The sequence below is a fragment of the Hyunsoonleella rubra genome (assembly GCF_042684665.1).
GTDB classification, from domain to species: domain Bacteria; phylum Bacteroidota; class Bacteroidia; order Flavobacteriales; family Flavobacteriaceae; genus Jejuia; species Jejuia rubra.
Genome location: NZ_JBHULY010000005.1, coordinates 576,717 through 692,059 on the forward strand (window position 1 = coordinate 576,717; position 115,343 = coordinate 692,059).

Sequence of the window (115,343 nt, forward strand, 5' to 3'; positions counted from 1 at the left end):
AAGCCGTCGTTTATAATAGTGAGCAAGAGGCAAATACAGGGATAAGCAATGGCGATGTGGAGAAAGGGGATGTGGTCGTTATCCGTTATGTCGGTCCTAAGGGCGGACCGGGAATGCCAGAGATGTTGAAGCCTACTTCCATGATTATGGGTGCAGGTTTGGGTAAATCGGTAGCATTAATTACCGACGGTAGATTTTCAGGGGGTACCCATGGATTTGTGGTGGGGCACATCACCCCCGAAGCACAGTCAGGAGGAACTATTGCTTTGATTGAAACAGGTGACCGTATCAGGATTAGTGCGGAAGACAATTCAATTAACGTCCTATTATCAGATGAGGAATTGGCTAAAAGAAAAGCGGCGTGGGTAGAACCACCATTAAAACATAAAAAAGGAATACTTTATAAGTTTGCAAAATCGGTTGCTTCAGCTTCCAAAGGTTGTGTAACGGATGCATTTTAAATTTCTGCGCGGTCACTGAGCGGAGTCGAAGTGAAAGCAGAAATCTCATAAATTTAAGTGGGGATTATGAAGACAGAAACCATAAAAAAAGAAGAAAACAAAACGGCTAAGACCGAACGTATAACTGGCTGTGAGGCTATTATTAAATGTTTGATCGCCGAAGGCGTTGATATCCTTTACGGCTACCCCGGAGGTGCAATAATGCCAGTTTATGATGAATTGTTCAAATATCAAGGGCAAATCCATCATGTGTTGACCCGTCATGAACAGGGTGCGGCGCATGCCGCCCAAGGCTATGCCAGGATATCTGGTAAAGTAGGTGTTGCTATGGCGACTTCCGGCCCTGGTGCGACCAACTTGGTGACAGGAATTGCGGATGCGCAAATTGATTCTACGCCAATCGTATGCATCACCGGTCAGGTGCCTTCACATTTATTGGGGACTGATGCGTTTCAGGAAACTGATATCGTTGGTATTTCAACTCCTGTAACAAAATGGAATGCTCAGGTTACAAAAGCTTCAGAAATCCCAGAAGTAATTGCAAAAGCCTTTTACATTGCCAAAAGTGGAAGGCCAGGTCCTGTATTGATCGATATTACCAAAGATGCCCAATTTGAGGAATTCGATTTTAAATATGAAAAGTGTACGGCGGTTAGAAGCTACAACCCTACTCCGAAAACGGATATAAATGCTGTAAAGGAGGCAGGCGAAATCATCAATAACGCAAAGAAACCTATGATTGTTTGGGGGCAAGGCGTTATTTTGGGTAAAGCTGAAGAAGAGCTAAAAGCGGTAGTTGAAAAATCAGGCGTTCCTGCTGCATGGACTATTCTTGGGGCTTCTGCTATTCCAACCTCCCATCAGCTAAATGTTGGTATGGTGGGAATGCACGGTAACTATGGTCCAAATAAATTAACCAATGAGTGTGATGTGTTGATTGCTATCGGGATGCGCTTTGACGACCGTGTTACAGGTGATTTAAATACTTACGCAAAACAAGCCAAAATTATTCATTTTGACATTGATCCAGCTGAAATCAACAAGAATGTAAAAGTTGATTTAGCAGTTTTGGGAGATTCAAAAGAAAGTTTAGCCTTGTTGCTTAATGAACTAAAAGAGAATTCCCATGATAAATGGCTTCAAGAATTTAAAGATTTATATGCTATTGAATACGAAGCCGTCATCAAAAATGATTTATTGCCCGAAAAGGAAGGCCTTACCATGGGTGAGGTTTTAAAGGAAATCAATAATTATACTAATGGTGATGCAGCCATTGTGTCGGACGTAGGGCAACATCAAATGATTGCGTGCCGTTATGCGGAGTTCAATAAGTCTAAAAGTAATATCACATCAGGTGGTTTGGGTACAATGGGCTTTGCTTTGCCGGCGGCGATTGGTGCAAAAATGGCAGAACCAAGTCGAGAGGTTGTTGCCATTATTGGCGATGGTGGTTACCAAATGAACATTCAAGAACTTGGGACAATTTTCCAACAGAAGGTGCCTGTTAAAATAGTGGTGTTAAACAACGAATTTTTAGGAATGGTACGTCAGTGGCAACAGTTGTTTTTTGACAAACGCTATGCCTCTACTGAAATGACCAACCCCGATTTTGTGACTATTGCCAAAGGTTATCATATTGATGCCAAGCGTGTTACAAAGCGAGAAGAGCTAGCCGATGCTGTTAAGGAAATGATTGAGTCTGATGCATCATACTTCTTGGAAGTTTGTGTGGAGAAAGAAGACAATGTATTCCCAATGATTCCTTCGGGAGCCTCTGTTTCAGACATTAGGCTAAGTTAAGTCAGTATTTAAAAAGATTATAATGAGTCAAGACATTAAAACATTCACAATATCGGTTTACACTGAAAATAATATCGGACTGCTTAATCGTATTTCGGCTATTTTTCAACGTAGGCATATCAATATCGAAAGTTTAACCACATCGCAATCTGAAATTAAAGATGTCAATCGTTTTGTAATTGTGGTAAAAATTACTGAAGACCAAGCCATCAAAGTGGTGCGTCAGATTGAAAAGCAAGTAGAAACTATTCGGGCGTATTATCATACGAATGAAGAAACCATTTTTACCGAAAACTGCATGTTCAAGATAAGGAGTGAATTGCTTTTTGAAGAACCACAAATTCAAAATATTATAAAAGACAGTGAATCAAGAATCGTTACTGTTAATCGTGAATTTTTTGTTTTGGAAAGTACTGGAAGACGTCATGAAATTGAAAAGTTAAGAGAGAAATTGGATGCCTTTGGTATCATGCAATTTGTGCGTTCGGGCCGTATTGCGGTTACCAAGGATGAAATGAAAGTTTCTGAAATACTAGAAGAATTTAGAAATCAATAACAAATCAAAATTAAATAAAAGCATCGTAAAAATTTAAGATGCGAACAGACTATTAAATTAATAAATAACAATGGAAAATTATTTTAACACACTTACATTAGCTGGGAAATTAAACCAATTGTCTAAATGTAGATTTATGGATGCCTCGGAATTTGCTGACGGTGTAAATGCATTAAAAGGCAAAAAAATTGTGATTGTAGGTTGCGGAGCCCAAGGGTTGAACCAAGGATTGAATATGAGGGATTCCGGATTGGATATTTCATACACATTGCGCGAGGTCGCCATAAAAGAAAAGCGTGCATCTTACGTAAACGCTACCGAAAACGGATTTAAAGTGGGGACTTACGAAGAGTTGATTCCAACGGCTGATTTAGTGTTAAATCTTACTCCAGACAAGCAACACACCAATGTGGTGAATGCCGTTATGCCTTTGATGAAAAAAGGAGCTACCTTATCTTATTCCCACGGTTTCAATATTGTTGAAGAAGGAATGAAAGTACGCGAAGATATCACTGTAATCATGTGTGCTCCAAAGTGTCCGGGTTCAGAAGTACGTGAAGAATACAAAAGAGGTTTTGGAGTTCCAACTTTGATTGCTGTGCATCCAGACAACGACCCTGAAGGAAAGGGATGGGCGCAGGCCAAAGCTTATGCAGCGGCAACAGGAGGTGACAGAGCAGGCGTTTTGGAATCGTCCTTTGTGGCTGAGGTAAAATCGGATTTAATGGGTGAGCAAACCATCCTTTGCGGATTATTACAGACAGGTTCTATTCTTTGTTTTGATAAAATGGTTGAAAAAGGCATCGACCCAGGATATGCGTCGAAGCTGATTCAATATGGTTGGGAAACCGTTACTGAAGGTCTAAAGTATGGTGGTATCACTAATATGATGGACCGATTGTCCAATCCTGCAAAAATTAAGGCTTTTGAGTTATCTGAAGAATTGAAGGACATCATGAGGCCATTATTCCAGAAGCACATGGACGATATTATGGAGGGCAACTTCTCTAGTGGTATGATGGCCGATTGGGCTAATGGCGATGCAAAATTATTAGGTTGGAGAGCTGAAACTGCTGAAACCGCTTTTGAAAAAACGCCAGCGGGTGATATGGAAATTAGTGAGCAAGAATACTATGACAATGGCGTTTTAATGGTGGCTTTGGTAAGAGCTGGTGTGGAATTGGCTTTTGAAGCTATGACTGAATCGGGAATCATTGATGAATCTGCTTATTACGAATCTTTACATGAAACACCATTAATTGCAAACACTATCGCTAGGAAGAAATTATACGAAATGAACCGTGTGATTTCTGATACTGCGGAGTACGGTTGTTATTTGTTCGACCACGCGTGTAAGCCTTTATTGAAAGACTTCATGAAGGGTATTGATGTAGATGTTATTGGAAAGCCTTACGCCAAGGACAACGGTGACGGTGTGGACAATGCTAAGTTAATTGAAATCAATGCGGCTTTAAGAAATCACCCGGTTGAAAAAATCGGTACATTCTTAAGAGAGTCCATGACCGCCATGAAACCAATCGTTTAAGCTAAACTAAACTATACTGCACATTGAAAAATGTTGCGAAATCCCTACGTGAATTCACGCGGGGATTTTTTTATGCATAAATTCTAAAGATGTGTTTTTAGTGTATCTCAAAATATTAATTTGCGTAACTTGCAGATAAAATTGTCCATCAGTTTTTAAGGTTGACAAGTTTCGATTTATATCATGCACAGTACCACCTATTTTCCTAATATTAGCGATATCAAAACAGCGGCTGTTACCATTCAAAATATTTCGGAGGTGACGCCTTTGGGTAAAAGCTTAAGATTCTCGAAACAGTACGGTGCAAACGTGTTTTTGAAACGAGAGGATTTGCAACAGGTTCGCTCTTATAAGATCCGTGGAGCATATAATAAAATAAGCTCTTTGTCTGCTGAAGATGCAAAAAAAGGAGTGGTATGCGCCAGTGCAGGGAATCATGCCCAAGGTGTAGCTCTGTCGTGCAAGTTGCTTCAAATTGAAGGCACTATTTTTATGCCAACACCTACCCCTAAACAAAAGGTAGAACAGGTTGAAATGTTTGGTGAGGATTTTATTAAAATAAAGCTGGTTGGAGATACATTTGATGATGCCTTTTACGCTGCTAAAGAAGAATGTGAGCGACTCAATAAAACATTTATACACCCGTTTGACGATCATAAAGTCATTGAAGGACAGGCTACAATTGGACTGGAGATTTTGGAGCAATCCAAGGATCAAATAGATTACTTATTTATGCCTATTGGCGGCGGTGGACTGGCGGCTGGGGTTTCAACGGTATTTAAGAAATTATCTCCACAAACAAAGATTGTTGGGGTAGAACCGGAAGGAGCACCTTCAATGGTCACATCGCTTAAGAACAATAAAAACACAACACTGGAAAAGATAGACAAGTTTGTAGACGGTGCTGCTGTTAAACGAGTTGGAGATTTGACGTTTCCGATTTGCCAACAGAATCTTGACGGTGTTATCACTATGCCAGAAGGAAAGATATGCCAAACCATTTTGGAGATGTACAACCGGGATGCCATTGTGGTTGAGCCTGCCGGGGCTTTAAGTTTGGCTGCTTTGGATTTTTATGCCGACAAGATCAAAGGTAAAAATGTAGTGTGTATCGTCAGTGGTAGTAATAATGATATCACCCGAACCCCTGAAATTAAAGAAAGAGCATTACTCTATAAAAACCTGAAGCACTACTTTATTGTAAAATTTCCCCAAAGGGCCGGAGCATTAAAGGAATTCGTGGTGGATATCTTAGGTCCGAATGATGATATTACCCATTTTGAATATACCAAAAAAACCAATCGTGAGAATGGTGCAGCGGTGGTTGGTATTGAACTGAAATCTTCTGCAGATTTGGAGCCACTGATTACCAAAATGAAAGAGCGAAACTTTTATGGAGACTACTTAAATAATTCCCCAGACTTGTTCCGGTTTTTGGTTTAACGAATTCTTGAAATTAACATTGAGATTTATTTCCGTTTGAGTGTCCCCTCTAGGAAGAGGGGAGTCAGGGGTGTGTTAAATTGAATTTAACGGAATGGGGCATTTGACACCTCCCTTAATCCCTCCTTTTTAGGAGGGAAACGGTTCCGTTAAGAACAGTAGCGCGTCGTAAGTAGGTTAAAGGGCGCGTTTAAAACCCGTTCGAAGAACTTCAATTAAATAGACAAAATCCACGCAATCGATATAGTCGATTTTCCATGTAAAATTGTTGTTAAATCCTAAGTTTTATTCTGTTTTGACGACTTCAATTAAAAGAAGTTATCCCAAATAATGGGTATCTTAGCACCGCTAAAAACTAAAACAATGAGTAAAATATCAACACGTATTCCAGAAGAATTTCAAATCCAATCGTTATTGCACCAAACGACTTATTTGGTGGACGGTGAATTAAAACAATGGAAGGGTGATACTGCCGAGATCTACTCCACCATATCTTCAACGGAAAAATACAAACCAACGTTGTTGGGAACTATTCCACAGTTGGGCGGGGATGAGGCCATGGAAGCTTTGGATTCGGCCGTAAAGGCGTATGGCAATGGGCAAGGATTGTGGCCAACAATGAAGGTGGAAGATAGAATTGCCTGTATGGAAAAATTTGTGGAGCAAATGAAGACCAAACGGGATGAGGTGGTGAAACTCTTGATGTGGGAAATTGGCAAAAACCTACCAGACTCCCAAAAGGAATTCGACAGAACTATAGAATATATTTACGATACCATCGAAGCTTACAAGGATATAGACAGGGATTCAGCGCGTTTTCAAAAACATTCGGGAGTACATGCCCATATTCGTAGAGGCCCTTTGGGAGTGGTACTGTGTTTAGGACCGTATAATTATCCGTTAAACGAAACCTTTTGTTTACTGATTCCAGCATTGATGATGGGGAATACAACAATTTTTAAACCTGCAAAATTAGGAGTACTTTTAATTTCGCCATTGTTGGAGGCCTTTCAAAACAGTTTCCCAAAAGGGGTTGTAAATATTGTTTATGGCCGTGGGCGTGTATTGGCAACACCGATTATGGAATCGGGCAAGGTGGATGTTTTGGCATTGATCGGTAACAGTAAATCTGCTAACGCTCTACAAAGTCAGCACCCAAAGGGCAATAGGCTACGAATGGTGTTGGGCTTGGAGGCCAAAAACCCCGCAATTGTTTTGCCTGATGCGGATTTGGATTTGGCCGTTGAGGAATGTATCACGGGTACCTTGTCCTTTAACGGGCAACGCTGTACGGCATTGAAAGTGTTGTATGTGCACGAGTCGATTGTGGAAGAATTCAACAGACGTTTTGCTTATAAAGTAGATCAATTAACATTTGGAAACCCATGGGAGGACGGTGCAAAATTAACACCACTGCCTGAAGTGGATAAGCCAGGGTATATCCAAGAGTTGATTGACGATGCTGCCGAAAAAGGTGCCAAAATATTAAATACAAAAGGAGGGCAAACCACAGATAATTTTATTTTTCCGGCAGTACTGTTTCCGGTAAACAAGGATATGCGCCTATTTAAAGAAGAACAGTTTGGACCTGTAATTCCAGTAGTTCCATTTTCCGATATTGAAGAACCTATAAATGATATGGCAGAATCAGATTACGGACAGCAAGTCAGCCTGTTCGGGAAGAATGTGAATACCCTTTCACCATTAATTGATACTTTGGTAAATCTTGTATGCCGTGTGAATCTAAACAGCTCTTGTCAGCGTGGGCCAGATGTTTATCCGTTTACGGGACGAAAGGATTCGGCAGTGGCCACCTTAAGTGTGCACGATGCCCTACGTTCCTTTTCAATCAGAACTTTTGTAGCCTCAAAGGACAACGACTACAATAACGCAATATTAAATGAGCTATTGGATAAGAAAACCTCCAATTTTATTAGTACAGATTATATTTTGTAAATTTTCTGTTTATAATCATCAAAAAAAGTAATGTTTGTAACGGCGATTCGCCTATTTAGAAAGATTCTAATATAGCGTTAATCTTTCTCAACTGGGTAAATCATAAAACTAATTTGAGCAGTAATATTTATCTTTGCAAAAAAAAAACAAGGTTATGAAAACGATTAAAATTTTATTTACTGGGGTGATATTAGCGTCATTAGTTTTTAGCTGTGGTGGTGAAAAAAAGAAAGAATTGCCAGCGCAGAAAATGAAACTTGGCACGAAAAAAGAGGAGAAAAAAGTAGATGACAGTGTTGCTAATTTAGTTGTTGCAGGAAATGATGCCATGCAATTTGATAAAAAGGAGCTTAAAGTAAAAGCGGGTCAAAAAGTAAAACTAACATTAAGGCATACTGGAAAAATGGATATCAATGTTATGGGACACAATATTGTTATTTTAAAACAAGGAGTTGATATTACCGCATTTGGAAATAAGGCAGCCACGGCAAGGGATAATGGCTATATCCCAGCAGATGCAGAAGGTGATATCATTGCAATGACTAAATTAATTGGTGGTGGCCAAACCACATCCATCGAATTTGATGCGCCTGCTCCTGGTACTTACGATTTTATCTGTAGTTTCCCCGGTCATTATGCCTTAATGAAAGGGAAGTTTATTGTTGAGTAATAGCAAACCAATTGTTGTTATTCCCCAATGGCGTATAAAATGCCACCTAAAATATGTTTAAGGAATAAAGGCTCCGAATAGCTTTCATTCGTATGGCCCAAGGCAGTATAAAAGGCACGGCCTCCAAGTGTTTCGTGGTGCCAAGCAATAGGGTGAAAGTTGCCATGTTTCCCGCCCTTATAGCTATCTTCATCAACAGTTAGGATCACTTTCACGTTGGGGTTCATGTTTTTAAAGTTATACCATTCGTCGAACTTTACCCAGTTTTCACCACCTAAAAAGGCTACGGATTGATGCGTTTTATCTAAAACATTTAAGGTAGCATTTTGTTTTTCCTTAGGGTGGCCATTAAATTGGGCGCCCACCAAAGAATTGTACCATTGCCAGTTTGTCTCGGCCACAGTGGCGGCATGTATGCCTACAAAGCCTCCTCCTTTTTTGATAAATTTTTCAAACTTTTTTTGCTGTTTATCATTTAAAATATCCCCTGAGGGACTCAAAAAAACCACGGCGTCAATTTTCTTTAAGTTGGAAATCAATTCATCAGCGTCTTCGGTGGCTTTTACCCTAAAGTTGTTTGCACTGCCCAATTTTCTAATGCTTTCAATGCCAGGCTCAATAGAAGCATGCCTAAATCCTGTTGTTTTAGAAAACACATATACCAATGGTTGCGAATTGTCCTGGCCATTTGCACCATTAAAATACACCAAAAAGAGGCTTAATAAGATAACTATGGCTAAACGGTTCATAAAGTGCACTTAAATTTAAAGCTCGAGCAATTTGATGTTCTTAAATTCTATGGGATGGCTTTCGCTTTGCAGGGAGATATAACCGCCTTTTAAGGGTTGATTTTCTTTGGCTTTCCATTTATCGCCAGTGTTTACGGCTCCACCCCCAATATGGGGTTTGTGATACGATAATACTTCTTCTCCATTTATAAAATGTTTGATGATAGAATCGTTTCGCACTTCAATTTCAACATTTACCCATTGGTCGCCATGATAGGTTTTGGATGAGGACTTAATGATGTGTTCTGTTACCAAAGAATCTTTATAATAAACGTGTGTCCCCGGCGTACATAAATTTCCTGTGGAACGTTCATCGATGCCATTGCCTCCCAACAGTTGGACTTCAATGGATACTGGAAAGTTTTGATTTAGACCCATGCCTTTTGGGTCTTCGCAATGAATCATAATCCCACTATTCCTAACTGCCCAAGCCTTTCCGCCTGCAACTTGCTCACCAGTAAAGCGATAATCCATCTTAAATCTGTAGTTGCTGTAAGGAATTTTATAGAACAGATGTCCAAAGGCATTATTAAAGGAATCATAAGCTTTATACGAAACTTTTAATAGGCCATCTTCAACAATAAATGTGTTTTTGTAATTATTGCCGTATTCAAAACCCATTATTTTTGGTGTCCATCCGTCTAAATCCTTGCCATTAAAAAGGGTGGTCCATTCTGGTTTTGAGATAGAATTCTCTGGTTTTTGCTTACATGATAAAGTGAATGATAGCACTATCGAAATAACTGTAAGTTGGATTAAAAAATCTTTCATTTTAAAGCATTTATAAAGACCAAGCCTTTCCCCCGGTGGCTTCTTCAACAGAAATACATCCTTTTTGAACGGCCGGAATAGGGTCATAGGCTAATACATCTTTTCCGATAGTTTTGCTGGTTTTGTAAGCCCAAACAGATTGGTTTCTTAAATTTATCAGAGCTTCATAAGTTATATTTTTATCTGAGATATATTGCTGTTTTTCCTCCTTGCTGGCCTTAAGGTATTTTTTTAACAGGTTATCGTAGTCTTCGTATTTAAGATCTATTGCCCCAGTTTCAGGGATAGGTAATGCTTTAAGAATACTATCGATGCTTAGTCGATATTCCTCCAGTTTTTCTTCAACATAAACGTTGTAGGCATACAAATCGATAAATTGGGGGACATTAACATCCAGTGCCCCCGGAGTTTTATCCGTTTTTGGAAGGATGAGGTCAACCAAATTTTTGATAACGATGGCCTCATCAACTGAAAAGAAAAGCGGTGTCCATTTTTCTTTTTCGGATGTGCAACTTTGCAATAAATTAAAAGCAGTTGGGATAACGGCAGAGTAGCCGATGGCGGCACCTATATTTTTTAATGCGTCTCTTCGTTTCATGAGTTTTTGGCTTTAAATTCTTTAACGGCATGGTTTGCGGCCCTAGCCGTTAATGCCATATAGGTTAAGGAGGGGTTTTGGCAACCTGCAGAAGTCATGCATGCCCCATCGGTAACATATACATTTGGCACGCTGTGGATTTGATTGTATTTGTTGAGCACCGAAGTTTTGGGGTCTCTTCCCATTCTTGCAGTACCCATTTCGTGGATGCCAATGCCAGGCCCGGACGGTCTATCAAAGGTTTGAATGTCCTTAAATCCTGCTTTTTCAAGCATGTCCACGGCTTGTTCGATAATATCTTTTCTCATATTAAGCTCGTTCTCTTTCCATTCGGCATCAAAGGTTATGGTGGGTAATCCCCATTGGTCCAATTTATCATAATCCAAGGTCATTTTATTGTCATGATAAGGAAGGCATTCGCCAAAACCGCCAAGGTGCATGCGCCATGGCCCTGGTTTTAACAGTTCTTCCTTAAATTCGGCACCATAGCCCAGTTCGGCAACATGCTCGGAAATACCACGTCTGCCAGCGCCACCTTGGTAGCCGTAACCTCTTAGAAATGATTTTTGTCTGCTTTCCTTGTCGCCAAGGTTTCTAAAACGGGGAATGTATATGCCGTTGGGCCTTCTACCTTTGTAATATTTGTCTTCAAACCCATCAATTGTGCCCGAGGCGCCCGACCCTAGGTGATGGTCCATTATGTTATGCCCTAGTTCTCCGGAGTCATTTCCCAATCCATTTGGAAACCTATCGGACTTGGATTGCATTAAAATAGAAGCTGAAGCAATGGCCGAGGCACAGCAAAAAATGATATCTGCTTCAAACTCCAGTTTTTCCTTTGTTTTTTCGTCAATTACCTTTACCCCCTTTGCTTTTTTTGTGGATTCATCATAAATGATCTGATAGGTTATGGAATGTGGCCTTAACGTTAAATTACCAGTTCTTTCTGCGGCCGGAATAGTAGAAGAAACACTACTGAAATAGGCGCCGTAAGGACATCCTCGTCTGCACCTTTGCCGGTATTGACATTTGCCACGCCCTTCGTGGGGTTCATCTCCCGTAATATGTGCTACCCTCCCAATGGTTAAAACCCGACCTTGGTTTTTCGCCATTTGTGCTTTAAGGTGCTGTTCCACGCAATTCAGCTCCATCGGCGGCTCAAAAACACTATCGGGCAATTGAGGCAAGCCCAAAGCTTCGCCACTAATACCTATATAACGCTCAACATAACTGTACCATGGTTCTATGTCTTTATAGCGAATGGGCCAATCTACGCCATAACCGTCTTTTTTATTGGCTTCAAAATCCAAATCGCTCAATCTGTAGGTTTGTTTTCCCCAGGTTATGGAACGCCCGCCAACATGGTAGCCGCGAATCCAATCGAATCGTTTTTTTTCATTGTAAGGATTGTCAATATCATCAACAAACCAATGTCGGGAATCCTGTTTTACAACATAGCTTGTTCTGGCCTGTTTATATTGTCTCGCTTTTTGTTCGGCAGTTGGGTCGCCTCGAAGTTCCATATCCCATGGGTCTAAATTCATTGTAGGATAGTCCTTAATATGTTCCACCATTCGTCCTCGTTCCAGTACCAAAGTCTTAAGGCCACCTTCACATAGTTCCTTAGCGGCCCAGCCTCCGGTCATTCCAGAGCCTATAACTATCGCGTCAAATTTTGTACTGGCCATTTTTAATGTATCGGTCATGTTTTGAGGGTTGTGTTTAATGTATTAATATGGTAATAACTTAACAGATTTATTATGATAAGTTTATAAAAATATCAATATAATTGGAAAAATGGCTATTTTGTGCCAACTAATAGTTCAAAAGGTTCTATTTAAATAGTTCATTTGGAGGTCTAATCCAGTTTATATTTACGTTTTATGAAAAGAAGGGATTTTATAATAAAAACCTCAAAATCTGGAATTGTGCTATCTGCACTTGGCTGGTACGCTTGTAAAGATTCAAAAGAAAAAAAAGTGGTTGCCGATGAGGTAAGTGATACTGGGGTTGCAACTGAACCATTCTTTAAAATCTCTTTAGCGCAGTGGTCTTTACATAGGGCCCTGCAAAAAGGTGAGATGAAAAATCTTGACTTTGCATCAAAAGCAAGTGCTATGGGGTTTGAAGGTGTTGAATACGTGAATAGTTTTTTTAAGGATAAAGCCAAGGATATGGCCTACCTTAAGGAAATGAATGCTCGGGCAAATGCTGAAGGACAGCAAAATGTGTTGATTATGATAGATGGGGAAGGTAGCTTGGCTGATGCCGATGCATCGAAGCGATTGAAGGCCATTGAAAACCATTTTAAATGGGTGGAGGCCGGACATTTTTTGGGATGCCACGCCATTCGCGTGAATCTTGCCGGAGGAATTAACTATGAAGATGCTATTAAAAGTGGAGTGGATTCCCTAACAAAACTATCTGAATTCGCCAAAGGGTCCAACATCAATGTTTTAGTGGAAAACCATGGCGGATTTTCTTCAAATGGTGAATGGATGCATAAGGTGTTTTCGCAAATAGAAAATGAAAACTGTGGCACGTTACCCGATTTTGGCAATTTCTGTATTGAAAAAGATAAGGACAGAAATTGTTTGGAAGCCTACGACAGGTATAAGGGCATGAAGGAATTATTACCCTTTGCAAAAGCGGTAAGTGCAAAATCCTACGCTTTTGATGCCGACGGGAATGAAACCACAATTGATTATGAACGTGTCATGCAAATGGTAAAGGATTCTGGTTATAAAGGCTTTGTAGGTGTGGAGTTTGAAGGGAGGACAATTTCAGAAGAAGAAGGCATAAAGGCCACACGTGACTTGCTGATTAAAGTGGGCAAAGAACTAACTTAAAAAATATTGACTAAACTGGATATATGGAAAATATCAATAAGAATAGACTGTTTTTGGCCTCATGTATTTCCTTGATTGTAACGGCAATGACATTTGCAATAAGAGCGGGAATCCTTGGCCAGCTAGGTGCGGATTTTGCGTTGTCTGATAAGGAATTGGGTTATGTAAACGGCATGGCATTTTTAGGCTTTCCTATTGCAACCATTTTTGGAGGTCTTGTCTACAATTCACTTGGTGCTAGAAAATTGATGGCCATTGCTTTCGTGTCTCACCTATTAGGTTTACTATTAACCATTTTTGCGGGTGGTTTTTGGACATTATTGATTTCTACCTTTTTTATTGGTTTTGCCAACGGCTCGGTGGAGGCCGCGTGCAACCCAATGATAGCTGATATGTATACTGACAATCGCACAACTATGCTGAACAAATTTCACGTTTGGTTTCCCGGAGGTATTGTGATTGGCGCATTGGCTTCTAAATTTATGACAGATTTTAATATGGGATGGCAAATGCAAATCGGCATTATGCTGATACCAACTTTGTTGTATGGGTTTTTATTCTTTGGACAGACGTTCCCAAAAAGCGAAAATATTGTTTCCGATACTAAGGTAAATGCCAAAAGTTTGTTGACACCTTTGTTCATTTTCATGGCAATCTGTATGACATTGACAGCTACTACTGAATTAGGGACGCAACAATGGGTAGAAAAAATATTGGGGAATTCCGGAGCAAGCCCCATGCTGATATTGGCAATGGTAACCGGTTTGATGGCGCTAGGACGCTATTTTGCTGGGCCAATTATTCATAAGTTAAACCCGCCAGGCGTATTGTTTGCCTCGGCAATTATTTCAGCTATTGCTATTTATATGATGAGTACCGCTACAGGTGGGATGGTATACGTGGCGGCTATTTTATTTGCTATCGGGGTGTGCTATTTCTGGCCGACTATGATTGGATTTGTGAGTGAGTACTTGCCCAATACAGGAGCCTTAGGGATGTCCTTAATTGGAGGTATCGGTATGTTTGCCACAAGTATTTGGCAACCGGTGATTGGATCTTGGTTGGATAGCGCCAAAGCAAATGCTCTTGATTCGGGCGCAACTGTTGAAATGGCAGAACTCATGGCTGGCCAAGAAACATTAAGCAATATTGCGATTTTTCCAATGGTACTGGTAGTACTGTTTGGAATCCTTTATACACAACGAAAAAAATTAGAAGCAAGAAGAGTATAAACAATGAGTAGAAAACTAAGAATGGGAATGGTTGGCGGAGGTGCCGGTTCGTTTATTGGTGATGTCCATAGAAAAGCGGCATCCATTGACGGCATGATAGAGTTAGTTTGTGGTGCATTTAGTAGTACGGCTGAAAAGTCTATTTCTTCTGGGAAGGCCCTTGGTTTAGATGAGAGCAGATGCTATGGTACGTTTGAGGAAATGATTCAAAAGGAAGTCGAATTGCCAGATGGGGTGCGTATGGATTTTGTGGCTATCGTAACGCCAAACCATATGCATTTTCCACCGGCAAAAATGGCTTTGGAACATGGTTTTCACGTAGTCTCGGATAAACCAGTTACATTGACTTTGGAAGAGGCAGAGGCACTTGAAAAAATTGTAGCTAAAAGCGGAAAGTTGTTTGCGCTAACCCATAACTATACAGGCAACTCTATGGTAAAACAGGCCAGGGCGATGGTAGCCAAAGGCGAGTTGGGAACCATAAGAAAAATTCAAGCGCAGTATTTGCAGGGTTGGTTATCGACTTCCTTGGAAAAGACAGATCAAAAACAAGCGGCTTGGCGGGTGGACCCAAAGCGTTCAGGTATTGGTGGGGCGTTGGGCGATATTGGAACGCATGCTGAGAATTTAATTGAATACATCACCGGGTTAAAAATCAAAGAGATTGCGGCCGATTTGGGCCGATTTGGAGAAGGTCGAACTCTTGATGATGATGGTAATATGTTGATTAGGATGGAAAATGGTGCCAAGGGTACGATTTCGATTTCGCAAATAGCTTTAGGTGAAGAAAATAATCTGGGCATAAAGGTATATGGCACCAAGGGTAGTTTGGAATGGTATCAGGAAAACCCGAATGAATTGATTACACGTTGGTTGGAGGAGCCCAAAAAAATATTTACGCCAAATGGTAATGGTTTGCATCCTGAAGTTTTGGAGGTGTGTCGTATTCCAGCGGGACATCCAGAAGGTTATTTGGAAGCATTTGCTACCATTTATAAGAATTTCGCAACGCATTTGAATGCGGTAAATAATGGTGAATCTGTTGAAAATGTAGATTACCCAACTATGAAAGATGGTGTTCGCGGTATGAAGTTTATTTATGCCGCCGTTGAAAGTGATAGCAACAACGCGGCTTGGACAGAGATTAAATAACTACAACAATTAAAGTTGGCGGATAGGCCTGCGTTAGGGTCCCGATAGCTATCGGGAGCAGAGGAAAGCCCAAAGCGTTGCCCCTTAGGGCGAAGCGAGGACTTGTAACGTAAAGCCCGACCCGTAGGGTAACGCCCAAAAAATAAATATTAATTAATAAAATCCTTCCCTTCGGGGAGGTTAGGAGGGGAATGAAAACCATAAAAGGACCAGCTGTATTTTTGGCGCAGTTTGCGGGCAGTGAGGCACCGTTTAATTCATTGGATGGGATGTGCAAATGGGCATCCGATTTAGGGTACAAAGGCATTCAAATCCCTACTTGGGAAGCAAGTTTGATCGATATTGAGAAAGCTTCCGAAAGCCAAACCTATTGCGAAGAGTTAAAAGGAAAAGTTAATTCGTATGGCTTGGAAATCACGGAACTGTCCACCCACTTGCAGGGGCAATTGGTGGCGGTAAACCCAGCTTATGATAACATGTTTGACGGTTTTGCGCCGGAAGCCGTAAGAGGTAATCCAAAGGCGAGGACCGATTGGGCCATCGATTTTGTAAAAAAATGTGGTACGGCCAGTAGACGATTGGGCTTAAAATCGCATGCATCGTTTTCAGGCGCATTGATGTGGCATACGGTGTATCCCTGGCCACAACGACCGAATGGGTTGGTGGAAATGGGGTTTAAGGAATTGGCTAACCGTTGGTTGCCTATTTTGAACCATTTTGATGAAGAAGGGGTTGATGTGTGTTACGAAATTCACCCAGGTGAGGATTTGCATGATGGGATTTCTTATGAGCGATTTTTAGAGGCTACAGGGAATCATGCACGGGCTAATTTGCTGTACGATCCTAGCCATTTTGTATTGCAGCAATTGGATTATTTGGATTTTATCGACATCTATCACGAGCGAATACGAGCGTTTCATGTGAAGGATGCAGAATTTAATCCGACAGGCAGACAAGGGGTTTATGGGGGGTACGCCGATTGGAAAGATCGAGCGGGACGCTTTAGAAGTTTGGGCGATGGACAAGTAGATTTTGGCGCTATCTTTTCTAAGCTGACCAAATACGGATTGGATTTATGGGCTGTAATGGAATGGGAATGTTGTATAAAATCTGCCGAACAAGGCGCTAAGGAAGGTGCGCCATTTATTCAAAAGCATATTATTGAGGCTGCGACGCGAAGTTTTGATGATTTTGCAGGTGGGGATATTGATGATGATTATTTGAAAGGTATTTTGGGAATTTAGATATGGTTTCGAAACGACTCTTAGCTTTGTTGTTATTGGTTTCATTGAGTTCATGTAACTATCTGCTTGAAGATAAAAGTGAAAAACTAGCAAAAGAAAAAGCATTGAACAAACAAGAACCTACAACTCCAGAAGAGACGGAGGTATATAAACCTGCGCCGCCAACAGTAAACCCATCGGGGCAGAGTGGAGCGCCGAGTGATGCCATTGTACTTTTTGATGGTAGCGATTTTGAGGCTTGGGAACATGTAAAAGACAGCAGTGCGGTAAGATGGGTTTTAAATGGAGATGGCTCTATGACGGTTAAAGATAAGTCGGGAGATATTCAAACCAAGCAAAAATTTGGGAGTATACAATTGCATATAGAATGGAAATCGCCAAAGACTATTCAAGGGCAAGGGCAACACAGGGGAAACAGTGGTGTGTTTTTACAATGTCAATATGAAGTTCAGATCTTAGACAATAACAACAATGATACTTATGTTAACGGACAAGTTGGTTCAATTTATAAGCAGTCGGTACCATTGGTAAAAGCCTCTGTTATCAATGGAGATTGGAATACTTATGATATAATTTTTCATGCACCAAGGTTTAATGATTTGGGTCACGTGATAAAAGAGGCTACCATTACCGTATTGCATAATGGCATATTAATTCAAGATCATTTCGAAATTCAGGGCGCTTTGGAACATGTAGGTTTTCCAAAGTATAAGGCACACGGTAAAATGCCTTTAATGCTGCAGGACCATGGTGATAATAGCCGAGTGAGTTACCGTAATATTTGGGTTAGGGAGTTGGATTAGTTGTTAAAGTTGTGATCAAGAGGTTTGCCCAATTGTTGAAGTCTCAATTATGAAGACGTAATCCTTCGATTTCCTTCGATTTTATATTCGGGTTTGCTTAATTTTACGACATGTTACTTCATGCCAATCATATTCGAAATATTCGGCTTATCCTCTCGTTTGCGGTTATTTGGATGCTTTTTGGCTTTTGCTATTCGCTCTTGGAATATGGAATAATTGGTAGATTGGAATTCTATCCCGCTACCGGGAATAAATACAGTTTCAAGACCTCCTTGGTTGCAGTTTGTATAGGCTCATTTTTTATGGGGTTTATCCAAGGTTGTATCGAGGTGCTGTGGTTAAAGAGGCAATTTAGGAACAGATCGTTGTGGGCTAAAATACTTTTTAAGAGTATTTTTTATTTGGCACTCACCATTACTTTTTTATTGGTATTTGCAGTATGGTACAATGCAAGGGTCAATGAGGTATCGATTTTTGATCCGCTTGTTTCGGGCTCCATTAAACAATTTGTTCAAACATTCTCCTTTTGGAGTATTGTTATTTATGCAGGTTTGGGGTTGGATGTTGCCCTGTTTTATTCTGAAATGGAAGAATATTTTGGGACCGATCTACTACCTAAATACGTTGGCAGGTACCACAGGCCAAAACAAGAAATTCGGATTTTTATGTTTTTGGACATGAAATCATCTACCACCATTGCAGAGCGTTTAGGAGATGCGAAGTATTTTGAGTTGCTCAAGACATATTATGCAAACATGTCCAACGCCATTTTAGAAACTTCAGGGCAAGTATATCAATACGTTGGTGATGAAATTGTGGTAAGCTGGCGCGAAAAATCAGGTACTCAGAATAACAATTGTTTACATTGTTTTTTTAAGATTGAAGATGCTGTTAATAGGAAGAAATCCTATTATCAAAAGAAATTTGGTTTGGTGCCAGAGTTTAAGGCCGGGTATCACGTAGGCAAAGTAACAACGGGTGAAATAGGCATCATTAAAAAGGATATCGTTCATACAGGTGATATTTTAAACACTGCATCGCGCATACAGGACAAGTGCAATGCATTGAAATCTAAAGTTTTGATATCTAAAGAACTTAGAGAGAGATTGGGTGATGCAGATGTTTTTTCATTTGAAGAAGTCGATAAACTGCTATTAAGGGGAAAGACTTCCGAAGTTCAATTATACAGTGTAAAAAGGCTTTAGGGGATGTCATTGAATACTTGTTTTAGTTCTGCTATGCTTGTTTTTTTAGCTATTCCAAGAAATATTTAATTTTTTGAAACAAAATCTTCCTAAAATCGAAATTTCCTCAATTATTTCTAAAAACCGTATCATTTTTAGGCGTTTAGAAAATAATGTCTTAGTTTTACGGCATGAAAAATTTAAAAAATAACATACGTTTTGCTACTCCCGGTTTCCCCGTGCGCCGTCGCCGTCGTTTCTAATGCCCTAAAACGAAGTAAACCTAAAACGTCATTTTTAATTTTTCAGTACAGTGTCAAAAATCCAAATCATAGTAAATCAAATCAAAGTTAATTCAACAATTAACCAAGAGCTTATGATGCGTCGTCGTTTTCCCCGTCGCCCGTAAGGGTATATTATTTATTTTTGAACCCAGGTGCGTCCGGTTCAGTATTCCACAGAAAACACTTTAACAGAAACACAAAGACGACAAATATGAAGGTTGTTATAGCCGACACATCACATATAAAATACGCCGCCGAAATTTGCGAGACCATTGCAGAGTCTGCTTCCGTTAGGGGTACTGGTATCGCTAGAAGAACCCCAGAATATATTTCTAAAAAGATTGAAAACGGCAACGCAGTAATTGCATTGGACGGTGACAAATTTGCTGGATTTTGCTACATCGAGAAATGGGGTCATGGTAAATTTGTGGCCAATTCGGGGTTGATCGTGCATCCAAATTACAGAGGCCAAGGTTTAGCCAAAAAGATAAAACTAAAAGTTTTTGCGCATTCCAGAGACAAGTTCCCTGATGCCAAAGTATTTAGTATTACCACAGGCTTGGCCGTAATGAAAATGAATAGTGATTTGGGGTATAAACCCGTCACCTTTTCAGAATTGACGGATGACCAAACCTTTTGGGATGGGTGTCAAACCTGCAAAAATTACGATGTGCTGTCAAGAACCAATAGAAAAATGTGTTTGTGTACAGGGATGCTTTACGATCCTAAAAAAGTGGAAAAGGAAGAAAAAACCCAAGTAAAAGCGAAAACATTTAAAAGATTAAAACGAATAAAGGAAGCTTTATTCTTAAGAAAAGATAAAAACAAAGACAAATGAAACCGACATTTCGAAAATAATTTTTCAATAAGACTAAAATTATTTTCGAAATCAAAGGTTACATGTGACCATTAAATAATATAAAAACGAACACATGAAAAAGTTGGTTATAGCCTACAGTGGCGGATTGGATACCTCATATTGCGCAGTAAGTTTATCAAAGGAATATGACGTACATGCGGTAAGCGTTAACACGGGTGGGTTTACTGCCGAAGAAATTCAACATATTGAAAGCAACGCCTATAAAATGGGCGTGAGTACCTATAAAAATATCGATGCCGTACCCACATTTTACCAAAAGGTGGTGAAGTATTTGATTTTTGGGAATGTATTAAAGAACAATACATATCCATTATCTGTAAGTGCAGAACGAATTATTCAGGCGATTGAGATTATTGAATATGCCAAAAGTATCGACGCGGAATACATCGCCCACGGTAGTACGGGTGCAGGAAACGACCAAGTGCGTTTCGATATGATTTTTCAAACTTTGGCGCCAGGGATAAAAATTATCACCCCAATTCGGGATCAAAAATTGACAAGACAGGAAGAGATTGATTATTTAAAGGCCAATGGTATTGACATGTCTTGGGAAAAGGCAAAATACTCCATCAATAAAGGACTTTGGGGTACCAGTGTTGGTGGTGCTGAAACCTTAACTTCGGAAAAAGCTTTGCCGGGGGAAGCCTATCCATCCCAGTTGGAAAAAGCAGGTGAGGAAAAGGTGACTTTGACTTTTGATAAAGGTGAATTTGTCGCATTTAATGGTGAAACGAATGCCCCGGAAGTGAATATTGAAAAGTTAAATGATATTGCTTCGGCCTATGCCATCGGTCGGGATATTCATGTTGGCGATACCATTGTTGGTATCAAAGGAAGAGTTGGTTTTGAAGCCGCTGCTGCTTTGATTACCGTTAAGGCGCACCACCTTTTGGAAAAACACACCTTGACCAAGTGGCAATTGCAGCACAAGGAGTATCTGTCAAGTTTTTATGGGATGCATTTGCACGAAGGACAGTATTTGGATCCAGTGATGCGAAATATTGAGGCCTTTTTGGAAAGCAGTCAGGAAAAGGTGTCAGGTGATGTTATCGTTACTTTGAAGCCGTACCATTTTGCATTGGATGGTATTGTATCCATACACGATCTAATGAGCGCGAAGTTTGGAAGCTACGGCGAGGAAAATAGAGCTTGGACGGCTGATGATGCCAAAGGATTTATCAAAATCATTGGTAATCAAAATAAGATTTATCAACAAGTAAACTCTTAAGTCATGATTAAAGTAGGAATCATTGGAGGTGCGGGTTATACAGCTGGTGAATTAATCAGATTATTGATTCATCACCCCGAAACGGAGATTGATTTTGTGTATAGTACGTCTAATGCAGGAAATCAAATTTCTAAAGTACATCAGGATTTGGTGGGCAATCTGGATTTAAAATTTACAGACACCCTTAATCCGAATGTGGACGTATTGTTTTTGTGTTTGGGCCATGGGAATTCGGTGAAGTTCTTAAAGGCAAATTCATTTTCTGAAAACACCAAAATCATCGATTTAGGCAACGATTTTAGATTAGAAGCCGATAAGGTTTTCGATGCAAAAACCTTTGTTTACGGGTTGCCAGAATTGAACAAGTCCTCTATTGAAAGTGCAAATTATATTGCAAACCCAGGATGTTTTGCAACGGCTATTCAATTAGGTTTGTTGCCATTGGCAGATAAAGGATTGTTGAATACCGACGTGCATATCAATGCCGTAACTGGAGCTACGGGAGCAGGGACATCACTGTCAGCTACCACACATTTTACATGGAGAGATAATAACTTTTCGTATTATAAGCCATTTACACATCAGCATTTAGGGGAGATAAACCAATCTGTAACCCAATTACAGAATGATTTTTCTTCGGATATATTGTTTATGCCAAATAGAGGGAATTTTTCAAGAGGAATTTTTGCGACCATTTATACTGACTTTAGCGGTTCTGTAGAAGATGCCATAAGAATATACAGTGAGTATTACAAGGATGCAAAATTTACTTTTGTTTCTGAGAATCAATTGCATTTAAAGCAAGTGGTTAACACGAATAAATGCTTGATTCACCTGCATAAACACAATGGTAGATTACTAGTGACGAGTATTATTGATAATTTATTAAAAGGTGCTTCTGGTCAAGCCATTCAAAATATGAACTTGATGTTTGGTTTGGAAGAAACCATAGGGTTGGGGTTAAAGGCAACTTATTTCTAGCCCTACCTAACCTCCCCGAAGGGGAGGAATTACACTCTTGCGGAGTTTTACTTTTGAGTAACGACAAAAAAGATAATAGTAGATAAGCTAAAAATGAAATAATAATTTTAAAATATGAGTAAGTACTCCCCTCCTTAGGAGGGGTCGGGGGAGGCTTTTTTGGATTATGAAAATAGCAATTATAGGTACTGGAAATTTAGGGAGTTCCATTGCAAAGGGGCTGATAAAAAACAAGTCGTTTTCGGCGTTGTATTTAAGTGATAAAAACACCTCGGCGGTGAATCAATTTGTGGATGAGCCCTACGTGAAAATCACGAATAGCAATGCCACGGCAGTGGAGAATAGCGATGTAGTAATTTTTGCGTTGCAACCGCGCCATATTGAAGGTGTTTTAAAGGAAGTTGAGCCTTTGATAACTGATAATCACGTGGTGATGTCAGTAGCTGCAGGGTTTGAGATTTCTAGAATTGAGAGCATTGTAGGAAGCGATAAACAAATCATACGTGTGATGCCAAACACAGCGATTTCCATTGGCAAATCCATGACCTGCCTTTCAGCTAATGATAGCGGAGAACATAAATTGGGAATGGCCAAGGATATTTTCAATCAGTTGGGAACTACCATGGTGATTCCCGAGGAACAAATTCAGGCGGCTACTGTAATTTGTGCCAGTGGTATTGCCTTTTGGATGCGCTTGGTGCGGGCTACCACCCAAGGTGCTATTCAATTGGGTTTTGAAGCAGAAGAAGCTCATGAGCTAGCCTTGCAGACCTGTTACGGGGCGGCAAGCTTATTGAAAGAATCCGGCAGACACCCAGAGGCAGAAATCGATCGAGTGACCACACCAAGTGGATGCACTATTGAAGGGTTGAATGAAATGGAGCACCAAGGATTAAGTTCATCCTTAATCAAAGGGATCAATGCTTCATTTGAAAAAATTAATCAAATTAAAAAAAGTTAATGTTTAGTAGGCAGTTTGCAGTGTTCAGTTTGCAGTACATTACAGCATCGAGTTTTCAGTATGTAGTGTTGAGTAAACTGTATTCGTTCAAACTAACGACTAAAGTCTAAAAACTAAAAACTAAAATATGCCATTATTTGACGTATATCCATTATACAATGTTACCCCGGTTTCGGGAAAGGGCATTCATGTTTATGATGACCAGGGTACTGAGTATTTGGACCTTTATGGCGGACATGCCGTAATCTCAATTGGGCATGCACACCCAAATTATGTAAAGGCTGTTACAAGCCAGGTGCAGACCTTAGGATTTTATTCCAATGCCATTCAAAATCCATTACAAAGGGAACTGGCCAGCAAATTGGAAACACTTTCCGGTTGTGAAGGTTATCAATTATTTTTAGTGAATTCGGGAGCGGAGGCCAATGAAAATGCTTTAAAACTAGCTTCCTTTAAAACAGGTAAAAAACGAGTAGTTGCTTTTACCAAAGGGTTCCATGGAAGAACTTCGGCGGCCGTAGCGGCAACGGACAATAAGAATATTATCGCACCAATAAATGCACAGCAAGAGGTTACGATTTTAGAACTGAATGACGTTGAAGGTGTAAAACGAGAGCTTGAAAAAGGGGATGTGTGTGCGGTTATTGTTGAGTTTATTCAAGGTATCGGTGGGCTAGACCAAGGAACGGCAGCGTTCTTTGAGCAAGTGGATGCGTTGTGCAAGGCAAACAACACCATGTTTGTTGCTGATGAAATTCAATGTGGTTACGCTAGGTCTGGAAAGTTCTTTGCATTTCAGCATTACAATGTTACTCCAGATATTGTTTCTTTAGCCAAAGGCATGGGTAACGGTTTCCCAATTGGAGGTATCTTGATTCACCCAGATATTGAAGCCAAATATGGAATGTTGGGAACCACCTTTGGTGGCAATCATTTGGCATGTGCCGCAGGGTTATCCGTATTAAACACGATTGAATCTGAAAACTTGCTGGACAATGTGAATGACATGGGGGATTACTTTGTTGAAAAGGCGAAAGCTATTCCGCAGATAAAGAAAACCAAAGGAAAAGGTTTGATGTTGGGGTTGGAATTTGATTTTGAAGTGGGTGAATTAAGAAAGGAATTAATCTATAACCACAAGATTTTTACTGGAGGGGCTTCGAATAAAAAGTTATTGCGAATTTTACCACCGTTGAATATTAAAAAAGTACATATTGATCAGTTTTTTGTAGCACTGGAAGTGGCTTTAAAGGCAACGAAAGTGAACGTGTAAATAGGTTTTGAGATGTCTCAATCGTACCTCATTTCGACATGACAACGTATAATTAAATAGAGTTTGTCATTTCGACGATAGGAGAAATCTCATCATTTAAGAGAATTATAAAATGAATACATTATTAAATATAAAAACCAGAAACGCCGTTTTATTAAGAATGGCCGAACTTTTGGAGCAGGAAAGAGAAAACATAATTGACATCAACAAAACAGATTTGGATAGTTATGACGGCGATGATATTTCCATGTTTGACCGCCTAAAAGTGGACGATTCCAAAGTAGATGAAATGAAAAAAGCAGTGACCCATTTGGCATCTCAGGATGACCCTGTGGGTGTGGAGCGTTTCAGTTTCAAACACGAAAACGGGATGCAGGTATATAATAAAACCGCATCGTTTGGAACCGTATTGATTATTTACGAATCTAGACCAGATGTTACTGTTGAAGCCGCGGGAATTGCTTTTAAATCTGGCAATAAAATTTTACTTAAAGGAGGTAAGGAGTCGTTGCGCTCCAACTTGAAAATTGTGGAATTGTGGCACCAAGCCTTAAAAGAACAGGGTGCTTCTAAGGATTGGGTGGAATATCTGCAATTCAACAGAACAGAAACCCAAGCTTTTCTGGAAAAGCCAACACAACGTGTAGATTTAATTGTGCCACGCGGTGGTGAGCGTTTGATTGCTTTTGTTAAACAGCATGCGACCTGTCCAGTGATTATTAGTGGCCGGGGCAATAACTTCGTGTATGTGCATAAAGATGCCGATTTAGACATTGCGACGGATGTGATCGTTAATGGAAAAACAGCAAAAATTTCTGCCTGTAATGCTGTGGACAAAGTCTTGATTGATGCCAATCTTCCGAATAAAGATGAGTTTGTTGAAACATTGATTTCAAAATTAAAGTCATACAATGTTGAGATTTTAGGTGATGAAGCGACTTCACAAATAGATGGGATCTCAAAATATGAATCGAATGATATTTGGTATGAGGAGTTTTTGGATTACAAAATCGTGATTGGTGAAATTGGTTCTAACGAGGACGCCATCGAAAAAATCAACACCTATTCCGGAGGGCATTCATCGTCAATCATCACCACTAATGAAACCGAAGCCCAAACTTTTATGGCCAATGTGGATACAGCGGCAGTGTATCACAATGCATCGACAAGATTTACTGATGGTGGGCAGTTAGGCCTGGGCGGTGAATTGGCTATCAGTACGGATAAATTGCACCAAAGAGGGCCAATAGGATTACAACATTTGGTCACCAACAAATGGTACGTTCATGGTAACGGTCAAATACGATAGAATGCTGAAAAAGAAACGCATATTGCTAAAAGTAGGCTCTAACACGCTTACCAAGGAAACCGATAATATTTCAAGAGGAAAGATTGAGGATATTGCTAGTCAGATTGCTCAATTAAAGGATTCCTGTGAATTTATTATCGTGAGTTCGGGCGCAATTGCGGTGGCCAAGCAGTTTGTGAAATTGGAAAGCAAGCGAAAGGAAATTTTTGTAAAACAGGCATTAGCATCCATCGGGCAACCTCATTTAATTCGCATTTATCAGGAAATTTTTAGGGAATACGGTTTGTTGAGTTCGCAGTGTTTGCTTTCATATTCGGACTTTGAAAAAAAGGAAAGCCGAACCAATATTATGAACACTATTAATGTGTTGGTGAACAATAATTATATCCCCATCATCAACGAAAATGATACGGTGGCGACAGATGAAATCAAATTTGGCGATAACGATAAATTAGGTGCCTTAACAGCATCACTTTTAGATGTGGATTTATTTATCATAGCGACAAATACCAATGGCATTTATACGAAGTCTTCGATGGAGAACGGTTCGCCGAAAACCATTGAGGAAGTTGCACATTTTGATGAACTTCGTCAACAGGTGGTGAGTTCCAAATCTTCACACGGTAGTGGTGGTATGGCGTCAAAAATTGAAGCGGCTTCGGTAACCAAACAGGCGAATATTGAAACTTGGATTGTAAACGGACTGGAGGATAATTTCATTGTGAATGCAATGGAAAACATGGCACCGTTTACAAGAATTAAATAAAGGAAGAGGTATTGAAAAAAAAGAGAAATAGAATGAAACATTACACATCCATTCACGATATAGACGATATGCCCAATTGGATTGAGGAAGCCAAGGTTTTAAAGGCGAATCCACTAAAGCATGTCGAATTAGGGCGAAACAAAACTATAGGCTTGTTATTCTTTAATTCCAGTTTGCGTACCCGATTGAGCACGCAAAAAGCAGCATTGAATTTGGGGATGAACCCTATTGTAATGAATGTATCCGGTGATGCTTGGGGCATTGAGTTTGGGGATGGTACGGTGATGAACGGTACCACTGCGGAACATATTAAGGAAGCGGCAGCCGTGGTATCTCAATACTGCGATATTATTGCGGTAAGGGCGTTTCCAACCTTAACGGACAAAGCAAAGGATGAAAGTGAGCAGGTGTTAAAATCGTTTGTAAAATATGCCTCTGTTCCCATTGTCAATATGGAAAGTGCAACGGGCCACCCATTGCAGGGCCTTACGGATGCCTTGACTATTTCGGAACATGCTCAGGTTTCAAAACCAAAAGTAGTACTCAGTTGGGCACCCCACACTAAAGCATTGCCTCATGCAGTGGCAAATAGTTTCGTTCAAGCAATGCAAAAGATGGATGTTGAATTTGTGATTGCCAATCCGGAAGGCTACGACCTAAATCCCGAAATCACTGGGGATACACCCATTTTCCATCATCAAAAGGAGGCGTTTAAGGATGCTGATTTTGTGTATACTAAAAATTGGAGTTCGTATGAAAGCTACGGGAAGGTCATTAGCAAAGACTCCGATTGGATGATTACAAAAGATAAAATTGGCAAAGCTAAATTTTTGCACTGTTTGCCAGTAAGACGAAACGTCGTAGTTGAAGATGCCGTATTGGATTCTGAAAGTTCGTTAGTAATACAGCAGGCCAATAACCGGACTTATGCGGCGCAATTGGTGCTTAAAAAACTATTGGAAAACTTATAAAAAATCCTGTCATTCTGAACTTGATTCAGAATCTTAGACAATTTTATGGATGCTGAAATAAATTCAGCATAACAAACAAGAGGAAATGGAAAAACTATCCATAGTAAAAATAGGAGGCAACGTTATTGAAGATGCCAAGGCTTTAAATACATTTTTAGAGCTTTTTTCTAAGTTAGAAGGCAAAAAAATTCTGGTACACGGTGGTGGCAAAAGGGCTACCCATATTGCTTCAAAACTGGGAATTGAGTCCAAAATGGTCAAAGGCCGCAGAATTACTGATGCCGATACTTTGGAAGTCATTACTATGGTTTATGGTGGTTTGGTGAATAAAAATATTGTTGCTAAACTCCAAGGATTGAATGTTGATGCGATTGGATTAACGGGTGCAGATATTAACAGTATTTATTCTGAAAAACGACCCGTGAAAGACATTGATTTTGGTTATGTGGGAGACGTTAAAATTGTGGCGCATAAGTCAATTAATAAATTAATTGAAGCTGATTTTACGCCCGTATTTTGTGCCATTACCCATGACGGAAATGGGCAATTGCTGAACACGAATGCGGATACGATAGCCTCTGAATTGGCCATTGGGCTTTCAAAATTGTATCACGTTGAGTTGTATTATTGTTTCGAAAAAAATGGTGTACTAAAGTCTGTTGAAGATGAAAATTCGGTTATTGAATATATGGATTACGGCACCTATGAGATGTTAAAACATCAAGGCACATTTTATGACGGGATGCTTCCCAAATTAGATAATAGCTTTCACGCCATCGAATCAGGTGTGTCTAGGGTGTTTATAGGAAACCCAACGGTGATAAGTAATAAAGAGCAAAAGTTTACTACCTTGTATTTATGATTGAGCAGCTTACAAAAGGGGCTATTGAGCTTTTAAAACAGCTTATCGAAACTCAATCCTTTTCTTCGGAAGAGGAGGTGACGGCTTCGCATATCGAAGATTGGTTTAAGCGTTATAAAATCGCGTACAAACGCAACGGAAATAATGTTTGGGCGGTCAATAAGAATTTCGAAGAAGGGAAGCCAACATTGTTGTTGAACTCCCATCACGATACGGTGAAACCCAATTCGGCTTACACCAAAGACCCATTTAAAGCCATTGTGGAGGACGGCAAATTGTACGGCTTGGGAAGCAACGATGCCGGAGGATGTTTGGTGTCCTTAATAGCAACTTTCACTTATTATTACAATCAGGACAATTTAAAATACAATTTAGTGATTGTGGCTTCCGCGGAAGAGGAAAGCAGTGGGCCAAATGGGTTGAACAGTATGTTGCCGATTATTCCCAAAATTGATGTTGCTATTGTTGGGGAACCAACGCTTATGAATTTGGCCGTTGCCGAAAAGGGGTTGGTGGTTTTTGATGCGGTGTTAACCGGAACGCCAAGTCACGCGGCTCATCCTAATGACGACAATGTGATTTATAAATCTATTGAAACCTTGCAATGGTTCAAGGATTTTAAGTTTAAAAAAGGGTCTGATGCGCTTGGTGATGTAAAATTAACGGTAAGCCAAATCAGTGCAGGGAAACAACATAATGCCGTTCCGGCGGATTTAAGCTTGGTGATTGACGTTCGAGTAAACGATTCGTATTCTAATGAAGAAATAGCAGAAATTTTGCTAAAAGAAGCCCCCGTAACCAGTATTACGCCACGAAGTTTGCGATTAAATTCATCTTCAATCCCAATGGAGCATCCATTGGTGCAGGCTGGTATTGCCATGGGTAGAACAACTTATGGCTCGCCAACATTATCTGACCAAGCTGTATTGTCCTGTCCCTCACTAAAGTTGGGGCCAGGGGATAGTACGCGCTCGCATTCGGCGGATGAATTTATTCATTTACATGAAATTGAAGAAGGAATTAAAATATACGTTGATTTATTAAATCGAGTAATCGTTTAAACAAATAAACGCATCAACAAATAAACATTTTTTTAAAATGAAACTCTGGGACAAAGGTATATCCATAGATAAAAAAATAGAGCAATTCACCGTAGGGAACGACCGTGAAATTGATATCCATATCGCAAAATACGATGTAATTGCGTCAAGAGCACACGCCAAAATGTTGGAAAGTATCGGGATTTTGTCTTCCGGGGAATTGAAACAATTATTAGGCGGGCTGGATGTTTTGGCCCAGCAAATTGAAGCCGGCACTTTCGAAATTGATGCCCAATTTGAAGATGTCCATTCCAAAATAGAGTTTGAACTCACCAAATCGCTCGGTGATGTTGGAAAAAAAATTCACACGGCGCGTTCCAGAAACGATCAGGTTTTAGTGGCTTGTCAACTGTATTATAAAGAGAATTTGCAATTGATTTTATCCAAGACGAAAATACTTTTTGATACGCTATTGGATTTAGCCGAAACCCACAAGGACAAACTATTGCCCGGCTATACACATTTGCAGGTAGCCATGCCCTCTTCCTTTGGGTTATGGTTTTCGGCCTACGCAGAATTAATGATTGACGATGTGTATTTATTAAACGCCGCCTTAAAAACAGTGGATCAAAATCCTTTGGGCTCAGCCGCGGGTTACGGGAGTTCTTTTCCTATTGACAGAGTGTTGACCACTAAAGAAATGGAGTTTTCAACCTTAAAGTACAACGTAGTGGCCGCACAAATGGGCCGGGGTAAAAACGAACGCACTATTGCCACGGCCTTAGGAAGCTTGGGTAATACTTTGGCGCGATTCGCGATGGATACTTGCTTGTACATGAGCCAAAATTTTGATTTTATTTCCTTTCCGGACGAATTGACAACAGGTAGCAGTATTATGCCTCACAAAAAGAATCCGGATGTTTTTGAATTGATACGTGGCAAATGCAATAAGATACAGGCACTACCGACTGAAATGATTTTGATCACCAATAATTTGCCTAGTGGTTATCACAGGGATTTTCAATTGCTGAAAGAAAATATGATTGCGGCGTTTGAAGAGTTAAAGGATATTTTGGATATCTTCAATTATTCCATTCAACAAGCCATAGTAAAGGATGTAGATTTGAATGACGACAAGTATAAATATCTCTTCACGGTGGATAATATTAATACTTTGGTGGTGGAAGGCCAGAGTTTTAGGGAAGCCTATCAAAAAATTGGTGGACAAGTTCAGGACGGAACTTACAAACCTGATACTTCAAAAAGGCACACGCACATTGGCAGTATCCATAATTTGAGTTTGGATAAGATCAGAAATAAGTTTCCTGTTTAAACTCTAACTAAAGAAAAAGAGCCCTAGAATTGGGCTCTCGTTTTCTGGACGTCTCATTTTAGTTTAGCATATTTAATTGCATCGGTGACTAACTCAAATAATTAAATAATGGTGGATTGTCCTAAGTGAATGTTGGTAAAGTTTAGATTTGTTTCTTCTGGATTGTTTATAAAATCCTCGATAAATTCACCGACCTTACTGGTGGTAATATTATTATATCGCGTATTCAAATCCGGAGTTGTGATATGTAATTGCAACGATTTATCCACCGCTTCGCGAACAAGTGCTGCTTCATCAGACAAATCAAAATGATCCAGTAATAATGCTGCCGACAAAATAGAGGCAATCGGATTGGCGATACCTTTATTGGTGGCTTTTGGGTACGCCCCATGGATGGGCTCGAACATTGCGTGTTTATCGCCACGCGAGGCCGAAGCCAAAAGACCGATAGAACCAACAATAACACTAGCTTCTTCCGATAGGATATCCCCAAACATGTTTTCCGTAAGAATTACGTCAAACTGTCTCGGGTTTTTAATGAGTTCCACAGCGGCATTATCCACAAACATAAAATCCATGGTAACATTGGGATATTGCTTGGCCAGTTCCAAAACCACACGACGCCATAATCTGGAACTTTCCAAGACATTGGCTTTGTCCACCAAAGTTAGTTTTCGCTTTCTGGATTGTGCAGCCTTAAAGGCGGCATGGGCAATTCGCTCTATTTCGTAACGGTGATACTCGCATAAATCGGAAGCCGTATTGCCGTCTTCACTTAGTTTGCGCTCACCAAAATAAATACCACCGGTCAACTCACGATAAATCAAAATATTTGTGTCCTTTATCTGCTTGACTTTGAGTGATGATTTGTTCAATAAATCGTCATAAGCAATTACCGGGCGGATATTAGTATGCAACCCCAAAGCTTTTCTCAAGCCTAATAGACCCTGTTCAGGACGTACTTTGGCGTCGGGGTCAATGTCGTAGGCCGTATCTCCAATTGCCCCGAACAACACGGCATCTGCTTTTTTACAAAGCGAAATAGTTTCCTCAGGAAGCGGGTTATTGTGCTCTTTAATGGCCGCTGCACCCACCAACCCGTAATCAAAATTAAACGTATGCTCAAAGGCCATGCCAATAGCCTTGAGCACCTTAACCGCCTCGGCGGTTACTTCAGGGCCAATACCATCTCCTGGTAATACGGCAATGTTCAATTTCATTATTTAATAGTTATGATGAAATGATTTCGTTATAGACGCTTGTTGATTCTACTATTTGATGGATGTCACTGTCATCAATTTCTTTTTTCTGATCAGCAAATTCCAAAAACTTGGCATAAACTTCGTCCAATTGCAGTTTGGTCAATTCATAGCCTACGTTTTTCGCCCTGTATGCTAACGCGGCTCTACCGCTCCTAGCCGTTAGTACAATCGCGGATTCCGTTACGCCGACATCTTTAGGATCTATAATTTCATACGTTTCCCGATTCTTAATCACTCCGTCCTGATGGATACCCGAACTGTGAGCAAACGCATTAGCCCCAACGATGGCCTTGTTCGGTTGCGTATAAATCCCCATGCTATTGGAAACCAATTGGCTTACGCCATACAGCATCTCGGAGTTGATTTTAGTGTCTAAATTCAAGTAAGGATGTTGCCTCAAGATCATAACCACTTCCTCTAAAGCAGTATTTCCGGCACGCTCCCCAATACCGTTTATGGTACATTCTATTTGGCGTGCACCATTGATCACACCTTCGATGGAATTGGCCGTTGCCAATCCTAAATCGTTGTGGCAGTGACAGGAAATAACGGCCTTTTCAATACCTTTTACATTTTCCTTTAGGTACTTGATTTTTGCTCCGTACTCACTTGGTAAGCAATAACCCGTAGTATCGGGAATATTGAGCACTGTAGCACCAGCCTTTATTACGGCTTCGCACACGCGAGCGAGGTATTCGTTATCGGTTCTGCCCGCATCCTCGGCATAAAACTCTACGCTTTCCACAAAGGACTTCGCATATTTCACGGCTTTTACCGCACGATCAATCACATCTTCCTGAGTAGATTTGAATTTAAATTTTATGTGCGATTCTGATGTGCCGATACCTGTATGAATCCTTGGTGTTTTAGCATATTTTAGTGCTTCTGCAGCAACTTTTATATCATTTTCAACCGATCGTGTTAAGCCACAAACAGTTGCATTTTTTACTATTTTTGAAATTTCCTCAACGGATTTGAAATCACCTGGACTTGACACGGGGAAACCTGCTTCAATAATATCTACCCCAAGTTGGTCAAGCTGTTCGGCAATAACCAATTTCTGGTCAGTATTTAACTTACAGCCAGGAACTTGTTCACCATCGCGTAGCGTGGTGTCAAAAATTTGAACGTGATTATCAGACATTTATTAGAATATATTTTCTTATTGTGTTACGAATGTATATTTTGGTTTCGTAAAAACTACTACTGCAATAGCTTTTTTTACGATGTTTAACTTGTATATTATTATGTTAAATAACTGAAAATCAGATTTGTAAATCTGATTTTATGACTATGCTAAAAGAGCAAAAAGATAATTTATTTGTTTTGGTAAAATCGCTTTCCAAGTCTGAAAAGCGACAATTCAAGCTTTATGTAGGCAGACTGGGGGTTAACGAGGATTCCAAGTTTCTGATGTTGTTCAATATTTTGGATAAGTTGAAGTTTTATGATGAGGCGTCTATTTTAAAAAAAGGCATTGTAAAGAAACAGCAACTATCTAATCTAAAAGCGCATCTCTACAAACAAATATTGATCAGTTTACGTCTAAACCCCTCTCATCAAAATGTTAGAATCCAAATCAGAGAACAGCTTGATTTTGCAACGATTTTGTACCATAAAGGCCTTTACAAACAGAGTTTAAAAATATTGGATAAGGCGAAAAACTTGGCGATTGCTCACGAAGAGAAAAATGTGGCATACGAAATTGTAGAGTTAGAGAAAGTAATTGAATCACAGTACATTACAAGGAGTATCAGTAATAGGGCAGATGAGTTGACCATTCAGGCCAAAGAATTGAGCTTGCAAAATGTGGTGGCCAGTAAACTTTCTAATTTGTCATTACAACTGTATGGCTTGTTTTTAAAAACAGGTTACATCAAAAATGACGAAGAACATAAAATTATCACCAAGTATTTTAACGACAGGTTGCCCGTCTATGATATCAACAAGCTGGGTTTCAGGGAGAAGCTGTGGTTGTATAAGTCATATCTGTGGTATAGTTTCTTAACAGTGGATTTTCTGTCGTGCTATAAATACGCCTCAAAATGGGTGGATCTGTTTTATGAAAACAAGGATATGATTGTGCTCAATCCCGTATTTTTCCTAAGGGGAAATCACTATTTGCTGGAAGCACTTTTTTATCTAAGGCAGTATGAAAAATTTAAAGCTACCCTATCGGATTTTGAGGAGGTGGTCACAGAAAAATGGTTTCCATTGGATGATAATAATGAGTCGCTGGCCTTTTTATATATCTACACCAACAAATTCAATCTTCATTTTTTCGAAGGCAGTTTTCAGGAAGGTTTGCCATTGATTGATGAGGTTTTAGAGAAACTGAAAAATTATAAAAATCGGATTGATGAACATCATATTATGGTGTTTTATTATAAGATAGCCAGCATGTATTTTGGCGCTGGAGAAAATCGAAAATGTATTCATTATCTTGAAAAAATCATCAACAATAAATCCCTTCAAATGCGGGAGGATTTGCTATGTTTTTCCAGGATTTTGAATTTAGTGGCCCATTACGAAGCAGGGCTAGATTACAATCTTGACGTGCTGATACGAAGCACCTATAAATTCCTCATAAAGATGGAAGACCTTTACGAGGTTCAAAAGGAATTCATCAAATTTTTGAGGGTATTGGGCGATATATATCCGCACGAGGTTAAAGGGGAATTCATCAAACTGCGCGATAAATTGAAAGAGTTTGAGGACGACCCCTATCAAAGCAGGGCTTTTTTGTATTTGGACATTATTTCATGGTTGGAATCTAAAATTGAAAATCGCCCTATTGGTGATATCATTAGGGATAAGTTTCGGGAAACACAGGCTAGGTAGTATATAGTGCTTAACTAAAACTTAACATCGATATCAAAACGAATCCTGCTGCCATTTTCCAAGGATGGACCGTAAGGAACAAGCTGTTCCACCAAATAATACTTCATCACTAAATTCATGCGCTTGTTTAGGCTGTATGCGGCTACAAATTCAAAGCCTTTGTAATTGGTCAATCTTCCATCAGGTGAATCGAATGCCGAATAATCCCAGCGCGCCCAATCGTTTTGTGTCAGGAAATCGACAGCGGCATAGCGCTGCAAATAATTATAGGTCAGTTTGAAAAACCAATCACCCTTGGCTTTAAGCTCTCCATAGCTAAAACCGCTAACAAAGCCAGCTGTTTCATCCTTCAAATTTTGCGGAATATTGGGGTTGTTGTTGTAATCCTCCAAATTTTGATAGTAATCCCAATCCCAGTTGATATTCGGTTTCTTACTAATATTCAATTTGCCGCCCAAATGAAAAATAGTATAATCAAAAACGAAAGTGGCCGCCCCATCGGGGATATCGGGTATGTTTTTGAAAAAATAAAATGAGGGGAAGATATTTAGCCGATTATCCAAAAAGCTTAGGTTAGTTTGATAACCCTGAAAATAAGCATCTTTGCCCAAGGATTCACCTGATGCCACAACAATAAAATGCCCTGCTCCCAAACTGATAGCATCCAAAATACACGAATTTATAGGAATTGTATTTTTCAAAAAGACACCTTCAGGAAATACGTTGTCACTCCAAAACTGCTCATTGTTTTTTTCGAATGGGAAGGTGTTTTTTCCTATCCATCCTTCAAAAGTTTTGTGTTTCGCTTTGAAATATACTTTCTCGAACCCCACCGGCAAAGTGCCAAATTCTTTGGAAACATCACCTAAAGTAATTTGGGGATCCTGCTGTTTAATAGGGTTGCCGGTCCTTAGCCTTAGACCAACTGTTGCCCAATCTTTATAGCTGTAGGTGGCTCCAATCCGTGCACGATAGCGCATTCTGGTGCGGTCTTCCCTATAAGTGCCATCAGACTTTCTGGAATCCCAATCCTGCTCCACCCGAAATCTAAAATCGGCTTCGAAGTCAATATTTTCTAAAATTTTATGCTGGGCCGAAACATTGAGTAAAATTCCAAAAACGAAAAGGAATAGAGGCAATTTTGTAGTCAATTTATCCGAGGTCATATAGGTTGTAAAAAGTGGCAATGTATGAATTCCGAAAGAATAAAAAACTAACGGTTGTCATATTGGGCAGAATTTCAATCAAACTTAAATCGATTAAAATTTCACATCAAAAATTTTGATTTTTCGCATTTAATATTGAATATTTGCATTCACAAAAGTTCAGACAGGTATTGAAATGTTATCAAGAAAGGTGGAGGGATTAGACCCCGTGAAGCCTTAGCAACCCTTTAGACTTACTAAAGAAGGTGCTACGTTCTACTTAAGCCCTGATTCATTTATCGAGGTTTTGATAGATAACCTAACAAATTACACACTGTAATTTTCCGAATTTCTTTATAACATTTTTCTATTTGATGCGCATATTTAACTAGTGCGCTATTGACTTTTTGGTTCGAAAAAGAACTCTGAGATGTTAAACATCGAAGTATCCTTTGGACCTGTCGTTCTCGTGGAGGCGGGAATCAAATTAACTAAAAAAATAAGAAAAATGAGCGAACAAAAATTAGCGACAAATGCATTGCATGCCGGACACGATGTAAAAGCCAACGGTGGAACAAGAGCAGTGCCAATTTATCAAACCACGTCTTACGTCTTTAATGACTCTGACCATGCGGCCAATCTCTTTTCATTACAGGAATTAGGGTTTATTTACACGCGATTGAACAACCCAACCAACCAAATTTTACAGGAACGCTTAGCGGCTGTTGAAGGCGGTATCGGTGCAGTGGTATTTGCGTCGGGTACTGCGGCAATTTCTACTGGATTATTAACGCTTTTAAAGGCTGGCGACCATATTGTAGCTTCGAGTAGTTTATACGGAGGAACCTATAATTTATTGAATGTTACTCTTCCAAGATTGGGCATTACTACGACTTTTGTGGATGCTTCGGACGCACAAAATTTTGAGGATGCCGTACAGGATAATACCCGTGCGTTTTTCGTAGAATCTTTAGGAAATCCAAAATTGGATGTTTTGGATATTGAAGCGATTGCTGAAAAATCCAAAGGGGCTGGTGTGCCATTTATTGTGGATAATACGGTAGCAACGCCTGCATTGTTAAATCCAATAAAACATGGTGCTAACATCGTGATCCATTCCTTGACTAAATATATTGGTGGGCAGGGTACCTCTTTGGGAGGTGCTATTATCGATGCCGGTACTTTTGATTGGGCCAATGGGAAATTCCCGGAATTTACTGAGCCATCGGCTGGGTATCACGGCTTAAAATACCACGAGACTTTGGGTGCAGCTTCCTATACCTTTAAATTGATTTTGGAAGGTTTAAGGGATTTCGGAGGCGCTATGAGTCCGACCAATGCTTTTAATATTATCCAAGGTTTAGAAACATTGCCTGTGCGCATCAAACAGCATAGTGAAAATGCCCTTGAACTTGCCAAATGGCTGGAGGCTCAACCTGAAGTGGCTTGGGTAAACTATCCTGGTTTGGAAAGTAGCAAGTACAAAACTTTGGCCGATAAATATTTACCGGATGGACAAAGTGGTATCGTGACTTTCGGTGCGAAAGGTGGTTTTGAAGCGGCCAAAACAGTGGCCGATGAAACACAAATTTTCTCATTATTGGCTAATATCGGAGACACTAAATCTTTGATTATTCACCCATCAAGTACGACACACCAACAGCTGGACGAAGCCCAGCAGGAATCGGCCGGGGTGTCTGCGGATTTGATTCGATTGTCTGTGGGTATTGAAGATGTTGAAGATTTAAAAGCAGATTTAAAACAGGCGTTTGCTAAGATTTAAAGCCCCGCCTAACCTCCCCAAAGGGGAGGCACCTTACTCATGGGGAGTATTATGTTTGAGTGAGCGTAGTCGAAGTATTGGAGAGGCAAGGTGCGATTTTAAACATAACAATAGGCGTTCCCCTCCTTGGAGGTCCCGATAGGGGTGGGTTAAAAGCTGGAAATAAGAAGTGTTTTTAGCAGACACACCCGCGTTAGGGATTGAACGGCATGTTTAAGCTCCTCGGAGAGAGCGAGTAGTGAAAGCCCGACCCGTGGTCACTGAGCGGAGTCGAAGTGTAGGGTAACGCCCAAAAAATTAAATAAAACAAAAGTTGAAAGGTTTAAATTTCCAGTCAGCTTTAAAACATAAGAGTAAAAATTCCCCTCCTTTGGAGGGGTTAGGGGAGGCTTATATGAAACACCCATTACAACATATCATCATTAAAGATTACACCACCGAAAGTGGTGTGCTGAATACTGCAATAAAATTGAGTTATCAGGTGTTTGGGCAAGCTTTGGGGAGTGCGCCAATTGTTTTGGTAAACCATGCGCTGACTGGGAATAGTAATGTGGCCGGTGATGATGGTTGGTGGCAGGATTTGATTGGTGTGGACAAGGTGATCGATACCAAATTGTACACCATTTTGGCGTTTAATATTCCCGGAAATGGCTTTGACGGTTTTGTGATCGACAACTATAAGGATTTTGTGGCGCGCGACGTTGCGAATATCTTTTTGAAAGGTTTGGAAATCCTGAAAACGGGTCAATTATTTGCAACGATTGGTGGTTCTTTGGGTGGTGGTATTGCTTGGGAAATGGCGGCTTTGGCACCTGATTTTACCGAGCATTTGATTGTGGTGGCCACAGATTGGAAATCCACCGATTGGCTGATTGCAAATTGCCAAATTCAGGAGCAATTTCTGTTGAATTCGAAGAATCCCGTACACGATGCACGCATGCATGCCATGCTGTGTTACCGTACGCCAGAGTCGTTTAAGGAACGTTTCCAGCGGTCTAAAAATGAGGATTTAGAGATTTTTAATGTGGAAAGTTGGTTGTTGCACCACGGGAAAAAATTGCAGGAACGCTTCCAGCTTTCGGCCTATAAATTGATGAATCAGTTGTTGAAAACCATCGATGTCACCAAAGGTAGGGCAAGCAATTTTAATGTGCTTGAAAATATTAAGGCCAATATTCATATAGTTGGAGTGGATTCTGATTTGTTTTTTACGGCAGCCGAAAATAGGGAGACACATCGTCAATTGGCGCAGGCCCATCCTAACGTGACTTATAATGAGATTCACTCCGTACATGGACATGATGCTTTTTTAATGGAATATGACCAGTTGGAGGAAATTGTGGAGGGTATTTTTGTGCCCGATTCAAAACGTAAACGTATGAAGATTTTAAAATTTGGAGGCAAGTCTTTGGCCAATGGAAAAGGGCTGAATACCGTGCTTTCAATTATTGAAAATAAGGTAAACGCTGGCGAACGGATTAGCATTGTGGTTTCGGCAAGAGGGTCTGCTACCAATGATTTGGAAGGGATTTTAAACAAAGCTTTAAAAGGTGAAGCTTATAAGGAGGAACTTGAAGCATTTAAAGCTTATCAGGTGGAGCCTCTAAAATCGGTGGATTTTTCAAAGGAATTTGCAGTTTTGGACAAGCTTTTTGAAGGGGTGAGCCTGTTGCGCGATTACAGCAAAAAGACCAAGGATACTATTTTGGCGCAGGGTGAATTGCTGTCCGTAAAGCTGATTACCGAAATTTTGAACGTCAAAGGTATAAAGGCCAATGCCGTGGACGCAAGGGAGTTGATAAAAACCGATGAGGCCTTTGGAAATGCCCAACCGCTTTCAAAATTATCCAAAGAAAATACACAGGGGTATTTCAAAAAACATAGGGAGGCGGTAAATATAGTTACTGGCTTTATCGCTTCAAATTTAAAGAATGAAACCACTACTTTGGGAAGAAACGGAAGTAATTATACGGCCGCCTTATTGGCCAATTTCTTGGACGCTGAGGAATTGGAAAACTACACGCACGTTAGCGGTATCTATACGGCCGACCCGAGTTTAGTTTCCGATGCAAAGCAAATCAGGGAATTGTCTTATAGTGAAGCGAATGAGTTGGCCAATTTTGGAACTTCGGTATTACATGCCAAAACCATTATTCCTTTGGTGGAAAAAAATATCAACCTCAGGATTTTAAACACCTTTAATGCTGATGATGAAGGCACATTGATCACGGCGCGACCGAGTAACAAAGAAGTAACCTCGCTTTCGGTTTTGGATAACGTGGCATTATTGAATTTAGAAGGGCGCGGCTTATTAGGCAAAATTGGCGTAGACGCACGAATTTTCGGGGCGTTGAGCAATTATGGCATCAGTGTGAGTATTGTGTCCCAGGGTTCTTCGGAGCGGGGCATCGGGTTGATTATTGATGCCGACCAAGCTACGCAGGCCGTAATAGCTTTGGAACGTGAGTTTGAAAGCGATTTCTATTCCCAGGATGTAAACAAGATTGATGTGGTGGACGATGTGGCGGTAATTTCCATTGTGGGCATTGAGTTGAGTTCGTTCCATAAACCATTTAATGCCTTAATACGGAACCAGATAACGCCATTGTTATTCAACAATACGGTTACAGGGAAGAACGTAAGTTTGGTGGTTAAAAAATCGCAATTGCATAAGGCACTTAATGTGATTCACGGGGAGATTTTCGGGATTTCGAAGAAAATTAATATTGCCATATTTGGTCACGGCGGTGTTGGTGGAGCGCTTATCAATCAGATTTTGAAATCGAAAGATGAGATTGAAAAACGAAAAGGTATCAATTTGAATGTGTTTGCCATTGCCAATTCCACAAAGTTGATTTTGGATAAAAATGGAGTGGCGTCAAATTGGAAGGAGGCCATCAAACATAGTACTTATGAAAGTTCTATTGCTGATATTATCACCTACGCGAAAAACCATCATTTGGAGAATTTGATTGCGGTGGACAATACGGCGAGCGATATATTTTACAAAAATTATATTCCGTTGGTGGAGGCAGGGTTTGATTTGGTGTCCTCCAACAAAATCGCCAATACCATTTCGCATGAGTTTTATACAGAATTGCGTGAGCAGTTGAAAGAACACAATAAAGAATATTTGTATGAAACCACCGTTGGTGCCGGATTACCTTTGATCGATACGATTAAATTATTGCACGAATCTGGTGAAAATATCACGCGAATTAGAGGGGTGTTTTCAGGAACTCTGAGTTATTTGTTCAATAACTTTTCAGTTGAAGATAAACCCTTTAGTGTCATTATCCGTGAAACGGTTGAAAAAGGCTTTACAGAGCCAGACCCACGAGAGGATTTTTCAGGAAATGATGTGGCCAGAAAGTTGTTGATTTTGGCAAGGGAACTGGATTTGCAAAACGAGTTTGAGGACGTTGAAGTTCTGAATTTAATTCCTGAGGCCTATCGCGATATTTCGGTCGAGGACTTTTTATCCCAATTGGAGGTTTTGGATGAGCAGTATCAAAAATTGAAAGATGAGCAAAAGCCGGGGCATGTGTTGCGCTATGTGGGAGATTTGTCGGGAGATTTGTCGCAGGATAAAGGCAATTTGGAAGTGAAATTGGTGTCCATTCCTGCGGATAGTACTTTGGGCCATGTTAAAGGTAGCGATGCAATTTTTGAGATATTTACTGAAAGTTATGGGGAGCAACCTATTGTTATCCAAGGTGCGGGGGCTGGTTCAGAGGTAACGGCACGTGGGGTGTTTGGAGATATTTTGCGGTTGTCAAAACATATTAATTAGTTACATGAATTACTCATGAATAAGCGTAAATCTATCGTTGAGAATGAATATGTGCCCATTTCAGCCTTTGTTGCATTGGATAAACTACCGGCGGTTGATTCGATCAATAGATTCTTAAGAGGAAAAGAAAAATCAGAAGAGGTTATTGCTTATCTCAATTGGGAGAAATCCTCAGACGAATTAGTTTCCTTTTGTAGAGCTGTTTGCGAAATCGAAATTCCCAAAAAGTTTGATTTCTTGATTGACCTTCAAGATAATTTAGGAGGAATTGATATTGATGCAACTATTACAAAAGCCATTTGGAACGGAATGTTGCCATTGAATTTTATTGATTTAGGATACAAAACCTTTACAATAATTAAATTCAAAGGTGGTGTGCCAGAGCGACTGGATTCATTGGAAGAGATGGATGAAGCTGATTTTAAACCGAGATTTGTTCTTTGTTCAAAATCAAATAAAAATGAAATAATTACAGAACTAGAGAGGTTTATTTGATCAAATACAATTTTATTGAAACCTTTTGGGGCAACTATAAGTAAAATGAGTAAGAAAAAACAATTCGAAACAGAGGCCATACGAACGCAATGGGAAATCACACAATTTTCGGAGCATTCGGTGCCACTATATTTAACGTCGGGATTTGTATTTGAAGATGCCGAGGATATGCGAGCCTCGTTCGCGGAGGAAAAACAGCGCGATTTGTACAGTCGTTATAGCAATCCCAATGTCAACGAATTTGTAGAAAAGGTTTGCCAAATGGAAGGTGCCGAAGATGGTTTTGCTTTTGCCAGTGGCATGGCGGCCGTGTTTTCCACCTTTGCCACTTTGTTGGATGCAGGTGACCACGTGGTGTCCTGTAGTTCGGTATTTGGGGCAACGCATGGGTTGTTCACCAAATATTTCCCGAAGTGGAATATCGAGTGTTCCTATTTCAACATTAATGAATTGGACTCGATTGAAGGTCTAATCCGGCCGAATACCAAATTTGTTTTTGCCGAAACTCCAACCAATCCAGGAGTGGATGTGTTGGATTTAGAATTTTTGAGTGCGATTTGTAAAAAGCATAATTTGTTATTGGTGATTGATAACTGCTTCGCTACGCCTTATCTGCAGAATCCTATAAAGTTTGGTGCTGATTTGGTCATTCATTCAGCAACGAAATTGATGGATGGCCAGGGACGTGTTTTAGGCGGTATTACGGTCGGCAAAAAAGAGCTGATTCGCGAGATTTATTTGTTTTCGAGGCTGACCGGTCCATCCATGAGTCCCTTTAACGCTTGGGTATTGTCAAAATCTTTGGAAACGTTGGCCATTCGAGTTGAAAAACATTGTGATAATGCCCTCAAACTAGCGGAATATTTAGAAACCCATCCCAAAGTAAAATGGGTAAAATATCCTTTTTTAAAGTCACATCCAAAACATGAGATTGCTAAAAAGCAAATGCGATTGGGAGGAAATATTGTGGCATTTGAAGTGGAAGGTGGACTAGAGGCTGGAAGGCAATTTTTGGATGGCATCAAAATGTGTTCCTTATCGGCCAATCTTGGGGATACAAGAACGATTGTTACTCATCCAGCAAGTACAACCCATGCAAAGGTAGAGCCAGAAGTGAAGACTGCCGCCGGCATTACGGACGGTATGGTAAGGTGCTCCGTTGGTTTAGAGCATGTGGATGATATTATTGCTGATATTGAACAAGCTCTCGGTTAAATCGATGCGTAACAAAACCATATATCAAGTTGATGCATTTGCGGACGAGGCTTTTGGAGGTAACCCTGCGGTAGTAATGATTTTAGATGAATTGCCCTCTGAATCATGGATGCAAAACATGGCCATGGAGATGAATCTATCTGAGACAGCTTTGGTTGCGCCAAATGGTCTCGGTCATGATATTAAATATTTTACGTCAACGGTTGAAATTGCGCTATGCGGACATGCTACTTTGGCTTCTGCCCACATTATGTATCAATTAGGAATCAAAACGCCAAATGAGTTGATTCACTTTAGGTCAAAAGGTGGGGATTTAACTATTTCTAAACAAGGGGATTTTATTAGAATGACATTTCCACAGTATAAACTTTCAGAAATAGAAACTCCCCAAAACTTTTATGACTTAGTGGGCTTTGAGCCAATTGCCACGTATCATAGTGATTACGACTGGATTGTGGCAGTGGCTGAAAACCGGAAAGCTATTGAAAACTGCACGCCTGATTTCAATGCGCTCAAAGCAAACGGACTCGGTCGATTAATGGTAACTTCTGAGGGAAAATCAGAAGAAGTTGATTTTGTGGTGCGCTGTTTTGTGCCCCAAGCGGGTATAAATGAGGACCCCGTAACCGGTTCGGCGCATTGTGCTTTGGCCCCTTTGTGGGCCGAGAGGCTCGGGAAAAATCAAATGGTTTCTCATCAGATTTCTAAACGAGGGGGTATTTTGCACCTTGTCTTAAATGACGACAACGTTGAAATAAAGGGAAAAGCAATTACCATTTTTGAGGCAAAATTGAAGCTATAATTTATATCTTAGCACGATGCTTTCCAAAAAGACAAAATACGGCTTAAAAGCTCTAACTTTTATTGCAAGAAGTGGGGATGATGTTCCAGTTCAGGTCAGTGCTATAGCGAAAAGCGAGCAAATTCCTCAGAAGTTTCTCGAGAGTATTTTATTAACCTTGCGAAAAGCAGGAGTTTTAGGTTCTAAAAAAGGAAAACATGGAGGTTATTATCTGAGAAACAAACCTTCTGAAATCAAAATGACTGACGTCATGCGTGTTCTGGAAGGCCCAATCGCCATGGTGCCTTGTGTAAGTTTGAACTATTATGAAAAGTGTGATGATTGTCCGGACGAGCATAAATGTAGCGTACACAGATTGATGATTGAGGTACGTGATAGTACCCTTAAAGTGTTAAGAAATACCACTTTAGCAGATTTATCTAGGGTTTAGCCATTGAAAAATTAATAGTATAACGCCATTTCCTTGTAAGTTTTGTTCATTTTATCGTCAAAATACTCCAATATTCTAAAAAGTAAGCTCGAACCTTTGTAGAGCGGAAAAAAGTATTACTTTTGTAATCCCTATTAAATTGATAGGATTAATATAAAATAACGACAAATGATTGCGCAGATGTTATTAAAAAGTAAAGAGAAGTCCACTTATAAGGAAGATAGTGCCGGCGAAAAACCAATTAGAAGTGTTGCCAAGGCGTTAAGTTGGAGGGTAGTAGGGACTTTGGATACGCTTTTGGTTTCGTATATTTTAACAGGAAGAATATCTCTGGCCGCTTCAATAGCATCCGTGGATTTTGTGACGAAATTGATTCTCTACTTCTTTCACGAACGTTTTTGGAATCTTATCAAATGGGGGAAATAAATTGATATGGGTATGTTTACAGAAAATCAAATAGAAATATTAAATAAAGAGTTTGAAACCGCAACGCCAGCTGAAATTATTCAAAAGGCTTTTGAGCTGAATAACAAAGCTGTTGTTACCACTAATTTCAGACCGTACGAAGCTGCAATCCTTCATGCGGTGAGCCAGGTGGAAGCTAAAACTCCTGTAGTTTGGTGTGATACAGGTTATAATACGCCTAATACTTACCGTCACGCGGAACAGGTGGTTAAGGATTTGGATTTGAATGTCTTTTTATACGTGCCAAAGCAAACTTCAGCACATCGCGACGTGGTGATGGGCATTCCTTCTATTGACGACCCAAAACATGCAGAGTTTACTGAGCAGGTAAAGCTAGAACCTTTCAAAAGAGCTATGGATGAGCATAAGCCAAATGTGTGGTTCACTAACCTGCGTCAGGGGCAAACGACTTTTAGAAATAGCATTGGAATTTTTAGTTTGAGCAAGGATGGCGTTTTAAAAGTTAGCCCATTCTATTATTGGTCTGACGAAAAATTGGATACTTATTTAGAAGAGAACAACTTGCCAAACGAGTTTAAATATTTTGACCCAACTAAAGCATTGGAAAATAGAGAGTGTGGTTTACACGCATAATCAGTGGGCAGTGACAGTAAACTGTGAAACAGATAGGAAATTAAAATAATAACAAAAACTCTTGCTCCGCCCGAGTAAGAATCCCTCCCTTTTGGGGAGGTTAGGAGGGGCTTTTATTTATGAATAAAGATACATCACATATCAATTCACTAGAAAACGAAGCGATATACATTTTTAGAGAAGTAGCAGCGCAATTTGAAAAGCCAGTGTTGTTGTTTTCAGGTGGGAAAGATTCCATAACATTAGTAAGGTTAGCCCAAAAAGCATTTTATCCAGCTAAAATCCCATTTCCGTTGATGCATATTGACACAGGGCACAACTTCCCTGAGACCATTGAGTTTAGAGACCGTTTGGTTAAAGAATTAGGTTTGGAATTGATTGTGCGCAATGTTCAGGATTCTATAGACGAAGGAAAAGTGAAAGAAGAATCGGGACGTTACGCCAGTAGAAATATGCTGCAAACCACCACGCTTTTGGATGCTTTGGAGGAATTCAAATTTGATGCGGCCATTGGTGGTGCAAGGCGCGATGAGGAAAAAGCAAGAGCTAAAGAACGTATTTTTTCCGTTCGTGACGATTTTGGTCAGTGGGATGAAAAAAATCAGCGACCGGAGTTGTTTGACATGTTGAATGGTGAGATTGATCATGGACAAAACGTTCGTGTATTCCCCATTTCAAACTGGACAGAGCTTGATGTTTGGTCTTACATCGAAAAAGAAAATATTGAAATTCCATCAATCTATTTCGCGCATAAAAGAAAAGTGTTCTTAAGAGATGGTCTGATTTGGTCTGCTGAGGATGATATTGTTTACCGAGATGAAGAGGAAGAGGTATTTGAAGAAATGGTGCGTTTTAGAACGGTTGGAGATATGAGTTGTACAGCGGCTGTGCTATCGGATGCGGTTTCAATTTCAAAAGTTGTTGAAGAAATTAGAGATTCTTCAATTTCAGAACGTGGTGCTCGTATTGACGATAAACGCTCTGAAGCAGCCATGGAAAAACGTAAACAACAGGGGTATTTCTAAAATTTGCAGTAGCAAATTTTGCCTTTGGCTATTGGCTTTTAGCTTTTAGCTGAAAATTAAAAACAAAATTTAAAATATAAATAAGCCAAGAGCCAAAAGCTAAAGGCTAACAGCCATAAAAAATGGAAGTATTAAAAATAGCAACAGCAGGAAGTGTAGATGATGGAAAGAGTACTCTTATCGGGCGTATTCTTTACGATACAAAATCATTAACTACAGATAAATTGGAAGCCATTGAAAATACAAGTAAACAACGTGGATACGATTACTTGGATTTTTCTTTGGCCACAGATGGTTTAGTTGCGGAAAGAGAGCAAGGCATTACTATTGATGTAGCGCACATCTATTTTTCAACGAAGAATAAGAGTTACATCATTGCGGATACCCCAGGTCATGTGGAGTATACACGTAACATGGTAACAGGGGCTTCAACCTCTCAAGCTTCGATCATTTTAATTGATGCTAGAAAAGGGGTGATTGAGCAGACCAACCGTCATTTTTTCATCAATAATTTATTGAGAATTAAGGATGTTGTGGTTGCCATTAACAAAATGGACTTGGTGGATTATTCTGAAGAGGTTTACAATAATATCAAGGCTGATTTTGAAGAGCTGATGAGCAAGCGCGATTACCAAGATCAAAAAATTTCATTTATTCCAATTAGCGCCTTAAAAGGTGATAATGTGGTGAATGGATCTGATAACATGCCCTGGTATAAAGGTGAAGCTTTATTGGAGCATTTGGAAGCCATTGACAAAGCAGATATTTTCAATGTAGGGACGCCACGCTTCCCAGTACAATATGTGATTCGCCCTAAAACAGAGGATTACCACGATTTTAGAGGATATGCAGGTAAAGTTTATGGAGGTGATCTTAGTGTAGGTGATGATATCATCGTGTTGCCATCAAAAACACGTTCAAAAATTAAGGATATCTACTTTTATGATGAGAAATACGAGACGGCTTCTAGACGTTCTTCGGTTACAATTACTTTAGAAAACGATATAAACGTGAGTCGTGGTGATATGATTGTGAAAGAAGGTGATTTACCAACCATCGATAAGCAATTTACGGCGAATGTATGTTGGATGGATACGAATGAATTAGTTCCGGGCGGCAAATACATTGTACAACATGGCATCAATAAAGTGTTAGCAAAAGTAGATCGTATCAATCATAAAATCAACCCTGACTATTCTGGTTTTGAAACTGGTGTAACAAGCTTAGGAATTAACGATATCGCTTCGGTGACGTTCAAATTGAACAAGCCAATTTTTTACGATCAGTTTAAAAACCATAGAACTAACGGGTCATTCATTATAATCGATACACAGTCTAACAATACAGTTGGTGCTGGCTTCATTCAGTAAGCCCCCTAGCCCCCGAAGGGGGAACTAGCAGGTTTGCGGAATAAATAAAATAAAAAAGTGAACCTGCAAGGTTTCTAAAACCTTGTAGGTATGAAATAAAAGAAACAATAAATAACAAAGGTTTTTACTCCGCCCGAGTAAGAATCCCTCCACAGGTGGGGAGGTTAGGAGGGGCCTCTAATATGCAAAGTTTTAGAACAGAAATAGAGAATCCAGTTGTTGAAAGAGATATTATTGAATTAGCCAATAAAATTGAGCTGTTTCACAATGGAAAGATTGATGAGGAAAAGTTTAGAAGCTTACGTTTAGCACGTGGAGTTTACGGTCAGCGTCAAGAAGGCGTGCAAATGATTCGTATCAAATTGCCTTACGGAAAAGTGAAGAGCAATCAATTACACAGAATTTCTGATGTTTCTGATGAATATTCTAGAGGAAGATTGCATATCACTACGCGTCAGGATATTCAAATTCACTATGTGGATTTAAACAGAACCCCTGAGCTTTGGGCGGAATTGGAGCGTGATGATGTGACGTTGCGTGAAGCCTGTGGTAATACAGTAAGAAATGTAACAGCTTCTGAAACTGCAGGGATTGACCCTAACGAACCTTTTGACGTGTCCCCTTATGCGGATGCGTTATATAAGTTCTTTTTACGAAACCCAATTTGTCAGGAAATGGGACGTAAATTCAAGGTGTCTTTCTCGTCTTCAGATGAAGATACAGGATTGTCATACATGCACGATTTAGGATTTATTGCTAAAATCAAAGATGGTGTTCGCGGATTTAAAGTGATGATTGGTGGTGGACTAGGTTCACAACCACGTCATGCTGATGTGCTATATGATTTTCTGGAAACTGATAAAATCATTCCAGTAATGGAAGGTGTGTTGCGAATTTTTGACCGTAATGGTGAGCGTAAAAGTCGCGCCAAAGCGAGAATGAAATTCTTAATTAAAGATATAGGTTTGGATGCCTTTAAAGAATTAGTTGAAGCTGAACAAAATGCGATTGAATTAAAATCAGTTGCTATCGATGCTGATGCTTTCGAAGCTTCTGTTCCAGTTGAAATAACTGAAATTCCAATAGTTGAAATCAAAGACCAAAAAGCTTTTGAAACTTGGAAGTCAACCAATTTAATCCCTCAAAAGCAGGAAGGTTATGTGGCTGTCGGAATCAAAGTATTGTTAGGTGATTTCTATACAGATAAAGCGAGATTATTAGCCGACTTAGTTGAGAACTATGCCGCTGGAGAAATTCGTCTATCATTACGTCAAAATATCGTGATTCCTTTTGTGAAAAGGGAATTAGTACCGTTTTTCTACACTGAATTGGAAAAGTTAGGTTTTGTTGAAGCAGGCTATAATAAAGCTGTGGATATCACCGCTTGCCCTGGTACGGATACCTGTAATTTGGGTATTGCCAGTAGTACGGGTATTGCTGATGAATTGGAGCGTGTGATTAAAGCCGAATATCCGCAGTATTTAAACAATGAAGATTTGGTGATTAAAATCAGTGGGTGTATGAATGCATGTGGACAGCACAATATGGCAAATATTGGTTTCCAAGGGATGTCTGTACGTACACCAGACAAATTGGTTGCCCCTGCGTTACAAGTGCTTTTAGGTGGTGGAAATTTAGGTGATGGAAACGGCGTTTTTGCTGATAAAGTGGTAAAAGTACCGAGCAAAAGAGGTCCTGAAGCATTGCGAAGAATTTTAGACGATTACGAGGCTAATTCCAATGGAAAATTATTTGTGGACTACTATAAAGAAAAAGGCGAGAAGTATTTTTACGATTTCCTTCAAGATTTACAGGATGTTAGCAATTTAGCAGATGCCGATTTTATTGATTGGGGTACTGAAGAAAAGTATGTAAAAGAAATTGGTATCGGCGAGTGTGCTGGTGTGGTAATAGACTTAGTGGCGACATTGTTCTTGGAAAGTGATGAAAAGATAGAGAATGCTAAAGAATCTGTTGAAAACGGTGTGTACTCAGGAGCTATTTATCATGCCTATAGTTCTATGGTGAATACAGCTAAGGCACTATTAACGGCGGAGAAAAAGAAAACGAATACACATGCGAATATCATTGCTCAATTTGATGCCATTTTTGTTGAAGCTGGTAAAATAAAGTTAACAGATAGCTTTGCTAATATTGTGTATCAAATCAATAAATTTGCACCTTCAAAAGAGTTTGCTTTAAATTATATCGAAAGTGCAAGCAAGTTTTTACAAAACGCTAGGGCTTATAGAGAATTAGAATTAAACCTTGCTAAAAAAGCTGTTTAAATTTCAAATGAGTATTAAAACCCCAAAATTAACGGTTGTAGGTGCAGGCCCAGGTGACGAAGATTTAATTACCCTTAAAGCAATTAAGGCAATTGAATCTGCTAACGTTATCCTTTACGATGCACTTATCAACGAATCCTTACTAAAGTATGCTTCGGAGGCTACCGAACTTATTTTTGTAGGGAAACGTAAGGGGTGTTATGCCTTTCAGCAAGAACAAATTAACGAGTTGATTGTCTCAAAAGCCAAAGAAAAGGGACATGTGGTAAGGCTTAAAGGGGGTGACCCATTTATTTTTGGTCGAGGAGCGGAAGAAATTGATTATGTGAGACAGTTTGGTTTAGAAACCTTTGTAGTGCCCGGGATTTCATCATCAGTTGCAGTGCCGGCGTATCAAGGAATTCCTTTGACAAAACGAGGAGAGTCAGAAAGTTTCTGGGTAATCACAGGGACTACCAAACATCATAAATTGTCGATGGATGTTGCGCTGGCGGCTAAATCAACAGCCACCGTCGTGATATTGATGGGAATGGGCAGATTAACGGAAATCGTGGAGATTTTTTCAAAAGAAGGAAAAGCAGAGACGTCCGTAGCTATTATTCAAAATGGAACTAGGGAAGATGAAAATGTAGGTATTGGAACGATTGAAACCATAGAAGGCATTGCCAAAGAAAAGCAATTGGCCAACCCGGCAATTATCATTATCGGAGATGTGGTAAAGGAAAGAGCGGTTTTGAGTTCTATTTATAGTGAAGTGGCGCAGGGTTAAATTATGGAAAGGAATAATTTATATCCCATTTTTTTAAAGGCACGAAGCCTAAATGTGTTGATTGTTGGTGGAGGGTACGTAGCTGAAGAAAAATTAACGTTCTTACTAAAATCAAGTCCGGATGCCCATGTAACGATGGTATCGCCCATGTTTAGGGAAGGTACGGTAGAACTGGCCGAAAAGGGCGATGTAAAGCTGATTGAGGACACCTATAAAAAGAAGTATCTGAAGGGAAATCATATTGTTGTTGCGACGACAGATATACCTGAGGTGAATGTGAAGGTGCATAAACATTGTCGAAAGCGAAGCATTTTGGTGAATGTAGCCGACAACCCACCATACTGTGATTTTTACATGGGTGGGATTGTAACGAAGGGCAACGTAAAAGTGGCGATTTCAACCAACGGAAAATCGCCAACGACAGCGAAACGTTTGAGACAATTTTTTGAGGAAGTGATTCCCGAAAACATTGACGATTTGGTGAAGAATTTAAACGAATATAGAAAAACCATAAAAGGAGATTTTGAGGAAAAAGTAGAAACCCTCAATGAATTCACAAAAGGATTAATACAAAAAAAAGAATCATAACATGATTAAGACGGATATACTCATTATAGGAGCTGGGCCAACAGGTTTGTTCACGGTTTTTGAAGCGGGACTATTAAAGTTAAAGTGCCATTTAATTGATGCATTGCCTCAGCCCGGAGGTCAATGTTCAGAATTATATCCTAAAAAGCCTATTTATGATATTCCTGGATTCCCTGAAATATTAGCTGGGGATTTAACAAGAAACTTGTTAGAACAAGGGAAGCAGTTCGAGCCAGGGTTCACTTTAGGAGAGCGCGCCGATACTGTTGAAAAGCAAGAAGATGGAACTTTTATTGTAACAACGAATAAAGGGACTAAACATCAAGCTCCGGTGGTCGCTATTGCCAGTGGATTGGGCAGCTTTGAGCCTAGGAAACCAGCCCTTGACAGCCTTGTGGACTACGAGGATAAAGGTGTTGAATATATGATTAAAGAACCTGAAATGTATCGCGATAAAAATGTGGTAATTGCAGGTGGAGGAGATTCGGCTTTGGATTGGAGTATCTTTTTAGCTGATGTTGCTAAAAGCGTAACATTAATACACAGGCGTAATGAGTTTAGAGGCCATTTGGATTCTGTCGAAAAAGTGCAGGAGCTAAAAAATGATGGTAAAATCAATTTGATTACTCCAGCGGAAGTAACCAATATCATGGGTGATGGTAAAGTTGAAGCCATCGAAATCACTAAAAAGGACGAGGAGCCTTTTAGATTGGAAACAGACCACTTTATACCTTTGTTTGGGTTGTCTCCTAAATTAGGGCCTATCGCCAATTGGGGCTTAGAGATAGAGAAAAATGCCATAAAGGTAAATAATGCACTGGACTATCAAACCAATATACCCGGCATTTTTGCTATTGGAGATGGTAATTACTATCCCGGAAAGCTAAAGTTAATTCTTTGTGGTTTTCACGAAGCGACTATAATGTGCCAAGCGGCCTACAAAATTATTAACCCAGGAAAGAAATTTGTATTGAAGTACACCACAGTTTCTGGGGTTAATGGTTTCGATGGCACACGAAAGGAAGCACCAAAAGCGGTAGTTCAAGCTATAAATTAAGTATAAGCTTTATAAATAAAAATCCCGCGAGTTTTCTTTTAAGTTCGCGGGATTTAATGTTTAAATACACCAGATTGTTAGGGATAAGTTATATTTTTATCCACTGAAATTTTTAAAATGTAATCAAGGAAATGAAAAGTTACAACGTTTGCTTAAAGGACACGGTTAAGACGTTCACAAAAAGACTGTTTTACTCTTTATTCGATTGTGAGCAAGAAGAAACTTATGGCGAATATTTAGAGCAGACGTTCCTTAAGATACTTTCGGCGTTGGAGATTGAAAACGGTACAGAAATATGGGCCAGTTTTAAAGCAGAGCTTCCTAAAATTAGGAAAAAACTGGATTTGGATGCTATCGCTTTTGAAAAGAACGACCCGGCTTCCCATAGTTTAAGGGAAATTTACCTGGCCTATCCAGGATTTTATGCAATTTCCATTTACCGTTTAAGTCATGCGCTTTACAAGCGAAACGTATATATTTTGCCAAGGATGATGAGCGAGTACATTCACGGGATTACCGGGATTGACATTCATCCCGGGGCAACCATAGGCGAATCGTTTTATATCGACCACGGTACAGGTATTGTGATTGGGGAAACCTCTATTATTGGAAAAGGCGTGAAAATTTATCAAGGGGTGACTTTAGGAGGTATTTCAGTGGCGAAGAGTTTGGCTAAAACCAAACGTCACCCGACTATTGAAGATGACGTTTGCATCTATGCGAATGCCACAATTTTAGGTGGTGATATTGTAATTGGTGCCAATAGTATAATTGGAGCTAACGTATGGATTACTGAGTCGGTACCTGAGAATTCGTTGGTGACCTATCAAACTGAAATTAAAATAAGACCGAAAAAGAATGGCATTCGAGAATAGTATTATTGGTCAAATAGGGAATACACCTTTGGTGGAAGCGACGCATTTGATTAACAAAAAAGGTGTGCGACTGTTTTTGAAACTGGAAGGAAATAATCCAGGAGGAAGCGTTAAGGACAGGCCAGCTTTCAACATGATTAATGAAGCCTTAAAGCGAGGTGACATCAAAAAAGGAGGTACTTTGGTGGAAGCCACAAGTGGTAATACGGGTATTGCTTTGGCGTTTATCGCAAAATTATTAGGGTTGAAAATGGTATTGATTATGCCTGAAAACTCCACCGAAGAACGGGTAAAAACCATGCGTGCCTACGGAGCGGAGGTAATTTTAACCCCTGCAGATATTGGTATTGAAGGGTCTCGTGATTTAGCGTTTAAGTTGAGAGATGAAAAAGGATACACCCTTTTAAATCAGTTTGAAAACCACGATAACTGGAAAGCCCATTATAAAACTACTGGCCCTGAAATTTGGAAAGCGACCGAAGGTAAAGTGACCCATTTTGTGTCAGCAATGGGAACAACAGGCACAATTACGGGCGTTTCAAAATATTTAAAGGAGAAAAACAAAGACATAACTATTGTTGGAGCACAACCAGCAGACGGTGCTAGAATACCTGGCATCAGAAAATGGTCGCCAGAGTATGTGCCCAAGTTTTTTGAGCCAGAACGTGTGGACATCGTTGTAGATGTTTCAGAAGAGGACGCAAAGGCCACAACCATAAAACTGGCAAAGGAGGAAGGTGTATTTGCGGGGATGAGCAGTGGAGGTTCTGTGTTTTGTGCCTTAACCACTGCTGAACGAATTGAGGAAGGGGTTATCGTTGCGATAATTTGTGATAGAGGGGATAGGTATTTATCGTCAACATTGTTTGAATAAAAAAAATGAAACTTCCTGCAAGGTTTCCGAAACCTTGTAGGTATAAATTGATTGAAAATGTCAAATATTAGAAAGGCTTTAAAAGAAAGAATTTTGGTTTTGGATGGTGCCATGGGTACTATGCTTCAAGCCTATAAATTCACTGAGGAAGATTTCAGGGGTGAGCGATTTAAGGATTACCCCATTCCTTTGCAAGGGAATAACGACTTGCTGTCCATAACTCAGCCCGAAGCGATTAAAACCATTCATGGGAAATACTTTGAGGCCGGAGCAGATATTATTGAAACCAATACGTTTTCGGGCACCACAATAGCCATGGCCGATTATCAAATGGAGGATTTGGTATATGAATTAAACTACGAGTCAGCTAAAATAGCCAAAGAAGTAGCAGATGAATTCACGGCAAAAGAACCTCATAAACCGCGCTTTGTTGCGGGTTCCATTGGGCCAACAAACCGTACGGCAAGTATGTCACCAGATGTGAATGATCCAGGATATCGAGCCGTTACTTTTGACGAATTGCGTATTGCTTATAAACAACAAGTAGAAGCATTGGTTGACGGTGGTGTGGATTTGTTATTGGTGGAAACCGTATTTGATACCCTTAATGCCAAGGCAGCGCTTTTTGCCATAGAAGAAGTAAAAGCGGAGCGTAATATTGATATCCCAATTATGCTAAGTGGCACGATTACCGATGCTTCAGGAAGAACTTTGTCTGGACAAACCGCGGAAGCATTTTTAATTTCAGTATCGCACGTGCCCTTGTTATCCGTCGGATTCAACTGTGCTTTGGGTGCCAATTTATTGCAACCGCATTTGGAGGCCATTGCCAATAAAACGGATTTTGCCATTTCGGCCCATCCCAATGCGGGGTTGCCTAATGCATTTGGTGAATATGATGAAACTCCAGAACAAATGGGAGAGCAAATTGAAGAATATCTAAAAAAGAATTTAATCAATATTATTGGCGGATGCTGTGGTACTTCACCAGAACATATCAGAGTGATAGCAGATATCGCCTCAAAATATCAACCCCGGGAAATTGTCACGCTGAGCGCAGTCGAAGCGTCTCATTAATTTCAAAATGAAAATAAAACAAACCAAATACATGAAACTTTCGGGATTAGAACCACTAATCCTTAATGAGAACAGCAACTTTATAAATGTTGGAGAACGTACCAATGTTGCGGGTTCTAGAAAGTTTTTACGCTTAATAAAAGATGAGAAATTTGATGAAGCTTTAGATATCGCACGTCATCAGGTAGATGGTGGTGCACAGATTATCGACATCAATATGGATGACGGTTTGATTGATGGAAAAGAGGCGATGGTACGTTTCTTAAATCTAATCGCCGCCGAACCAGATATTTGCCGTGTACCTATTATGATTGATTCTTCCAAATGGGAAATTATCGAAGCGGGACTTCAAGTGGTTCAGGGAAAATGCGTGGTGAATTCTATTTCATTAAAAGAAGGTGAAGAGAAATTTATTTGGGAGGCTACTCAAATTAAGCGTTACGGTGCGGCCGTAATTGTGATGGCTTTTGATGAAGTGGGCCAAGCCGATAATTATGAGCGACGAATTGAAATTGCTAAACGGTCGTACGACGTTTTGGTAAACAAAGTCGGTTTTCCGTCAGAAGATATCATTTTCGATTTGAATATATTTCCTGTGGCTACCGGTATGGAGGAGCACCGCAAAAATGCCATCGATTTCATTGAAGCTACCCGTTGGGTGAGAGAAAATCTTGAGAATGTTTCCGTAAGTGGTGGTGTGAGTAACGTATCATTTTCGTTTAGAGGAAATAATATAGTTCGGGAGGCCATGCATTCTGTGTTTTTATATTATGCGATACAGGCAGGTATGAATATGGGAATTGTAAACCCGGCAATGTTGGAAGTTTATGACGATATTCCAAAGGATTTATTGGAGCATATTGAAGATGTAATACTTGATAGACGTGATGATGCTACAGAACGTTTACTGGAATTCGCCGAAACTGTTAAAGGGACAAAGACCGAAAAAACGGTGGATTTATCTTGGAGAGAGGGTTTTGTTCAAGACAGAATAACACATGCTTTGGTTAAAGGTATCGATGCTTATATTATTGAAGACGTCGAGCAGGCAAGATTGGAGGCTACCAAACCTATAGAAGTGATTGAAGGTCATTTAATGACTGGGATGAATGTGGTTGGCGATTTGTTTGGTGCAGGGAAAATGTTCTTGCCACAAGTCGTAAAGTCAGCGCGAGTGATGAAAAAGGCTGTGGCCTATTTGAATCCATTTATTGAAGCTGAAAAATCAGATGCTTCTGAGCCTGTCGGGAAAATTTTGATGGCTACTGTAAAAGGCGATGTGCATGATATTGGAAAGAATATTGTAAGCGTTGTTTTGGCGTGCAACAACTACGAAATCGTAGATTTAGGGGTGATGGTGCCACCCGAAAAAATTATTGAAACTGCAATCAGTGAGCGTGTAGATGCTATTGGATTATCAGGCTTGATTACACCGTCGTTGGATGAGATGGTGTATTTGGCCAAGGAAATGCAAAACAAAAATTTTGAAGTGCCTTTGTTAATTGGTGGAGCAACTACCTCAAAGGCGCATACTGCCGTTAAGATTGATACGCAATATGAAAATGCGGTGGTACACGTTAATGATGCCTCAAGAGCAGTTACTGTTGTTGGAGATTTGTTAAACAAAAAGACTTCTAACGCCTATGTGGCAAAGCTGAAAAAGGATTACGAAGAATTCAGAACCAAGTTTTTAAAACGGGGTAAAGAGAAGTCTTATATCTCTATTGAAGAGGCGAGAAGCAAGAAGTTTAAAATTGATTGGGAAAACGCTGAAATTGTGAAGCCAAAAGAAATGGGGGTTCAAATTTTGAAACAATTAAGTTTAAAAGAACTGCTGCCTTTTATTGATTGGAGCCCGTTTTTTAGAAGTTGGGATTTGCATGGAAAATATCCTGATATTTTGAAAGATGAGGTGGTTGGTGAGCAGGCTACACAATTATTTGATGATGCCCAGGAGATGACACACCAAATTGTGGTGAAACAGTTACTGAAACCGAAGGCTGTTTTCGGTTTATTTGAAGCCAATACGGTAAATGATGACGATATTTCTGTGAAGAAAAAAGGTGAGGAAATTGCAGTATTTAGAACCTTACGCCAGCAATTAAAGAAACGTGAAGGTGTTCCAAATCATGCATTGGCTGATTTTGTTGCCCCCGAAAGCACGGGTAAAATGGATTATATTGGGGCGTTTTGTGTCGGGATTTTTGGTGCTCAAGAATTGGCGGACAGTTATAAGGCCAAAGATGACGATTACAGCGCGATTATGGCTCAAGCCATAGCGGATAGGTTTGCTGAAGCTTTTGCAGAATATTTGCACAAACAAATTAGAACCAAACATTGGGGTTATGCTTTTGATGAGGATTTTAGCAATGATGAATTGATAAAAGAAAGTTATAAAGGCATTCGTCCCGCACCGGGATACCCGGCCTGTCCAGACCATTTGGAAAAAGAAACGATTTGGGAATTGCTGGAGGTAGAAAAGCTAATTGGGGTGACCCTTACTGAAAGTTTGGCCATGTGGCCTGCGGCCGCGGTTTCTGGGTATTATTTTGCAAATCCGGAAGCGAAGTATTTTGGTTTGGGGAAAATTACCGACGACCAAGTAACGGATTATGCTGAAAGGAAAGGTATCGACATTGAAAAGGCTAGGAAATGGTTGCATCCCAATTTAAGCCCCTCCTAGCTAAAAGCCCAACCTAACCTCCCCGATGGGGAGGAACTCTTACTCGTGGGTAAGATTTCGTTTGAGTGAGGTTCCCCTCCTTGGGAGGGGTTAGGGGAGGCCCGCGTTTGAGTGGCGCGTTAGGGATTGAACGGCATGTTTGAGCTCCTCTCCCGATAGCTATCGGGAGAGAGCGAGTAGTGAAAGCCCGACCCTTTGGGTAACGCCCAAAAAATAAAAAAGTATAACTAAATAAGATTCCTGCTTGAGCAGGAAAGTAGAATGAAAGTAACAGACCATATTAAGAACGCAAACGGGAAAACCTTGTTTTCGTTTGAGGTAATTCCACCGAAGAAGGGGAAGAATATTCAGGATTTATACAATAATATTGACCCGTTGATGGAGTTTAAACCTCCATTTATTGACGTGACGACTTCTCGTGAAGAGTATGTGTATATTGACAAAGGTAACGGCCTTTTGGATAAAAGGATTACTAGGATGCGACCCGGAACAGTTGGGATTTGCGCCTCCATTATGCATAAGTATCAAGTGGATGCGATACCACATTTGTTGTGTGGAGGTTTTACCAAAGAGGAAACGGAATATGTGCTTGTGGATTGTCATTATCTAGGTTTGGATAACGTCATGGCGTTGCGAGGTGACTCAATGAAAGATGAGCCGTATTTTAAGCCTTGCGATGGTGGGCATGCTTATGCCAGCGAATTGGTGGAGCAAATTGCAAGTTTAAACCGTGGTAAATATTTGCATGATGATATTGAGGCGGAGCATTACTCCGATTTTTGTATCGGAGTGGCTGGGTATCCAGAAAAACACATGGAAGCACCATCCTTAAAAACCGACCTACAACGTTTAAAAGCCAAGGTGGATGCCGGTGCAGATTATGTGGTGACACAGATGTTTTTTGATAATCAAAAGTATTTTGAGTTTGTTGAAAAGGCTCGGGAAATGGGGATAGATGTGCCCATTATTCCCGGGATTAAACCGATTGCGGTAAAGAGACATTTGCAATTGTTACCACAGGTATTTAAAATAGATTTGCCACAGGATTTAATCGATGCGGTTGAAGATTGCAAGGATAATAAGGCGGTACGCCAGGTAGGTATTGAGTTTGCCATTCAGCAATCCAAAGAGCTGTTGGATTTTGGTGTGCCGGTTTTGCATTATTATTCAATGGGTAAAAGCGATAATATTCATGCCATTGCAAAAGCATTGTTTTAAATAGTACATTTGCAGTACAGAATCCCCAAAATGAAGCTATTTTATACCGGCCTGTTGTGGTTGATTTGTGCCGTTTGTTTGGCCCAAGACAAAACCCATACGTCCTATCTGGATGTCAATTATTTCTCAGGCTACGTTGGGCTTCACAACGATGAAATACTGCATTTAATTCAGGAACATCCCCAAGGTGTTATTGTAAGCTGGAATAAAAAAACCTTTGGTTACGAGGATTGGGAACAATGTTTTGGCTACCCAGACTTAGGATTTTCATTAGCCTATCAAAACTTTAACAATTCTGTTTTAGGAAACAACCTTTCGGTTTACGCCCACTATAATTTTTACTTTTTCAACCGGAATTTAATGCTTCGGATTGGTCAGGGGATGGCCTATAATTCCAATCCTTACGACAGGGAAACCAACTTTAAGAATGTGGCTTTCGGTTCTACATTTATGAGTAGTACTTATGCCATGTTGCAGTATAAAAAGGAGCGGATTTTTGATAGATTTGGGATGCAGGCTGGATTTTCCCTGATTCACTATTCCAACGCCAATGTTAAGGCACCAAACAATGGCACTAATACCATTGCATTTAATGTGGGTGTAACGTATAATTTAGATGAGGAAAATCTGGAATATCAAGATACTTTAGACCGAAAAACGGACAGAAAATTTACCGAACCTATCAAATACAATATGGTATTTAGGGGAGGGGTAAATGAAAGTGACTTGATTGGTAGCGGGCAATACCCGTTTTATATTTTATCGGCCTATGCCGACAAACGTATCAATAGAAAAAGTGCTGTGCAGTTAGGGGCAGATGTGTTCTTTTCTAATTTTTTAAAGGAATTAATTAAATTTAGAAGTGTAGCGTTTCCAGAAGAAAATGTTTCGGGAGATGAAGACTATAAAAGAGTTGGCGTGTTTGTTGGCCACGAATTGTTCATCAACAAATTGAGCTTGTTAAGCCAAGTGGGGTATTATGTGTATTATCCATTTGAATTTGAAGGCCGAACTTATATCAGGGCAGGTTTAAAACGCTATTTTGGAGAAAAATGGTTTGGGACTCTGACCTTGAAATCTCATGGGTTTAGGGCAGAAGCGGTTGAATTTGGGGTTGGCCTAAGATTATAATTTATGGAACAGAGACTGACAATTGTAGGTTTGGGTGTTAGCGATTTGAAATCGGCAACTCAGTTTTATGAAGAAAAATTTGGTTGGAGGAAAACGGAATCGAGCAATGACAGTATTTCGTTTTTCCAAATGAATGGTATCTTGTTGTCCTTATACCCAAGAGAGAAGTTGGCCGAAGATGCCAAAGTGTCTAATGAAGGAAGTGGATTTAAAGGTTTTACCATTGCTTTTAATGCACGCTCTAAAGAAGAAGTGGATGCCATTTTTGAAGATTTGAAGCAAAAAGGGGTTGCTATAGTTAAACCAGCCGAAGAGGTATTTTGGGGTGGCTATAGTGGCTATGTTGCAGACATGGATGGGAATTTATGGGAAATAGCATTCAATCCATTCTTGGCGATGGATGAGAAGGGTAATACATCTGAAGTCTAGTTTATGCTGAAAAGAATAGCTTGCATATCGTTAATTTTATTAGTTTTTGCTTGTGACAGCGAAAATGCCAACGACTGTTTTCAAACTGCTGGGCCACTGGTTCAAAATGAAGTGGTTGTTGAACCTTTTGATAAGATTTTAGTGAACCGCAATGTGGAATTAATTCTGAAAGATGGTTCTGAACAAAAGGTGGTTGTAGAAACCGGTGAAAATCTATTGAACGATGTTGAGGTGTCGGTCACTGATGAAAGGATAACTTTAACGGATCATAACAATTGCAATTATGTTCGTGATTATGGCATTACCAAAATTTATATCACCTCACCAAATATAAGAGAAATACGAAGTTCCACTCAATACAGTATCAAATCTGATGGGGTTTTGTCTTATCCTGAAATCACAGTTGCATCCGAAGATTTTAATGCTCCTGGTACTTTCACAGTTGGGGATTTTATTCTCGAGTTAAATAGTAACACTTTTAGAGCGACATTTAATGGGTTGTCCAGCTGTTTTGTTTCTGGTTCGGTAAATAATTTGAATGTTTCTTTTTTTGCTGGCGACGGAAGGTTTGAGGGGCGGAACTTAATCGCTCAAAACGTTGAGGTACTTAATCGTGGTTCCAATGATATGGTGGTTAATCCGCAGGCAGAAATCACAGGTACAATATCCAGTACTGGAAATGTTATAGCTGTAAACCGGCCACCAGTTGTAGAGGTTGAAGAACTCTACAAAGGACGCCTAATTTTTGAATAATTCCACTGACTGTTTCGCGATTTCAAGCTCTTCATTGGTGGGGATAATCAGTACTTTTACTATGGAAGTTTCAGCACTTACATCTGTAAGTTTGTCCGGTCTTACTTTGTTTTTGTCTTCATCCAAGACGATTCCTAGATAATTCAATTCACTACAAACGCGTCGGCGCATATCAACTGAATTTTCTCCAATACCCGCAGTAAATACGATGGCATCTAAACCGTTCAAAATCGCCGCATAGCTACCGATATATTTTTTTATCCGATAGGCATTCATGTCCAGTGCTAGTTGTGCATTTTTGTCCCCATTGTCCGCTTTTGCCTGAATTTCTCGCATATCGCTGTGTCCTGTTAATCCCAACATACCACTTTTCTTTTGAATAATGGTATTGATTTCTGAAAGGCTGAGATTAAAACGCTCGGCCATATGGAAAATAATGGAAGGGTCTACATCTCCAGAGCGTGTACCCATAATTAATCCGTTAACAGGGGAAAAACCCAGAGAGTGGTCAATACTTTTGCCATCTTTAATGGCAGTCATGCTACAACCATTACCTAGATGAATCGTGATGATTTTTGAATGTGCTTTGTCCAAGTATTCGATGGCCTTCTCGGACACATATTTATGACTCGTGCCATGGAATCCATACAATCGAATATTATGCATGTCTGAATATTCATTAGGAATGGCATATTTATAGGCGTGTTCTGGGATGGACTGATGAAAGGCTGTGTCAAAAACTGCCACCTGTTTGGCTTTTGGAAAAATGGCCTCGGCAACTTCAATACCTTCCAAATTAGCAGGATTATGTAAAGGAGCCAAAGAGGATAAGGCTTTGATTTTTGCTTTAACGTTTGCCGTGATTTCAGTTGTATTGCTGAAATGCTTGCCTCCGTGTACCACACGATGCCCCACAATATCAATAGCATCTGCTGATTTGATAATTCCGGTATCTTTGTCCAACAATTGTTTGGAAACCATTTGCAGGCCTACCTTATGGTTGGGAATGGATTCCACAACTTCAATTGTATCTTTATTTGTTTTGAATTTGAAAATGGCATCCTCAAAGCCGATGCGCTCAATTATTCCTGAACATAAAATCCTGGTATCAGGCATTGAAAACAATTGAAATTTTAGAGATGAACTCCCTGAGTTTAAAACGAGTACCTGCATATTAAAAATCTTGAGCTTGGATTGCGGTTATGATTACGGTGCTATAAATATCATCAGCAGTACAGCCTCTACTTAAATCATTAACTGGTTTGTTTAGGCCTTGTAACATTGGGCCTATAGCCAAGGCACCCGTCTCTCGCTGTACGGCCTTATAGGTATTGTTTCCAGTATTCAAATCAGGGAAAATCAACACACTAGCCTGTCCCGCAACTTCGGAATCTGGTAATTTGCTTTTTCCAATGCGCATATCCACGGCAGCGTCGTACTGTATAGGGCCTTCAATTTTAAGATCGGGAGCGGCGGCTTTTGCAATTTCGGTAGCCTTTCTCACCTTGTCCACATCTTCACCTTTTCCAGAGGCGCCAGAGGAATAGGATAGCATTGCTACTTTTGGTTCAACCCCAAAACTGCGGGCCGTTTCAGCGGATGAAATCGCGATTTCTGCCAATTGCTCGGCATTGGGATTCGGATTGATGGCGCAGTCTCCAAAAATGGAAACACGATCTTCCAAACACATAAAGAATACGGAAGAGACAATATTTACGCCCGGCTTGGTTTTGATGAACTGCAGTGCCGGTCTTAAGGTATGAGCTGTGGTGTGTAAGGCTCCTGAAACCATACCATCTGCATGCCCCTTATATATCATCATTGTGGCGAAATACGACACGTCGGTCATGGCATCTTTGGCCATATCTATATTTACACCTTTATGTTTTCTCAGTTCGTAGAACGTTTTTACATAATCCTCGAAATGTGGAGCGTCTGTTGGGAATACTACGTTTATATCATCCAAGTCCAAAGGGATGTCATATTTGTTGATTTGCTCTTGTATTTTTTCTTTTTCACCTATCAGGGTTAAGTCTACTACGTGTGCATCAATCAGTCTTGCAGAGGCCCGTAAAACCCTTTCGTCATAACCTTCCGGTAAAACGATGTGTTTTTTGTCATTCAAGGCACGTTGCAACAAATTGTACTGGAACATCCTTGGTGTGAAGATATCTGACTGGAACGTAATCAAATCTTCAGCTAACTTATCTGTGTTTACGTGTTTTTCAAATGTGGCGATAGAGGTTTCGATTTTTTCTATGTTTTCGGCATAAATTCTGGATTTTATTTTGCCAATAGCATTGGTGACAAAAAAAGTACCATCTTTTACGCTTATAATAGGTACAACGCTTGAAAGCCCTTCAATAAGTCTAAGTATGGGTTTTTCTGGAATAAGGCCACCGGTTAAAATAATGCCGGATATTTTTGGGTAATTGGCAGAAATGTTTGCCTGTAAGGCTCCCAAAATTATATCGGCCCTATCGCCAGGGGTAATCACCAGCGCGTTTTCTTTTAAATGTGTTAAGTAGTTACGCAATTGCATGGCACCCACGCTGTAGTTTTCGGATTGATTGTTAATCATCTCTTGGCCAAAAAGTACGGTACCCTTGAGCTTTCTAACAATTTCCTTGACCGTTGGGCTTGCCAGACTGCTAATTTTAGGAATGACCGTAATGTCTGTGCCTTCATTGATTCGGGATTTTATCAGCCCTTTTAGAGTGCCGACATCTTTGGGGTCAATCTTATTGGTCATAATTGACAGTACGTCCACTTCTTCTTTGAAGGTGTCATGGGCTAATTGCACGTTTTCTACAATCTCAGAAAGTTCTTTTTTGTCGCCCTGTGAAACAATTATGACCGGCAATCCAAGGTTTTTTGAAATCAAAATATTGATATCAAGCTCCAAACTAGAATTTTCATGCGAAAAATCAGTACCCTCAACCAATACAAAGTCAAAACGTTCTTCAAGATGTTTGTACTTTTTAATGATTTCGTCTATGACATCACCGGATTTTCCTCTGTTGTACAGATCCAAAACCTGGCTTCTCGTATAAGCAAAAGTCTTTTTGTAGTTAATATCCAGTTCAAAATAGGAGACTACCGTATTAATGTGGTTGTCGGGTTCTCCTTCCTTCGTGTCCTCGATAATGGGACGAAAATAGCCCACTTTAGCAGTTTTGCCTAAAAGCATGCGCATTAAGCCCAGAACAACCACGGATTTTCCACTGTTGGGTTCGATGGTTGCTACATAAATTCCCTTGCTCATTGTTGACGTTTTGTAGATTTACAAAGATAGTTTTTTATGTGTTTTAACCAGAAAATAACTATAACTATTTTGTGATTTGCTCGGCAAAATTACAGCCTTGTTGTTTATGGGAAGATGATTTTTATCATACTTTAATTTTATGCAACAAAATTTCTAGGATTTGATGGGGATGGTCCAAATTATTTTGATGTCAATTCTCTAAAAAGTGATTCCAAACTCGCATTTTTTTGATTGAGCTGTAAAATCTTTAATTGATTGTCGTGCGCAAAATCGAACACATATGAGCGCATGTCTTCGGAGGTCTTAAATGTAATTTCGTAAACAAAATCATAGGTGTTTGTCACTTTTTCAACTTTTGGGAGTTTTAAAAGAAAGGCATCCTCCACACGGTAATCAAATTCTACAATTACGGTTTGGACTTTTTCGTTGCGAAGGTCTTTCAGTTTTTTATCAGCAACAATTTCACCTTTATTGATAATAATTACCCTATCGCACATGGCTTCCACTTCCTGCATGATATGGGTGGATAGGAAAACGGTTTTGGTTTTGCCAATGGATTTGATAAGGTTCCTAATATCAATTAATTGATTGGGGTCCAAACCCGTTGTGGGTTCATCTAGAATTAAAACTTCCGGGTCATGTAATAAAGCACTAGCTAGACCTACTCGCTGGCGATAGCCTTTGGAGAGTTGGCCTATCTTTTTGTGGATTTCGGGCGTTAATCCCGTCATTTCGATGACTTCGGCAATTCTTGCTTTATCTACTTTGTAAATGCCCGCATTAAAAGCTAAATACTCCTTTATATACATGTCTAAATATAAAGGGTTGTGTTCGGGCAGATAGCCTACACTTTTTTGAATATCTTGATGTTGTTCGATACCAAAACCATTCACTTTTATACTGCCCGAGGTGGGCTGGATGTAAGTGGTCAAAATTTTCATCATAGTGGACTTGCCAGCGCCGTTGGGGCCTAAAAAGCCTACAATTTCGGGTTGTACCACGTTGAATGAAATGTTGTTTAGGGCTTTTTGATTGCCGTACAATTTGGAAACACCATTGACTTCAATAGACATTTGACTGATTTGTTTTGTCAAAAATAGCGATTCTATAACGCAATTCTAATTTTGCTATAAATTCTTTAAATCTTTTTAAAAAAGTCAAAAAAAACGTTTTGGGGTGCTTTGATTTCTTGAAATATTAATTACTTTAGCCGACGTAATTATGAGAACGACAACATTTTATACATACTTTAGCTTTTTTTATTTCTTTTTTGGGAAAGAAATCGAGACGTTGTGTGTATAAATAGTAACAATATATTTTAATGCAAGTCTCGATGAAAATCGAGACTTTTTTTATGATTAATACGGTAGCCATACAGGGAGTTAAAGGGAGTTTTCACCATATTGTATCACAGGAATTTTTTGAAAAGCCTGTGGATATTATTGAGTGTATGACTTTTGACAGGGTTGTGGAAGCACTTATTAACGGTGAGTGCGATGCGGCCATTATGGCTTTGGAAAACTCTATTGCTGGCTCGATTATTCCAAATTATGCGATGATTGATAACAATCATTTGCATATCGTTGGGGAGCACTATTTGGATATTCAGCATAATTTGATGGCACTACCGAGTCAAAGAATTGAAGATATAAAAGAGGTGTATTCGCACCCGATGGCGTTGTTGCAATGTAAAAGATTTTTTAGGGGATATCCTCATATCAAATTAGTAGAAGATAAGGACACGGCGGAGGTTGCGGATCGTATTCAAAAGCATAAATTGAAACATATTGGCGCGATTGCCAGCGTACTTGCGGCCGAAATTTTTGAACTAGATGTTTTGGCGCATAGTATCCAAACGATAAAGCATAATGAAACGCGTTTTGCGGTGGTAAAACGGACCAATTCCGAAGTGTCCGAAAGCGAAATTAATAAGGCTTCGATTAAATTTGAAGCGGACCATAAGCGCGGGAGTTTAGCAACGATATTGAATGTGATGAGTGATTGTAAGTTGAATTTAACAAAGATTCAGTCCTTGCCCATTATTGAAACGCCGTGGAAATATGCCTTTTTCGTAGATGTGACATTTGACGCTTATGCAGATTTTTTAAAGGCGAAGTCCTTGATTGAAATTATGAGCCCGAGTTTTAAGTTGCTCGGGGAATATAAAAATGCCAAGTTATGATTGAAGTAGCGAAGCGATTACATACGGTTGAAGAATACTACTTCTCTCGAAAATTGAGAGAGGTTGGCTTGTTGATTGCAAGCGGAAAGCCTATCATCAACTTGGGTATTGGCAGTCCGGATTTGCAACCACCACAACGTGTTTTGGATGCTATTGCCAATAGTCTTGGTGACGCCACGGCGCATAAATACCAGAGTTACCAAGGACTTCCGGAGTTAAGGGAGGCGATGGTCAAATTTTATAAAACTCATTTTGGAGTGAATGCCAACGCTACCAACGAAATTTTGCCTTTGATGGGAAGCAAGGAAGGTATTATGCATATTTCGATGGCTTATCTCAATGAAGGCGATGAAGTGTTGATTCCAAACCCGGGATACCCCACATATCAATCGGTAACGAAATTGGTGGGTGCAAAAATTGTAACCTATGATTTGGATGCTTCCAACAATTGGATGCCCAACATCGCGGATTTAGAGCAAAAGGATTTAAGTAAGGTGAAATTAATGTGGGTGAATTATCCACATATGCCAACGGGAGCAACACCTACTGAAACCGTTTTTGAAGAATTGGTAGCTTTTGGAAAGCGCCATAATATTCTGATTGTCAATGACAATCCTTATAGTTTCGTGCTGAATGAGAATCCAAAAAGTATTTTAAGCGTTGAAGGTGCCAAGGATGTGTGCTTGGAATTGAATTCACTTAGCAAAACCTTTAACATGGCTGGATGGCGCGTGGGTATGGTTTTGGGGAATAGCGAGCATATCGGCAATATTTTAAAGGTAAAAAGCAATATGGATTCTGGAATGTTTTATGGGATTCAGAAAGGCGCTATTGAAGCCTTAAAATGTTCGGAAATGTGGTTTGTGACTTTGAATAGTGTTTACAAAAGACGACGCGATTTGGTATGGCAAATGGCCGAGGCTTTAAACTGCACATACGATAAAAATGCCACTGGTATGTTTGTGTGGGCAAAGTTGCCACCATATTTAAAGTCTGAAGAGTTTATAGATTTAATATTGAAAGAGAATCACGTATTCATTACCCCGGGAACCATTTTTGGAAGTCAGGGTGAAGGGTACATTCGGTTTTCGTTGTGTGCTGCAACGGAGGTTTTAGAAGAAGCTTTGGCACGAGTTAAATAAAGTTGACAGTCGCAGTCTCAGTTGACAGAGGCTTCGAAATGAATTGAAAATGAATTGTAAATAATAAAAATCCGTCCGAGTAAATTTTCTCCCCTTCGGGGAGGCTAAGTGGGGCTTATTTATGAAGAATATATACGCCATAGGAGTAGGTTTAATAGGAGGTAGTCTTGCTTTGGATATCAAGACCCATCGCCCTGACGCAGTGATACACGGTATTAGTAGAAAGGATGCCACCTTAACGACTGCTTTGGAATTAGGGCTGATTGACCAAAAGGGATCCTTAGATGATATTGAAAATGCCGATTTGGTGATTATTTCAATTCCTGTGGATGCGACGGTAAAATTGTTGCCCACTATTTTGGATAAGATTCCTGACACTGGATTGGTAGTGGATGCAGGTTCAACGAAAGAAGATATTTGCAAGGTGGTGGAAAACCATCCGAAACGCAGGAATTTTTTAGCTATGCACCCCATTGCAGGGACAGAACATTCTGGGCCCTCCGCGGCAGTGAAAGGGCTGTTTAAGGGGAAAACCAATATTGTTTGTGAAGTAGAAAAAACGGCCTTTAAATTACAGGAACCTGCTTTGAAGTTGTTCACGGATATTGGGATGCGCATGCGGTATATGAATCCCATTGAACACGATAGGCACATTGCTTATGTGTCCCATCTTTCGCATATCAGTTCGTTTATGTTGGGGAAAACGGTGATCGACAAAGAGAAAAACGAACGGGATATTTTTGATATGGCAGGTAGTGGATTTGCATCAACGGTACGTTTGGCAAAAAGTTCGCCGGAAATGTGGACTCCGATTTTTGAACAGAACAAAACTAATGTGATTGAAACTTTGGAGGAATATATCAGCAATTTGACGCACTTTAAGGAGCTGATGAAAAATGATGATTTTGAGGCTATATATGAGGAAATGAAAAACACCAATCATATTAAGGATATTTTGAATGGGATTATTTAGGAGACAGGAGACAGGGAGTTTGAAGTATGAAGTTTGCAGGTACGCCCGCGTTAGGGATTGAACGGCCTGTTTGAGCTCCTCTCCCGATAGCTATCGGGAGAGAGCGAGTAGTGAAAGCCCGACCCCTTGTGGGTAACGCCCAAAAAAAGAAGAATAAAACAACATAAATAAATAGTAAACGCAATAGCTGAAGTAGCTAAATATTAAGTAAAAATGGAAAACAAAAAGGAAATGAGAGCTTGGCTGGATGACTTAGGATTGGAGCATCCGTTGGTAATTGCCGGGCCTTGTAGCGCAGAAACCGAGGAGCAGGTTTTAAAAATTGCACATGAGCTGAAGGACACGGACGTTAATTATTACCGTGCTGGAATTTGGAAGCCTAGAACCCGCCCAGGGAATTTTGAGGGCGTTGGACACTTGGGTTTGAAATGGCTACAGAAAGTTAAGGCGGAAACAGGAATGAAAACTGCAACGGAAGTAGCCAATGCAGCGCATGTGAAGTTGGCCCTGGAACACGACATTGATTTGTTGTGGATTGGTGCTCGCTCAACGGTGAGTCCGTTTATTGTTCAGGAAATTGCAGATGCCTTAAAGGGTACTGACAAAATAGTTTTGGTGAAAAACCCAGTTAACCCAGATTTACCTTTGTGGCTTGGGGCTATTGAGCGTTTGTATGCTTCCGATATCAAAAAGCTAGGTGTGATCCATAGAGGGTTTTCCACTTATGAAAAGACCAAATATAGAAACAAACCGAAATGGCAATTGGCCATTGAACTACAACGTAGATTTCCAGATTTACCGATTATAAATGACCCATCTCATATCACCGGTAAGCGAGATATGATTTTTGACGTATCACAAACGGCGTTGGATTTGAATTTTGACGGGTTGATGATTGAAACACACACTGATCCTGACAATGCTTGGAGTGACGCGGCACAGCAAGTAACCCCTGCAACTCTGGTTCAGATTATGAAAGATTTAAAAATTAGAAAGGAAACCGATGCGGAGTCTGAATATAATACCGCGTTGGATAAATTGAGGGCTCAGATTGATGTGGTGGATAATCAGATTATTGAATTGTTGGGCACTCGCATGAAGGCCTCAGACGGTATTGGCGCACTAAAAAAGCAAAAGAATGTTGCTGTATTGCAAAGCAAGCGTTGGAATGAAATTTTAGGACGCATGGTGTTGGAAGGCGAGGAGCATGGCTTGAGCGAGGATTTTATTTTGAAGATGTTTAAAGCGATTCACCAAGAATCCATCAACCACCAAGAGAAGATTATTAACGGATAGTTTTCCGATTAAAAAGCCCCGCAATGCGGGGCTTTTTGTTTGTAGCTTATTTGTTTCTTTTAAAAATATAGCGAGTTATAAAAATACCCTGGCCATCGTCCTTGCCACTATCGCTTTCCACACCGCTGGTGACAAAAGCCAATTCCCAGCCCTCTTCTGCCATAGTACTAAGTTTGGAGCTTACAAGCGCGTCATTTGAGGCAATATTTTGAAATCGGATACCTGCTAAATTGAAGAAATTTAAAAGTTTGGTTTCCTCAAAGTCTTTGACACGGATATCCTTTCGTTTGGATTTGTTTCTGGTGTTGTCTTCTTCGGTTTTTTCCGAAGTAAATGATTCGTAATCCCTATCAACGCTGGCGGAAATTAAACGTGAACGTCCAAGTCCGCTGGGTACAATGGATTCCACGCTCGTAACGATTTTATATTCCACTTGGGCATTGGTTTCAATAAAACTAAACATGGCAATTGCCAATACCAAAATTACTCTTTTCATGGTGTTGTATTTTTAAACTAAAGATTAAACGAAGCGGATATTTATCATCCTTTTCAAAGTTAATGAAACTGATCATTGTACTTTTATTGACAGTTCCCTAATCGGAAGGTTGCATTCACTCAATTAAAGTTTTACTTTGCTGGGGTTTGGTTTAGGTTTATAGTATTAACCAAAATTTTTTAAACTATGAAGCCTATCATTACACTTAGCTTTCTGCTTGTTGTCAACGTACTTTTTTCGCAAACTAAAATTAGTGGCAATGTTTCTGATAATGACGGACCACTTGCGGGAGCAAATATCATAATAAAAGATTCCCAAAAGGGTGCAACTTCAGATTTAGAAGGCAATTTTCAAATTGTTGTGAAACCCAGAGATACCCTTGTTGTTTCTTATTTGGGGTATGATTCCAAAGAAATAAAGGTTGGAAAACAAGAGGATTTGGAGGTGAAATTAGATGGAAATATCGCATTGAACGAAGTAAGAATTACAGCTTATGGAAGCCACATGTGCAGAACTGTTTGTTGTTGTATAGGAGAAATCAAATCTGAATATATGATGGGGTTCAAATCAGATGTGATAACTGAAAAACTCTACCCAAACCCCTCTACAACAGGAAGATTTCAACTAAAGCTTTTAAAAGATTTTAAGCAGGTGGACATTCAGATATACACTATTGCGGGTCAATTTGTAAAAGGCATGTTAAATAAACCCTCGGATAAGACCATGAGTTTGGATTTAAGCGAATTTTCGTCAGGAATCTACATTATAAATTTGAATGCCGATGGCAAGCAAATCGCCTCCAAAAAAGCAATCATTCAGTAATTTTTTTGATTTAAATATCGTTATTTTGTACTTCAACATTATGCATGACAGGACGCGTTTATAAATCTACAGGAAGCTGGTACACGGTAAAGGCCCAATTGGGGGAGTTCTACCAATGTCGCATAAAGGGTAAATTTCGTATTAAGGACATCAAAAGCACTAACCCTATTGCCGTTGGTGATGTCGTGGATTTTGAATTGGAAACCAAAAATGATGAGGTTTCGGGGATTATTCATAATATTCACGATAGGAAAAACTACATTGTTAGGAAATCGGTAAACCTTTCCAAACAGACCCATATCATTTCGGCAAATATCGACCAGGTGTTTTTAATGGTTACGATTAATAACCCGCCTACTTTCACAAGTTTTATAGATCGATTTTTGGTAACGGCCGAAGCGTATTCCATTAAAACTATTTTGCTTTTTAATAAAATTGATACGTACGATGAGGAAACCCTTTTAGAAGTGAAATATTTAGCCCATGTGTATCGAAAAATAGGCTATGAATGCATTGGAATTTCAGCAAAAACGGGAAAAAATGTTGAGAAAGTAAAATCCTTAATGCGTGATAAGGTGAGTATGTTCTCGGGGCATTCGGGCGTTGGAAAATCCACTTTGGTCAATGCCATTGAGCCCTCTTTGGATTTAAAAACCAAGGAAATTTCAAACCAACATATGCAGGGCCAGCACACCACCACCTTTGCCGAAATGTTTGACACCAGCTTTGGAGGAAAAATCATTGATACACCCGGGATAAAAGGTTTTGGAGTGGTAGATATGGACAAAGAGGAGGTAGGTGATTATTTTCCTGAAATTTTCGCTTTGAAACAGGATTGCAAGTTTAACAACTGCTTGCATTTACACGAACCAAAATGTGCTGTAAAAGATGCTTTGGACAATGACGAAATTGCCTATTCGCGATACCGAAGTTACGTCCAAATCCTAGAGGGTGATGATGAAAGTTATAGAACCGATAATTGGGATAACGAATGAAGGTAGTGATCCAAACAGTGTCAAAAGCGGGCGTTACCATTGACAATGGGGAGGTGGCTTCTATTGGCAACGGCTTATTAATACTTTTGGGAATTGTTGATGAAGATACAAAAGAGGATATTGATTGGCTATGTAATAAGATAGTAAATCTGAGGGTTTTTGGGGATGACAATGGTGTAATGAACAAATCCTTAATGGATGTGGGAGGTGAGGTAATCGTTGTAAGCCAGTTTACTTTGCACGCGCTGACTAAAAAAGGAAATCGCCCCAGCTATATAAAAGCCGCAAAACCTGATGTGGCTATTCCGTTGTATAAAACATTTGTACAAACTTTAGAGGGTGTTTTAGGCAAATCAGTTCAAACTGGTGAATTTGGAGCCATGATGCAGGTTAATCTTGTTAACGATGGGCCTGTAACAATTATCATGGACACAAAGGATAAAAGGTGACGTTTGTCGATTTTTCAATATTTCATTATTTTAATTGTACGAGTTTTATTTAATTTGAAAAGATTAATATGACATTTGTCATTAACTAGCTATTGACGTTTATCTACTTTTATACCTTAAAAACATCCGTATTATGCTAAAAAACATGGCGCTTTTAGTGTGTCTTTTATTTACGGTTAAATCCATATCTCAAGAGTTTTCTTATTCAAGTACATCTATACCAAATAGTTTACAAGAACACGCCAACGCGGTTGTGAGACTAGATGAATCTATAATAAACATAGAGTCCAGAAATAATATGGTTGTAACACAAAAACGAGTAGTTACAGTTTTAAATAAAGCAGGGAATAAGTATGTTGAGGCATTTGTTGGATATGACAATTATAGAAAAGTAAAGGGGATTGATGCTATTATTTATGACGCAACAGGTAAGCAGATCAAAAAGTTTAAGAAGAAGGATTTTATAGATCACAGTGCTGTTGATGGTGGTACCTTATATTCAGACTCTAGGGTTTTATTTATGGGCTACACACCAACAAATTACCCCTATACGGTTGAGTTTATTTGCGAAATAAAAACACCAAACACGGCAGCTATTCCCTCTTGGTATCCAATTGACGGCTACTTTGTAAGTATAGAAAAGAGCATCTACAAAATTACTGATAACGCAAATCTTGGATTAAAGCATAAAGAAAAAAACTTTGAAAATTACAGCTCTGTTACTTTTGAGGAAAGCACCAATACATTGCAATATAGCGCTGAGAATATTAAAGCTTTACGACCTGAAGATTTAAGTCCATCCTTAGTTCAAATAGTTCCGAGTGCTTTAATTATGTCAGAAAAATTTCATTATAATGGTTTGGATGGAAATGCGAGCAACTGGAAGGAAATGGGGGATTGGATTAAAAGTGATTTGTTAGATGGAAGAGGCCAAGTTTCAGAAGAGACCAAGAATATTGTCCTAAAATTGGTTGAAGGTGTGCAAGATCCCATAAAAAAAGCAAAACTCGTCTATAACTATGTTCAGGATAACACGCGATATATTAGTGTTCAGGTAGGTATTGGAGGTATTCAGCCCATAGCTGCTAGCGAAGTAGATGAGCTTAAATATGGCGACTGTAAAGGCCTTACTAATTACACACAAGCCCTTTTAAATCTTGTTGGTGTTCAGTCCTATTACACCATTGTAGAGGCCGGTAAAGACATCATAGATTTTGAGGAAGATTTTCCCTCCTTAGCCCAAGGAAACCATATCATTCTATGTCTCCCTTATAAAGAAGACAAGATATGGTTAGAATGTACTAGCCAGACACATCCGTTTGGTTTTATAGGGGACTTTACCGATGACAGGTCAGTACTAGTCGTTAAGGAAGATGATAGCAAAATCATAAAAACTGAATTTTATCCGGCAGACATAAATCACCAATCTATTTCAGCTACAATAGATTTGAAAGAGGACTCGAGTATTGAAGCTTCTTTGAAAATAAAAACAAAAGGTGTCCAATATGATAATAGGTTTTTTCTAGAGAATCAATCGGAAAAAGATATTTTAGAATATTATAAGGAGCTTTGGGGATACGTTAATGGTTTGGATATAGAAGCCTATAAGTTCAAGAATGATAAAAATGACGTTGAGTTTCAAGAAGATTTAACGGTTTACGCCAGGAATTATGCGTCAAAAATAGGAGACAGACTTATTTTTAATGCCAACGTATTCAATAGAAATAGTTTTGTTCCAGATAGATATCGAAATAGAACACTGCCCTTTAGAATCCAAAGAGGCTATGTTGATGAAGATACTTTTGAAATTATAATTCCTTCTGGATACACAGTGGAAGCTCTTCCTGAAAACCAAACCATAACGAATAAATACGGGGATTATCAGATAAGTTTTAGTAAGGAAAACAACATAATTAGAGTTAAAAGGAAATTATTGATCAAAAAGGGAGATTACCCTAAGACTGAATACAAGGCTTATAGGATGTTTAGAAAATCTATATCCCGAAACGACAATTTGAAAATAGCTCTGAAGAAAACCATATAAAAATGAAAACATTTTATTCTTTAGCACTACTCCTAATAAGTGCTCAATTTTTGCCATCTCAAACTGAAATTAAGTTTGGAGAGGTAACTGTAGATGAATTATCAGAAAAGGAATATGTGCATGATAAATCGGCTAATGCGGTAGTGCTCTACAAAAATAGACTGACATATTATTCACAGAATTTCGATTTAATTACTGAAGTACACGAACGTATAAAAATTTACAATAAAGAAGGTTTTGACTATGCCACCAAACAAATAAGTCTTTTTAAATCACGTTCTGCCCGAGAAATGCTTACCAGATTAAGAGCCTATACCTATAATCTTGAAAAAGGGGAGATTGTAAAAACTAAACTCGATAAAGATCAAATTTTTGATGAAGAAATAAGCTATAACTACAGGGGCGTCAGTTTTACAATGCCAAATATTAAAGAAGGTTCAGTTATAGAATTTAAATATAAAATCACATCGCCTTTTGTTTGGAATATTGATGAATTTAAATTTCAGTACGATATTCCAATAAAGAAAGTAGATGCTGAACTTAGAACACCAGATGTGCTTAATTTTAGAGCCACTCAAAAAGGGTTTTTATTTATTAAATCTCAATCTGGTTTTCATGGTACTGACATGAAGAATGTTAAATACAATATGGTAAATGTTCCAGCTTTAAAAGAAGAACCCTACGTTGATAATATGGACAATTATAGGACCGGAGTAATGTTTGAACTGGTTTCAATAATTATACCAGGTGAAGTACCACGCACCTATGCTACTAGTTGGTCAGACGTTGCTAAAACTATTGGTAGTTCTGAAGATTATAAAGATAAACTTGATAAAACAAGATCATTCGATGATGATTTAGATCTACTCTTAAAAGGATTGAGCCAGCCAGAAGAGAAAATGAAACTTCTCTTTAAATACGTAAAAGACAATATGACATGGAATGGTATTGACGGTAAATACTTTTACAATGGTGTAAAAAAAGCATTAAAAGAAAAAAAAGGTAATGTAGCGGATATTAATTTGACGCTTGTAGCCATGTTGCGATATGCTGGTATAGATGCAAATCCAGTTGTTTTAAGCACAAAAGATAATATTATACCTTTTTTCCCTACAGTGGACAGGCTAAATTATGTAATTGCCTATGCCAAAATTGGGGATGAGACTTACTTCTTAGATGCTACTGATGAATTCAGTGATATTAATGTGCTTCCAATAAAGGATTATAATTGGAAAGGCATTTACATAAATAATGCAAAAAAACGATGGACCTTAATTGATATTAGGCAACCTGAGCAATCAAAAGAACAGTATATGGTTCAGACAAAGCTAAATGAAGACGGAAGCATAGAAGGACACTTAAGTGCAAGATGCTCAAAACATAGTGCCCTCAAGATGAGAAAGAAATTTAAGAATAGAGATTTGGAGGCTTTTATTGCCGAAAGGGAATCCGCATTGGAGAATATAGAAATCTCAGAATATGAATTAGAAAACATAAATAACCACGAAGGGTTTGTAAATGAGTCTTTTGATTTTTACTACGAAAATGCAGTAGATGTAGTTGGTGATAAACTACTTTTTAATCCGTTCATGTTTTTTGCGATGGAAGAGAACCCTTTTAAGCAAGATAAAAGGGAGTGCCCTATTGATTTTGGTGCGCCTTTCAGTCAGAAATATATCATTAACATCAAACTCCCAGACGGATATATTGTAGAGTCCCAGCCAGAGGCAGTTGCTATGAAAATGCCAAAAAACTTAGGCAAGTTTGTGTATAGAACCAGGCCCACGGGGGATAGTTTACAATTATTAGTTAATTTTGAAATAAATAAAGCAATAATAACTATTGTGGATTTTCCTTTTTTAAAACAGTTATTTCATAAAATGATTACAAAAGAGGCGGAGCAGGTTGTACTTACAAAAGCATGATGGACATAAAAAACGCACAAAAAATAGTCGACGATTGGATTAATACGCATGGCGTTCGTTACTTTAACGAACTGACAAACATGGCCCAATTAACGGAAGAAGTAGGCGAAGTTGCAAGAATCATCGCCCGCCGTTATGGGGAGCAGAGCGAAAAAGAAAGTGATAAGAACAAAGACTTGGGGGAAGAGCTGGCGGATGTGCTTTTTGTAGTATTGTGTTTGGCCAATCAAACAGGTGTAGACTTACAGGAGGCATTCGATAGGCGTATGGACAAAAAGGCCAAACGCGACCACGATAGGCATCACAATAACCAGAAATTAAAATAATTTATATTTATATTTGACGCTTCTAATTTTAGAGGCGTTTTTTAATGGATATCACCCTGCACAAATCATCAATTCAAAGGAAGTCATATGTAGCAATAACAGGTTCTAAAAGTGAATCTAATAGATTACTGTTGCTTCAAGCTTTATTTCCTGAAATTGAATTGAAAAACGTATCAAACTCGGATGACAGTGAGTTAATGGCCAAAGCATTAAGCTCAAATGAAATCATTGTCGATATACACCACGCAGGAACGGCCATGCGTTTTTTGACTGCTTATTTCGCCGTTCAAGAGGGCAGGGAAACCATATTAACGGGTTCCAAGCGAATGAAGGAGCGCCCCATCAAAATTTTGGTGGATGCTTTGCGCGAACTTGGGGCCGATATTTCTTATGTTGAAAATGAAGGCTATCCACCCATAAAACTTAATGGAAAGAAGCTCGATAAAAACAAGGTTTCACTAAAAGCAAACGTGAGCAGTCAGTATATTTCGGCTTTGTTGTTGATTGCTCCAAAATTGGAAAACGGCATCGAATTGACTTTGGAAGGTGACATCACTTCAGTGCCATATATCAATATGACCTTAAGCCTTTTGGATGAAATTGGTGTGGAAACCTCGTTTAAGGATAATGTGATTAAAGTATCGCCTTTTAACGAAACACCAAAAGTGGATACATTGACCGTGGAATCCGATTGGTCTTCCGCATCTTATTATTTCAGTATATTGGCCATAAGTGAAGTTGGAACTGAAATATACTTATCATCATATAAAGAAAGCTCATTACAAGGCGATTCCTGTTTGGTGGACATTTATAAACATTTTGGAGTAAGGTCTAGCTTTAATGAGAACACACTCACCTTAAGAAAAGAAGCAAAAGCGTTGGAGCCCTTATCGCTCAATCTCAAAAATGCACCCGATATTGCCCAAACCATTGCGGTTACTTGTTTCGTTTTGGGAATTTCATGTGATTTGGCGGGATTGCATACCCTTAAAATTAAGGAAACTGACCGTTTGGAAGCTCTCAGAACTGAAATCGAAAAATTAGGAGGTGAAATCGAAGTCACTGATAAATCCCTGCATATGTCGGCATCAAAAAGCATTAATCCAATGGTGTCCATTGGTACCTATCATGACCACAGAATGGCTATGGCATTTGCACCAGCAGCTTTAAAGCAATCTTTAAAGGTTGAGGATGCCGGTGTGGTTTCGAAAAGCTACCCTGCATTTTGGGAGGACCTGAAATCCCTCGGATTTGAAATTACCGAATAATAATCCCTTAATTACTTGACAACCCCTATTTGGAGATTGTATATTTGCAACTTTGTAAAAAATTATAACGCTTAAGAAAATATCTAATCCATGAAATTATCACACTTTGGTTTTAACTTACCGCCCGAGTTGTTGGCAGAATATCCCTCAGAAAACAGAGATGAATCCCGCTTAATGGTATTGCACCGTGATGGTGAGAAAATTGAACACAAATTGTTCAAGGACCTTATTGATTATTTTGATGAGAACGACGTGATGATACTGAACAATACAAAGGTATTTCCTGCCCGTTTATATGGTAACAAAGAAAAAACTGGGGCAAGAATTGAAGTGTTTTTGTTAAGGGAACTTAATGAGGAGCAACGTCTTTGGGATGTATTGGTAGACCCTGCTAGAAAGATAAGAATAGGAAACAAACTCTATTTTGGTGAAGATGAAACCCTTGTTGCCGAGGTTATTGATAACACGACTTCCCGAGGACGAACCTTACGTTTTCTTTTTGACGGTTCTTATCAGGAGTTCCGAAAAAAATTGAGGGAATTAGGTGAAACACCATTACCAAAGTATATCAAAAGAGAGGTGGAACCTGAAGATGAAGATAGATATCAAACCATTTTTGCCAAAAACGAAGGTGCTGTGGCCGCACCAACAGCTGGGTTGCATTTTTCAAGGCATCTTTTGAAGCGATTGGAAATCAAAGGTGTAAATTTTGCAGAAGTGACTTTGCATGTAGGTTTGGGAACTTTCAATCCAGTTGAAGTTGAAGATTTGTCCAAGCATAAAATGGATAGTGAAGAAATTTTTATCGGCCCTGAAGCAGTGAGCGCTATTAACAGTGGTATTTTAAACAAAAAGCGTGTTTGTGCCGTGGGAACCACTGCCATGCGCACCATTGAAAGTGCCGTGTCTTCCAATGGATTGCTAAACGAGATGGAAGGTTGGACCAATAAATTCATTTTTCCGCCTTACGATTTTAGCATTGCCAATTGCATGATTACCAATTTCCATACGCCAAAATCCACTTTACTGATGATGGCGTCGGCATTTGCGGGCCATGACTTTATAAAGCATGCCTACGAAGAAGCCATTAAGGAAAAGTATAAATTCTACAGCTATGGCGACGCCATGCTGATATTATAAAATCGTAAGCCCTATTAATTTAGGGCTTTTTAGTTTTTGGGCGTTACCCACTCCCGATAGCTACCGGGAGGGGTCGGGCTTTCACTACTCAATCCCTCCTCCGTCGGGGATTTCAAACAATGAGCCTGCACTGAGCGCAGTCGAAGTGTTCAATCCCTAACGCGTTGCAGGCTTAATAATTCGTAATTCGACTTTTCATTCATTACTTTTGCAGGCATAATGAACATTTCCAAAAAGGACATAAGAGCGTTAACCAAAGAACAACTTAGGGATTTTTTTGTATCCCAAGGCGATAAAGCCTTTCGGGGCAACCAGGTTTACGAATGGCTCTGGCAAAAGTCTGTACATAGTTTTGAGGCCATGACAAATATCTCAAAACAAACTCGACAAATGCTTGAGGACAATTTTGTCATCAACCATATTCAGGTAGATACCATGCAACGCAGTAGCGACGGCACTATTAAAAACGCCGTGCGCTTACACGACGGATTGGTGGTGGAGTCCGTATTAATACCAACTGCGTCCAGAACTACTGCCTGCGTGTCCAGTCAAGTAGGTTGTAGTTTGGATTGTCGCTTCTGTGCAACAGCCCGATTAAAGCGTATGCGAAATCTAAACCCAGATGAAATTTACGATCAGGTAGTAGCTATTGATAACGAAAGTAGGTTGTACCATGATAGGCCATTGAGCAATATTGTTTTTATGGGTATGGGAGAGCCGTTGATGAATTACAACAATGTTATAAAAGCCATTGATAAAATTACCTCACCCGAAGGTTTGGGAATGTCCCCAAAGCGTATTGTCGTTTCAACCTCCGGCGTACCGAAAATGATAAGGAAAATGGCAGATGATGGCGTAAAATTTAAGTTAGCCGTATCATTGCATTCAGCCATCGATGATGTGCGGACGTCCATTATGCCTTTTAACGAAACCTTCCCTTTGGCCGATTTGAGAGAGGCTCTGGAATATTGGTTTTCAAAAACCAAAAATAGAATCACCTACGAATACGTCGTGTGGAGAGGGATCAATGACCAGCGCAAAGATGTAGATGCTTTGGTACAATTCTGTAAGTTTGCGCCAAGCAAAGTAAACCTAATAGAATACAATCCTATTGATGATGGCGAGTTTCAACAAGCTCGTTCCGAGGCCATTGAAATGTACCAAAATATTTTGGAAGTAAACCATATAACCGTGACCATCCGCCGAAGCCGAGGGAAGGATATTGATGCGGCATGTGGGCAATTGGCAAATAAAAGTTAAATAAAAAAAGCTGCACATGCAGCTTTTTTTATTTATAAATTTAAAAGGCCACTAGTTTTTCATAAACCTTTTTGTGGCTTTTCCAATGGGCGAATAAATATTTAAGAGATAGAGACCGCTACTTAGGTCTGAAACATTGATCGGTGAATTAATGTTCTTCTCTCCAATAGTCTTAATCGTCCTTCCACTAATATCGGTAACTTCAATTTTGGTCACATTAACATCTGTAGGAATTGTTAAATTAATATCATCATTCGTAGGATTTGGAAACAACGCAATAGATTTCGAAATATGGTTGTCCTCAATGCTTAAAAGCAAGTTTTCCGTGGCTTCTGCTTTTACTCTGATATTATCAAAATAGGAGGTAGAGGATACTGCATTTCCAGTTATAGGGAAAACGGATAAATCTACCTCAAATGGATCGACTCCTGTTGCAGCTCCCATAACGCCAGAATAAAAATCGACACCTCTCCAAATCACCTCACCATTGGTAGGGTTAAATGCAAAACCAACTCGATACCAAGTATCTGCTGTCAAAATCACGGGAGATGCCGCAAGGTTGAATAGGAAGGTATTTGGAGTTCCAGCATTATCGAAATAGGCCAGTCCTAAAATTTCTTTTGTCTCGGGTATAAACCGTAATCCCGCAATTAGAATGGAATAATCACTATTATAGAGCAAAACATCCTCAACATTTTTACTTGTAGTAGCACCGCCAGTATAGAAATTGTATTCTACTTGTATGTAATCATTCCCTGCAGAACGTGATGCCCAAGCGGTACCAAGTCCATCCTTCCAAACAAACTTTGAGCCTGTAGGCGAATCTGAACCAGTAATTTGAAGGGCCTGACCAATAGCGCCGCCAATACTAACAATCTGAAAGTCTGAGTTTCCTCCAGAATTAGTGAGGGTAAACAAGCCATCTTGGCCAGGTGTAACACCGTTAATATCCGTGCCTACATCACCAATAACAAGTCCCTCCAAGTCTATGGATTGAAGTAGCTGGGCGTTTAAATTAAAACTTAAAAAAAGAAAAAATGTGAACGTAAAAAATGTAATTTTTTTCATAAGCAAGAGAGAGTTTATGGATTAATAAAGTAACAATATATAAAATAAAATTGAGGATTTAGAAATCAAACTGTTAATTGCCAATGGTTTGAAATTAAATATGGGATTCATCCGCTTTTTTAGTAGGTTTGTCGAATCAAACACAGTACTTCACTTTGAAAATCGTAGAGCAAATAAAACAGCCTATTGCTTTTGAAATGGAACTTTTTGAACAGAAGTTCCAGCTTTCTATGTCCAGTAAGGTGGCGCTCCTCAACAGGATTACCCATTACATCGTTAACCGAAAAGGGAAGCAAATGCGCCCCATGTTTGTGTTTTTGGTGGCCAAAATGGTGTCCGATGGTGAAGTGAGTGAGCGGACGTATCGAGGTGCTTCGGTCATTGAGTTGATCCATACAGCTACTTTAGTGCACGATGACGTGGTCGATGACAGTAACAGACGTCGAGGATTCTTCTCAGTAAATGCGCTTTGGAAAAACAAAATTGCAGTTCTGATTGGGGATTACCTGTTATCCAAAGGTCTTCTATTGAGCATTGATAACAATGATTTCGACCTCTTAAAAATCATCTCTATTGCCGTGAGGGAAATGAGCGAAGGAGAACTACTTCAAATTGAAAAGGCCCGAAAGTTGGATATTACTGAGGATGTATATTACGATATTATACGCCAAAAAACGGCAACATTGATTGCCGCTTGCTGTAGCCTGGGCGCTGCATCGGTAAAACCGGATTCCCAGCATGTGGATACCATGCGGAAATTTGGAGAACTTATTGGAATGGCCTTCCAGATTAAAGATGATCTATTCGATTATGGTGAAACCCAAATTGGGAAGCCAACGGGCATCGATATCAAAGAGCAAAAAATGACCCTGCCATTGATATACGTCTTAAATAATGTCAGCAAAAAAGATAAAAACTGGCTCATAAATTCCATAAAAAATCACAACAAAGACAAAAAGCGAGTTAAAGAAGTCATTGCTTTTGTAAAAGACAATGGTGGTTTGGACTATGCCATTTTAAAAATGAAAGGGTTTCAGGAAGAGGCACTCCAATTATTGCAAACCTACCCAGATTCTGTCCATAAAAATTCGTTGGAATTGATGGTAAACTATGTGATTGATAGGAAGAAATAAGAGACCAATCCTAGAATATTTGATTGATGACAATCAATTAGAATAGGATTACTGTTGTTGTTGCTGTTGTTGTTGTTGGATGAACTCCAAATGTTGCCGATAACTGTTTTTTTGCTTTTGCTTTTCCTCTGTTTTCGATTTCTCCACGTCATAGGGGGATACAGTAATTTCTTCCTCGAATGTTTTTGTTGTACTGATGTGCACTTTCACAAAAAGCGTGTCTTTTACCAATCCTTTATAGACACCTTTTATAGGTGCACAATCTTTATAGTTTTTGCCAACGGCTAGTTTTACATGGTGGTCCGAAGCTATCAAATTATTGGTGGGGTCTAATCCCAGCCAACCATAAAATGGAATAAAAACCTCAATCCAAGCATGGGTGGCACCTTCACCACGGGTTTTTGAGCCACCCGGACAAATATAGCCACTAACGTACCGCGCTGGAATGCCTAGCATGCGCATCATTTGTAACAAAATGTTGGTAAAATCCTGGCAAACGCCTGCCTTAAGAGCCCAGACATGGTCCAGTTTGGAATCTACATTGGTAACCCCTTGATGATACTTGAAATTGGTATAAATAAACTCGCAAAACTCCAATGCTATCTTATAGGGCGTCAATTGCGAAAGGTCTTTGGTTCGTATCATTTCAAAGATTTCGTCGGTACCGTCAAAGGTGATGTACTTTAGATAATCCATGAATTGTGTGTCCGATCTCAGAGTTTTTAGTTCCTCCCATTGCTCCTTGGCAGGCTTTGAATCCATAGGAAATACAATGGGAAAGGTTTCCACTTCAATATCCGAAACAATCGATAGGAAATTGTGAGGTTCAACTAAAGAGAACGAGCCCACTTTGTTTAAGTAAAAATCTTGGTATGTATGGATATCTGGGTTGCCATTAATGGTTATCTTTTGTTCGTTCACTTTCTGAAACTCATTGTTCAAAGGATAAAGCCGTATCTGATTGGCTCCGTCATACACGTATCCGCTATAATCATACTTGGTAATATGTTTGATATAGTATAACGACATGCGAACCTTTAGTATTTGGAAAAATAAACCTTGTTAATGGTCATGGAAATATTTCTAATATCCGCATTGATGCTTCCAATAAAATTGTCCAGACCCTGCTCGTTGATATTATCAATAGTAGTATATTTTACTGTGCTTTCCAATTTTCCTAATAAAAATTCCATTTCATTGCCTTCCAATTCCTTCAGACGGATAAGCTCCTGAATATGACGGCTTAGTTTGTTGATGCAGTAGTACATGGATTTTGGAAAGAGTTCTTCTTGAAAAATGGTTTTTATTACCAAATCTCTTTGAAAATTTGATTTGTATTTTTTCAAAAACAATTGAGATGCTCCTATGGAGATCAAAAGATTTTTCCAATGGAAACTTTGTTCCAAAGTATCCGAAGTTTTTTCGATTTCACGTAGTTTCATCGAGGTTAAATCAGAAATAAGGGTCACACGTTCCAAAAACTTCCCAACATTCATAAAATAATACGCTGCCCCGCGTTCTTGGGTGATGTCTATATTGCCATAATGGAGCAGGTGATAATTTAAAAGACCGTCCAAAAGAGCAACAGGGTCTTCTGTCTGTAGCTTGTTAGGTAAACTTTGGTCCGTCAGATATAGAAAGTAGCTGTTCAAACCCAACCACAACTCCCGTGGGATGTGCTCCTGAGCACTTCTGGCATTTTCTCGGGACTTGGTTACCAAATTGATTATGGAGTTCGGGTTATCTAAATTGAATACCATAAAATCGATACATTCAATGGTGTTTTCGGTGTAAAAGGTATTGCTACGATCTGTATAGTTTTTGATAATTGGCGACCAGCAGAACAATTCTGGCGAATCCTGATTGGCATAAAAATTAACCTTAAGCAACCTAATGATGCCATAACCACGTTCCATATAGCGGTTCATCCAAAGAAGATTATTTGCAACCCTGCTTAGCATACTTATTTTATTATTTGATTACCCATGTGTCCTTACTGCCTCCACCTTGCGAACTATTGACTACCAAAGAGCCTTTTTTAAGGGCCACTCGGGTCAGGCCGCCCGGGCAGATGTCTATGCCATCCGGGCCATAAAGGGCAAAGGGCCTTAAATCCACACAGCGTGGGGATAATGTGCCATCGATAAAGCATGGCGCGGTGGAAAGCCTTAAAATTGGTTGCGCAATAAACGCTGATGGTGCTTCTTTTACGGCCTTAAAATAATCCTCAATTTCCTTGTCGCTGGCCTCGTGACCCATGAGCATCCCGTAGCCACCACTGCCATCGGTTTTTTTAATGACCATTTTTGAGATATTTTTTTTAACATACTCCAATTCATCGGGCTTGCCCAGCTGATAGGTTTCAATATTTTTTAAAATGGGCTCTTCATTTAAATAATATCGAATCATATCCGGAACAAAAATGTAAATAGCTTTGTCGTCCGCCACTCCCGTACCTGGGGCATTTACTATGGTAACATTGCCTTTTCTGTAAGCCGACATGATTCCAGCCACGCCCAAAACGCTATTCGGATTAAATTCCAATGGATCTAAGAAATCATCATCAACCCGTCTGTATATTACATCCACCCGCTTTAATCCGTTGGTGGTTTTCATGTACACAAAATGGTTGTCTACCACCAAATCCGTGCCCTCCACAAGTTCAATACCCATCATTCGGGCAAGCGTAGTGTGTTCGTAGTAGGCTGAATTATATATGCCTGGCGTCAGCAGTACTACGTTCGGGTTGCTCTGCTGGCTACAACCTTGCAGTTTTTTGTATAGTAGGTCAGGGTAGTTAGAAACCGATAACACATTGTTCTGAGGTAGCACTCCTGGGAAAATCCGTTTGGAGATTTCCCTATTTTCCAGCATGTAGCTTACTCCTGAAGGTGTCCTCAGGTTGTCCTCTAAAACATAAAACTCCCCATCATTGTTTCGTATCAGGTCAATCCCCGAAATATGGGTATAAATATCAAAGGGTGGCGCCAAATCCTTCATTTGCCTCAAAAAGTATGGGCAAGAATAAATTAATTCTGAAGGGATAACTTTATCCTTCAATATAAATTGATCATGGTAAATATCCTTGATAAAAAGATTTAAGGCAATTAAGCGTTGTTTAATGCCTCTTTCAATTTTAGTCCATTCGTCATAGGTAATGATACGGGGTAAAATATCGAAGGGGAAAATTTTTTCAATGCCTTTATTGTCGTTGTACACTGTAAAAGTCACACCCTGATTCATAAAAAGGGTCTTCGATAAGTCCTCTTTTTTTCTCAGTTCATCAATCGGCATTTTTTTTAGATAGTCGATAATCGTTTCGTACTGAGTCCTTAGTTTTGTGTCACTAGAATACATTTCGTCCCAAGTGTCCTTGAGAAAATCGTACGAAGAAAAAAGTGGAGAATTTTGCATTCCTTTTGAAAAAAATCTACCTCTTTCAAATATAACTATTGCTAAAGTATTATCAAAGATTTAACTATTTCAATAAGAATAAATTATGAAAACATCTAATTCTTTAAGAAAACTTGTGTTTTTAATAAAAAATATTTGCTTAATTACGAAATTCAAAAAGTTAAACAAAAGTTTGAATAACTTCATAATCTAAAAATTTGATATTGCAGGCAACCTTTTTTTACAAATTGGCGTCTTAATACATAGAACTCTTAATGAAATCTTTTTTGAAGGTTATACCGTTGCATAAAAACGAAGGTGCATTGATAAAAAAAGCGATTAAAAATAATCGTGAGGCGCAGTGTGTGCTATATGAAATGCATGCGCCAAAAATGTTGAGTGTTTGCCGGTATTATATTAAGGACATTCATCAGGCGGAAGAAGCGATGTTGAATGGGTTTTTTAAAGTATTTCAAAATTTGAAGAGCTTTAAGGGCGAAGGCAGTTTTGAAGGTTGGATACGGCGAATTATGGCACGAGAGTCAATTTCATATCTAAGACAAAAGAAGCAGATAGAATTTTTGACGGATGAAGATGTAAGCTCGAGAGACAATAGTGTAAGTCTCCAGACGGATTTGGAAGTCAACGACATTCAAAGACTTATTGACAATCTGCCCGAAGGCTATCGCGTCGTATTTGTGATGTATGCTGTTGAAGGGTATAAGCATCATGAAATTGCCGATGCACTCAATATTAGTGAGGGCACCTCAAAATCACAATTGTTTAAAGCACGAAAGATGCTTCAGGAACAGATAAAAACAGTAAATAAAACAAGCTATGGCACCCATTAAATTTGAAGACGATTTTAAAGATAAGTTGGACCAGCGAACAATTAAACCTTCCGAGGGTGCATGGGAAAAACTGTCATCCAGGTTGGAAGAAGCAGATGGAGACACCAGAAACAGCAAGGGGTTGTGGTGGCTTGCTGTGGCCGCCAGTGTTGTAGGACTATTATTTGTTGCATTTCAATTTTTCAATGGGGAAGCGGAACAGCAGTCACCTGTGATTGTGGATACTAAGGATAGTATTATTGAACCCAAGAAGAAGCAGGATGTTGAGGTAGTGAATGCTGAAAAGAGCACAGTTGCTGTTGAAACTGAAGTTCCAGTTCAAAAGAAAGTGGGCTCCAAGCAAATGATTAAGAGGCAATCTAAGGAACAATTACTAATGCCAAAGGAAGCTTCGGTGCAAGTCGCTCAAGAAGAGACCGTTCAAAAGGAGGAACTGGAAAAAGAAGTGATACCCATTAAAAATGGCGAGACCTTAACTTTTGAAACAGAGAAAGCGCAGGAAGTGGCGGATGCCATTTTTAATTTAAGTGAAACCGATTTGGGTGTTACCAGTGAGGATATCGATTCGTTGCTGAAGGTGGCGCAACGCGAAATACTTCTGGACAGAATGAAGGGGGAGGACAAAGCCGTTGTAGATGCTGCCTTGCTTCTGCAGGAAGTAGAATTCGAACTGGATAAATCCTTTAGGGACAAGGTTTTTGAAACCCTCAGGAAAAGCTATGGCTCGGTAAAAACGGCTATCGCCCATCGGAATGATTAATCTAATTCCTTCGAAAGAAGGAATCTCTCAAAAAATATTATAAGAATCATCATCAATCAATATTAATTCATCATTAATCAAAGCCCAGTGTGGGCGAAAACGAACAGTTATGCAAACCATTATTAAGTATTCTATTCTATTAATTTTAAGTTTAAGTGTGCACCTCATCAACGCACAGGATAGTATTCCCGCAACACCGAATGCCAAGCGCATAAAAATTCTGAAAACCACAAAAGCCCAAATTGAAGCGGAGGAAAAAGAGTATTTAAAGCTTGAGGTAGAAGCTATAAATTTGCGATTGGAAAAGGGTGAAATCACTGCCGAGGAAGCCAGCGATCTAAAAATGAAAGTGGCGAAAAAGCGGGCATTGAATATTGAAAACCGTACCGCAATTTTGTCCAATAAAATTGCGCTTTTAGAGCGGAACGACGAGGGCTATGTTATCGTTAATGAGGAAGATTTGGATAAGGTAGGCATTAGCATTGGCAGTGACGAAGGTAGTTTTGCCGGATTCAAAATCAAAAAGGAAAATAAACCGAAGAAGTATGACCGACGTACAGAAAGCGATTTTGTATTGGCGCTTGGGTTTAACAATGCCATTATTGATGGGCAAAGTTTTGACGATACGCCCTATAAAATAGGCGGTTCCCGCTTCTTTGAAATCGGTTGGGCCTGGCGCACACGGGTATTTCAAAACACCAATTTTATGAGGTTTAAATACGGGGCGTCCGTGCAGATCAATGGGCTAAAACCAGACAACAACCAGTATTTTGTAATGGACGGCTATACTACGCGATTGGAGGAATTTCCAGAAAACTTGGATAAGTCCAAATTGACCATAAGCAATTTGGTGTTTCCAGTACATTTTGAGTTTGGGCCTTCTAAAAAGATTGAAAAGGATACTTATTTCCGTTATTCCACGCACAACCAATTTAAAATTGGGGTAGGGGGCTACGCCGGATTTAATATCGGTACACGCCAGAAACTAAAATACGAATTGGATGGTCAAAGCATAAAGGACAAAGAAAAACGTAGTTTTAACACCAGTAATTTTGTGTACGGCCTTAGCGGTTATATCGCCTTTGGAGATACTGCCCTTTACGTAAAATATGATTTATCCCCTATTTTTAAAGACCAAATGATTGACCAAAATAATATCTCGATTGGGGTACGGTTTGATATGGATTGAGGGTGATTTTTTGGCTGTTTTGCTCGAAGGCTTTGTGTATGGCTCGCGGAAAATGTCCGACGGACTTTTCCGTAGTAGCCGAAAGACAGCAAATTATTAGCGGTAGTTTTCTACCCTTGAATATAAACTGCGTTCATGCCAAATCCAAAATCTTCTTTTTTCGGTCGCCAATTTGTATTGGACTTAGTTTGAATGTTATTGCCATTAATCAAATAGTAATAGTTTTCGGTATCTCCTTCTTCATTAGGAACTTGCCATTTTATTTCTTTCGCTTTAAAAATTTTCAAATAGCTGTTTGTGTAATGAATAATTGAAGGTTTTCTAATTTGAAGTTGACAGAAATCTGAGAAACGAAAAAAGAGAATCTCTTTATTCTCATCGAATTCAATGGCGCTTAATTTGTGCTTTGAATTAAGCTGTCTTCCATTCCAATCTCCCCAAATAGATACCGTTACCTCCGAAAATAATATCTTACCATTATCGAAATGACTTTCTAGCTCTTCGGGTTTTATTTCTGTGATTCCACTTCCAGGAGTTGGTTTTAATTCATCAGCGTCATATGATGAATTATTTCCAGAGACAGTTTCTAGATACCCTCTCCGGATAATCATTTTGTAAACTCTTAGACTTAAATAGATTGCCAAGGGAAGAAAAGGTATCGCGACAATCCAATTGAAAGGCTCGGAAAGTTGAGAATAAAACACCACTCCAATGAAACATATTCCTGTGAAAGCAAGGATTGATTCCACCAATGCTAATAAGATTCTAGCTGTTCTCATTTTTTATCGCTTATCACCAAGATAGAGTTGGGTTTTAATGAACTTTATCGCCGGTAAAGCGAAGGTAGTAGAAAATTTTTACAAAGTCAAGTGGTGGTTTATGCCATTATTAGTTGGCATTTTTCATCTCCCGCTCCAAATGGTCCAAGTACAAAATCCCATTGAGGTGGTCAATTTCATGTTGAAAGATAACTGCCGTAAAGCCTTCCACGCTTTCAGATTGATGCTCGTCCTGCATGGTGTCGTATTCAATTTTAATTTCCTGTGAGCGGCTGTTAAGGGTTTCACTTCTATCGGGAATGGACAAACAACCTTCCCTAACGGTTTGCGTCCCCTCAGAATATTTAACGATTTTGGGGTTGAGGTACACTTCAAAAGGCAGATTATCTTTATCCAAACGTTGTACCCAAATGATGTTTTTTAAAACACCGACTTGCGGTGCTGCAATCCCCACGCCCATGGACATGCTATCGGTGACTGTCGCATACAACCGTTTTACAAATTGCTGAAGCACTTTATCGTTCGGGTCGGGTTTGATATAAGTGCTTTTTTTGCGCAACAAAAGAGAATCGGAGTTGTTTGTGATTTTGTAAACACGCATAGCTTTCAAACTATCGGCATTCAAAATAAGTTGCTTTTCTTCTCGGGAAAAGCCATCGGTTTTGAGGTTTTTGGAACCGGAACATCCAATAAGGAAAATCCCGAATAATACAATTATTACAATTCTATTCATAAGTAATGATGTAACTATCGTAATTAAAAAATTCGTACTTGTCACCCTGAGCGCAGTCGAAGGGCTCAACCTGACATTCTACAACAATTTACTTTCGAGTGAGATACATAAATGTCGATTATCGACCTACCATTCGTTGATGCGATTGGAATCTAATTTAATAAAAATAAACAGTAAAATGGTAAAGGCCCAAAGCCCCGAACCCCCATAACTGAACATAGGCAAGGGAATACCAATGGTGGGGATGAGTCCCATCACCATCCCAATATTAATCAAAAAATGCATAAAAATAATGGAGGCTACCCCATAGCCATATACGCGACTAAACTGTGATTTTTGAAGTTCAGCTAAATGCAGAATACGCAACAATAGCAACACAAAAAGCACTACTACGAAGGTACTGCCCAAAAAGCCCCATTCTTCGCCTACGGTACTAAAAATATAATCGGTGTGTTGTTCGGGAACAAATTTTCCGGTGGTACGCGTGCCTTCCAAAAAGCCTTTTCCGGTAAATCCTCCCGAGCTTATGGCCTTTTCTGATTCGTTGAGGTTGTATGCAAAGGTGCGCTTCATTTCCTCGAGTTTTTGAGGATCTTTTTCCAAACGCAACCATAAGCTAATTCGGTCTTGCTGATGCGGTTTTAAAACGTCCTTGTAAAAGAATTGTACACCAAAACACAGTAAAGCACTTAAAATAATAACAAATGCCGATTGTAAAATCGACAGCTTTCTTTTATTGAAAAACCTGAAAATTAATGTAATTACGGCTGCAATTATGGTCGTAATAATGGCTCCAAATTTTAAAGCCAAAACAGAAAGTAATACAACTAATACGCCTATGATGAGGTAGATCTTTGGTAATCCTTCACGGTATAAGACAAAAAAGAATGCCCCATAAACAACGGTGCTTCCCGTATCATTTTGAAGCAATACCAATAGGGCCGGAATCAGTATGATAGCAAAGGTGCGCAGTTGGTCACCAAAATTGTTGATGTTGGTATTTAAATCACTGACGTATTTCGACACAGCCAGAACTGTGGCCGCCTTTGCAAATTCGCTGGGTTGAAGAGTAAAGCTCCCGATGGCGTACCATGAAGTTGCACCATTTACAGTTTTGCCAAAAAGAAAAAGACCAACCAAGGACAGCATGGAAACGATATAAATGATACTAGAAAAACGTTCATAAAACTTGGCGTCAATGGCCAACAGGAGTATAATCAAAATGAACGTAAGGAAAATAAAAATCAATTGCTTTCCGAAAGGTTGGGAGAAATCAAAATAGTTGACGGTGCTTCCGGTATGGGAAGCCGACAAAATATTTAGCCAGCCAAATCCAGTTAAAAGCAAAAACAAAACAATGGTTACCCAATCGAATTTAAAGTATTTGTTTGTTTCCCTAACCATGTTCCGTAGTTGAGTTCAGTCGTTTCAATTCTTTCTTTAGGCGATGGTATTCTTTTTCGTCCACAAGCTGTAGTTTCGTTTCCCCATTGATTCTGAAAGGCTCTCCAGAATAAGGTTTGGCATATTCGTCCTCAAGCGAATGTCTCAATAACCAATCTTCCAAATCGGTTCTAGTGATATAGCCTTTAATGTGTTTTTCAATCATTAAACTGGCTACTTTGCCCGCAAATCGGCTACCCCAATACCCATTTTCCACAAAAACGGCAATGGCGATTTTGGGATTGTCTTTGGGCGCAAAGGCCACAAAAATGGAGTGGTCGGTCAGTTGGGTTTTTATGCTGTCAATTTTCACAAAGTTTTCCACCGTTCCAGTTTTCCCACAAATATCAAGGTCTTTCACTTGAACTGAGGCTGCCGTACCTTTTTTATAAACTTGGTACATCCCTTCAATTACAGGCTCAAAATGTTCCCTGTCAATTGTGGTATATTTTGGCGTTGTAAAATTATCCGGGAGGGTTTCGCCTTCAATTTTTTTGATGACATGCGGGGTGTAATAATACCCTCTATTGGCTATGGCAGCCGCCATGTTTGCCAATTGAATCGGAGTAGTTGCTACTTCACCTTGTCCAATGGCATTGGAAATGGTATATGTAGAATAAAAAGTTTTTGGATAAATGCGCTTATAGTAGTCCCTATTGGGAATTCTACCTTTTTGACCCACATACAAATCATTATTCAAAAAGTTGCCCAAACCAAAGCTTTGTGCATGTTGGCTCCACGTATCGATGCCTTCGGAGGCATTGCCGTTTTTGTCCAAAATTTTTCGATATGTTGTTGCGAAATAGGCATTGCACGAACGCTGAATACCCCCGATGAGGTTGTTCCTCGTGCCATAATTGCAGTGGCATTTCATAATACGGTTTCCGTATCGGTAGCCCATATAGCACGTCACGGTTTCATTTGGCGTAATTACACCCTCTTGAAGCCCGATTAGCGCATTCATTAATTTAAAAGGGGAGCCTGGTTCATAAACACCTTGCAAACTTCTATTAAATAAAGGCTTCGCAATGGAATCGTTATATAATTTGGTAAAGTTTTTTGAACGTTGCCGGCCAACTAGCAGGTTAGGATCGTATGTCGGTGCGGCCACCATAGCTAAAATTTCACCTGATGAGGGTTCAATGGCTATGGCGCCACCTCGTTTGTTTTTCATGAGCAGTTCGCCGTACTCCTGCAATGAGGCGTCAATGGTAATGGTGATGTCCTTTCCCTGTACAGGAATCGTGTCGAATTTCCCATCTTTATAGGGGCCAATATCCCGATTAAACCTGTCCTTTTGAATGAATTTTATGCCTTTTACGCCACGCAAGGTTTTTTCATAGGAAGCTTCGATTCCTTGTTTGCCAATCAAATCCCCCATACGGTAATAGGGATTTTTTTGAATGATGCGATTATTTACTTCCCCAATATCACCTAAAACATTCGCCCCAATCGTGGTTTCATAGTGCCTTAGCGAACGTTTCTGGATATAAAACCCTTTGAATTTTCGCATTTTTTCCTGTAGAACGGCATAGTCTTCTTTGGATAAATGTGATACAAAAACGGATTCCAATCTTGGGGAATAGTGACGTGCCTTGTTGTATTTCTTAACGAAATCTTCTTTTGAAATCTTCAGCAGTCTGCAGAATTCCAACGTATCCAAAGGTTCCACTTCACGAGGAATCACCATCACATCATAGGAGGGCTGATTGGACACTAAAAGCTTGCCGTTTCTGTCGTAGACAAAACCGCGTTTGGGGAGGTCAAACACTTTTCTAATGGCATTGTCCTGATAGAGATTGCTGGAACTGCCTTTATAAATTTGCAGATAAAACAACCGGCCTATAAAGGTAAAACCGCATAAAATGACCAATAAGAAAAGTAAAAGTTGCCTCATTTGGTTTTTCGACTAAAAATGATGGATAACAGCACAATCATTAAGATAGTAAATATTCCAGAGAATAACGTTTTTTGAAGGATGGATAGTATGTTGGAAATATTAAAAATTTCCAATGAAAACAGGATAATGTGATGCAGAATCGTCAAGATGCCGATGTATACCACTTTGGCGCTAAAATCGGTATTGTCAAACTTTATGTTTTGGTGCTCGTACATAGAGCCAAAGGCAAACTTCAAAAAGACGGGTCTGACGTAAGCAATAGTCACCGAGGCCGCAGCATGAATGCCCCCGGAATCGGCAAACATATCAATGGTTAAGCCTAAAAGGAAACTTATAAAAATAAAGGCCAGCCGATTGTTTTTTACAGGAAAAAAGATAATGAACAGGATATAAATATAGGGATTGATATACCCCAAAAAATTGATGTGGTTGAACAATATCCCTTGAAAAAGTACAAGTAGGACAAACCGGATGATATGTGCCGTAATCAAGCTATTCATCTGTGGCTTTCAACAGGTTTTCAATTTCTTCCCTATCCTTATTTTCAATAATGTAAACGTGTTCCAAATTGGTCATGTCATTGAACAACCGCACATTGATTTCATAGAAATTCTCGGCTACATCCAGTTTAGAGTTTTCAACGGTTCCGACCAAAATGCCTTTCGGAAAAATAGAGGAGCGTCCAGAAGTCACAATCGTGTCGCCATCTGTAAAAGTGGCCGCTTTTGGGATATCGATTAATTGCACAATTTCTGGGGATTTACCATCCCATTTCAGCGTACCAAAATGATTGGTCTTCTGTAACTGTGCACTAATCTGGCTACTGGTATTTAAAATTGAAATGGCCGTGGCGTAATTGCCAGAGGTGTGGTCAATAATCCCCACTAGTCCCAAGGATGAAATAACCCCAAAATCCTCCTGAATACTATCGTTTTTGCCTTTGTTCAATAACAGGAAATTCGAACTTAAGGCATAGCTGTTTCGGATGATATTGGCATGGGTAAATTTATATTTTAAAGTTGAGGAGCTATCGGTCTTAATGGAATCTGATTCCATATTTTGGTTGAAGAGCATGGTGCTCAATCTATTATTTTCTTCCGCCAATAATTTATTTTGGGACTTTAAATTGAAATATGAACTAATATTATTTGCCGAATTATAAACACCACCTGATAAAAAATTGGCCGAATTGATAAACTTACTTCTGTGGTACGAATGCGATTGGATGGTGAAAATCAGGGAAATCCCAAAGAGCAACGCGAACAATAAAAAGTTTTTGTTCCGTATTATAAAATTTATAATCTGTTGCATGGGTTACGGCTGTTGTTGCCCTATTTTATCAATACACTTTTGTATTTCGGTAAGTTTTTTAGCGTAATTCCGGTTCCGCGTACAACAGCTCTCAATGGGTCCTCAGCAATATAAACTGGTAAGTCCGTTTTTTGGGATAAACGCTTGTCCAGTCCACGCAACATCGACCCTCCACCAGCTAAGTAAATACCAGTATTGTAAATATCCGCCGCCAATTCTGGAGGTGTTTGGGATAAGGTTTCCATTACGGCATCTTCGATACGTAAAATGGATTTGTCCAATGCCTTTGCGATTTCACGGAAAGAAATAGAGACCTGTTTTGGCTTTCCGGTCAACAAATCACGACCTTGAACGCTCATATCCTCAGGAGGTAGTTCCAAATCTTCAGTAGCCGCACCAATTTGGATTTTAATTTTTTCAGCGGTACGCTCGCCCACATATAAATTGTGCTGGGTGCGCATGTAGTAAACAATATCGTTGGTAAACACATCACCCGCAATTTTAACGGATTTGTCACAAACAATACCGCCTAAGGCAATCACAGCGATTTCGGTGGTACCACCACCGATGTCAACCACCATATTCCCTTTCGGTTGCATAATATCCACGCCAATACCAATGGCAGCTGCCATAGGTTCGTGTATCAAATACACTTCCTTACCGTTCACACGTTCCGCACTTTCCTTTACCGCTCGCATTTCCACTTCAGTAATACCTGATGGAATACAAATCACCATACGCAAAGCAGGAGCGAAAAACTTCTTTTTTAAGGCAGGAATGTTTTTAATAAACATACTTATCATCTGCTCGGAAGCATCAAAATCCGCAATTACACCATCTTTCAAAGGGCGAATGGTTTTAATATTCTCATGGGTTTTTCCCTGCATCAAACTCGCCTCCTGGCCCACCGCAATAATTTTTCCAGAAACCCTGTCTCGGGCTACAATGGATGGTGCGTCCACAACTACCTTATCGTTATGGATAATTAATGTGTTTGCGGTACCTAAATCTATGGCTATATCTTCAGTTAGGAAGTCAAAAAATCCCATGTGCTATTAATAATTTTTGGTGGTTTAAAAACGAATCCCGTAAATGTAATAAAACTTCGTAAATATATGAGTTTTTCAGGGCTTCAAAATATTTTTTAAACCAATGCAACTTTGATTTATACGTCTTTCGTCGATGTTTGGATGTTGTAATTTTTAATTTGGGCGTTACCCACAAGGGGTCGGGCTATCCGCTATATCTTTTTTGCTTCAAATCACTCTTATAAATAGAAGCAAAAAAGGATGCCGCTTCTATCCCTAACGCGCCACTCATACGAGGCCTCCCCTAACCCCTCCGAAGGAGGGAAACTCCACTCAAACCTTTTAACCAGACCTGTCGGGTTTCAAAAACCTAACGGGTCTAGCACCCGAGTGAGAGTCCCTCCCCTTTGGGGAGGTTAGGAGGGGCTTTTCGTTAATGCTTGAAGTGGCGCGTACCGGTCATTACCATGGCCACATCATTTTCATTGCAATAATCGATACTCAACTGGTCTTTTATAGAGCCTCCAGGTTGGATTACGGCCGAAATACCTGCTTTATCGGCAATTTCAACACAATCTGGGAACGGGAAGAAGGCATCACTGGCCATCACTGCACCGTTTAAATCAAAGTCAAAAGTGCCTGCTTTATGAATAGCCTGTTGCAAGGCATCCACACGACTGGTTTGGCCGGTGCCGCTGGCACACAATTGTTTGTTTTTAGCCAAAACAATGGTGTTGGATTTGGTATGCTTGCAGATTTTTGATGCGAACAATAAATCGTCTATTTGAGCTTCGGTAGGGGCGATGTTTGTTACAGACTTTAAATCTTCAGCAGTATCGGTTACATTATTTCTATCCTGAACCAAAACCCCATTCAAACAACTTCTGACGTTGGTTTGAGGCATTTCGATATCATGGATTTGTAACAAAATTCTGTTTTTCTTGCCTTTAAGAATCTCCAAAGCTTCAGCTGAAAAAGAAGGTGCAATCACCACCTCACAGAACAATTTGTGAATCTCTTCGGCAGTGGCTAAATCAATTTCAGTATTACTGATTAAAACACCACCGAAAGCTGAAATTGGATCGCCAGCAAGCGCATCCACGTAAGCTTGGTATAGGGTGTGTCGTTGGGCCAAACCACAAGCGTTGTTGTGTTTTAAAATGGCAAAAGTTGGTGCGTCATTTTTGAATTCCAACATCAAATTAACGGCAGCATCCACGTCCAAAAGGTTGTTGTAGCTTAATTCCTTACCATGAAGTTTAGTAAATAATTCGTCAAAGTTTCCGAAGAAAAACCCTTTTTGATGTGGGTTTTCACCGTAACGTAATACCTTGCCGTTACTTTCACTAATTTTTAAAACGGTTTCTTCATTATCCTGATTAAAATAATTGAAAATCGCAGTATCATAGTGAGATGACACGTTAAAAGCTTTGCCAGCAAAGCGCTTTCTATCTTCTTCCGAAATGGTGCCATCCTTTTCAGAAATCAATTCTAAAAATTCAGCGTAGTCATCAACGGAAGACACACAAATCACATCCGCATAATTTTTTGCTGCTGCTCGAATTAAAGAAATACCGCCAATATCAATTTTTTCTATGATATCCTGATTGCTAGCACCCGATGCAACAGTTTTTTCAAACGGATATAAATCCACAATCACCACATCAATTTGAGGAATCTCATATTCCGCCAATTCAGCAACATCGCCATCGTGGTTTTGTCTATTCAAAATACCACCGAACACCTTTGGGTGCAAGGTTTTTACACGACCACCCAAAATCGAAGGGTAGGAGGTAACGTCTTCAACAGGCACAACGCCAACACCCAATTCGTTTATGAATTTTTCTGTACCACCGGTGGAATAAATGGTAACACCTTGTTTGTCCAATTCCTTTACAATAGGGGCTAAACCGTCTTTGCTAAATACAGAAATCAGTGCCGATTTGATATGTTTTTCGTTGCTCATGTTGTTGTTATAAAGTGTTTAACATTCCTTTTGAAAGGAACCAAATAGTTATTGTTTTTCAGGGAGTTACCTCTGATTTTTTAATAAAGTGCAAAAGTAGTTATTTCCTTTAGAATTTCAATCGGGAAATGTTTAAAATGATTGGCTTTTTTTAACGAAAAAGGGAAGTTGTTAACAGCTGTAAAAATTCCAATGAACAAATTCCAAACTCCAAAAAGGCGTTTTTTGAAATTTTGGAATTTAGTTGTTGGGTTTTGGATTCTTAAGACAGTATTTCGGATACCTTTTTGCAGACAAACTCCAAAAACCGCTCATCAGCATCGGTAAAAGGGTCAGGGGTTTCGGAATCAATATCAATCTGCCCAATGTTTTTACCGTCCACAAAAATCGGAATCACAATTTCCGATTTCACAGAAATACTACAGGCTATATAATTATCCTGCGCAGAAACATCTGGCACCACAAAATTTTGATTGCTCACGGCCACTTGTCCACAAATACCTTTTCCAAAAGGAATAACCGTATGGTCCGTCGGTGCGCCAACATAAGGGCCTAAAACCAATTCTTCCTTATCGCCATTTCTAAAATAAAAGCCCACCCAATTGTAATAGCCTACATTGCTTTCCAGCAAATTGCAGATAGCCAATAAGCGTTCATCTATAGATTGTTTTTGGTTTTCAACAATGGCAAGTACTTTAGGCTTTAGGGTTTCAAAAATCATATGGTCGAGAATTTTGGCAAAAGTACATGAATTAAATCATTTGAAAATTGGCAAGAATTAAATGAATTAATTTCATGGACTAACGAAGTGGTTCCTGAGGTGAAGCTAAATTTTGGAGGTTTTAGAATTCAAAATTTAGTTTTACCGAAGAAAAGTATTTAAAAAGGTGTAATTTCGGGTTTCATTTAATAAATTAATAACCTGTCACACTGAACTTGTTTCAGTGTCTCATTGATATAATATATGAGATTCCGAAACAATCCCGATAGTTATCGGGACGGAATGACAAAGCTAGGACCTTTGAAAGCACTTTTCATAAAATACAAGGCGGTCATTAAATTCATTTTGACCTTTTTGGTGGTGTATATTGCCTGTGCGGTCATTTATAAATTTTACTTGCAATATTCGGACGGCTTAAAATTCTACCCCGACTATTTTACAAATTTAGTGGGATTACAAACCGAAGTTTTGTTAAACAGCTTAGGTTACCAAGCCGAATTATTGCCTCATCCCGATGAACCTTCCTTAAAAGTAATGCTGAACGGGAACTATTTGGCAAGGGTAGTTGAGGGTTGCAATTCCATAAGTGTCATCATTCTGTTTTTGTCCTTTATTGTTGCATTTTCAGGGCAATTAAAAACTACATTTTTTTTCATCCTTTCGGGCAGTGTTTTGATTTATGTGGTGAATTTGATTCGCATCGTACTGTTGACTATTGGGCTTTACCATTACCCTGAATATGAGGATGTGCTACATACTGTAATCTTCCCTGCGATTATTTATGGCATGGTGTTTTTACTTTGGATTTTTTGGGTGAATCGGTTTTCAAAATTAAATAGAAAACATGGGTAAGCCATTGAAATACATACTGCTTGCCGGCCTCTTTGGACTGTTGATTTTGATTCGGTTTTTTGAAGATTCGCTGTTTTACGACCCCTATTTGAAGTTTTTTCAGAATGATTATTTGTACATCGACAGCCCTAGAAGGGAGGTGGTAAAATTGGTAGTTTTTACCACGTTGCGCTTTGTTTTGAATACACTGATTTCGTTAGCTATTTTGTTCGTGGTATTTAAGGATAAAAGTATTGTGAAATTCGCTGGGATTATTTTTAGTATTGCCTTTGTGGTGTTGATGGCCATTTACTTGTATTTTGTGGTAAACCCACGGCAAGAAGATTACTACCTGTTTTTTAACGTACGGCGTTTTTTGATTCAGCCCATTATTTTGATACTGCTTTTGCCCGCGTTTTATTACCATAAATTGAAAACTTGAATTAGACCTCACAGGTTTGGCTTCCACTCCGCTCAGCCACCAAGAAACCTGTGAGGTCTTGAACCCGATGTGTTAATCATTTTATAAAACAGAAACCAAGAAAATCAATTTTCGTAATTTTGTATGGATTGCAATTAGAATGATTAAAACCATAACACATAAACTATTTTCAGTAGGTCTCGCCATTTTGGTGTTGTTTTCAACGGTGTCCTTTACCATTGAAAAGCATTATTGTGGGGATGTTTTAGTTGGCACTTCGGTGTTTGCTGCGGCTGAAAATTGTGGCATGGAAGCCATGGAAAAGGCACAAAAAAAATCTTGTTGTAAAGATGAAGTTGATGTTGTTGAAGGACAGGACGAACTCAAAATCACTTCATTTGAAGATTTGGATATCGAACAGCAACAATTCTTGGTTGCATTCACCCAATTTTATATCAATCTTTTTGAAAGCCTGCCAAAGCAGGTCATTCCTCACAAGGATTACTCACCACCCAATTTGGTCCAAGATATTCAGGTATTAGACCAGGTTTTTTTGATTTGATTTCATAAAGTTTTGTCATTCTGAACTTGTTTCAGAATCTTAGTTTATTCAAAATTTTATGAATCAAAACATTTCAAAATGAAACATACATATACAATTACAGGAATGACCTGTAATGGTTGCAAAGCTTCAGTGGAAAAGGCTTTAAAAGGGATTCCCGAAGTAAAAAATGCTTCGGTAGATTTAGAGGCTTCCGAAGCAACCGTTGAAATGTCCGAACGCATTTCAATAAACATATTGCAAAAAGCCCTTTCGGATAAGTACACCATTACCGAAAAGAATATTTTTAATGTTAGGCATACTTCGAAAGCCGAGGAAATCCCGATAGCTATCGGGAGTGAGTTAAGGCAACTGTTTCCATTGTTTTTAATCTTTGGATATATCACAATTGCTTCAGTTTTATTGAACCGAAATCCATGGGACATTAATAGTTTTATGCTCGACTTTATGGGGCTGTTTTATGTCGTTTTTAGTTTTTTTAAGCTATTGGATATAAAAGGTTTTCCGGTATCATTTAGAATGTACGACCCACTGGCAAAGGTGGTGCCGGTGTATGCTTGGATTTATCCCTTTATCGAGGTGGAACTCGGATTGCTGTTTTTATTGCGTTTCGAAATTGAAATTGCATTAATTGTTACACTTGTGATTTTGGGCATTACTACCATTGGTGTGACAAGGGTGTTGTTGGATAAAAAAACCATCCAATGTGCCTGTTTGGGGACTGCCTTAAAATTGCCGATGACCAAAGCTACATTTATAGAAAACAGCATCATGATTGTGATGGCTATAATCATGTTAGTTAATTTAAATTAAGTTACGCTGTCATTCCTGCGTGTCACACTGGGCGCAGTCGAAGTGAATGCAGGAATCTAAATGGATTCCGCATCAAGTGCGGAATGACAAGAATTTTAGAAATGAAAAAAGTTATATTTATAATATTAATACTTCCTATATTCTGTTTTTCTCAAAACCATATCAATGGTATGGTTATGGAGACCAACCCCGAGAACAAGCATATAGGTTTGGCCGGTGCCAATGTCTATTGGCTGAATACCGAAGTTGGAACAGTGACGGATATTGATGGGAAATTTACCATTTCATATCAACCATCATTCAAAAAACTCATTATTAGTTACGTAGGATTTAAAACGGATACGCTCACCATTGATGCGCCCAAGTTTGTGCATCATTGGTTGCAACCAACAGATGATTTGGATGAAGTTACGGTAACGGGCAGAAAACAAGCTACGGCAAAATCATTTTTAAAGGCCGAAAACGTATCCATTGTTAGTAGCGATGAATTGCTGAAAGCGGCCTGTTGTAACCTTTCGGAAAGTTTTGAAACCAATCCGTCCATCGATGTAAATTTTGCGGATGCCATTTCCGGTACGCGCCAAATTAAAATGTTGGGGCTGACCAGTCCGTATATTTTGATTGCTACGGAAAATATTCCGTCCGTTCGTGGGGCCTCCCAAGCTTATGGCCTGAGTTTTATTCCGGGGACTTGGGTAGAAAGTATCCAAATTACCAAGGGTGCCGGAAGTGTGGTCAATGGTTTTGAAAGTATTGCGGGTCAGATCAATACGGAGTTAGTAAAACCATCAATAGACGATAAGGTATTCGTTAATCTTTATGGCGCCACAAGTGAGCGTTTGGAATTGAATACCCATCTGAATACCCAAGTGGGCAATAGGTGGCATACGGGACTGTATTTACATGGGAACACGCATCAAAAAAAGCACGATGTCAATAACGACGGTTTTTTGGATATGCCACTCTTTAATCAAATTAATGTGATGAACCGCTGGCAATATACCGATACCCAAAATGGGTTCGTAAGTTTTATCAATGTGAAATTTTTGAATGACGAAAAGCAAACGGGCCAACTGGATTTTGATCCAGATATGGATAAATTCACAACGAACAGTTGGGGCAGTGAAATTGATACCCGACGTTTTGAAACCTCGGCAAAATTGGGTTATGTAAACCCTGATGTTCCATGGCAGAGTTTGGGAGTGCAAACGGCATTTAGTCATCATAAACAGGATTCTTATTTTGGGTTGAATAGTTATGACATTCGACATAATAGTTTGTATGCCAATGCTATTTACAATTCGATTATCAGCGACTCCAGACATAAAATTAAGACGGGTTTGAGCTATACATATGACCATTATGATGAATTAGTGAATGCTACGGACTATGAAAGAACGGAAAACTCCGTAGGTGCCTTTTTTGAGTATAGTTATGATAATTTGGAGTTATTTAATTTGACGGCTGGCATACGCATTGACCGTCATAATTTATTGGGGACATTTATTACCCCCCGCGTCCATTTACGGTATTCCCCATGGTCAAAATCGGCTTTTAGGGCATCGTTTGGAAGAGGAAAACGAAGTGCCAATATTTTTACGGAAAACCAGCAAATGTTTGCTACTTCAAGAAGCATAAACATTGTGAGTTCCTCCCCTTCGGGGAGGTTAGGTGGGGCTATTTACGGACTTGACCCTGAAATTGCATGGAATTATGGAGTGTCCTATCTTCAAGGCTTTAAGTTATTTGGAAGGGCAGGAGATATCACCTTCGATTTTTATAAAACCGATTTCACCAATCAAATTGTGGTGGATTGGGAAAATCCACAGGAAATCAATTTTTATAATTTGGATGGAAAAAGTTTTGCGAACAGCTTTCAGGTGGAACTTAATTATAGTCCTTTTGAAGGTGCCGATATTCGCACTGCCTATAAGTTTTATGACGTGAAAACGGATTACAATTCAGGTAGATTGGAACGCCCGTTAACGCCAAGGCATCGGTTTTTTGCCAATGCAGGTTACAAAACTGAAGCAAAGGAAAATGGTGGGCGATGGAAATTTGATGCCACCTTCAATTGGTTGGGCGATCAGCGCTTTGCTTCAACAATTGGGAATCCTTTGCAATATCAATTATCAGAACGAACACCCACGGTAGCAACATTAAATGCCCAAATCACAAAAGTGTTTTCTCCTAAATTTGAAGTATATTTAGGAGGGGAAAATGTAACGAATGTTAGGCAACCCAACCCTATTTTGGGTGCCGATGACCCCTTTGGTGCGAATTTTGATTCCACCTTTGTGTATGGCCCCATTTTTGGGAGTATGTATTATGCTGGATTGCGATTTAGGGTGAAATAAAAGTGTTGAGACCTCACAGGTTTGGCTTCTACTCCGCTCAGCCACCAATAAACCTGTCAGGTCTGAAAAACTGAAAGTAATTTAATGGATAAACGAAGCCTTAGGGTTAAAAAGCGACTTTAGCGGATAAGTGCGTTAGGGATTGAGGCATTTGTTGAAGCTCCTCGACGCAGGAGAGAGCGACTGCCGAAAGCCCGACCCGAGGATGATGCGTTGGCTGAAGGAAGGGTAACGCCCAAATAAAATTTAAAAATTATGAAAATGAAACAAATATTGACTTTAGTAATGTTAGTGCTAGCAACAACAACCTTTGCCCAAGACAAAAATGCCAAAGCCTCGCTGGAGGTGGATGGCGTTTGTGGTATGTGCAAGGCACGAATTGAAAAGGCCTGTTTAAATACCAAAGGTGTAAAATATGCCCAATGGAATGTCGACACCCACGAATTGAAGCTGATTTTTGATGAACGTAAAACGAATACGTCAATTATTACAAATAGTGTTTTGGAAGCTGGCCATGACGTTCAGGAGCAAAAGGCAACTGACGAGGCCTATGCGCAAGTACATCCCTGTTGCCAGTATCGGGATGATGCTATTAAGGATGCGCATGAGGGCGAAAAGAAGTCTTAAAGTACCCCATTGATTTAGGTATGCCCAAAACTGAATATCGCATTTATGTCATTGAATTAAAGAAGCGGGTGTTTTCTGAAAATGTCAAATTCAGAAATGCCAATCCGCAATTTAATGGTGTTTTGGAATGTTTGTATGTGGGAATGACCAGTAAAATGCCTAAAGAGCGATTTTTGCAACATAAATCGGGATACCGAAATAAAAAAGGATATAAACTATCTTCCAATATTGTCGAGAAATATGGGTCGTATTTAAGACCGAGTTTGTATAATCATATTGACCCAATTTCTTCCAGAGCGGAAGCATTAAAAATCGAAAAAGCCTTAGCTTTGGAATTGCGCAGAAAGGGTTATGCGGTTTGGTTTAATTAAAACTTAAATAATTAAAGTATGAAAACTACACCAGAACACAACGAACGTATAAGGACTATGAAGTTCTTTTCAGTGTACCCGCACTACGTTACGAAAGTTGAGAAAAAGGGAAGAACCAAAGAAGAGCTACATGCTGTAATTGAATGGTTGACTGGGTTTGATGAAACCAAAATACAAGAGCTTATAGAAAGGAAAGTTACTTTTGAAGAGTTTTTTAATGAAGCAAATCTTAACCCAAATGCAGCATTAATTAAAGGCGTAATTTGTGGCTACAGAATTGAAGAAATTGATAATGAATTAACGAAGAAGTGCAGGTACTTGGATAAGTTGATAGACGAATTGGCCAAAGGCAGAAAAATGGATAAAATTTTGAGGGCCAATTAGTGTTGGTTTAAAACTCCTTATTTTACGAAAATTTATGGTACAAAAAAACGCCTCTAGATTCTAGAAGCGTTTTTTTATAAATTGATTATCGAGCCTATCGACTTACATCATCCCCGGCATGCCGCCACCTCCCATTGGAGGCATAGCAGGCGCATCTTCTTTTATGTCGATTAAAGCACACTCTGTTGTTAAAATCATTCCAGCAACCGAAGCGGCATTTTCCAATGCGATACGTGTTACTTTCTTAGGATCTATAATGCCTGCTTTAAGCATATCCACATAGGCTTCTGACTTGGCATCGTATCCAAAATCCTTTTTTCCTTCCAATACTTTGTTGATTACCACAGAACCTTCTCCGCCTGCATTTTCAACAATGGTTCTTAAAGGTGCCTCGATAGCCTTGTTAACGATTTGAACACCTGTGGTTTCATCTAAATTAACAGTTTCCAATTTCTCCAAAATAGCTTTTGCTCTAACCAAGGCTACACCACCGCCAGCAACAATACCTTCTTCAACTGCCGCTCTTGTGGCATGTAATGCGTCGTCCACGCGATCTTTCTTTTCTTTCATTTCAACTTCAGAAGCAGCGCCAACATATAATACAGCAACACCGCCGGCCAATTTAGCCAAGCGCTCTTGCAGTTTTTCTTTGTCGTAGTCTGAAGTAGTCGTTTCAATCTGTGCTTTGATTTGGTTTACACGAGCCTTGATAGCCTCTGCGTCACCAGAACCGTTTACGATTGTAGTATTGTCCTTATCAACCGTTACCGTTTCCGCAGTACCTAACATACTTAAGTCTGCATTTTCCAAAGTGAAGCCTCTTTCTTCTGAAATAACAGTACCACCTGTCAAAATAGCAATATCCTCAAGCATCGCTTTTCTTCTGTCACCAAATCCAGGAGCCTTAACGGCAGCAATCTTTAAACCACCACGCAATTTGTTTACTACCAAAGTAGCCAAAGCCTGTCCATCAACATCTTCAGCAATAATTAACAATGGACGACCGGATTGCGCCACAGGTTCTAAAATTGGAAGAATCTCTTGTAAATTGGAAATCTTCTTATCGAATAATAGAATGTATGGATTTTCTAAATCGGCAACCATTTTATCAGAATCGGTAACGAAATACGGGGATAAATATCCTCTATCGAACTGCATACCTTCCACGACGTCAACATAGGTGTCCATACCTTTGGCTTCCTCAACGGTAATCACACCTTCCTTACCAACTTTTTCAAATGCTTTTGAAATCAACTCGCCAATAGTGTCATCGTTGTTCGCAGAAATCGCAGCAACCTGCTTTATTTTTTCAGAAGAATTCCCCACTTCTTGGGATTGTCCTTCCAAGTCTTTGGTAATGGCTTCTACAGCCTTGTCGATACCACGTTTCAAATCCATTGGATTAGCGCCAGAAGCTACGTTTTTCAAACCTTCCTTAACGATAGCCTGAGCCAAAACAGTAGCTGTAGTAGTACCGTCACCTGCTAAATCGTTGGTTTTGGAAGCCACTTCTTTCACCATTTGCGCACCCATGTTTTCGTGCTCGTCATCCAGTTCAATTTCCTTTGCAACGGTAACACCATCCTTGGTGACTTGCGGTGCACCAAAACTTTTGCTAATGATTACGTTTCGTCCTTTTGGGCCCAAGGTTACTTTTACTGCATTTGCTAATGCATCTACCCCGCGTTTTAAACCATCGCGAGCTTCAATATCAAATTTTATGTCTTTTGCCATTTTATTTATTAGTTTAAAGTTCCAAGTTTAAAGTTCAAAGTTTCTCGGAACGGTTATTTTTAAGTTTTGATTTCCCTCCCTTTGGGAGGGTTAGGGTGGGCTTCTTAAATTATCGCCAAAATATCACTCTCTCGCATGATTAAATAATCGTTGCCTTCAAATTTCAATTCGGTTCCGGCATATTTCCCATATAAAACGGTATCACCAACTTTTACGGTAATTGGATCGTCTTTGGTGCCAGGCCCGGCCGCAACAACGGTTCCTTTTTGTGGTTTTTCTTTGGCGTTGTCTGGAATTATAATTCCTGATGCTGTTTTGGTCTCAGCTTCAGCAGGTTCTATAAGAACTCTATCTGCTAATGGTTTAATGTTTACTCCCATTTTTGTTTTATATTTTATTTATTAAGGTTATTATTTAACGCTTTAGCTTTAAGCCAAAAATGTGCCATGGCGGGGAAACTGACAAACTTTCAGACTTGATTGAAGATAGGCAGAAACAAAAAATGCCAACGTTGTAAAGTTGGCATTTTTTGTGGTCATTTTGTTTGTTAAAGCGAATCTCCAACAGTAGTTGTGCTATTGTTAGTAGTAGGAAGCGGAACCGCCCCATCTTGTGATGGCAAAGGTTGCGTGCTTTGTGCGTTAGGGTCTAAAGCTTTTGAGTCAGTAGTATCATCACCACCGTGTATGGCTACGTTTGATAATAAAATCAAAACCAACAATAAGGTTGCTAGGGTCCATGTACTTTTATCCAAAAAGTCTGTGGTTTTCTTAACGCCTCCCAATTGCTGCGTGCCTCCACCTCCGAAGGAAGATGATAATCCACCTCCTTTTGGGTTTTGAACCATTACTACTACTACAAGTAAAAATGCTACAAATATGATAAGTATTAAAAATATTGTAAAGGTGCTCATTATTCTTTTTTATTTTGTTCCTGCAATTGTTCTACAGCTCTAATTTGGTTTGCAAAGAAACTACTTTTTTCTGGATATTTCAAACTTAAAATTTTATAGGATTGAATGGCTTTTTTATAGTTTTTTTGCTCTACATAAATACGGGCCAAAGTCTCTGTCATCAAGGTTTCGGGCTGTATCATTTGTGCTTTTGCCAGATTGCCTTTTGTTGATGGAGATTTTGATGGGGTTATTCTCGGGTTTTCCGCAATAAACCTATCAATAAGTTCTGATTTTTTCGTTTTTTCAGGGCTATGTTCCGCCTTCAGAGGTTCCGATACTTTTTGGCTTTCATCTCTTTTGATGGGCTTATATCTGGTGAGTTTCAGCCATTCGTTGAAGGAATGCGATTCGCGTCTATCAAATTGCAAGGGCTTCCCGAGGTTTAAAATATCCTCCGCGCTGGCTTCCTGAGTTTTGGTGTTTTCGGTAACGTCTTCGATTTTTTCGGATTCGTCCAATTTGAAAGGCACTGTCCGTTTTTCTGAAGGGTTTTTCGGTTGAAACAATTCGGGATCCAAAACACCTGAGGTTTCTTTGATCTGTAGTTTTAAAGCATCATCAATCGTTGTGCTTTTGTTTACCGAAATGTCATCGGCCACAACCTCAATATCATTGAGGTAGGTTACATTTTTCTTTATCGCTTTTGAAATTTCATTTTGAACAAAACTGTCGGAAGTAATAAAATCAAAGAGAATGCTTCGATCTGTCGTATAGGCTGCAGTAGTTTTTAAGGCCTGATTATAATCACTGCTTTCCTGATGTTTGAGTCCTTTTAAATAAAGAGCTTTTGCAGATTGAAAATAGGGATAGTCTTCTAAAATAGACCGTAATGCCTCAGTTTTCTGAATGTTAACCTCCTTGGGATTTTGTAGCAGATATGTAAAATCGTGACTGTTCAATTTAAAAATTTATGCTTACCATTTGGCCAATGATGCGTTAAAGATATCCTGCGTGATACGTTCCAATATTTCTTCATGTGCCGTGTCTTTCTGGCCCCCAATTAGTTGGGCACTTCCGTCAAAATCATGGAAAAACGAAAAAGACTTATCAAATTCAGCCTCAGGGTCGTTTTTATCATAAAAATGCACTTTAATGCTAATGGTCAATCGGTTTTGGGCAGCCGTATTTTGTGATGTTGCTGTAGTTGGGGAAATGCGGTATTCCGTAATTTCACCCTCGTAAACAATATCGCCATTGGAGTTGACGTTGTTGAGGTTGGTCTGGTTTTCCAGAATCTCAATCATCGTATTCCGTACTAAAAGATCCAGTCCCGGTTCGATTAACAGCGCATTGTTTTCAAATCGGTTCACCTGAAATGTTTTGGTGTCCGGTGAAATGGAGGCACCCGTAAAGGAGTATATGCCACAGCCAAAACTTGTTGAAGCAACTGCTAAAAGGATTAAATATTTGATATATTTCATTTGATTCCTAACGACTTATTTTTTAATATGTTGCAAGCTGAACATTGCGACTGCCAACTAAATCAAAGGTCATACTGCTTAATCTTCCTGTAAAGCGTACGTTCGCTAATGCCCAATTCCGCAGCAGCCAATTTACGTTTTCCGTTGTGGCGTTCCAATGATTTTTTAATCAATTCGAGTTCCTTGTCTTGAAGCGATAAAGTTTCTTCTTCTTCAATTTCCTCAGCAAAGTGGTATTTATCCGAGCTGTTAGTATCGTTTACATGCTCTGGAATGGATAGTACTTCTGGGTTTTCGGCAACCTCTTCTTCAAATCCAATATCATCTTCAACATCATTTGTGTCCCCGTATATTTTTTGAATCAAATGCTCGTTGTCCCGCTCGACGTCTTTAACATTGCCACTTTTCATTAATTCCATGGTGAGCTTCTTAAGGTCGTTCAAATCACTTTTCATATCGAAAAGCACTTTGTATAGGATTTCGCGCTCACTACTAAAATCGCTCTCGCTTTTGGAGGTTTTAACAACTGCCGGCAGGTTAGTGGAAGCCGAAGCCGGGAGGTAACTTCGCAACGTTTCAGCTGTTACAGTTCTATCCTGTTCCAAAACCGATAATTGCTCAGCAACATTGCGCAACTGTCTAACATTTCCAGCCCAACGGTGTTTTAGCAACAAATGTATGGCGTTATCTGTTAGCTTTATGGTTGGCATTTTATACTTTAAAGCGAAATCGCTGGCAAACTTTCGGAATAGCAAATGGATATCCTCTTGGCGCTCCCGAAGCGGGGGCAAGTGGATTTCCACAGTACTCAAACGATAGTACAAATCCTCGCGGAATTTTTCTTTTTCAATGGCTTCCATCATATTGAGGTTGGTAGCAGCTACGATGCGAATATTGGTTTTTTGCACCTTGCTCGATCCTACCTTTAGGAATTCGCCATTTTCCAAAATACGAAGCAAACGTACCTGTGTTGTTAAAGGCAGTTCTCCAACTTCATCTAAAAACACAGTGCCGCCATCAGCTTCTTCAAAGTAACCGCTACGCGTTTGGGTGGCACCCGTAAAGGCACCTTTTTCATGGCCAAACAATTCGCTGTCAATTGTGCCTTCGGGAATGGCGCCACAGTTTACCGCGATATATTTATTGTGCTTTCGGTGCGAAAGGGAATGAATAATTTTAGGGATGCTTTCCTTTCCCACGCCGCTTTCCCCGGTAACCAAAACCGAAATGTCGGTGGGCGCCACGCGAATGGCTTTTTCTATACCACGGTTAAGCGATGGGGTATTCCCAATAATGCCAAAGCGTTGTTTTATTGCTTGAATGGATTCCATTTAATTTTCTATGTATTCTGAAGTTCCTTTTTCATTGGCGTCGTTTAGCCACTCCCAATCCAGCTTCAGTTTTAATTTATTTGTGTTCGTTTTGCTAATTGAAGCCAAGGCTTTACCTGCCTTCAATTCATTTTCAGTGGTTAAGCATTGATACAGCATTTCAATTTTATCGTTTTTTAAATGCCCGATAATTTTGCCGTATGTTATCGTTCCTCCATAGTAGTCGGCTGTTATCAAATGTCCATCTTGCTTATAGTAAAATTTTGTATCGGAATTCACCCTGCCGTTTTCAGAGTTGTCTAAAAGCGAAAAAACTTTGTTGTTAAAGTTGAATTCTGACATGAGAATTTAGTTGTTTTCTGAATATCCCACAGCCTCTCCAATCAATGTGGCACTCGTGCAATCCGTAATTTTTACGTTTACAAAATCTCCAACTTTATAATTTTCTTTTGGAAAAACTACCACCGTATTTTGCGTATTTCTAGCTGACCAATGGGAGTCCGATCGCTTTGATGGTTTTTCAACTAGCACTTCTTCAACTTTACCAACATGTGCTTGGGTGTGCAATAAGCTATGTTTTTGCTGGAGTGCGATTATTTCATTCAAACGACGTTTTTTCACATCCTCAGGAATGTCATCCTCCATTTTACGTTCCGCCAAGGTGCCTGGTCTTTCAGAATAGGCAAACATGAATCCAAAATCGTATTTGACGTATTCCATCAGACTCAATGTGTCTTGGTGGTCTTCTTCCGTTTCCGTTGGAAAACCGGCAATCATATCCTGGCTGATCGCACAATCGGGAATTAAACGCTTGATGTTATCAATTAATTCAAAATACTCCTCACGGGTGTGTAGACGGTTCATTGCTTTCAAAATACGATTACTACCACTTTGAACGGGTAAATGAATATAGTTACAAATGTTGCGATGTTTGGCCATCGTTTCAATTACGTCCAAAGTAAAATCCTGAGGATTAGAAGTGGAAAAACGAAAGCGCATTTTAGGTTGCGCTTTGGCACACATATCCAAGAGCATGGCAAAGTTTACGGAGGTAGCCTTTTGCATGTCACTGGCTTTGTCGAAATCCTTTTTTAACCCACCGCCGTACCATAAATAACTATCCACATTTTGGCCAAGCAGAGTTACTTCCTTATAGCCATTGTCCCAAAGGCCATTGATTTCTTCAATGATGCTCTGTGGGTCACGACTGCGCTCACGTCCACGGGTAAAAGGCACCACGCAAAACGTACACATGTTGTCGCAACCACGGGTAATAGATACAAATGCTGTTACCCCATTGGAGTTCAGCCGCACCGGTGAAATATCGCCATAGGTTTCCTCCTTGGAAAGAATCACATTTATGGCATCCCTACCATCTTCCACTTCGGCCAAAAGATTAGGTAAATCCTTGTAAGCATCAGGCCCAACCACCAGATCCACGATTTTTTCTTCCTCAAGAAATTTGCTTTTCAGGCGTTCTGCCATGCAACCTAAAACCCCAACTTTCATATTTGGGTTCAGTTCTTGCTTTACGGCATTGTATTTTTCCAAGCGCTTTCGTACTGTTTGCTCGGCTTTATCCCGGATAGAGCAGGTGTTCACCAAAACTAAATCGGCCTCCTCCAAACTTTGGGTGGTATTGTAACCTTGTTCGGTCAAAATGGAAGCCACGATTTCACTGTCGCTAAAATTCATTTGGCAACCATAGCTCTCGATAAAAAGTTTGCGGGTATTGCCCTCTTTTTTATCCAGAACTAAGGATTCGCCTTGCTTACTTTCGTCAATAATCTTTTCCATATGTTGCTTGAAACCTCTGTGGGTCAATTTTCGTGCCTGCCTGCTTTCAGGAGGGTGCAAAGATACAATTAAATTGTTTCTTATGACAAAGTGGCAGTTTATTTTTAACCTGTTTTTTCAGAAATAAAACAAGATGTAACGCAACCATTTTTACTTTTGGGTATCTATAAATTAAACTTCAAATCGACCAGCTATGACTTTTAACTTATTGAAAAAACTTTTGTTCGTTTCGTCAATAACACTTTGCTTTTTCAACATGCAATGTAAAGATGATGATGATGTGGATTTGCCAGAGGATACCATATGTCAGGATGTGGTTATAATTGATTCGGAATTGTATAAAAATACTTCCTCGGATACTTATAGATTAAGCAGTGCATCTATAGCGGGAGATTGTCTCATCATAAATTTCGGTGCCTCAGGATGTAGCGGTAGCTCTTGGGAGTACAAGATGGTAGATTCTGGAGCCGTAGCCGAATCCTTGCCAGAACAGCGTTTTTTGAAATTTCAACTTGTTAATAATGAAGATTGTTTGGCATTTTTTACCCGAGAGCAAAGTTTTGATATAAGATCCTTACAAATTGAAGGAAGTAATCAAATCATTTTGAATATTGAGGGGTTCTCAGAGAGTTTAACCTATAACTATTAAAGAAAAGTTAGCTATAAACTATAAAATCAAACTAAAATGAAACTAAAATTTGCCATTTGCGTCTTTTTTATTGCCTTCACATGTATTTCATGCGATAGCAACGACGATGAAAACCTTGATTTGGTCATGGTCGCTACGCCCGAAATCATGAGCAAATCTCAATTCCGTAAGTCTGTGGACATCCTGCCGCCACAGCCAATACAGACTCCCGGTAAAATTTATGCCTACAGCGACTATCTTTTTGTAAACGATAAGAATAGGGGAGTACATATTATTGACAACACCAACCCAAAGTTTCCAAAGGCTATCAAATATTTAACCATTCCCGGAAACGAAGATATTTCGGTGAAGAATAATTTTTTATATGCCGATAGTGCCACGGACTTGGTGGTGTTTGACCTTTCGGATATCAATAACATAAAAATGGTGGAGCGTTTGGAGGATGTGTTTGAGCGCTACAATTATAATGTGCCGTTAGAGGCCGAAGCCACTGATTGGGCTGAATTCAATTATGAAACCGATATTATTGTAGGTTGGACTACAAAGCAGGAACGTAGGGAAGATGTTGAGGAACTTTTGTGGATTGATATTGCTTTTGATGGTAGCCCTAGGGGTCTGGAGTCTGCCAATACCGTTGGGACAGGGGGGTCTTTGGCGCGTTTTCAAATAGTGGATAAGTATCTATATACTGTGGGTTCTTACAGTATGGCAATTTTTGATATTGAAGATTTGGCCAATCCTAGTTTGGAGGCCAATCAAAGCGCAGGTTGGAATATTGAAACCATGTTCGCTGCCGATAATTATTTGTACCTCGGTAGTGTAAATGGGATGTACATTTATGATTTAAAGAATCCAGCCTCCCCGGAATACGTATCCGAATTTGTGCACTGGGAAGGTTGCGATCCCGTTGTTGTGGATGGCGATTATGCTTATTTAACTTTAAGAGGAGGTAATTTATGCGGGCAACTGGAAAGTGTACTTGAAGTGATTGATATCAGTGATAAAGCAAATCCAACATTGGCGAAACGCTACACTTTAGAAAACCCATACGGGCTGGGCGTAAAAGGGAATATGCTTTATGTGTGTGACGGTACAGCTGGTTTGAAGCTATTTAAACGCGAAACACCAGTGGAGCTAAACATGGTGAGAAATCTAAAGAATATACAAGCAACGGATGTGATTCCTTTAGAAAACAGTCTAATAATGATTGGGGACAATACCCTTTATCAATACAAATATATGGCAAACAACGTAGGGCTAATTAGCTCTTTCAGACTCAACTAAATAAACTAAACGTTGTTGGAAAATCTGCCTTCGGGCAGATTTTTT

106 protein-coding genes and 1 riboswitch (1 of these 107 only partly in view) are annotated in these 115,343 nt (G+C 39.5%); of the genes, 74 read left to right on the forward strand and 32 right to left on the reverse strand.

Annotated features, from left to right (window positions below; translation table 11 throughout):
* The 7 genes from ilvD to azu form a co-directional block, all read left to right on the forward strand.
* Positions 1–461, forward strand: partial view of a dihydroxy-acid dehydratase gene (gene ilvD, locus ACFSR8_RS03320; protein WP_380289000.1) — the end only. 1,225 nt of this gene lie to the left of the window's left edge; the window shows 461 of its 1,686 coding nt (coding positions 1,226–1,686); the start codon falls outside the window, past its left edge; the stop codon is at positions 459–461.
* 66 nt (positions 462–527) lie between these two features.
* On the forward strand, positions 528–2,261 hold the full coding sequence (gene ilvB / locus ACFSR8_RS03325) for a biosynthetic-type acetolactate synthase large subunit (RefSeq protein ID WP_380289002.1): 1,734 nt from the start codon (positions 528–530) through the stop codon (positions 2,259–2,261).
* Positions 2,262–2,283: 22 nt separating this feature from the next.
* Complete coding sequence (ilvN, locus tag ACFSR8_RS03330) at positions 2,284–2,817, forward strand: acetolactate synthase small subunit (protein ID WP_186560408.1); 534 nt, start codon at positions 2,284–2,286, stop codon at positions 2,815–2,817.
* 70 nt (positions 2,818–2,887) lie between these two features.
* On the forward strand, positions 2,888–4,363 hold the full coding sequence (ilvC, locus tag ACFSR8_RS03335; RefSeq protein ID WP_380289005.1) for a ketol-acid reductoisomerase: 1,476 nt from the start codon (positions 2,888–2,890) through the stop codon (positions 4,361–4,363).
* Positions 4,364–4,546: 183 nt separating this feature from the next.
* Positions 4,547–5,806 (forward strand): threonine ammonia-lyase IlvA, encoded by a 1,260-nt coding sequence (gene ilvA / locus ACFSR8_RS03340; RefSeq protein ID WP_380289007.1) that lies wholly within the window; start codon positions 4,547–4,549, stop codon positions 5,804–5,806.
* Between the two features lie 363 nt (positions 5,807–6,169).
* Positions 6,170–7,762, forward strand: coding sequence for an NADP-dependent glyceraldehyde-3-phosphate dehydrogenase (locus ACFSR8_RS03345; protein ID WP_380289009.1), 1,593 nt, complete (start codon positions 6,170–6,172; stop codon positions 7,760–7,762).
* Positions 7,763–7,916: 154 nt separating this feature from the next.
* Complete coding sequence (gene azu, locus ACFSR8_RS03350; RefSeq protein WP_380289011.1) at positions 7,917–8,432, forward strand: azurin; 516 nt, start codon at positions 7,917–7,919, stop codon at positions 8,430–8,432.
* Positions 8,433–8,449: 17 nt separating this feature from the next.
* Here the strand turns inward: azu and ACFSR8_RS03355 are convergent, their stop codons facing one another.
* Genes ACFSR8_RS03355 through ACFSR8_RS03370 form a run of 4 tightly spaced genes read right to left on the reverse strand, consistent with a single transcriptional unit; the run spans position 8,450 to position 12,295 of the window.
* Positions 8,450–9,181, reverse strand: a complete 732-nt coding sequence (locus ACFSR8_RS03355) for a ThuA domain-containing protein (protein ID WP_380289013.1) — start codon at positions 9,179–9,181, stop codon at positions 8,450–8,452.
* A gap of 15 nt (positions 9,182–9,196) precedes the next feature.
* On the reverse strand, positions 9,197–9,991 hold the full coding sequence (locus ACFSR8_RS03360) for a 3-keto-disaccharide hydrolase (protein ID WP_380289015.1): 795 nt from the start codon (positions 9,989–9,991) through the stop codon (positions 9,197–9,199).
* A gap of 10 nt (positions 9,992–10,001) precedes the next feature.
* Positions 10,002–10,589, reverse strand: a complete 588-nt coding sequence (locus ACFSR8_RS03365; protein ID WP_380289017.1) for a gluconate 2-dehydrogenase subunit 3 family protein — start codon at positions 10,587–10,589, stop codon at positions 10,002–10,004.
* A complete protein-coding gene (locus ACFSR8_RS03370; protein WP_380289019.1) occupies positions 10,586–12,295 on the reverse strand; it encodes a GMC oxidoreductase in 1,710 nt (569 codons plus the stop codon). The genes ACFSR8_RS03365 and ACFSR8_RS03370 overlap by 4 nt, the downstream gene beginning before the upstream one ends.
* Positions 12,296–12,472: 177 nt before the next feature.
* Here ACFSR8_RS03370 and ACFSR8_RS03375 point away from each other — a divergent pair, with 177 nt between their 5' ends.
* The 17 genes from ACFSR8_RS03375 (at position 12,473) to argH (ending at position 30,941) form a co-directional block, all read left to right on the forward strand.
* Complete coding sequence (locus ACFSR8_RS03375; RefSeq protein ID WP_380289021.1) at positions 12,473–13,438, forward strand: sugar phosphate isomerase/epimerase family protein; 966 nt, start codon at positions 12,473–12,475, stop codon at positions 13,436–13,438.
* A gap of 23 nt (positions 13,439–13,461) precedes the next feature.
* Positions 13,462–14,670 carry an MFS transporter gene (locus ACFSR8_RS03380; RefSeq protein ID WP_380289023.1) on the forward strand — a complete coding sequence of 403 codons (1,209 nt, stop codon included), beginning with the start codon at positions 13,462–13,464 and terminating at the stop codon, positions 14,668–14,670.
* Between the two features lie 3 nt (positions 14,671–14,673).
* The gene (locus ACFSR8_RS03385; RefSeq protein WP_380289025.1) at positions 14,674–15,822 is read left to right on the forward strand and encodes a Gfo/Idh/MocA family protein; all 1,149 of its coding nucleotides are present in this window, start codon (positions 14,674–14,676) and stop codon (positions 15,820–15,822) included.
* A 191-nt stretch (positions 15,823–16,013) separates the two neighbouring features.
* Positions 16,014–17,066, forward strand: coding sequence for a sugar phosphate isomerase/epimerase family protein (locus ACFSR8_RS03390; RefSeq protein ID WP_380289027.1), 1,053 nt, complete (start codon positions 16,014–16,016; stop codon positions 17,064–17,066).
* 2 nt (positions 17,067–17,068) lie between these two features.
* Entirely contained in the window at positions 17,069–17,869 is an 801-nt protein-coding gene (locus ACFSR8_RS03395) for a 3-keto-disaccharide hydrolase (RefSeq protein WP_380289029.1), read from the forward strand.
* Positions 17,870–17,979: 110 nt separating this feature from the next.
* Complete coding sequence (locus ACFSR8_RS03400; protein ID WP_380289031.1) at positions 17,980–19,074, forward strand: adenylate/guanylate cyclase domain-containing protein; 1,095 nt, start codon at positions 17,980–17,982, stop codon at positions 19,072–19,074.
* Positions 19,075–19,548: 474 nt separating this feature from the next.
* The gene (locus tag ACFSR8_RS03405) at positions 19,549–20,175 is read left to right on the forward strand and encodes a GNAT family N-acetyltransferase (RefSeq protein ID WP_380289033.1); all 627 of its coding nucleotides are present in this window, start codon (positions 19,549–19,551) and stop codon (positions 20,173–20,175) included.
* A 94-nt stretch (positions 20,176–20,269) separates the two neighbouring features.
* Positions 20,270–21,445 carry an argininosuccinate synthase gene (locus ACFSR8_RS03410; RefSeq protein ID WP_380289035.1) on the forward strand — a complete coding sequence of 392 codons (1,176 nt, stop codon included), beginning with the start codon at positions 20,270–20,272 and terminating at the stop codon, positions 21,443–21,445.
* A 3-nt stretch (positions 21,446–21,448) separates the two neighbouring features.
* Entirely contained in the window at positions 21,449–22,426 is a 978-nt protein-coding gene (gene argC / locus ACFSR8_RS03415) for an N-acetyl-gamma-glutamyl-phosphate reductase (RefSeq protein WP_380289037.1), read from the forward strand.
* Positions 22,427–22,592: 166 nt separating this feature from the next.
* Positions 22,593–23,387 (forward strand): pyrroline-5-carboxylate reductase, encoded by a 795-nt coding sequence (gene proC, locus ACFSR8_RS03420; protein WP_380289039.1) that lies wholly within the window; start codon positions 22,593–22,595, stop codon positions 23,385–23,387.
* 127 nt (positions 23,388–23,514) lie between these two features.
* On the forward strand, positions 23,515–24,660 hold the full coding sequence (locus ACFSR8_RS03425; protein ID WP_380289041.1) for an aspartate aminotransferase family protein: 1,146 nt from the start codon (positions 23,515–23,517) through the stop codon (positions 24,658–24,660).
* A gap of 112 nt (positions 24,661–24,772) precedes the next feature.
* Positions 24,773–25,969 (forward strand): glutamate-5-semialdehyde dehydrogenase, encoded by a 1,197-nt coding sequence (locus ACFSR8_RS03430; RefSeq protein ID WP_380289043.1) that lies wholly within the window; start codon positions 24,773–24,775, stop codon positions 25,967–25,969.
* 4 nt (positions 25,970–25,973) lie between these two features.
* Positions 25,974–26,735 (forward strand): glutamate 5-kinase, encoded by a 762-nt coding sequence (proB, locus tag ACFSR8_RS03435; RefSeq protein ID WP_380289386.1) that lies wholly within the window; start codon positions 25,974–25,976, stop codon positions 26,733–26,735.
* Positions 26,736–26,767: 32 nt separating this feature from the next.
* On the forward strand, positions 26,768–27,706 hold the full coding sequence (locus tag ACFSR8_RS03440; RefSeq protein ID WP_380289045.1) for an N-acetylornithine carbamoyltransferase: 939 nt from the start codon (positions 26,768–26,770) through the stop codon (positions 27,704–27,706).
* An 85-nt stretch (positions 27,707–27,791) separates the two neighbouring features.
* On the forward strand, positions 27,792–28,568 hold the full coding sequence (gene argB, locus ACFSR8_RS03445) for an acetylglutamate kinase (protein ID WP_380289047.1): 777 nt from the start codon (positions 27,792–27,794) through the stop codon (positions 28,566–28,568).
* On the forward strand, positions 28,565–29,629 hold the full coding sequence (locus ACFSR8_RS03450) for a M20 family metallo-hydrolase (protein ID WP_380289049.1): 1,065 nt from the start codon (positions 28,565–28,567) through the stop codon (positions 29,627–29,629). The genes argB and ACFSR8_RS03450 overlap by 4 nt, the downstream gene beginning before the upstream one ends.
* 37 nt (positions 29,630–29,666) lie before the next feature.
* On the forward strand, positions 29,667–30,941 hold the full coding sequence (argH, locus tag ACFSR8_RS03455; RefSeq protein ID WP_380289051.1) for an argininosuccinate lyase: 1,275 nt from the start codon (positions 29,667–29,669) through the stop codon (positions 30,939–30,941).
* Between the two features lie 101 nt (positions 30,942–31,042).
* On the opposite strand, the gene leuB is transcribed toward argH, so the two are convergent.
* Both leuB and ACFSR8_RS03465 read right to left on the reverse strand, forming a co-directional pair.
* A complete protein-coding gene (leuB, locus tag ACFSR8_RS03460) occupies positions 31,043–32,161 on the reverse strand; it encodes a 3-isopropylmalate dehydrogenase (RefSeq protein WP_380289053.1) in 1,119 nt (372 codons plus the stop codon).
* Between the two features lie 10 nt (positions 32,162–32,171).
* Complete coding sequence (locus tag ACFSR8_RS03465; protein WP_380289055.1) at positions 32,172–33,347, reverse strand: 2-isopropylmalate synthase; 1,176 nt, start codon at positions 33,345–33,347, stop codon at positions 32,172–32,174.
* A gap of 149 nt (positions 33,348–33,496) precedes the next feature.
* On the opposite strand from ACFSR8_RS03465, the gene ACFSR8_RS03470 reads away from it, so the two are divergent.
* Positions 33,497–35,044: a hypothetical protein gene (locus ACFSR8_RS03470; RefSeq protein ID WP_380289388.1), complete on the forward strand. Its 1,548-nt coding sequence runs from the start codon at positions 33,497–33,499 to the stop codon at positions 35,042–35,044.
* 14 nt (positions 35,045–35,058) lie between these two features.
* Here the strand turns inward: ACFSR8_RS03470 and ACFSR8_RS03475 are convergent, their stop codons facing one another.
* On the reverse strand, positions 35,059–36,210 hold the full coding sequence (locus tag ACFSR8_RS03475) for a putative porin (protein WP_380289057.1): 1,152 nt from the start codon (positions 36,208–36,210) through the stop codon (positions 35,059–35,061).
* Between the two features lie 175 nt (positions 36,211–36,385).
* Positions 36,386–36,510: riboswitch (SAM riboswitch) on the forward strand.
* 187 nt (positions 36,511–36,697) lie between these two features.
* Between ACFSR8_RS03475 and ACFSR8_RS03480 the strand changes: the two genes are divergently transcribed.
* The 22 genes from ACFSR8_RS03480 (at position 36,698) to ACFSR8_RS03585 (ending at position 61,903) form a co-directional block, all read left to right on the forward strand.
* Complete coding sequence (locus ACFSR8_RS03480; protein ID WP_380289059.1) at positions 36,698–37,972, forward strand: O-acetylhomoserine aminocarboxypropyltransferase/cysteine synthase family protein; 1,275 nt, start codon at positions 36,698–36,700, stop codon at positions 37,970–37,972.
* 394 nt (positions 37,973–38,366) lie between these two features.
* Positions 38,367–41,765, forward strand: a complete 3,399-nt coding sequence (gene thrA / locus ACFSR8_RS03485) for a bifunctional aspartate kinase/homoserine dehydrogenase I (RefSeq protein WP_380289390.1) — start codon at positions 38,367–38,369, stop codon at positions 41,763–41,765.
* Positions 41,766–41,780: 15 nt separating this feature from the next.
* Positions 41,781–42,260, forward strand: a complete 480-nt coding sequence (locus tag ACFSR8_RS03490; protein ID WP_380289061.1) for a hypothetical protein — start codon at positions 41,781–41,783, stop codon at positions 42,258–42,260.
* A gap of 45 nt (positions 42,261–42,305) precedes the next feature.
* Positions 42,306–43,475, forward strand: coding sequence for a trans-sulfuration enzyme family protein (locus ACFSR8_RS03495; protein WP_380289063.1), 1,170 nt, complete (start codon positions 42,306–42,308; stop codon positions 43,473–43,475).
* 4 nt (positions 43,476–43,479) lie between these two features.
* Positions 43,480–44,277 (forward strand): PhzF family phenazine biosynthesis protein, encoded by a 798-nt coding sequence (locus tag ACFSR8_RS03500; RefSeq protein WP_380289065.1) that lies wholly within the window; start codon positions 43,480–43,482, stop codon positions 44,275–44,277.
* A gap of 16 nt (positions 44,278–44,293) precedes the next feature.
* A complete protein-coding gene (locus ACFSR8_RS03505) occupies positions 44,294–44,707 on the forward strand; it encodes an RrF2 family transcriptional regulator (protein WP_380289067.1) in 414 nt (137 codons plus the stop codon).
* A gap of 168 nt (positions 44,708–44,875) precedes the next feature.
* On the forward strand, positions 44,876–45,133 hold the full coding sequence (locus tag ACFSR8_RS03510; RefSeq protein WP_186560334.1) for a DUF2061 domain-containing protein: 258 nt from the start codon (positions 44,876–44,878) through the stop codon (positions 45,131–45,133).
* Between the two features lie 12 nt (positions 45,134–45,145).
* Positions 45,146–45,766, forward strand: coding sequence for a phosphoadenosine phosphosulfate reductase domain-containing protein (locus ACFSR8_RS03515; protein WP_380289070.1), 621 nt, complete (start codon positions 45,146–45,148; stop codon positions 45,764–45,766).
* Between the two features lie 119 nt (positions 45,767–45,885).
* Entirely contained in the window at positions 45,886–46,791 is a 906-nt protein-coding gene (cysD, locus tag ACFSR8_RS03520; RefSeq protein WP_380289072.1) for a sulfate adenylyltransferase subunit CysD, read from the forward strand.
* Between the two features lie 122 nt (positions 46,792–46,913).
* On the forward strand, positions 46,914–48,161 hold the full coding sequence (locus ACFSR8_RS03525) for a sulfate adenylyltransferase subunit 1 (RefSeq protein WP_380289073.1): 1,248 nt from the start codon (positions 46,914–46,916) through the stop codon (positions 48,159–48,161).
* Positions 48,162–48,343: 182 nt separating this feature from the next.
* Entirely contained in the window at positions 48,344–50,449 is a 2,106-nt protein-coding gene (locus ACFSR8_RS03530; RefSeq protein ID WP_380289075.1) for a HEPN domain-containing protein, read from the forward strand.
* Between the two features lie 7 nt (positions 50,450–50,456).
* Complete coding sequence (gene cobA, locus ACFSR8_RS03535) at positions 50,457–51,218, forward strand: uroporphyrinogen-III C-methyltransferase (RefSeq protein WP_380289077.1); 762 nt, start codon at positions 50,457–50,459, stop codon at positions 51,216–51,218.
* A gap of 3 nt (positions 51,219–51,221) precedes the next feature.
* Positions 51,222–51,806 (forward strand): precorrin-2 dehydrogenase/sirohydrochlorin ferrochelatase family protein, encoded by a 585-nt coding sequence (locus ACFSR8_RS03540; protein ID WP_380289079.1) that lies wholly within the window; start codon positions 51,222–51,224, stop codon positions 51,804–51,806.
* A gap of 1 nt (position 51,807) precedes the next feature.
* Complete coding sequence (locus ACFSR8_RS03545) at positions 51,808–52,863, forward strand: NAD(P)/FAD-dependent oxidoreductase (RefSeq protein WP_380289081.1); 1,056 nt, start codon at positions 51,808–51,810, stop codon at positions 52,861–52,863.
* Between the two features lie 131 nt (positions 52,864–52,994).
* Positions 52,995–53,738, forward strand: coding sequence for a serine O-acetyltransferase EpsC (epsC, locus tag ACFSR8_RS03550; RefSeq protein WP_380289083.1), 744 nt, complete (start codon positions 52,995–52,997; stop codon positions 53,736–53,738).
* A complete protein-coding gene (gene cysM, locus ACFSR8_RS03555) occupies positions 53,722–54,612 on the forward strand; it encodes a cysteine synthase CysM (RefSeq protein WP_380289085.1) in 891 nt (296 codons plus the stop codon). The genes epsC and cysM overlap by 17 nt, the downstream gene beginning before the upstream one ends.
* A 57-nt stretch (positions 54,613–54,669) precedes the next feature.
* On the forward strand, positions 54,670–55,689 hold the full coding sequence (locus ACFSR8_RS03560; protein WP_380289087.1) for a homocysteine S-methyltransferase family protein: 1,020 nt from the start codon (positions 54,670–54,672) through the stop codon (positions 55,687–55,689).
* A 7-nt stretch (positions 55,690–55,696) separates the two neighbouring features.
* Complete coding sequence (gene metH, locus ACFSR8_RS03565) at positions 55,697–58,372, forward strand: methionine synthase (protein WP_380289089.1); 2,676 nt, start codon at positions 55,697–55,699, stop codon at positions 58,370–58,372.
* A gap of 261 nt (positions 58,373–58,633) precedes the next feature.
* The gene (gene metF / locus ACFSR8_RS03570) at positions 58,634–59,590 is read left to right on the forward strand and encodes a methylenetetrahydrofolate reductase [NAD(P)H] (RefSeq protein WP_380289091.1); all 957 of its coding nucleotides are present in this window, start codon (positions 58,634–58,636) and stop codon (positions 59,588–59,590) included.
* Between the two features lie 30 nt (positions 59,591–59,620).
* Positions 59,621–60,721 carry an acyloxyacyl hydrolase gene (locus ACFSR8_RS03575; RefSeq protein ID WP_380289093.1) on the forward strand — a complete coding sequence of 367 codons (1,101 nt, stop codon included), beginning with the start codon at positions 59,621–59,623 and terminating at the stop codon, positions 60,719–60,721.
* A gap of 3 nt (positions 60,722–60,724) precedes the next feature.
* Positions 60,725–61,150 carry a VOC family protein gene (locus tag ACFSR8_RS03580; RefSeq protein ID WP_380289095.1) on the forward strand — a complete coding sequence of 142 codons (426 nt, stop codon included), beginning with the start codon at positions 60,725–60,727 and terminating at the stop codon, positions 61,148–61,150.
* 3 nt (positions 61,151–61,153) lie between these two features.
* Complete coding sequence (locus tag ACFSR8_RS03585) at positions 61,154–61,903, forward strand: head GIN domain-containing protein (protein ID WP_380289097.1); 750 nt, start codon at positions 61,154–61,156, stop codon at positions 61,901–61,903.
* Here the strand turns inward: ACFSR8_RS03585 and ACFSR8_RS03590 are convergent.
* The 3 genes from ACFSR8_RS03590 to gldA form a co-directional block, all read right to left on the reverse strand.
* Complete coding sequence (locus tag ACFSR8_RS03590; RefSeq protein WP_380289098.1) at positions 61,889–63,076, reverse strand: acetate/propionate family kinase; 1,188 nt, start codon at positions 63,074–63,076, stop codon at positions 61,889–61,891. The genes ACFSR8_RS03585 and ACFSR8_RS03590 overlap by 15 nt on opposite strands.
* A 1-nt stretch (position 63,077) precedes the next feature.
* Complete coding sequence (pta, locus tag ACFSR8_RS03595) at positions 63,078–65,168, reverse strand: phosphate acetyltransferase (protein ID WP_380289100.1); 2,091 nt, start codon at positions 65,166–65,168, stop codon at positions 63,078–63,080.
* 179 nt (positions 65,169–65,347) lie between these two features.
* Positions 65,348–66,241 (reverse strand): gliding motility-associated ABC transporter ATP-binding subunit GldA, encoded by an 894-nt coding sequence (gene gldA, locus ACFSR8_RS03600; protein WP_380289102.1) that lies wholly within the window; start codon positions 66,239–66,241, stop codon positions 65,348–65,350.
* 281 nt (positions 66,242–66,522) lie between these two features.
* Here gldA and ACFSR8_RS03605 point away from each other — a divergent pair, with 281 nt between their 5' ends.
* The 4 genes from ACFSR8_RS03605 (at position 66,523) to ACFSR8_RS03620 (ending at position 70,761) form a co-directional block, all read left to right on the forward strand.
* Entirely contained in the window at positions 66,523–67,350 is an 828-nt protein-coding gene (locus tag ACFSR8_RS03605; RefSeq protein WP_380289392.1) for a prephenate dehydratase, read from the forward strand.
* On the forward strand, positions 67,347–68,492 hold the full coding sequence (locus ACFSR8_RS03610) for a pyridoxal phosphate-dependent aminotransferase (protein WP_380289104.1): 1,146 nt from the start codon (positions 67,347–67,349) through the stop codon (positions 68,490–68,492). The genes ACFSR8_RS03605 and ACFSR8_RS03610 overlap by 4 nt, the downstream gene beginning before the upstream one ends.
* 121 nt (positions 68,493–68,613) lie before the next feature.
* Positions 68,614–69,465: a prephenate dehydrogenase gene (locus ACFSR8_RS03615; RefSeq protein ID WP_380289106.1), complete on the forward strand. Its 852-nt coding sequence runs from the start codon at positions 68,614–68,616 to the stop codon at positions 69,463–69,465.
* A 213-nt stretch (positions 69,466–69,678) separates the two neighbouring features.
* Positions 69,679–70,761, forward strand: coding sequence for a bifunctional 3-deoxy-7-phosphoheptulonate synthase/chorismate mutase type II (locus ACFSR8_RS03620; RefSeq protein WP_186560259.1), 1,083 nt, complete (start codon positions 69,679–69,681; stop codon positions 70,759–70,761).
* A gap of 46 nt (positions 70,762–70,807) precedes the next feature.
* On the opposite strand, the gene ACFSR8_RS03625 is transcribed toward ACFSR8_RS03620, so the two are convergent.
* Complete coding sequence (locus ACFSR8_RS03625) at positions 70,808–71,257, reverse strand: hypothetical protein (RefSeq protein ID WP_380289108.1); 450 nt, start codon at positions 71,255–71,257, stop codon at positions 70,808–70,810.
* Positions 71,258–71,443: 186 nt separating this feature from the next.
* On the opposite strand from ACFSR8_RS03625, the gene ACFSR8_RS03630 reads away from it, so the two are divergent.
* The 9 genes from ACFSR8_RS03630 to rlmN all read left to right on the forward strand — a co-directional run bounded on the left by ACFSR8_RS03630 (position 71,444) and on the right by rlmN (position 81,486).
* Complete coding sequence (locus tag ACFSR8_RS03630) at positions 71,444–72,079, forward strand: carboxypeptidase-like regulatory domain-containing protein (RefSeq protein WP_380289110.1); 636 nt, start codon at positions 71,444–71,446, stop codon at positions 72,077–72,079.
* A 44-nt stretch (positions 72,080–72,123) separates the two neighbouring features.
* Complete coding sequence (rsgA, locus tag ACFSR8_RS03635; protein WP_380289112.1) at positions 72,124–73,074, forward strand: ribosome small subunit-dependent GTPase A; 951 nt, start codon at positions 72,124–72,126, stop codon at positions 73,072–73,074.
* Positions 73,071–73,523: a D-aminoacyl-tRNA deacylase gene (dtd, locus tag ACFSR8_RS03640; protein WP_380289114.1), complete on the forward strand. Its 453-nt coding sequence runs from the start codon at positions 73,071–73,073 to the stop codon at positions 73,521–73,523. Before rsgA ends, dtd begins: the two co-directional genes overlap by 4 nt.
* A 133-nt stretch (positions 73,524–73,656) precedes the next feature.
* Positions 73,657–75,567 carry a DUF3857 domain-containing protein gene (locus ACFSR8_RS03645; RefSeq protein WP_380289116.1) on the forward strand — a complete coding sequence of 637 codons (1,911 nt, stop codon included), beginning with the start codon at positions 73,657–73,659 and terminating at the stop codon, positions 75,565–75,567.
* Positions 75,568–75,569: 2 nt separating this feature from the next.
* Complete coding sequence (locus ACFSR8_RS03650; protein ID WP_380289118.1) at positions 75,570–77,492, forward strand: DUF3857 domain-containing protein; 1,923 nt, start codon at positions 75,570–75,572, stop codon at positions 77,490–77,492.
* Complete coding sequence (locus ACFSR8_RS03655) at positions 77,492–77,818, forward strand: nucleotide pyrophosphohydrolase (protein WP_380289394.1); 327 nt, start codon at positions 77,492–77,494, stop codon at positions 77,816–77,818. Before ACFSR8_RS03650 ends, ACFSR8_RS03655 begins: the two co-directional genes overlap by 1 nt.
* A gap of 44 nt (positions 77,819–77,862) precedes the next feature.
* Complete coding sequence (locus ACFSR8_RS03660; protein WP_380289120.1) at positions 77,863–79,086, forward strand: 3-phosphoshikimate 1-carboxyvinyltransferase; 1,224 nt, start codon at positions 77,863–77,865, stop codon at positions 79,084–79,086.
* Positions 79,087–79,176: 90 nt separating this feature from the next.
* Positions 79,177–80,226 (forward strand): tRNA preQ1(34) S-adenosylmethionine ribosyltransferase-isomerase QueA, encoded by a 1,050-nt coding sequence (gene queA / locus ACFSR8_RS03665; protein ID WP_380289122.1) that lies wholly within the window; start codon positions 79,177–79,179, stop codon positions 80,224–80,226.
* A 219-nt stretch (positions 80,227–80,445) separates the two neighbouring features.
* The gene (rlmN, locus tag ACFSR8_RS03670; RefSeq protein WP_380289124.1) at positions 80,446–81,486 is read left to right on the forward strand and encodes a 23S rRNA (adenine(2503)-C(2))-methyltransferase RlmN; all 1,041 of its coding nucleotides are present in this window, start codon (positions 80,446–80,448) and stop codon (positions 81,484–81,486) included.
* A gap of 51 nt (positions 81,487–81,537) precedes the next feature.
* Here rlmN and ACFSR8_RS03675 read toward each other — a convergent pair whose 3' ends face one another.
* On the reverse strand, positions 81,538–82,554 hold the full coding sequence (locus tag ACFSR8_RS03675) for a T9SS type A sorting domain-containing protein (RefSeq protein WP_380289126.1): 1,017 nt from the start codon (positions 82,552–82,554) through the stop codon (positions 81,538–81,540).
* A gap of 155 nt (positions 82,555–82,709) precedes the next feature.
* Here ACFSR8_RS03675 and ACFSR8_RS03680 point away from each other — a divergent pair, with 155 nt between their 5' ends.
* Complete coding sequence (locus ACFSR8_RS03680; RefSeq protein ID WP_380289128.1) at positions 82,710–83,687, forward strand: polyprenyl synthetase family protein; 978 nt, start codon at positions 82,710–82,712, stop codon at positions 83,685–83,687.
* A 48-nt stretch (positions 83,688–83,735) separates the two neighbouring features.
* Here ACFSR8_RS03680 and ACFSR8_RS03685 read toward each other — a convergent pair whose 3' ends face one another.
* From ACFSR8_RS03685 to ACFSR8_RS03695, 3 genes are read right to left on the reverse strand one after another with little or no spacing between them, the layout of a single operon-like run.
* Entirely contained in the window at positions 83,736–84,716 is a 981-nt protein-coding gene (locus tag ACFSR8_RS03685) for a transglutaminase family protein (RefSeq protein WP_380289130.1), read from the reverse strand.
* 8 nt (positions 84,717–84,724) lie between these two features.
* Positions 84,725–85,648: an alpha-E domain-containing protein gene (locus tag ACFSR8_RS03690; RefSeq protein ID WP_380289132.1), complete on the reverse strand. Its 924-nt coding sequence runs from the start codon at positions 85,646–85,648 to the stop codon at positions 84,725–84,727.
* Between the two features lie 10 nt (positions 85,649–85,658).
* On the reverse strand, positions 85,659–87,101 hold the full coding sequence (locus ACFSR8_RS03695) for a circularly permuted type 2 ATP-grasp protein (protein WP_380289134.1): 1,443 nt from the start codon (positions 87,099–87,101) through the stop codon (positions 85,659–85,661).
* 254 nt (positions 87,102–87,355) lie between these two features.
* Here ACFSR8_RS03695 and ACFSR8_RS03700 point away from each other — a divergent pair, with 254 nt between their 5' ends.
* The 3 genes from ACFSR8_RS03700 (at position 87,356) to ACFSR8_RS03710 (ending at position 89,880) form a co-directional block, all read left to right on the forward strand.
* Complete coding sequence (locus tag ACFSR8_RS03700; RefSeq protein WP_380289136.1) at positions 87,356–87,931, forward strand: RNA polymerase sigma factor; 576 nt, start codon at positions 87,356–87,358, stop codon at positions 87,929–87,931.
* Positions 87,918–88,691 carry a hypothetical protein gene (locus ACFSR8_RS03705; protein ID WP_380289138.1) on the forward strand — a complete coding sequence of 258 codons (774 nt, stop codon included), beginning with the start codon at positions 87,918–87,920 and terminating at the stop codon, positions 88,689–88,691. Before ACFSR8_RS03700 ends, ACFSR8_RS03705 begins: the two co-directional genes overlap by 14 nt.
* Positions 88,692–88,800: 109 nt before the next feature.
* Positions 88,801–89,880: a hypothetical protein gene (locus tag ACFSR8_RS03710; protein WP_380289140.1), complete on the forward strand. Its 1,080-nt coding sequence runs from the start codon at positions 88,801–88,803 to the stop codon at positions 89,878–89,880.
* Between the two features lie 110 nt (positions 89,881–89,990).
* Here ACFSR8_RS03710 and ACFSR8_RS03715 read toward each other — a convergent pair whose 3' ends face one another.
* The 9 genes from ACFSR8_RS03715 to ACFSR8_RS03755 all read right to left on the reverse strand — a co-directional run bounded on the left by ACFSR8_RS03715 (position 89,991) and on the right by ACFSR8_RS03755 (position 99,761).
* On the reverse strand, positions 89,991–90,659 hold the full coding sequence (locus tag ACFSR8_RS03715; protein WP_380289142.1) for a hypothetical protein: 669 nt from the start codon (positions 90,657–90,659) through the stop codon (positions 89,991–89,993).
* A 109-nt stretch (positions 90,660–90,768) separates the two neighbouring features.
* A complete protein-coding gene (gene def, locus ACFSR8_RS03720; protein ID WP_380289144.1) occupies positions 90,769–91,392 on the reverse strand; it encodes a peptide deformylase in 624 nt (207 codons plus the stop codon).
* Between the two features lie 126 nt (positions 91,393–91,518).
* Positions 91,519–92,796: a rod shape-determining protein RodA gene (rodA, locus tag ACFSR8_RS03725; protein WP_380289146.1), complete on the reverse strand. Its 1,278-nt coding sequence runs from the start codon at positions 92,794–92,796 to the stop codon at positions 91,519–91,521.
* Complete coding sequence (mrdA, locus tag ACFSR8_RS03730; protein ID WP_380289148.1) at positions 92,789–94,732, reverse strand: penicillin-binding protein 2; 1,944 nt, start codon at positions 94,730–94,732, stop codon at positions 92,789–92,791. Before mrdA ends, rodA begins: the two co-directional genes overlap by 8 nt.
* Positions 94,729–95,235 (reverse strand): rod shape-determining protein MreD, encoded by a 507-nt coding sequence (locus ACFSR8_RS03735; RefSeq protein ID WP_380289150.1) that lies wholly within the window; start codon positions 95,233–95,235, stop codon positions 94,729–94,731. Before ACFSR8_RS03735 ends, mrdA begins: the two co-directional genes overlap by 4 nt.
* Positions 95,228–96,046, reverse strand: coding sequence for a rod shape-determining protein MreC (gene mreC / locus ACFSR8_RS03740; protein WP_380289152.1), 819 nt, complete (start codon positions 96,044–96,046; stop codon positions 95,228–95,230). Before mreC ends, ACFSR8_RS03735 begins: the two co-directional genes overlap by 8 nt.
* A gap of 20 nt (positions 96,047–96,066) precedes the next feature.
* On the reverse strand, positions 96,067–97,095 hold the full coding sequence (locus ACFSR8_RS03745; RefSeq protein WP_186560187.1) for a rod shape-determining protein: 1,029 nt from the start codon (positions 97,093–97,095) through the stop codon (positions 96,067–96,069).
* Between the two features lie 412 nt (positions 97,096–97,507).
* The gene (gene purH / locus ACFSR8_RS03750; RefSeq protein ID WP_380289155.1) at positions 97,508–99,040 is read right to left on the reverse strand and encodes a bifunctional phosphoribosylaminoimidazolecarboxamide formyltransferase/IMP cyclohydrolase; all 1,533 of its coding nucleotides are present in this window, start codon (positions 99,038–99,040) and stop codon (positions 97,508–97,510) included.
* A gap of 262 nt (positions 99,041–99,302) precedes the next feature.
* Positions 99,303–99,761 carry a GAF domain-containing protein gene (locus ACFSR8_RS03755; RefSeq protein WP_380289157.1) on the reverse strand — a complete coding sequence of 153 codons (459 nt, stop codon included), beginning with the start codon at positions 99,759–99,761 and terminating at the stop codon, positions 99,303–99,305.
* 300 nt (positions 99,762–100,061) lie between these two features.
* Here ACFSR8_RS03755 and xrtF point away from each other — a divergent pair, with 300 nt between their 5' ends.
* The 8 genes from xrtF (at position 100,062) to ACFSR8_RS03795 (ending at position 106,127) form a co-directional block, all read left to right on the forward strand.
* Positions 100,062–100,613, forward strand: coding sequence for an exosortase family protein XrtF (gene xrtF / locus ACFSR8_RS03760; RefSeq protein ID WP_449272391.1), 552 nt, complete (start codon positions 100,062–100,064; stop codon positions 100,611–100,613).
* On the forward strand, positions 100,606–101,034 hold the full coding sequence (locus ACFSR8_RS03765) for an exosortase F system-associated membrane protein (protein ID WP_380289161.1): 429 nt from the start codon (positions 100,606–100,608) through the stop codon (positions 101,032–101,034). The genes xrtF and ACFSR8_RS03765 overlap by 8 nt, the downstream gene beginning before the upstream one ends.
* A 139-nt stretch (positions 101,035–101,173) precedes the next feature.
* Positions 101,174–101,575, forward strand: a complete 402-nt coding sequence (locus ACFSR8_RS03770; protein ID WP_380289163.1) for an HYC_CC_PP family protein — start codon at positions 101,174–101,176, stop codon at positions 101,573–101,575.
* Positions 101,576–101,653: 78 nt separating this feature from the next.
* A complete protein-coding gene (locus tag ACFSR8_RS03775; protein ID WP_380289165.1) occupies positions 101,654–102,388 on the forward strand; it encodes a heavy metal translocating P-type ATPase in 735 nt (244 codons plus the stop codon).
* A 101-nt stretch (positions 102,389–102,489) separates the two neighbouring features.
* Positions 102,490–104,745: a TonB-dependent receptor gene (locus ACFSR8_RS03780; RefSeq protein ID WP_380289167.1), complete on the forward strand. Its 2,256-nt coding sequence runs from the start codon at positions 102,490–102,492 to the stop codon at positions 104,743–104,745.
* 261 nt (positions 104,746–105,006) lie between these two features.
* Positions 105,007–105,372 (forward strand): heavy-metal-associated domain-containing protein, encoded by a 366-nt coding sequence (locus ACFSR8_RS03785; RefSeq protein WP_380289169.1) that lies wholly within the window; start codon positions 105,007–105,009, stop codon positions 105,370–105,372.
* 20 nt (positions 105,373–105,392) lie between these two features.
* Positions 105,393–105,743, forward strand: coding sequence for a ribose-5-phosphate isomerase (locus tag ACFSR8_RS03790; protein WP_380289171.1), 351 nt, complete (start codon positions 105,393–105,395; stop codon positions 105,741–105,743).
* An 18-nt stretch (positions 105,744–105,761) separates the two neighbouring features.
* Positions 105,762–106,127: a DUF2200 domain-containing protein gene (locus ACFSR8_RS03795; RefSeq protein WP_380289173.1), complete on the forward strand. Its 366-nt coding sequence runs from the start codon at positions 105,762–105,764 to the stop codon at positions 106,125–106,127.
* Positions 106,128–106,229: 102 nt separating this feature from the next.
* Here the strand turns inward: ACFSR8_RS03795 and groL are convergent, their stop codons facing one another.
* The 8 genes from groL to miaB form a co-directional block, all read right to left on the reverse strand.
* A complete protein-coding gene (groL, locus tag ACFSR8_RS03800; protein ID WP_380289175.1) occupies positions 106,230–107,861 on the reverse strand; it encodes a chaperonin GroEL in 1,632 nt (543 codons plus the stop codon).
* 104 nt (positions 107,862–107,965) lie between these two features.
* A complete protein-coding gene (locus ACFSR8_RS03805; RefSeq protein WP_186560165.1) occupies positions 107,966–108,241 on the reverse strand; it encodes a co-chaperone GroES in 276 nt (91 codons plus the stop codon).
* 167 nt (positions 108,242–108,408) lie between these two features.
* On the reverse strand, positions 108,409–108,774 hold the full coding sequence (secG, locus tag ACFSR8_RS03810) for a preprotein translocase subunit SecG (protein WP_380289177.1): 366 nt from the start codon (positions 108,772–108,774) through the stop codon (positions 108,409–108,411).
* Entirely contained in the window at positions 108,774–109,715 is a 942-nt protein-coding gene (locus ACFSR8_RS03815) for a hypothetical protein (protein ID WP_380289179.1), read from the reverse strand. Before ACFSR8_RS03815 ends, secG begins: the two co-directional genes overlap by 1 nt.
* Before the next feature lie 15 nt (positions 109,716–109,730).
* A complete protein-coding gene (lptE, locus tag ACFSR8_RS03820; protein WP_380289181.1) occupies positions 109,731–110,237 on the reverse strand; it encodes an LPS assembly lipoprotein LptE in 507 nt (168 codons plus the stop codon).
* A 62-nt stretch (positions 110,238–110,299) separates the two neighbouring features.
* A complete protein-coding gene (locus ACFSR8_RS03825; protein ID WP_380289183.1) occupies positions 110,300–111,568 on the reverse strand; it encodes a sigma 54-interacting transcriptional regulator in 1,269 nt (422 codons plus the stop codon).
* Positions 111,569–111,910, reverse strand: a complete 342-nt coding sequence (locus ACFSR8_RS03830; protein WP_380289185.1) for a hypothetical protein — start codon at positions 111,908–111,910, stop codon at positions 111,569–111,571.
* A gap of 6 nt (positions 111,911–111,916) precedes the next feature.
* Complete coding sequence (gene miaB / locus ACFSR8_RS03835) at positions 111,917–113,365, reverse strand: tRNA (N6-isopentenyl adenosine(37)-C2)-methylthiotransferase MiaB (protein WP_380289187.1); 1,449 nt, start codon at positions 113,363–113,365, stop codon at positions 111,917–111,919.
* A 193-nt stretch (positions 113,366–113,558) separates the two neighbouring features.
* Between miaB and ACFSR8_RS03840 the strand changes: the two genes are divergently transcribed.
* Positions 113,559–114,014 carry a hypothetical protein gene (locus ACFSR8_RS03840; RefSeq protein ID WP_380289189.1) on the forward strand — a complete coding sequence of 152 codons (456 nt, stop codon included), beginning with the start codon at positions 113,559–113,561 and terminating at the stop codon, positions 114,012–114,014.
* Positions 114,015–114,050: 36 nt separating this feature from the next.
* Positions 114,051–115,298 (forward strand): LVIVD repeat-containing protein, encoded by a 1,248-nt coding sequence (locus ACFSR8_RS03845; protein WP_380289191.1) that lies wholly within the window; start codon positions 114,051–114,053, stop codon positions 115,296–115,298.
* Positions 115,299–115,343 lie beyond the last annotated feature (45 nt).

Bases quoted from the DNA above. Each gene is read 5' to 3' on its own strand.
- ilvB (WP_380289002.1), top strand. From the start codon at position 528: ATGAAGACAGAAACCATAAAAAAAGAAGAAAACAAAACGGCTAAGACC.
- ilvN (WP_186560408.1), top strand. From the start codon at position 2,284: ATGAGTCAAGACATTAAAACATTCACAATATCGGTTTACACTGAAAAT.
- ilvC (WP_380289005.1), top strand. From the start codon at position 2,888: ATGGAAAATTATTTTAACACACTTACATTAGCTGGGAAATTAAACCAA.
- ilvA (WP_380289007.1), top strand. From the start codon at position 4,547: ATGCACAGTACCACCTATTTTCCTAATATTAGCGATATCAAAACAGCG.
- ACFSR8_RS03345 (WP_380289009.1), top strand. From the start codon at position 6,170: ATGAGTAAAATATCAACACGTATTCCAGAAGAATTTCAAATCCAATCG.
- azu (WP_380289011.1), top strand. From the start codon at position 7,917: ATGAAAACGATTAAAATTTTATTTACTGGGGTGATATTAGCGTCATTA.
- ACFSR8_RS03355 (WP_380289013.1), bottom strand. From the start codon at position 9,181: ATGAACCGTTTAGCCATAGTTATCTTATTAAGCCTCTTTTTGGTGTAT.
- ACFSR8_RS03360 (WP_380289015.1), bottom strand. From the start codon at position 9,991: ATGAAAGATTTTTTAATCCAACTTACAGTTATTTCGATAGTGCTATCA.
- ACFSR8_RS03365 (WP_380289017.1), bottom strand. From the start codon at position 10,589: ATGAAACGAAGAGACGCATTAAAAAATATAGGTGCCGCCATCGGCTAC.
- ACFSR8_RS03370 (WP_380289019.1), bottom strand. From the start codon at position 12,295: ATGACCGATACATTAAAAATGGCCAGTACAAAATTTGACGCGATAGTT.
- ACFSR8_RS03375 (WP_380289021.1), top strand. From the start codon at position 12,473: ATGAAAAGAAGGGATTTTATAATAAAAACCTCAAAATCTGGAATTGTG.
- ACFSR8_RS03380 (WP_380289023.1), top strand. From the start codon at position 13,462: ATGGAAAATATCAATAAGAATAGACTGTTTTTGGCCTCATGTATTTCC.
- ACFSR8_RS03385 (WP_380289025.1), top strand. From the start codon at position 14,674: ATGAGTAGAAAACTAAGAATGGGAATGGTTGGCGGAGGTGCCGGTTCG.
- ACFSR8_RS03390 (WP_380289027.1), top strand. From the start codon at position 16,014: ATGAAAACCATAAAAGGACCAGCTGTATTTTTGGCGCAGTTTGCGGGC.
- ACFSR8_RS03395 (WP_380289029.1), top strand. From the start codon at position 17,069: ATGGTTTCGAAACGACTCTTAGCTTTGTTGTTATTGGTTTCATTGAGT.
- ACFSR8_RS03400 (WP_380289031.1), top strand. From the start codon at position 17,980: ATGTTACTTCATGCCAATCATATTCGAAATATTCGGCTTATCCTCTCG.
- ACFSR8_RS03405 (WP_380289033.1), top strand. From the start codon at position 19,549: ATGAAGGTTGTTATAGCCGACACATCACATATAAAATACGCCGCCGAA.
- ACFSR8_RS03410 (WP_380289035.1), top strand. From the start codon at position 20,270: ATGAAAAAGTTGGTTATAGCCTACAGTGGCGGATTGGATACCTCATAT.
- argC (WP_380289037.1), top strand. From the start codon at position 21,449: ATGATTAAAGTAGGAATCATTGGAGGTGCGGGTTATACAGCTGGTGAA.
- proC (WP_380289039.1), top strand. From the start codon at position 22,593: ATGAAAATAGCAATTATAGGTACTGGAAATTTAGGGAGTTCCATTGCA.
- ACFSR8_RS03425 (WP_380289041.1), top strand. From the start codon at position 23,515: ATGCCATTATTTGACGTATATCCATTATACAATGTTACCCCGGTTTCG.
- ACFSR8_RS03430 (WP_380289043.1), top strand. From the start codon at position 24,773: ATGAATACATTATTAAATATAAAAACCAGAAACGCCGTTTTATTAAGA.
- ACFSR8_RS03440 (WP_380289045.1), top strand. From the start codon at position 26,768: ATGAAACATTACACATCCATTCACGATATAGACGATATGCCCAATTGG.
- argB (WP_380289047.1), top strand. From the start codon at position 27,792: ATGGAAAAACTATCCATAGTAAAAATAGGAGGCAACGTTATTGAAGAT.
- ACFSR8_RS03450 (WP_380289049.1), top strand. From the start codon at position 28,565: ATGATTGAGCAGCTTACAAAAGGGGCTATTGAGCTTTTAAAACAGCTT.
- argH (WP_380289051.1), top strand. From the start codon at position 29,667: ATGAAACTCTGGGACAAAGGTATATCCATAGATAAAAAAATAGAGCAA.
- leuB (WP_380289053.1), bottom strand. From the start codon at position 32,161: ATGAAATTGAACATTGCCGTATTACCAGGAGATGGTATTGGCCCTGAA.
- ACFSR8_RS03465 (WP_380289055.1), bottom strand. From the start codon at position 33,347: ATGTCTGATAATCACGTTCAAATTTTTGACACCACGCTACGCGATGGT.
- ACFSR8_RS03470 (WP_380289388.1), top strand. From the start codon at position 33,497: ATGCTAAAAGAGCAAAAAGATAATTTATTTGTTTTGGTAAAATCGCTT.
- ACFSR8_RS03475 (WP_380289057.1), bottom strand. From the start codon at position 36,210: ATGACCTCGGATAAATTGACTACAAAATTGCCTCTATTCCTTTTCGTT.
- ACFSR8_RS03480 (WP_380289059.1), top strand. From the start codon at position 36,698: ATGAGCGAACAAAAATTAGCGACAAATGCATTGCATGCCGGACACGAT.
- thrA (WP_380289390.1), top strand. From the start codon at position 38,367: ATGAAACACCCATTACAACATATCATCATTAAAGATTACACCACCGAA.
- ACFSR8_RS03490 (WP_380289061.1), top strand. From the start codon at position 41,781: ATGAATAAGCGTAAATCTATCGTTGAGAATGAATATGTGCCCATTTCA.
- ACFSR8_RS03495 (WP_380289063.1), top strand. From the start codon at position 42,306: ATGAGTAAGAAAAAACAATTCGAAACAGAGGCCATACGAACGCAATGG.
- ACFSR8_RS03500 (WP_380289065.1), top strand. From the start codon at position 43,480: ATGCGTAACAAAACCATATATCAAGTTGATGCATTTGCGGACGAGGCT.
- ACFSR8_RS03505 (WP_380289067.1), top strand. From the start codon at position 44,294: ATGCTTTCCAAAAAGACAAAATACGGCTTAAAAGCTCTAACTTTTATT.
- ACFSR8_RS03510 (WP_186560334.1), top strand. From the start codon at position 44,876: ATGATTGCGCAGATGTTATTAAAAAGTAAAGAGAAGTCCACTTATAAG.
- ACFSR8_RS03515 (WP_380289070.1), top strand. From the start codon at position 45,146: ATGTTTACAGAAAATCAAATAGAAATATTAAATAAAGAGTTTGAAACC.
- cysD (WP_380289072.1), top strand. From the start codon at position 45,886: ATGAATAAAGATACATCACATATCAATTCACTAGAAAACGAAGCGATA.
- ACFSR8_RS03525 (WP_380289073.1), top strand. From the start codon at position 46,914: ATGGAAGTATTAAAAATAGCAACAGCAGGAAGTGTAGATGATGGAAAG.
- ACFSR8_RS03530 (WP_380289075.1), top strand. From the start codon at position 48,344: ATGCAAAGTTTTAGAACAGAAATAGAGAATCCAGTTGTTGAAAGAGAT.
- cobA (WP_380289077.1), top strand. From the start codon at position 50,457: ATGAGTATTAAAACCCCAAAATTAACGGTTGTAGGTGCAGGCCCAGGT.
- ACFSR8_RS03540 (WP_380289079.1), top strand. From the start codon at position 51,222: ATGGAAAGGAATAATTTATATCCCATTTTTTTAAAGGCACGAAGCCTA.
- ACFSR8_RS03545 (WP_380289081.1), top strand. From the start codon at position 51,808: ATGATTAAGACGGATATACTCATTATAGGAGCTGGGCCAACAGGTTTG.
- epsC (WP_380289083.1), top strand. From the start codon at position 52,995: ATGAAAAGTTACAACGTTTGCTTAAAGGACACGGTTAAGACGTTCACA.
- cysM (WP_380289085.1), top strand. From the start codon at position 53,722: ATGGCATTCGAGAATAGTATTATTGGTCAAATAGGGAATACACCTTTG.
- ACFSR8_RS03560 (WP_380289087.1), top strand. From the start codon at position 54,670: ATGTCAAATATTAGAAAGGCTTTAAAAGAAAGAATTTTGGTTTTGGAT.
- metH (WP_380289089.1), top strand. From the start codon at position 55,697: ATGAAAATAAAACAAACCAAATACATGAAACTTTCGGGATTAGAACCA.
- metF (WP_380289091.1), top strand. From the start codon at position 58,634: ATGAAAGTAACAGACCATATTAAGAACGCAAACGGGAAAACCTTGTTT.
- ACFSR8_RS03575 (WP_380289093.1), top strand. From the start codon at position 59,621: ATGAAGCTATTTTATACCGGCCTGTTGTGGTTGATTTGTGCCGTTTGT.
- ACFSR8_RS03580 (WP_380289095.1), top strand. From the start codon at position 60,725: ATGGAACAGAGACTGACAATTGTAGGTTTGGGTGTTAGCGATTTGAAA.
- ACFSR8_RS03585 (WP_380289097.1), top strand. From the start codon at position 61,154: ATGCTGAAAAGAATAGCTTGCATATCGTTAATTTTATTAGTTTTTGCT.
- ACFSR8_RS03590 (WP_380289098.1), bottom strand. From the start codon at position 63,076: ATGCAGGTACTCGTTTTAAACTCAGGGAGTTCATCTCTAAAATTTCAA.
- pta (WP_380289100.1), bottom strand. From the start codon at position 65,168: ATGAGCAAGGGAATTTATGTAGCAACCATCGAACCCAACAGTGGAAAA.
- gldA (WP_380289102.1), bottom strand. From the start codon at position 66,241: ATGTCTATTGAAGTCAATGGTGTTTCCAAATTGTACGGCAATCAAAAA.
- ACFSR8_RS03605 (WP_380289392.1), top strand. From the start codon at position 66,523: ATGATTAATACGGTAGCCATACAGGGAGTTAAAGGGAGTTTTCACCAT.
- ACFSR8_RS03610 (WP_380289104.1), top strand. From the start codon at position 67,347: ATGATTGAAGTAGCGAAGCGATTACATACGGTTGAAGAATACTACTTC.
- ACFSR8_RS03615 (WP_380289106.1), top strand. From the start codon at position 68,614: ATGAAGAATATATACGCCATAGGAGTAGGTTTAATAGGAGGTAGTCTT.
- ACFSR8_RS03620 (WP_186560259.1), top strand. From the start codon at position 69,679: ATGGAAAACAAAAAGGAAATGAGAGCTTGGCTGGATGACTTAGGATTG.
- ACFSR8_RS03625 (WP_380289108.1), bottom strand. From the start codon at position 71,257: ATGAAAAGAGTAATTTTGGTATTGGCAATTGCCATGTTTAGTTTTATT.
- ACFSR8_RS03630 (WP_380289110.1), top strand. From the start codon at position 71,444: ATGAAGCCTATCATTACACTTAGCTTTCTGCTTGTTGTCAACGTACTT.
- rsgA (WP_380289112.1), top strand. From the start codon at position 72,124: ATGACAGGACGCGTTTATAAATCTACAGGAAGCTGGTACACGGTAAAG.
- dtd (WP_380289114.1), top strand. From the start codon at position 73,071: ATGAAGGTAGTGATCCAAACAGTGTCAAAAGCGGGCGTTACCATTGAC.
- ACFSR8_RS03645 (WP_380289116.1), top strand. From the start codon at position 73,657: ATGCTAAAAAACATGGCGCTTTTAGTGTGTCTTTTATTTACGGTTAAA.
- ACFSR8_RS03650 (WP_380289118.1), top strand. From the start codon at position 75,570: ATGAAAACATTTTATTCTTTAGCACTACTCCTAATAAGTGCTCAATTT.
- ACFSR8_RS03655 (WP_380289394.1), top strand. From the start codon at position 77,492: ATGGACATAAAAAACGCACAAAAAATAGTCGACGATTGGATTAATACG.
- ACFSR8_RS03660 (WP_380289120.1), top strand. From the start codon at position 77,863: ATGGATATCACCCTGCACAAATCATCAATTCAAAGGAAGTCATATGTA.
- queA (WP_380289122.1), top strand. From the start codon at position 79,177: ATGAAATTATCACACTTTGGTTTTAACTTACCGCCCGAGTTGTTGGCA.
- rlmN (WP_380289124.1), top strand. From the start codon at position 80,446: ATGAACATTTCCAAAAAGGACATAAGAGCGTTAACCAAAGAACAACTT.
- ACFSR8_RS03675 (WP_380289126.1), bottom strand. From the start codon at position 82,554: ATGAAAAAAATTACATTTTTTACGTTCACATTTTTTCTTTTTTTAAGT.
- ACFSR8_RS03685 (WP_380289130.1), bottom strand. From the start codon at position 84,716: ATGTCGTTATACTATATCAAACATATTACCAAGTATGATTATAGCGGA.
- ACFSR8_RS03690 (WP_380289132.1), bottom strand. From the start codon at position 85,648: ATGCTAAGCAGGGTTGCAAATAATCTTCTTTGGATGAACCGCTATATG.
- ACFSR8_RS03695 (WP_380289134.1), bottom strand. From the start codon at position 87,101: ATGCAAAATTCTCCACTTTTTTCTTCGTACGATTTTCTCAAGGACACT.
- ACFSR8_RS03700 (WP_380289136.1), top strand. From the start codon at position 87,356: ATGAAATCTTTTTTGAAGGTTATACCGTTGCATAAAAACGAAGGTGCA.
- ACFSR8_RS03705 (WP_380289138.1), top strand. From the start codon at position 87,918: ATGGCACCCATTAAATTTGAAGACGATTTTAAAGATAAGTTGGACCAG.
- ACFSR8_RS03710 (WP_380289140.1), top strand. From the start codon at position 88,801: ATGCAAACCATTATTAAGTATTCTATTCTATTAATTTTAAGTTTAAGT.
- ACFSR8_RS03715 (WP_380289142.1), bottom strand. From the start codon at position 90,659: ATGAGAACAGCTAGAATCTTATTAGCATTGGTGGAATCAATCCTTGCT.
- def (WP_380289144.1), bottom strand. From the start codon at position 91,392: ATGAATAGAATTGTAATAATTGTATTATTCGGGATTTTCCTTATTGGA.
- rodA (WP_380289146.1), bottom strand. From the start codon at position 92,796: ATGGTTAGGGAAACAAACAAATACTTTAAATTCGATTGGGTAACCATT.
- mrdA (WP_380289148.1), bottom strand. From the start codon at position 94,732: ATGAGGCAACTTTTACTTTTCTTATTGGTCATTTTATGCGGTTTTACC.
- ACFSR8_RS03735 (WP_380289150.1), bottom strand. From the start codon at position 95,235: ATGAATAGCTTGATTACGGCACATATCATCCGGTTTGTCCTACTTGTA.
- mreC (WP_380289152.1), bottom strand. From the start codon at position 96,046: ATGCAACAGATTATAAATTTTATAATACGGAACAAAAACTTTTTATTG.
- ACFSR8_RS03745 (WP_186560187.1), bottom strand. From the start codon at position 97,095: ATGGGATTTTTTGACTTCCTAACTGAAGATATAGCCATAGATTTAGGT.
- purH (WP_380289155.1), bottom strand. From the start codon at position 99,040: ATGAGCAACGAAAAACATATCAAATCGGCACTGATTTCTGTATTTAGC.
- ACFSR8_RS03755 (WP_380289157.1), bottom strand. From the start codon at position 99,761: ATGATTTTTGAAACCCTAAAGCCTAAAGTACTTGCCATTGTTGAAAAC.
- ACFSR8_RS03765 (WP_380289161.1), top strand. From the start codon at position 100,606: ATGGGTAAGCCATTGAAATACATACTGCTTGCCGGCCTCTTTGGACTG.
- ACFSR8_RS03770 (WP_380289163.1), top strand. From the start codon at position 101,174: ATGATTAAAACCATAACACATAAACTATTTTCAGTAGGTCTCGCCATT.
- ACFSR8_RS03775 (WP_380289165.1), top strand. From the start codon at position 101,654: ATGAAACATACATATACAATTACAGGAATGACCTGTAATGGTTGCAAA.
- ACFSR8_RS03780 (WP_380289167.1), top strand. From the start codon at position 102,490: ATGAAAAAAGTTATATTTATAATATTAATACTTCCTATATTCTGTTTT.
- ACFSR8_RS03785 (WP_380289169.1), top strand. From the start codon at position 105,007: ATGAAACAAATATTGACTTTAGTAATGTTAGTGCTAGCAACAACAACC.
- ACFSR8_RS03790 (WP_380289171.1), top strand. From the start codon at position 105,393: ATGCCCAAAACTGAATATCGCATTTATGTCATTGAATTAAAGAAGCGG.
- ACFSR8_RS03795 (WP_380289173.1), top strand. From the start codon at position 105,762: ATGAAAACTACACCAGAACACAACGAACGTATAAGGACTATGAAGTTC.
- groL (WP_380289175.1), bottom strand. From the start codon at position 107,861: ATGGCAAAAGACATAAAATTTGATATTGAAGCTCGCGATGGTTTAAAA.
- ACFSR8_RS03805 (WP_186560165.1), bottom strand. From the start codon at position 108,241: ATGGGAGTAAACATTAAACCATTAGCAGATAGAGTTCTTATAGAACCT.
- secG (WP_380289177.1), bottom strand. From the start codon at position 108,774: ATGAGCACCTTTACAATATTTTTAATACTTATCATATTTGTAGCATTT.
- lptE (WP_380289181.1), bottom strand. From the start codon at position 110,237: ATGAAATATATCAAATATTTAATCCTTTTAGCAGTTGCTTCAACAAGT.
- ACFSR8_RS03825 (WP_380289183.1), bottom strand. From the start codon at position 111,568: ATGGAATCCATTCAAGCAATAAAACAACGCTTTGGCATTATTGGGAAT.
- ACFSR8_RS03830 (WP_380289185.1), bottom strand. From the start codon at position 111,910: ATGTCAGAATTCAACTTTAACAACAAAGTTTTTTCGCTTTTAGACAAC.
- miaB (WP_380289187.1), bottom strand. From the start codon at position 113,365: ATGGAAAAGATTATTGACGAAAGTAAGCAAGGCGAATCCTTAGTTCTG.
- ACFSR8_RS03840 (WP_380289189.1), top strand. From the start codon at position 113,559: ATGACTTTTAACTTATTGAAAAAACTTTTGTTCGTTTCGTCAATAACA.
- ACFSR8_RS03845 (WP_380289191.1), top strand. From the start codon at position 114,051: ATGAAACTAAAATTTGCCATTTGCGTCTTTTTTATTGCCTTCACATGT.